The sequence below is a fragment of the Streptomyces sp. Alt3 genome, assembly GCF_030719215.1.
Classification (GTDB): Bacteria; Actinomycetota; Actinomycetes; order Streptomycetales; family Streptomycetaceae; genus Streptomyces; species Streptomyces glycanivorans.
The window spans coordinates 1544669-1660011 of the sequence record NZ_CP120983.1 but is presented as its reverse complement, the minus strand read 5'-3'; the positions used below and the strand labels follow the sequence as shown (position 1 = coordinate 1660011).

Genomic DNA, 115343 nt, shown 5'->3' with positions numbered 1-115343 from the left:
CCTTCATGCGCTCGCGTACGTACTCCTCGATGTAGTGGAGCCCGTCGCGGACGTGTTCCATCTCCAGCTCGGCCGCGCTGCGCTCGGGCTCTTTCAGCTCGGGGAGCAGGTGGTTGTCCACGAACGACACGAGGAAGTTCAGCACAGTGGCGGTGGTCGAGGCAACCACGGCCGCGCGTGCCTGGTCGCCGATCAGCCCCCAGTGTTGCAGAGCGTTGCGGCTGCTGGCGAGGTCCTTCAGCGCCTGCTCTTCATGGCTGGCGAAGGTGATCCCGACGATGTTCTTCAGCCGCTTCCGCGTCTGTTCCGGGGTGCAGCTGGACAGCGAGCCGTCCTCCAAGGCCGTACAGGTGGCCGCTCCGGGGTCGGTGAAGACCAGGCTCCAGTGCTCCATGTGCAGCCGGGACTTGAGGAGGACCTCGGCCCCGGCGGCCAAGTGCAGCACCGCGTACTTCAGATCCCGGGCGCTGGCCGCCCCTTCCTCGCGCTGCAGAAGCTCGACGACGCTGACAAGGTAGTCGAGACCGTTGGCGACGGGCGGGAAGTGCGCGTCGCCGGCGAACTCGACCTCGCGGACCCGGCGGATGAACGACCGCCGCACCACCCGCGGCATGTCGTCGGCCGACCGCTCGCTGTCGTCCGAGTCGTCGGCCTGTATAGGCGGATGCGTCATCGGGCGTCAGCCTTCGAGGGCCTGGCGGATGCTCGCCAGCTGGGGGTTCTGCCAGGCGGGGAGGTAGTCGGCGTGGTCCCGCCACTGCTCGCCGGCACCTGTCAGCAGGTGCCATACCCGCGTTACGCCCTCGGTGTCGCCCTGGGCGAGGAGGTACGAGACGGACTCGACGGTGCCCGGGAGGCCGTACTTGCTGGCGTTGGAGAGGCGGAAGTACCGGGCCTGCGCCTCTCCCTCCAGGGTCTCGTCGGCGAGGGCGGCCGTGTGCTCCTCGTCGACGCGTCGGCTGAGGAAGTCGTACAGCTCTCTGGCGTCCGCAGCGGTGGGGACAGTCGTGGTCACTTAGTGCACTCCTAGTCTGAGGGCAGGGCTGCTCAGGCAAGCAGACTCGTGTAAGGGAATGGTCTGGCGCCCTCGTCGGTGTCCGCGCGGTGCAGACACTTCGACAGCGTGATCGGCTGGACGGCGAAGTTGGCGGCGATTTGTTCGGTGGGCTGTTCGCATCGCTGGAACAGAGCCAGCCATGGGAGTGGCCGACTGGGTGGATAGGACGTTCGCCCCAGGCAGTCAAGATCAGTCGGCTACCGCCGGGGAGTATTCTGCGGTCCCGCCGTTGGTCGTGGCGATGTGGAGGGCGGACGCTCGCTTCCGTAAGCGCTGCCGCTCCCTGGATGGGAGCCAGCCTCCCCGAAGGTCGATTACTAACCCAAGGTGAAGCCGTCCTTCGACTTGTCTTCGTGCCAAGAGGGGATGCGCTCGTAGTAAGGCTCTAGGGTGGCGATTCGTCCGTCTGCGGTGAGGTGGCGTGCTCGGGAGCGTAGAAGCCGGCCGGGGTGGCCGTTGTGGAAGCTGCTGCGCAGGAGGTCTTTGCCGAGGAGCTCGAGCCAAACGATGGTCATCTCGTGATCTTCCAGCCACTTCTCCAGCCAGACCCGGTCAATGGTGAGTTCGTTCTGCCCTTCGCCGAAGACATTCCGTACGGCAGCGATTGGGCGGCCTTCCGCGTCGTGCCAGGCGGATTTGCCGTCCCAGCTCAGGTCGCCGGGCGCCGGGCCGAACAGGATCGGTGCGGGAGCGATCAATGAGATGCGGTTGACGGTTGAGTACTCATACTCGCCCAGGATGTCGACCGTGGTTGCGATCGTGGGGACGCCGAAAGGTTCATCGTGCTCATGCTTGTAAAGGTGTGTTTCGGCTCCGTAGTGCTGTCCAAAGGGAAACTCGCCGACGAACCCATCCCCGTACCTTGCTCCGCCCACTCGGCTGACGTCATGGCCCAGGTCCTTGGCCGTCAATTCCGACACAAGGGCGTCCAGGTCGTACTTCTTGACGAAGAGGGACACCAAATGGGCCCAGAGGGTTGGGGTGCTCTCGTCCCGCTCGCCCTCTTGCCGCCAGTCGTAGTTGCCCGCCAGGATTACCCGTGGGCCGGTGCCACCGGTGAACTCAACCGGCAGGTCTGGCAGCCCTGTGTCGTCGGCAATCCAGGCTTCGGGGGAGGGCGCCTGGTCGTAGGCATCCCAGGCGTATGCCGGTACGTAGGGCCGGGGTGGGACAACGGCGTCAGGCTCAGCGTCACAGACGGTGGGGTCCATCTGGCGTAGGCGGGTCGATTGCGGGCCGGGCGTGGCGGGCTTCGGTGGGGACCAGCGATCTCGGGCCGGGGAAACATGGTCGTTGATCTGGCCGAGCAGTCGGGCGAAAGCGATCCACTGGTACTTCTTGCCGATGCGCTCAATCCAGCTCGGCTTGCTGCGGCCGCTGCCGTAGGTGTTTAGGACGTGGCGGTCAAAGGGCGCGTGGTGGTTGGGATCGTAGCCGAGTTCAATGGCGTCCAACAGGATGCGGCGCGCCGCATCGTCGGGGTCGATGCCAAGCCGGTCTCTCAGCGCCGACTCGATGACGTAGGTCGAGAAGTCATCAGCGGTACAGCTGAAGTGGAGCTTGGGGTAGTCGCCCCGGTCTTCCTGATACCTTTCCACATCAACGGGCGACGGCCAGGTGATGGGCCATGCGCTTGGATAGGGCGGTTCCACTCGGGCGAGGTCTACATCGGCGGGGAGAGCACCTCGTTCGGCTGCTGCTTCGACAATGTGCCGGGCTTCATCGCGCAGAGCCGCGTTCAGGGGTGTTTCGTCGGCGAATACCACGTTCCACACGGCCCGTGCGGCTTCCTGCCAGTGTGTAGCCGTGCCGGAGCGCAGCAAGGCGGTGTAGGCGGCATAGCAGGCCCGCTCACTGACCCAGTCATCGACGACGTCCAGGAATTGCCTGAGCAACTCAGGCACCAGTTCCGGGTGAGCGATTAGCAGTCGTGCTGCCCCGAGGGTAGCGTCGTCACGAACGCGTCGGTCTGGGCAGCTGGTGCACCACAGTATGGCCGTCGTCCAAAGCCGGCATGTTTCGGAGCTGGTACGGCTGATGTCACGGTCCCGGGCCCATGCGATCAAACGATGCGCGGCTCCGCCCCTCTCCTTCGTTCCGTGCAGCCAAGGAACAAGGAAGGCGTCGAGTGCTGCCATCGAGCGGGCGGAAAACAGCGCGTCAAGATAATCGGCGTTGAGAAGATGACCAGAGCGGGGCGCGAGGCGGAACAGCATGTCCATGGCTTCGCCGAAGGTTTCGGATCGGCGGAGGGCAGCGTCAACACAGTCGATCGTGGCCTCGGTGATGCTCGACCCCGAGCGCCAGGGAAGGCCCGCGACGACCGCCGCGATGGCTTGCTCCTCGCCGACTTGGTCACGGAATTCTGTCAGTTCCATCCCTAGCTGCCCCAGGACCACGGAGAGAGCCTCCAGCAGCCCCGGATCGGGCTCTGTATCTATTCCTAGAAGCTGGCGTAGCGAGCCTCCGGAGAGCGCTTGGCGCACCTGCTTCTGGTTGCTGAGCTCGGACATCGCGGCAACGACGACGAGGTGATGTCCGAGCCGTTCGAAGGCCATAGCGACGACATTGCGTCGCGGTCTGGTGGCACTCGAGTCAATGTCCTCGGCCAGTAGTCCTTCGCCAACGAGGCATTCGAGGAGGGATCTGTCGGCGGTGCGCCCGGGCCAGATGTCCTGCAGCAGGGTGTGCGCACCCGTGCGGTCAATCCATGGCTGCGTTCCGCTGCCAAGTCGTTCGGCGATGGCGTGCATCGCTTGGTGGACGATTTGGTCCGCGACGGGGGCGTTCAACTGATTACTGATGCGGCGATTGATCTGGTCCAGCAGCAGGTCAACGAGTTCGTCCAGACCAATGGCGGCTTCTTCCAGTGAGAGGCGCCCTTGCTCTTTGAAGGCTTCGCACAGGAGGCGCAAGAAGAGAGGGCTGCTGAACTCTGCCTGAATGGGCGGCGCGGCTGGCGGTTCCAGGCGATAGAAGTCGGCGTACTCCCGGAGCGCTTCGTACTCCACGCCGTCGAAGCCGCGGTGCACGATCTCCGGGAGGACGAGCTCCTGGGGCAGTACCTGGGCCCGGTAATGAGAGCGGAAGGTGAGTACGACGCGCAGGTGCTCGAAGCGATTGATCTTGGTGATCAGTGTGTCGAGCTCGTCACGCCAGACTGTCCGTGGTCGAGACTCGTTGAGCGCGTCGATCACCAAGAGCACTGGGCACCCGGCGCTGTGGCCGGCTTGGTCTAGGAGGGCCAGTACGTCGTTGCCGTTGAGGTCGGCTGGCAGGCCGAGGAGTACCCGCAACTGCTCAAGGACGGGTCCGTCTCGGAAGTGGCGGCCATGCACAAACACGCTCGGACGCCCAGAGTGCAGGCGTTGAACGACGTAGTCCAGAGTGACGAACGTCTTGCCCATACCAGCTGGACTTGTCACTACGGCGGTGCGCTCCGTCCGAAGGTGTCCTGTGGGACCCATCACTCGATCGGACAGTTCAGCCAGGAATCTGTTCAGTTCGCGCAGCGCATCCATGGCAGCGGCGGGAAACGTCCCCATGTACTCGGCATTCCATTGTCGCCAGGAAGGAGTGTCCCAACCAGATTGATGCGCAGCATCCAGCCTTGCCCCCTCGGCTGTCTCCGCCCTTGAACTCGCCGCCTGGACTGCAGTGAGCGCTGCTTGCAGCACGGTAGTAGTCGCCTCAGATGGGTGTTCTCGCCACTGAATCAGCGCGTCAACCAGCTTTGCTCCAAGCGCCCGTACGGCTGGGAGTTCGGGCTCCGTGACTTCCTTCCGCCCGTCGAAAGCATTGCCTCGAAGCCTGTCGTTAAGCTTCTGCAAGCGAGTGATGTCGACGCTCACCCGGTGAGCCCATGCCCCGTCGCTGCACAGGGCTTCCAGGGCATGCTGGGTTGCCGGGATGCGCACGCTAAGCTCCGGCACGTACCGGGGACGCGCCGCTTGGACGGCTTCATCTAGACGGTCCTGCCACCATTGGGCAGCGAGGATTTCGGCGTCAAACCAGAAGCGGGTCCGCACACCGGTGGTGTCGATTTTCTTGAAGCGGGCGATCAGATTCGTAGCCCACTCGACCTCGAAGGTGACCGTCAAGTCCCGGTCGATGGCCATCTGTTTCCAGCTGTCGAGCCAGCCGCCGGTGTCGTACACCTTCTCGTGTAGCGACTTCCTTTCACGTCCGCGAGGCTTGGTGCTGCTGCGGAGCGGCTGGGTCCCCCGTTTGACCGTGGGCCCTGTGGGATCGACTGGGATAGCGATTACGTACTTTGTGAGCTGCGGGTGGACATCGAGCGCGGCCGACACCGACTTGTCGAGCTGCTGCTTGGCGACGGCGTCTCCGGTCACCCAGTACTTTGCCTGCCAGCCATGCTCCGCGCCGTCTGGAAGGGTCCAGAAGCATTCGACGCCGCCATCTCCGCCGGCGCCGTGCAGGCTGACGAAGCGGGCTCCTTCGGCTGGGCAGTCCTCTGCCGCGAGCTCGCAGACGAATTGCTCGAATCCGGAGCGTTGACCCTCAGCCCCCAGCGGCCGGATCTGAGAAAAATCGATCTCAGGCCACTTCACCGATGCCTCCTACGTTGCAGACGATCTCGCGCGCACCATTATCTCCCATGGGCACACTGCGGGTTGGTTGCCGAGCGCAACCAACCCGTCAGCACCACGACCTCGGTCGTCGGCTCCCACTCGATGCCGAGTAGCCACGGCAGGTCGGACCACGGCAGCATGCCGTAGCCGTACCCATAGGTACGTCAGGTCAGCGGGCTGGATTCACCACGCTCCAGGTCCGGCAGAACTGCGGTGACCGGCTCGACTCCGAGTCTGACCCTATCGAGGGTAGGGGAGTTGAGTCAGCGGTTACGGGAGAAGGCGATGCGGGGGTCAACCGGCCGGACCGCCGCTGTGGTGACGGCGGAGGCGGGGACCGGCGCACTGCCCGGGATACCGGCACGGGCCGGGCTGGCGGCGAGCGCGGCGGCGCTCAACGGAGACGCGCGAGCGGGACCATGGCCGCGCTCACGGCCGGCGGCCGGCGTGGCAGCAGGGCGGGGCCGGGCCGTCACTTCTTGAGCGAGGCGGGGCTGTACTGCGACCTGGAGCCCCGAACGGTGCAGGGCCACCGTGGCGTCGGCGACTTTCCCCAGCGCTTCGACGCGATCGGTGGTCGCGGGGAGCGTGTAGATGTCCAGGCTCGAGTTGTGCCGCCAGCCGTCCTCCACCAGCGCGAGCCTGCTGAGGCCGGAGACACGGTCGTCGAGGGCTGCGACGATGCCGAGCTGCGGGTGAGCGGCGAAGGCGACGTCTGGTTCGCCAATCGGACCGCGGTCGCGTACCTGTGCCGTGTCGGGCGCCAGTGCAGGGTCAAGTGCGGCGTCCACATCGACCTGGTAGCCGGCCTCGCGCAACAGCTCGATGGCCCGGCTCGTACGGCCGTGTCCGTCACGGTTTTGGTCGGCCAGCGCGTACAACGTCGGCTGGTCGGGGACGGGATGGAAGTCGAATCCCTTGAGCATCCAGGTGCTGGCCGCGAGGTTTTTCGGGTTCGCGGCGACGATGCCGTGGACGGGGTGGTGGCCGAAGGCCAGGTCGGGCAGCACGTCGTAGTGGCTGGGCATGGCAGATCCATCCGAGGCGGGTGCGGTTACAGGTGCGGGCGACGGGCGGATCAGGTCTGGGGGCGCGGTGCACGGAGGACTCCTGGATCGCGGTCGGTCAGAGCCTGGGGGCGGATGAGGGACGAGCCGGCGGCAGCGCGGCCCGCGCGGAAGACTCCGTCGGCGGACCGGTCGGGAGTACGTGCCGGCCGATCGACGGCGAAGAGGCGAGAGCGACACTCGCCCGGGATGGAGCGGAGTCGGACGGGAGCACGTTGGCGGCGCGCTCCTTGCCGGATCGTTCCTGTTCCTGGCGTGGCGGTACGCCAAGCTGGTCCAGGCGGGCGTCGACAGCGGAGAGGAGATCCGGCACGCTGCCGCCGTGGCGCGCATGCGGACCGTCTGGCTCGGAGTCGTAGATCACCTCGTAGACGGCAGGCTCGGCGGACCGGTGGCGGGTGACCATCCAGTCTTCCGGGGACTCGGGGTGCGCGGAGGGTGGCTCCTGCGGGGGCGAGATGATCAGCGAACTGCCGTCAGGAAGCTCGGCGTGGATGATGTAGTCGCTGAGGCCGTACTCGACGGTGCACTCCAGGCCGCGCTGCCCGAGCGCGGAACAGAGGTCGGCCTGAAGGCGGCGCGGATCGGACTCGGCGGTCGGGGGCGGGGTTTCGTGGTGCATGGAGTTCTCCGTTGCGAACGCCCCGTCGGACGGCGGGAGCCGCCGGGAGTGTGGAGCTTGAAGGAGTGCGGTGGTCCATGAGGATCCGGTGATCGGGTGGTTTGGTGCTGCCGTGACTGCGTGCTAGGGATCACCGCGAGCGATGGGGAGTCGGAGGATGCGATGCCTGGGGGAGCTGGGGTGAAGCGGGTGACACGGCAGGGGTGTTGTGAGTGGACCGGGTCAGGGCGACGCGCGCCCGTTCGGTCTGCGCCGGCCGTTCGGTGTCCGCCCGGTGAACTAGGTATTCGCCGACGCGCACCAACGCCGGTCCCTTGGAACCCAGTTCGTGTGCGTAGTGCCAGCCTTCGGTGTTGCGGTGCTCCTCGGCGCGCTCCTGGTAGAGGTGGAGCACGCTCGGCTGCGAACCGTCCATGAGCGCCATGACGCCGTCCCACTCGTGCCGCAGCTCCTCCGCCCGGAGCAGGGTGGTGTCGATCCCGCGCAGCCGACGGAGGTCGTCACTGATCGGTCCCTCGACGTAGTCGGCGCCGTTGGCGGCGGCGCGGACCCCGGCCAGCACCTCGGGTCCGTGGTCGAGGAACACCTCGGCGTGCTTCCACGCTTCGGCGTCTCGCTTGACCTTCCCGTCCCCGTAGACCTTGTCGTCCAGGGGCCAGCCGTCTGCGTCGCAGAGGGAGTCCGAGCCCGCGTCCCAGGCGGCGGACGCCTCGTTGATGCCGGCGGCGGCCGAGGCCAGTGCCGGGAGGTGACGTCGCCACGCCAAGGGGTCGGTGGCCTGCGCGGGCGGGTTATCACCGGAGTAAGGAGAAGTAGAAGAAGCAGACATGATCGATCCCTTTTGCTGAGCTGGTCGCTGAGTTAGGCCGCCATGCGGGCATCGGTGTCGAACAGCTCCCGCTCGGCCGGGTGGAGGATGTGCTGGGTGATGAAGGAGCGGCCGGCGACCTTCCACAGACCTCGGCCCTTGGTCAGGGCGGAGACCGCCTGGGTCTCGACGCCGGTCAGGCCGAGCAGAGATGCAGCGGCGGCGAGCTGGTCGGGCTCCTGGCGGTAGATGATGCGGGTGGAGCAGTCGGCCAGCAGGCCCTCGGCCAGGACTCGGCCGCGCGAGCCGGCGTCGCCCGCCGAGAGCAAATCTCTGAGGCGGTGGATCACCATCAGGTTCGCGATGCCCAGCCCTCGGGAGAGCTTCCACTGGCTCTGCATCCGCTCCAGCAGCCCGACGTGCCGCATCAGCCGCCACGCCTCGTCGTAGATCACCCAGCGCCGACCACCATCGGGATCACTGAGGGCTGACTCCATCCACGCGCTCGCGCACGTCATCGCGAGCACCAATGCCGTGTCGTCACCGGAGCCGCCGAGACGGGAGAGATCGATGGACAGCATCGGTGTGGTCGGGTCGAACGACACGGTGCTCGGCGCGTCGAACATGCCGCTCAAGTCGCCGTGCACGAGACGTCGCAAGGCATGGGCGAGGTCCTGGGCGGCTGAACCGAGGTGCCCCGCCTGGTGGCCGAGGGCCTGGTCGAGGCGCTCGGGGGAGCCGAGTACGTGGGCGATCTCGCCGAGCAGCGGCACCGTGCCCCGGGCGGCGGCGTCAGCGACGACCAGATCCAGGGCCAGGTCGAGGGCGGTGTGCTCCATCGGCAGCAGGTCGCGCTTCAGCACGGTGCGGGCGAGGCTGGCCAGCAGCAGCAGACGGCGCTTGCGAACCTCCGTGAACCAGTCCTCCTCGCGCACGGAGGCGGGGCGGGCCGGGGCGTCCAGCGGGTTCAATCGGCCGGGGAGCCCCGGGCCCAGGGCGATGCTGTATCCGCCGAGGGCTTGCGAGACAGCGGTCCACTCGCCCTTGGGATCGCAGGGGATGTAGATGCGGTAGCCGTGGGCGATCGACCGGGTGGCGATGGACTTCGCCAGCGCCGACTTGCCCATGCCGATGATCCCGGCCAGGACCGCGTTGGGGTTGGTGAAGCCCTCCACCCTGCCGCTGTTGTAGAGCGAGAAGGGGTCGAAGCAGAAAGCTGCTTCCGCGTGCACATCGCGGCCGATGAACACTCCCTCGGCGCCCAGGCCGCCCTCGGCCACGAACGGGTATGCGCCGCTGGCTGTGGCGGTGGTCATCCGGTGGGCGGGCAGGGCGAGCTTGCCGCCGCGGGCGGAGGCCGGACCGGGGCGACCGGCGAGCGGGTAGGTGGGCCGCAGATCCGGGTCGAGGGTCTGCTCGGCGCGGTGCTTGGGCGGGTTTCCGGCGAGGCGTGCCTGGCGGCTGGCTTCGGTGAAACCGGCTCGGGCGGCCCGCTGCTCGGCGCGTGTCGTCTTACGGGGCACGAACAGAGGGCAGGCGCTGGCGCGAATACGAGGCATGAGCGTTTCTCCAGGTGAGGGGTGGGTCAGCGGCGGACGAGGCCGGTGAACGGAGCGTGCAGGTCGGCCGGGGTGGTGCGCCGCCGCACGAGATGAGCGGTGCGCTGGTGGCGCTGGCAGATGGTCAGTTCCGGTGCTCCCTCGGGAAGGCCGGCCTGGCACGCCTCCGGTGCGGGGAGCTCGCCGGACTCCGGCCGGGGCGCCGCGTGGTAGGCGGCGTGGAGGTGCTCGGCGGCCTGCCAGATGCGGGTGCGGGCGGTACGGAGCTGGTCGCCCTCGACCGCAACGAGCTGCCCGGTGCGACCGGCGTGGGCGTCGAGCAGCCCGTACAGCGAGACGAGGTGGGCGTGCAGGGCGTCCAGCTCGGCCCGGGTGGTGACCAGCGGGCCGCCCGGGATGTTGAGTGCCCGGTGGAAGTCGAGCGCGGCGGTGGCGAAGGGCACGAAGTCCTGCGCGGTGGGGCTGGCGGTGCGGGACATGAGGGTGGTCTTTCGAAGGGAAGGGTCAGGCAGCAAGCGCGAGCGGCAGGGCGGCGGCGGTGAACGCCTCGGCCTGCTGCCAGGTCAGCGGCCGGAGATCGAGCTGGGCGCCGACAGCGGCGGTCTCCACGACGGCGCAGGCGGTGCGCAGCTCGTCCTCGGTGTTGGCCGAGACGGTCAGCAGACCGGTCAGGGCGACGTCGGCGTGCCCGGCGATGAGCTGGCGTTCGCGGGACTTGATGTCCTGGTACTCGATCGAGTCCGCCTCGGAGTCGACCTGGCCGCGCCGGGCCCGTTCGGCGGCGTCGGCGATCACGCTGGACTTCTTGCGCTGCACGTCGCGCAGGGCGGCGTCGAGGTTCTTCGGCTCGTAGGAGAGCGACAGCGTGCGCCGGACGCCGCCGGTGAAGAGGAGCTGGTGCAGGAAGCCGGCGCTGGTCTCGGTGCGCGGCCAGTTCTCCACCCAGTAGGTGGCGTGCACGGCGGAGTCGGTGGCGATGTGGTCCGCTTTCTCGACGACCACGACGGGGCCGGCGGCGGCGGGCTCGGCCTCGGGGCGACCGGCCGTGGACCAGCGGTCGAGTGTCGCCAGCGTCTTTGGGTCGTAGGAGGTGCGCACCACGGCGGCGATCTCGCGGGCGGTGAGCCAGCCCGTCGGGGTGAGACCGGCGGTCCGCGCCGCCTGGTCGAACGTGGAGGTGAGCTGGGCGAGGACGCTGAAGGCACCGGTGAGACCGCCGCCAGCCTGGTTGATCAGCCGGCGGGCCGCCTTGGGGTCCAGGGACACCGCGACGTACGCCTCGTGCGGGGCGGCTGCGGGGCCGGCGCTCTGGATCAGCTCGTTGTAGATCGCGCCGGCCATCGAGGTGTCGGGTCGGCCGTGCTCTTCCCAGTAGCGGCGCAGCGCGTCGCCGGAGTCGGGGATGGTGCGCTCGATCACCTGGATGCGGGCGATCTGCCCGGTACGGGCGAGGGCTGCCAGAGCGCGTCCCCAGCCGCCGACGTTGGCCTGCTGGGTGCCCGGGTCCAGCAGGGCGTAGGCGCGGGAGGAGACCTTGACCGCCGCGGTCAGCGTCCCGGTGTGCGGGTTGTGGACCGCGCCGTACTTGCCATCGGGAGCAGTGGTCACGCGCAGGCTGGCAGCGGTGCCGGGGAGGTGGAGCAGTCCCTCGCGAGTCGGCCGGCGGGAGGGCCGGGTGAGCCAGACGAGCTGGCCTCGCATTCGGCGCAGCGCGTATCGGACGACTATCGGGGCCCAGTCCGCCAGAGCACGGCCTCGGTGGCGGACGAAGACGAGCAGGGCGATCACGGCCCACAGCGGGATGAGCTGGAGGGCGCCGACCACACCGCGGGCGAGGATCACGGCGAGCAGGAGGAGGCCGGTGAGTCCGGCGACGGTCAACTGCGGGACGGTCAGGCCGAGCAGGACGCCGCGCCTGCTGCGGTGCGGGAACTTCACGGTGGGCGTGGAGGACTGGTGCTTGCCGGACATGGTGGTTCCAGACGGTGAGAGCGGGCGGAGGACGGGATGCGCGGCGCTCTTCTGGACGTCATGGCGAAACCTTCCTGCTGGTGGGGAGGCGGGGGCGGGCCGCGGAGCGCGGCCCGCCCCCGGGGATGTGGTGGGTCAGGGGCCCGACGGCGGCTGGGTGGGATACACCCAGTTCGTCGGTGTCGGAGAGCCGGTGGCCGACGGTCCGGACGCGGACGCCGGAGTACCCGATGGCGAAGGGGCGGGACCGATTGGCGGCATGGAGGTCATGTCGCCGCCCGGAGCCGATGCGGCTGCGAGGTGACCGGAGCCGCCCGCAACGCCTTGGGCAGTTGATTCGGACCCTTCCGGTTCGTCCTCGCCAGGACGTGTGATCAGCGGCGGGATCCCGGGGCGCCGGATCAGAGCCCGGCCCTTGTCGCCGCTCGCGTTCGGGTCTTCGCCGTACCGGAAGCGGGTTTGCTGCTTGGGCGGGCCGGCATCGATGCCCTCCTTGCTGAGGTTGCCGCCGGAGGGGTTGATGCCGGAGGCGACGCCATCGGTGCCCGCGCCCGGGACCTGGTTCGGACCCTGCGGAGCGGGGGCGCCGGTGCTGGCCCGCAGTGCGAGGCTGCCTGCGGTCTTCGCGGCTCCTGCGGCGACCGCCATGCCGGCGACGCCGGTGCGGTGCATGTCGTCATGGCCGCCGCCGTCGCTGGCCCAGTGGACGAACTTGTACGTCGCGTAGGGGCAGAGCAGGACCAGGACCATCACGACGATGCCGGCCATCGCATCGGACAGGGCCGCCATTCCGTCGCTGGCGTCGGTCTTGCCCATGGCGGAGACGCCGATGAGGAAGACGACGGTCATCAACAGCTTGGAGACGATCAGGGTGCCGGTGGCCTCGATCCAGCCGCGCCGCCACCGCTTGGCGACTTCCCAGCCGCCGCCCGCCCCGGCGAACACCGCGAGCGCGACCATGATCAGGACACCGACCTTGCGGGCCACCATCACGCCCCAGTAGAGGAAGGCACCGATCGCGCACCCGAAGGCGACCAGCGCGGGCACACCCCAGCCGAGGCCGTACATGGCCCCCATCTGATCGACCTTGATCACACGGCGGATCGCGTCGTCGATCGAGGTGTTGGCGGCTTTGAAGAGGCCGTCGGACAGCGCGTCAACCACGGTGATGGCGACGGTGGTGAAGGCGATGGCGGAGAAGCTGAACAGGACTCCGGTCATGGTGCCGAACGCCGCCTTGGCCAGGGCACGTTCGTCGCGGCGCCAGGCCGCGGTCATGAGCTGGATGCAGAAGATGCCGACGGTCAGAGCGAGGCCGATGGGCAGCAGCAACTCGTAGTTGTCCCGGAACCACCCGGCGTTGAGGTCGATGGCCGTCGTCTTGTTGACGGCCTTGGCGGCCAGGTCGGCCGCGCTGGACGCCAGCTCGCCCGCCGACTTCGCGATCCACGCGCCGAGACCGTCGGTGACGGTGCCGGCGGGGTTGGTGGCGAAGTCGACGGCGCCGCACACCTTTTCCATCAGCGGGAAGTCGCAGACTCCCATGGGTCGTAACTCCGTTCTGGGGCGAGGGTCAGGGCGCGACGGACGGCATGACGCCGACCAGGGCGCAGGGGTGGTCGGGCCGGCACTGGACCGCGAGGGTGGTGGAACGGCTCTCCGCGCCGCCGGCGGGTGAGCCCTTCCAGCGAATCGATTGCTTGCCGGAGACCGTGACGGCGTAGACGTACGCCTGGGTGATCGCCCCGGGGTCGTCCTGGAGGGCCTGGGTAAAGGCATGCGGGAAGTGCCCCTCGTTGATCTTGGCGGTGGCGACCTGCTTGTTGGCGGCCATCTCCCTCCACAGCACGGCCGAGGGGACCGCCTGGTCGACGGAGGCCGGATCGGCGTACTTCGACTCCGTGGTCAGCCAGCCGCGCAGCGCCTTGCGCAGCTCGGGCTGCGAGTACGCGCGGGTGTCGTACGACCACAGCGCTGCTGCGGCGGCCTTCCCGTACGTGATCGGGTCGTGGGTTTTCGGCGGAACGGGCAGAGCGCGGGGCCGGGTGTGCGGCCCGGACGGTGCCGCGGGCGACGAGGACGCCGTGGGCGAACTCGGCGGTGGCGCCGCAGTATCGGAGGGGCTTCGGCCCTCGCGGGTGAGGTAAGCAGCCAGGCCGGCGAGGGCGACGAGCACCGCCAGGACGGCAGTGCCGAGCAGCGCCCGGCGGCGCACGCGAGCTGCGCCGCCGGGGTGGGTGGAGTGCTGAGCCATCAGTGGACCTGCGTCCCGAGCGTCGAGAAGAACGCCACCACGCCGTTGGCCGCACCGAGCAGAAGGGCCGCGCCGGCGCTGACCAGCACGCCCTTCTTCCCGTTCGCCTCGGCCTGGTGACCACCCGAGTGGTGACCCCAGGCCCACACGCCCGCACTGACGGCGAGGGCGCCGACCACGGCGATGAGCCCGAAGAGGTTGATCGAGCCCATTACCTGCTTGAGGACGTTGAGGCCCGGGAGCCCTCCCTCGTTCGGCTTGATTCCGGGGTCGTAGGCGAGCTGTATGACCTGGTCAGCGAGATACATGGGAACTCCAGTTCGGAATGAACGCACGACGAAGCCCGGCGGGGCGAACCAGCGGTGCGAGGGGGAGGTGAGGAGGGAGAGGAGCGCCGGTCAGACGACTCGGCGGGCCGCGAGAATCCGCGATTTCCAGGACGCGACGGTGGTGATCCGTACAACGTCACCGGTGTGCGGGGCGTGGACGATCAGACCCTGCCCGATCGCCATCCCGACGTGTTCCGGTACGGCGGCCGTCCCCTCGGTGAAGAGGAGGTCGCCCGGCTTGACGGCATCGACCGAGACGGCCTTGCCGTCCTTGACCTGCGTGTACGTGGTCCGCGTCAGGGTGACCCCGGCGGCCTTGTACGCGCCCTGCATCAGGGAGGAGCAGTCGCAGCGGCCCATCGGGTTCTTGCCGTGGGAGTCGGTGCACGTGCCGCCCCACTGATACGGGGTGCCGAGCTGGCCGAGCGCCCACCGGATCGCCGTCTGCACCTTCGGCGGCGCGGAGGCGGGAATCTTGTACTCGTCCGGCAGCGTGCCCGCCGGGATGGTGCCGAAGTCCGTCCCGTCGCCGTCCGCCGAACAACCCCCCGCAGAATCGGGAGAGAGGCTGCCGGTGTCGGCGGAGCCGGACGGCGACGGGCTCGGCGATGCACCGCCGGCCTTCTGCAGCAGGGGCTCGATGGCCTTCTGCAGGGCGGTGGCCAGCGGCTCCCATTTGGCGTACGCCTCCGGGAAGCCCGACTTCTGCACCGCCTGGGCGGCCTGGGTGACAGAGAGGGACTGCCAGCCGGAGACCTTCTTGAGCCCCTCGTAGAACTTTGTCGAGGCGTGCACCGAGTCGAGGATCTGGCTGGCCGTGCCCCAGCCCATCGACGGCCGCTGCTGGAAGAGACCCAGCGAATCGCGGTCGCCGTACGTCAGGTTCCGCAGGCCGCTCTCCTGCAGCGCGGTCGCCAGGGCGACGACCTGCCCTCGGGCGGGGATGCTCATCGCGACGCCCGTGGCCTGGATCGTCTTGGCGTTGGGCACCTGATCGGCAGGCGCGTCCAGGCCCGGCACGGAGACCGAGCCCTTGTCGCCGCCGTCCAGGATGACCTTCACCTGCTTGGCGACGGCGGAGGCGTCCACACCCTGTGCACCGTCGGTCGAGCACGAAGCCGAGGCGGTCCCGGCACCGATGCCAAGGATCGGCAGTGCCAGCAGGAGTGGTCCGGTGGCGCACAGACCGACGAGGGCTCCCGTCGTCTTCTTCACGGCCGCCGCCGTTCATCACGACGGCGGTGCGGACCAGGCGACGGAGGTGGGTCGGGGCGCGGGTGTGTCAGGGCATGCTGCATCGCAGCGGCTCCTCGGTGTTCGTTGGAGGCGTGGTGCCGACTTCTCGTGCAAAGCCGTCGGCACCGCGCCGATGTGCATCCGCCTCTCGGCGGGCCCGGGTCAGAGGAGTTGGTAGCTCCGGGACGCCGGTTTCAGGTCACGCGCAGCATCCAGCCGCGCTCGTAATCTCAGGCAGTGCACAGGAGCCTCCTCACGGCGCTCGCGGGCAGATGGGCAACATGCCTCCGACGCTGCTCGATTGGACGAGACGGCACGGATAAGCACAGCTCAACGGGGGTGGAGCAGTGCTCCTTCCCGGTGGCACGGCGAGACAGTAGACCGGGATTCCGGCCGCACCAAACGACTGCCATCCAGGGGCCTGAAGCAGGGAGCCACCTCGTTAGGCGCGGCCGGAATTCGCCGTTAATCTCCGCTGCAACCTCGCACCGGATGCACGCCGTTGAGCGCTGCCCGGAGCGGGTCCAGACTCCGCCGCGCCCGAAAAGAGGCCCCATGAGCTACACGCTGCACCGAGGCGACGCCCTGACTGTCCTGAAGTCCCTCCCGGACGAGAGCGTCCAGGCGGTGATCACCGATCCGCCGTACAACTCCGGAGGCCGCACCAGCTCCGATCGAACCGGCCGTACCGCCCGCGCCAAGTACGTCACGAGCAACTCGGCGCACGACCTCGCCAACTTCCCGGGTGAGAACCGCGACCAGCGCTCCTATCGCTCCTGGCTCACCGAACTTCTCACCGAGGCGTACCGGGCCTCGACCGAGCACGCGGTCGCCATGGTCTTCACCGACTGGCGACAGGAGCCGACCACCTCCGACGCCCTGCAGATGGCGGGATGGACCTGGAGCGGCACGATTCCGTGGATCAAGCCGTCCAGCCGGCCCCGCAAGGGCGGGCCGAAGCAGGACTCGGAGTTCATCATCTGGGGCGTCAAGGGCTCCCTCGACAACACCCGCGACCTCTACCTGCCGGGGCACTACATCGCCTCCCAGCCCCGCAAGGGCCGGGTTCACATCACCCAGAAGCCGGTCGAGGTCATGCAGCAGCTCGTCCAGGTCTGCCCCGAGGGTGACACCGTCCTTGACCCGTTCACCGGCAGCGGCTCCACCGGGGTCGCGGCCCTGCGCGAGGGACGCCGCTTCGTGGGCGTCGAGCTGTCCGCGCACTACGCCGACGTTGCCGAGGAGCGGCTGCGGGCCGAACTGACGAAGGACGACTTCGAGCTGGCCGGACCGGAGGCATGAGCGTGAGAGCGGAGAGGCCGGGGCCGGCGGCCCACAGACGCCAAAGGGGCGGCTGGAGCATCGACTAACCGATGCTCCAGCCGCCCCTCCTGTTACGTCAGGCCGCCTCGAATGCCCGCCGGATCAGCGGCGCCGCCTTCTCCAAGTCGGCTGCCGAGACGACGCGAACCTCCAGGTCGCCGGTCCCGAGGTGCCCGATGCCGCGCATGTTCCGGGTGAAGTCCTCCTCCAGCTCGACCGAGTCCGGGTCGAGTCTGAGGTACACCAGGATCGCCTCGTGCTTCGGACGGAAGATCACCGATGCCTCGTTCACCAACCGCCGGTAGGCGATGTAGTGCCGTAGCGGCGCCACCTCCACCTCGCCCCACGCCGTGAGCGCCTCGTCCAGATCCGCGTACAAGCCACGCAGAAACTTCGGCACCGCCCCGCCATCCGCAGCGAAGAATCCGCCGGAACCGTCAGAACGCGGTCGACCGCCGTAACCCGCTCCGGCCTCGGCGAGACGAGGCAGCACTTGGGAAGCCGGTCACGGAATCCACGAGCAACAGCCCCAGAAGGCCACCGTCGAAGATCCGGTAGCGCACCAGGTCGATCCGCTCGGGCAGCCTCTGCACGGCCATCAGGATCGGTTCATGCGAACGTCACCGCAGTTCTGAGTGCTGGTGCAGTGCCATTCGCCAGTGCATGAAGAGCGCTGAGGGCCGGGGAACTGGACGATCCAGGATGAAGAGGACCTGCGGGTAGAGCGAATGAGGCCGGACGCCTCCGTGTGCGGCTATCAGCGTGGACAGGAGCGGCTTGTCGTCTCTCGTCTCGCGGTCGGCCTCGACGAGTACGGCAACCTTGTCGTCGGGGTGGAGAGCAGCGAGGGGAGCCCCTATCTTCCGAGACAGTCCGCCCCATGTTGTCGTGCGCCCCGCGCGGGCGTTCTGCCGGAGCGCTACGCGGACGGCGACGGCGTGGCCGCGTATCTGCTTCAGGGTAAGGCGATCGCTGAGCTCAGTCAGGTGCTGCTGCCACCGCGTGATGTCGCCGTACTCGGCAGATGCAAGATCCGCGCCAACCTCTTCGGCGAGCTCCTTAGAGCTCGTAACACGATCATGATCGGGCCTTCTTGAGACGTCTCCAGCAGATGAGGCTGCAGGCGAGGGAGACGAAGGCGTCGTGGAGTTCGGTGCGGCGTTCCCAGCGGATGGCGAGGCGTTTGAAGTGGTGGAGCAGGGCGAAGGTCTGCTCGACGACGTAGCGGAGTTTGCCCAGGCCCTTGATGTTGGGTGAGCCCTTGCGGGAGATGACGGGCAGGATCCTTCGGTGACGGAGCTCGTCGCGGTTGGGGTTGGAGTCGTATCCCTTGTCGCCGAGCAGGGCGTCGGGCCGTCTGCGGGGCCGGCCGGGGCGGCCTGCGACGGGTGGGATGCCGTCGACCAGGGCGAGGGTCTGGGTGACGTCGTTGACGTTGGCCGCGGTCGTGATGACCTTGAGCGGGGTGCCGCGTCCGTCGCAGATCAGGTGGTGCTTGCTGCCTGTCTTCCGCCGGTCGACCGGCGACGGACCGGTGTCGGCGCCCCCTTTTTCGCGCGAATGTGGGAACCATCCACGCACGCCCGCGACCAGTCGAGCTCGCCGGCCGCGTTCAGCTCGGCCAGCAGGACCCGGTGCAGCCGGTCGAAAACCCCTGCCTTCTGCCACCGGTCCAGTCGCCGCCAGCACGTCTGCCCCGAACCGAACCCCAGCTCCAGCGGTAGGAGTTGCCAGGCTATGTCGTTGTAGAGCACGAACAGGATGCCCTGCAGGCAGAGCCGATCCGGCACCGGCCTCGGCCCCGGAGACCGATCCGGCCACGGCGGCAGCAACGGCTCGATCAATGCCCACAACTCATCGTCCACGATCCACGGTCGAGTACCCACACCGTCACGAACGGCGGAATCGTCACACCGGTTACGCCCCACCAGCACACTTCAGCAAGATCGTGTTACGAGCTCTTAGCGTCCCGGAGAATCCGACGCAATTCATCGGCATGGAGGTCGTCGCCGTCCCGGTTGAGAGCGTCGACTAGGGCAGACAGCCTCTCCCAGGTGTCGTACAACGCGTCAGCACGTTGATCTACCAGCCAGTCGGTGAGCGCGTTCAGGACTTCGTGCGTATCAGTCGATGGCGCTTTTTGCTCCGCAAGCCACAAGCTGCGCTCGAGGGTATCGAGGTCCGTGCTCCGCTTTGCCTCATGGGCAATGTCAAGCAGTGCGTCGAAGGCGGGGTCACCCTTGATCGGGGTGGTCTTGGTATGCGCGGGGGGTCGGTGCTCCCGCGCGAGGACGGGCGAAGGGGCAGGCAAGGAGGCCAGCATCGCCCGACGTTCCGATCCGTAGGCCGCGAGTACGCGGCGGCGCTCACGGAGCCAAATGTCGAGCAGATCGCTGCTGGAGAAGTCTCTCGTCCAGCCGATACCGTGCAGCACCTCTCGGAAGAATGGTGCAGGGCCTCCGTCGCGTCCCTTGATCAAGGCGCACAGAACGGGCTTGCCCGGTGTCCGGGGCTGCTCCACTGCCAGGAGCAACCTGACCCATTGCTCCGCTGAGAGGACACGGTCTTGGAGTGCCGCTTCCCTGCACAGAGTTGTCGTTGTCACGACCTTGCCGTTGCTTGCCGCATTCTCCATCGTGGCTCGGAAGGATGCGACGAGATTGGCTTCTGGAGGCAGCGCTTGTCGCTCGGCCGACGGGCTGGGCGGTGCGGCGGGGGAGGATGTGCTGGCTCTCGGACGGGCGTGAACAGGTGCTTGCGCCTGCTCCAAGGACTGGGCTTGGACCACCCACGTGCCGTCTCCGTCGATGGAGAGCGACACGTTCGTCGGCTGATAGGTGTGCTGTCCTTCGGGTGAAGCGGCACGTGCGGGGAGTGACAGACGGGCTGTGACGCGCAGGGTGGTGTCGAACCAGCGATGGGTGGCGGTGGTGTGTGTCGGGGTGGCTTCGGTGATGAGGAAAGAAGTGGAGGAAATTCCGAGGCGGGGCTCTGAGTTAACGGCATGTCGGGGCACTATGCCGTCCGGCATGCGGATAAGACCCGGAGTGAGAATTCCGTCAGGAGTGAGCGTGCACTCTGAGAGCGACGTCCACTCCACCGGCATCTCGGGGAACTGTGCCCCGACCTCCACCACTCGGGACGCCCCGGCTGACCGGCACTGCACGCGAAGGGCGTATCCCTGTCGTTCCATCTGCCAGTTGGCGACGAGACTGTCCGGTCCGAAAAACCAGTCGAGGTTGACGTGCCTGAGCCGCAGCTTTGCGTCCTCATCCTCCCATTCATGCTTTGACCGCCTGGCGAGTTGAACGCGTACGAGCCGGCGTCCGCCATCGTGCGACACATCGACGACATCACGGACTTGGTGTCCATGGGGCTTGTAGGCGGGACGGGAGGCCTTTCGGCCCTGTTGCTTCAGCCAGTCCGCGATGGCCTGCCCGATGTAGAGGTGATCGGCACTGCTCTCACCGACCTCCGTACGGTGGCAGTGCACAGGGGGTCGGTGAGCGAAGTGACACTTCTTGTCCATGTACCGCTTCGGGGACAACTTGGCGCCACAGCCGCCGAGCAGAACGCCGCAGTAGAAGTCATCACGTGTCCGGCCGCGCATGAACCGGTCGAAGTTGTCATGTGCGTAGGGCAGGAACACTGGCTGATCCGACTCGGCCCCGTAGGTGACCGCGGTCTGCACCTTACGGGTGTCGTCTGCTTCGGAGTACGGCATGGGCTCTCCTACGACGGGTCAGGGACTGCGCCAGCGGTTGTGGCCGTCGGAGCCGGGACCGCAAACCATGGGAGATCCCTTCTTGGTGACGCCGGTCGCACCGGCAGGGCGAACCGGTGTGGACGCTGCCGACGTCTCCTTCACTATTGGGAAATATAAGGGCTCGAGGTCCCGTGCCAGCTGATGCGGAGGGTGTCTCGGGCGCGGGTGGCGGCGACGAAGAGGAGGGAGCGGGCCTTGCGTTCCTCGCGGGCGTAGCGCTGGGGGTCGGATTCGCGGTAGCGGTCGATGACTGTGGTGCGGGGGATGACGCCGTCGCGGGCGCCGACGATGGCGAGCTTCTGGTATTCGAGGCCCTTGAAGCGGTGCATGGTGCCGACGTGGACTTCGCCGTCGCCCTTGACGCCGTCCTTGGTGAGTTCGGCTACGGTGATGCCGGCCTCGGTGGCGAGGTAGTACATGACCTGGTTGACGGAGTCGCGGTCGGCGACGCAGACAGCGATGTTGCCGCGGGGGTCGCGGCGCGGGTTGTTGCCGCCGTCGCCGGAGGTGAGTTCCTCGCGCCAGGCGTGGAGGGTGGTGGCGAGTTGGGTGAGTTCGTCGTCCCAGGTGTCGCAGGGGGCGAGTTCGGGGATAGGGCCGCGAAGGACTGAGCGGTAGCCGGCGAGGGTGTCGGTGCCGTCGTCGAGGTCGTCGTAGGCGGGGGCGTTGCCCTTGGCATCGACGACCTGCATCGCGCGGGCGAGGATCTCCTTGGTGGTCCGGTAGCTGAGGGTGAGGCGGGAGGAGCGGCCGCGGATGTTGACGCCGACGGTGCCGAGGGTGACCTGCTGGTCGTAGATGCGCTGGTAGGTGTCGCCGGCGATGAACATGTCGTCGGGGCCGGGGGCGACCATGGCGCGGAGCATCTTCCAGTGAGCGGGGCGCAGATCCTGGGCCTCGTCGACGACGACGTGCTGGTAGCGGTGGGCGATGTAGCGCATGCCGGAGCTGTCGTCGCGGTGGATGAGGTCCTTGCCGCCGACCTCGTCCTTACGGTCCTGCCTGGCCTTGATCTTGGCGGCGCGTTCCATCTCGAAGCGGGCCGCGCGTTCGGCTGCCTGGCCCCAGGTTTCGCGGTTCTCCTTGTCGAGGCGGGCGGTGAACTGCTCGAGGATCTTCCAGATCTGGGCGCGTTCGGGGCGGTTGACGGACCGGCCGCGGCCTGCGCGGCGGGCCTCGAAGTACGCCTTGCGGTTGCCGAGCGACTGGCCGAGGATCACCTGTTCCCATTCCTCGTAGAGGAACTCGGGCTCCCAGCGCTTCTCGTCGAGTTCGAACAGGAGGTGCTGGAGGATGCCGATCGCGACGCTGTCGTAGATGCGCTGCTTGCCGGTGCCGCTGAGTGAGTTCTCGTTCAGGACGCGGGCCGCGAGCTTGTCGATGTTGGTGATTTCGACGCGGGCGACGAGGTCGGGTTCGAGGAGGGAGGAGAGGCGGGCGCGGAGGTCGACGGTGAGGTTGGTGGTGAAGGTGGTGAGCAGGATGGGCTTGTTGTGGCCGGGAGGGAGCTGCTGGGCCAGGTGCTTGACCCGGTGGAGGGCGACGATCGTCTTGCCGGTTCCGGGGCCGCCGGAGACCCGGGCGGGACCGTTGTAGCGGCGGTCGACGAGCTTGGCCTGGGCAGGGTGGAGGAAGACCTTCCAGGCCCGGAAGTCGCCTTCCTCCAGTACGACGCGGAGGTCGTCGTCGATGGTGGTGACGGTGGTGCGGGCCAGTGCCGCGCCGAGGTCGTCACGTTCGGTGTCGGCGAGTTCGACCTCGACGGGGGCCGTGATCTCGCGCCGGACCTCGTCGATGGACATCCCGGCGGCCAGGCCGTAGAGGATGTCCTTGGTCAGGAGCGGGGCGCCGGAGACCAGCTGGTCGAGCTCGCCGCTCTCGGTGACGGCGAGTGCGAGGTCGATGAGCTGTGCCGCGACGCCGAGTGACCGCAGGTTCTCGCCGGTGATCCCGGAGAGGAGCGGTGCGGCGGGCTCTACGGCGATCGACTCGTGAACCTCCGGGGTCGGTGCCGGCTGCTGGAGCTCGGCCTCGGGCGTCGGGTCGACCGGGGTGAGGGTGACGCCGGCGCGCTGCAGCACGCTCTGCCCGACGACGGACAGGTCGACGAACTCGATCTCACCGGTGACGCGGTTGATCGCGACGGAGAGTTCTTCGTAGACGTGCTTGCGGTGGCGTACCGCGACGACGAGCCACCGTTCCTGGCCGTGCTCGTCCACGCCGGCCTTGGCGAGGAGGGCGCGGTAGGACTGGTCGATCTTGGCACGGAAGACCCGTCCGTCGCCCTTGAGGGGCTTGAGGTCGAGGCCGGGGTGGTCGGGGTTCTGCCGGAATCGGTGGCAGAAGTCGTAGAACTTTCCCTTGACCGAGCGGTCGAGCTTGTACAGCTCGTGTTCGGCCTTTTCGTACAGGCTGAGCCGGGCGGTCATCAGGAGTGGGAGCCTTCCGTGTCGGGGAGGAGTGTCAGGAGGGTGTCGAGGTGGTCGAGCCAGTCGGTGGCGGTACGTACGGTCCAGCCGTCGGCGGCGTAGGCCTCGTCGCGTTTGCGGCGCTCTTCTTCGGCTTGTGATCCGTGTGTGTCCGGCGCCACGACGACGGCGATCTTGATTTGGGAGTCGTCCCAGGCGAAGTCCGTCTGCCAGCCGCGTTCGCCCAGTTCGTAACCGAAGACAGGCGCCTTCTTGCCCTTGGCGGCGATCTTCTTGGCCAGCCGGGTGAGGTCGGATTCCGGTTCGTCCTCTTCCAGGAGCTCGAGGATGTCCTCGTCCCAGGTCCGGTCCCGCAGGACGCCGGCGACCATCTTCTCCAGGGAGGTCTCTTCCGTCGATTCGGCGTCGGCCGCATCGGCGAGTACCGCGGTGCGGCTGTCCGCCACAGAACTCACCTCGTCGGCAGCCGGGTTCCGCTGGACGATCAGCGATTCGAGTTCGCCGACGCCGCCGCTGATGGTGAGGACTTCCACCGGGTAGTCGGCGGCCTGGCTGCTCGCGAGCTGGATGCCATCGCCGCCGGCGAAGGCCAGGAACTGCAGCAGGTTCGACCAGTACAGCCAGGACCGCCACATCAGCTTGTGTTCGGTGGTGCCCAGGTTCTCGGTGCGGTCGTCGAGTACGGCGATGGCGCTCCAGCCCGGCTCCTGGCCGGAGGCGTCCACGGTGTAGATCAGCGGCAGCCCGTTTTCGTCCACGGCGTGCAGGACGAGGATCTCTCCGTCGCCTTCCCCGGCTTCCGGCCCCGGCTCCTGACCGCGGCCGAGGGCGGTGAGTGCGGCCCGTACGGCTTCGCGTGCCTGGCCCCCGTCGGCCTGCTGTACGAGCGGCTCCGGCATGCTCATCAGCCCGCCGACCAACGCCTTGGCCCGCCGCCCCCATGCGGTACGGGAGGGCTGGCGCAGGTAGGCGAGGAGCGTGTCGATGGGGTTGGCGAACACAGCGGCCGAGTAGTGGGCGCGGTCGCCGCCCAGCTCCTCATACCACTCCTTGGCGGTGTCCTGGCCGATGCGCCGATAAGGCGGCCACACCGGCTGCGCCTTGGCGGCGTCGCCTTTTTCGAAGAGCTCCAGGTCGTCCCAGGTGATCTGGAAGACGATGTGCCCGTCGGCCCGCAGCTGGTTGCGCTTGGTGCAGTCGGGCGCGATCCGATTGTGCTTGCGGCTCGCGTGGTACCTGTGGCCGTCGAGGTAGACGGTGACGAGTCGGCGGGGGCCGTCGGTGGATTCAAAGGTGAAGTCGGTGCGGGTGTGCTCCATGCTGCGCTGGGCGGTGAGCCGCCAGCCGGTCGAGCGTACGGAATCGGTATCGGCGGCCTCTCCCGCACTGGCCGTGGGACCGGTGAAGCGGAGGTATCCGCTGTTCGTTCCACTCTCGTCGAGTGCGGCGTCGTCCTGGTTCTCGCTCCACTTGCGCAGGGCGGCCAGGAAGCGGGCCTCTAGGTCGGACTCGACCTGCTTGTCCAGGCCGATCAGTTCGGTGGACGCCACCTTGGTGACCGCCCACCCGTCGACGGGGTTACCGTCGGCGTCGCGCAGCGGCTCGCCGTTCTCGTCGACCGGGCCGAGGAGGTCGCCGAGGATTTCCAGGGCCTCGTGGCGTGAGACGACGTCCTGGTGGCGTTCTTCGGTGTAGCGGTGCAGACAGCGGTGGCAGGCCCGCAGGCCCTCGTCCTGACAGGGGCATTCGAGGAGCGCGGCACGAGCCTTGAGGAGCATTTCCTTGAAGTCGCCGGGGTCGGTCAGCCGGTCCAGATATCCAGTGCCGCCGGGGAGCCGGTCGAAGAGCACCAGGAAGTGGCGCTTCTCGCCGGTGGCCTGGTCGGGCATCCGGGCCAGCGTGGTGTCCAGGTGCGCGGGGTCGCCGCCGAACTGGCGGTCGACGCCGAGCCGCAGTGCGGCCTTGAAGGAGTAGATCTTCTCCTCGACGAGCACGGTAGCCGCCGGCAGGAGCACCCGCAGCGCCTCGGTGTTCAACTGGTGGGCGAGGAGCACCGGCTGCTGGGGCACGGTAGCGGCCTTCTTCCCACGCCGCAGCGGGCACCACGGCTGGTGGTGCTTGACCTTCGGGTTGTGGGCGGCCGAGGAGTCCAAGGCGTCGATGGCGTGGTCGAAGACCGGCTTGCCATCGGCGCTCGCCGCCCCGCACGCGGTGCACACGTGGAACGGGGCCATGCGGACATCCTGCCCGGCGAGCTCGTCCTCGGTCTGGCTGTCGAAACGCATCGGGCCGACGTTGATGCGGCGGATTACCGCTTTGCGGCAGTAGTCGACGCCGAAGGTGTGGTGGGCGTGCCGCCAGGACGCGCCGTGCTTGATTTCCTCCCGGGGGATGTCCACCGCGTCGATGACGGTGTAGTAGCGCTGTTCCCGGTCGTCCTTATCGTCGCCGATACGGGCGTCCTCGCGCTTGTCGCGGGAGGTGACGGTCGTGGGCTCGATGACCTGGTGCAGGCAGGAACCGTCGTCCGCGATCCCGGCGCTGCCGCAGCGCGGGCATGGCGAGCGGTCGTCCTTGGCGTCCTCGGTACGGACGTAGCCGCACTCCTGGCAGAACCGCCAGGCCTTCCAGTCCGGCTGAGAGGGGCTGCCGATGTCGATGCCGGTGATCTCGTGCTTGTAGCCGTTCACGTAGAACGTGTTGCCGGGAGCGAGTTCGGACAGGGCGTAGCGCCGGGGCCGGTCGTAGGAGCGGATCTTGGAGTCGAAGCGGTCCCGGCCGGTGTTCGGATCCATACCGTCGACCCAGTACAGCGTCGCGTTGAGGGTGGTGACGGAGTCGATGAGCGCGTAGTTAGGCAGCAGTCCGAGATCACACAGGGCCTGCTGGGCGGTGATGAGCCCGAGCTTGCTCAAGCGCTTGCCGAGCGCCCGGTGTTCGGCGTCGAGTTCGGCCTTACGGTCGCGCTGTTCGTCCTCGGTGTCGTGGAGTTCGTCGCGGGCCTCCGCGATGTACCGCAGTCGCCGCCGCAGCACCTCCTCGGCGTGGAGCCACTGTCGCTCGGCCCGCTCCACCGCGCTGCGCAGCCCACGCCCGGCGAAGGCCCGCAGGTCGTCGGCGGACTGCTCGTTGACGCCGACGGGAAATAGGTCCAGGAACCCCTCGACCAGGTTCGAGGCGTCCGCGAGCGCCGCTTCGACGAGATCGGCGAGGTATCCGGACGGGCCGAAGAGGGCCGGAGCGTCCCGTACGACTGCGGGTAGCGGACGGCCGTCAGTGCGCGACAGCCGGCCCCGCGCGGCGAGGTCGAGGAGGTGTGCGAGGTACTGGCGGCGCAGGATCTCGATGGCCGACAGGTGACTGCCAGGCGGCACGATCTGCCCGGCGATCATGTCGCGCGGCTGCTCCAGGTAGTACAGGTCTCGGCGGCTGCGGTCGGGGATGGTCAGCAGGAACGCATTTCCGGTACGGCGCCCTGCCCGGCCCACCTGCTGGGCGTAGTTGGCAGCGCGCCTGGGCAGCGCGGCGAGCACGACGGCCGACAGGTCGCCGATGTCGATGCCCATTTCGAGCGTCGGCGTACAGGACAGCACGTTGGGATCCTTGAACCCGCTGCCGTCCTTGAACGCCGCCTCGACCCGCTCCCGCTCCGGCCGGGTCAGCATGCCCGTGTGCTCGGCCGTGATGACCTGGTACGTGCCCGCCTTCCGGTACAGCCTGCGGTAGTAGTCCTCGCGGTAGTTACGGTCCCGCTGGTGCTTGCCGAGCCCTTCGGGCCGGTCGCCCGCGACGAGGATGCCGGTGCGGCAGCGGTAGGACGGGCAGCGCTGCCCGTCCCACTGCGCGAGCAGGCCGGGGTGGACGGTCTGCTCCCAGAAGCAGTCCGGGCAGCGGACAAACGCCTCGTTCACCTCGGCGTCCTTCAACAGCTGTACGTCGATCGCGCCAGGCTTCAGACCGAAGACGCGCAGGCTGCTGTCGGTCGGAGTGCGCACCGAGAGCAGGCCCGCCTCGACCAGCGCGGGCAGGAGCCGCGCCCAGAACTCCGCGGCCTGCTCCCGCGGCAGCCCGAGCGTGCGCTGTGCCCACCGCTCATACCAGGAGAGACGGCCGGTCGCGAAGTCGAACTCGCTCTTCGTCTTGGGTGCGCTGAGCAGGAACACCGGGGCCGCGATGCCCTTGGGGAAGGCACGCATACCGGGAGGCCGCTTGCCCCAGATGAAGTACCGGCTGGTACCGGCCTCCGAGAGGTACCCCTCCAGCCACTTGTGACCGATCGCGCCACGGGTCCGCAGCCGCTCCAGGAAGATCCGCAGGAACCCGAGGTAGCGGGCGTCGTCCTGCTCGATGACCGGCAGCCCGCCGCCGTGCCCGTACGGCTCGGTGTGCGCGGCTTTGACCAGGGCGATCGCGGCGGCGGGGTCCTCGATGCGCACGTGGGCGGCGGCGGTGCGGGTGAGCTCCAGGGTGCGGCCGTTGCGGGAGCGGAAGCCGAACTCCATCAGCGCCTCGAACGCGAAGCGCTCGCCGATCAGCTCCCAGGTCTTCTTGTCCCCGCCTCGCCCCTGACCGGACAGGAGCCGCTTGACGCCCTTGAAGTCGTGCAGGTCGGTGGGGACGACGGCGGCAAGGGTCTCGCGGTCGGTGGTCGCCGCGACCACGTCGGCGATCAGGTCGTGCAGCGCGGTCGGCGTCTCCTCCGACAGATGCTTCTTGAACAGTGCGCGCAGGGAGAAGGTGTACGAGCGGCTGGCCACGAACCCGGCCCGGTGTGCGGCATCCTGCACCGAGTCGTTGAACATCAGGGTCTTGTCCTCACCCTGCGCCCGGTCCATCTCGCCGCCGGTGAACAGCTGGGTGACCGAGGCCGCGGCGAGGGCAGCGGCACCGGTACCGAGGAAGCGGATCGCGTTGTGCGAGCCGCAGGCCGGACACCAGTCGTCCTCTGCGGCGGTGGTCGCGGTGTCCCCGAGGTAGACGAGGACGAAGGCTGAGTCGGAGCCCGCCAACCGGGGCGCGCCGGTCTCCTGGTCGTAGTCCTCGACCGGGTCGGGCAGCCGCAGGCGGCGCTTCGGCCCGTCCAGTACACGCAACTGCCCGGCGTTGGTGGCCGCGAGGGCGGTGCTGCCCCGGCCCGCACCGCGCCCGGCCTCGTCCATCAGGGCGGCACCGGAGCCCTCCTGGGACTCCTTCTCGGTGGCCGCTATCAGGTTCCGGACACGCATCTTGTCCTGGCTGACCGAGGCACGCCGGATCTTGTGCGTGTCGACCTGTACGTCCGCGTCGTCGGTCTCCGGGGAGAACACCGCCCAGCCCGAACGGCCACAGTCACGGCAGTAGACAGCGGGCAGAAACAGGTTCGCGGCCGCGCCCGCGGTCGCCGTCGTCACCGGGGCGGTACGGGCCGGCTGCTCGCCCGAGTGGTGGGCGGAACCGGCCGAGTCCCACTGGAACTCGGCCTTGGGCCACGGCAGCACACCGCGCACGACCCGCGACACCGACCGCGCCCACTGATGCACCTCGACCTGCACGAAGGGCCGCGGCCGCTCGGGCGTGGAGGCCGGATCACGAGCCACCGAGAGCAGCGCCAAGAGCCGGGCGAGGGCGGACGCCGCCACCTCCGGCTGCCGGGTGATCGCCTGCCCCCAGGAGAACGCGCCCCGCCGCCACATCAGGTCCAGCACCTCGGGCACGGTCCGCACCTGCCCGTCCAGAGCGTGCATCACCGCCGAGGTCAGCATGTGCTTCTTCAGCAGGCCACCGAGCACGAGCGGGTCGGTCTCACGGGTGCCGGTGACGGCCTCGACGAGCGCGAGGAACTCCTCCTCGCCGAGTGAGGGGTCAGGGAGGGTGGCCAACTCGTCCGGGACCGGGATCGGCAGCATCGGATCGAAGCCGCTCGGCGGCACGAACTCGTCCACCGTCTGCCGGTGCTCCCCGACGATCGAGGACGCGTCGAACTCCGTACCGAACACCTGCGTCGCGACGTCGAGCAGCTGGCGGACCCCGTCTTGGTCCGTGCTGTCGGAGGCGAGCGTTGCCGAGGTCGCCACCGGGCAGATCCGCCCCAACGGACGGCCCTTCTCCGCCACCCCGACCGCCGAGGCGAGGCGGCGCAGAAGCATCGCGACGTCCGTGCCCTGCGCACCGTCGTAGGTGTGGAACTCGTCCACGACCACGTACCGGATGTCCGCGTCCGCCCACAGCGGGCCGTCCTGGGCCCGCTGGAGCAGAAGGTCCAGCATCTTGTAGTTCGTGATCAGGATGTCGGGCGGCGAGATCTGCATGTCCGACCGGCGCGTGTACACCCGGTCGTAGTGCGTCGCCGCCTTGTCGCCGATGTAGAGACCGGCCCTCACCTTCTTCAACGCCTCGTGTTCACACAGAAGTTCGTTGATGCGTTGGGCCTGGTCGGTGGCGAGCGCATTCATTGGGTAGAGGAGTACGGCCTTGACCCCAGCCCGGCCGACCGCCCGCTCGCGGGCGCAGTGGTCCAGTACGGGATAGAGGAACGACTCCGTCTTGCCGGAGCCGGTACCGGTCGTCACCAGCGTGGGCTTCGGCGTACGGCCGCCCGCCGAGGACAGCCGCTCGAAGGCTTTCGCCTGGTGCGCGTACGGTGTCCAGCCGTCGGTCCGACGCCAGTCCAGGTACCTGGTCCAGGACGCGTCGGCCGCGACGAACGGCGTGCGCAGGCGGTGGAACGGCCCCCGGAACATCCCGGAGTTCTCGTCCCCCAGGAACCGGTGCAGCGCCTGCCGCGCGCCCTCGTCGGTCAGCGCGTAGGTGGTGGACAGGTACTGCAGCAGGCTCTCCTTGAGTCCCTGCGCCTCGAGCGTCGGCCTCACGGCTTCGGTACCTCCTGCGTGACCGGGTCCCACTGACCGGCCTCGACGGCGGCGTCGAGACGCTTCTGGAAGTAGGCGTGGGCCTCGCGCATCTCGGTCTCGCGGTCGGCCTTGTAGAAGGGGGCGGTGTAGCCGTCGGGGACGGGGTGCTTCTCGGCCTCGGAAAGGGCGTCGTTCTTCTCGGCGGCCTGGTACTTCTCGAAGGCCTTCCAGTGGTCACTGGTCTGACCCTGACCGAAGGTGTACCGGTTCCCGGCGATCTTGCACTCGGCGGAGTCGAACCAGGTGACCGAGTCGAAGTCCTGCATGATCGGGAAGCGGGCCCGGTACATGGTGACGAGCGTGGCGGCGTCGATGCCGAGCCAGACAGCCACGAGCGCGTCGATCTCCACGAGGGCGGCCCGGCGGGCGTACTCGGTGCGGAGGGGGGTGTCGCGCTGCCAGGTAGGGGTGATGGCATGGAGATCGGTCGTCATGTTCGGCCAGGGGCGGGCCCAGGGCTCGTAGGCGGACCAGGTGGGGTCGTGGAGCTCCTGCCAGAGGTCGGCGTAGGCGGTGGTGAGGCAGTTGAGGCGGAGGGTGCGGAGGAGGAGGGCGGGGGCGAGGGGGTGGTCCCGCTGAGGGGCTGGAAGCGTCTGCGAACGAGTTTCGTGGAGATGTGAGGCATTGATCGTGCGTAGGAAGTAGTCGAGCGGAATCGATGACCACATGCCGCACGCCAATGCTGTGTCGATATTTCGAGCAGCGGCAGCGCTGCGAAGCCCACCAACATGTGCAGGGCCAGGAGACAACAGCGCGGTGTAGAGAGCTCGCTCTGTATCTGGGGCGATCTGGTTTCGCCACGCCAGCCGGTAAAAGGAGGTGTACGGCTTCGTCGCCTTGGCGACGAACGCCTTGTCTACGGAGTCATATTCGATCTCCCGCGGCAGACACTTCAGCTTCTCGGCAAGTCGTGCCCGCATCTCCTTGATCTCCTCGTCAGATCCACGCAGCCGCTCCAGCTCCGTGTGATCCAGCCAACGCTCCTGAGCCCCGCGATAAGTCGACCGGTCTGCCACCCGCCGGTACTCCGACTCAGGCACCGCGTCCAACGCCAGCTCGACATGGTTGAGCCCGAGCACCTCGCCACCGCCCTGGCTGGGCTGCTTGAAGAAGGGGTTAGCGACCCCGAGCTGGGGTCCCTTGAGGATGACATCCTCCCAAGAGTCCGCCTGGTAGTCCTCCCGGTCCTTCTGCCCCTTGTTGTAGTCGATGAGCGGCGTATCCTCGTTCGGCCCGTAGACCGACTTCTTCGCCACGCTCTCGTCGAAGCCGCGAGTGATCCGAGCGTCAAGCGCCCCGAGCCGCAGCGGATACGCGGCGAGCGCGTCGATCGCGGGGTCCTCCGCCGTACTTACCGGCGTCAGCAAGCGCGCCCGCTCGACCGGGACGTCCTGTTCGCCGGACAGCCGCTGCCACCTGCTCAAGGTGTGCGGGGTGACCCGTACGACGCGTTTCCGGTGTGCCCGCTCGTCCCAGCCGCCGTCGAACTTGACGCCTGGTGCGTCACCGCTTCCGTCGTGTGCGCCCGAGAGCCGGAACGCGTCTACGGAGAAGAGCCACGACAGGTGCTGGAAGTCGATCTCCCCGTACTCGCCGTAGATGTGCACGCCGAAGTGGCTGGACCGCCCGACCGGCGGCGGGAAGAAGCGGTTGCCCGAGTTGACGAAGTCCCCGTGCATTCGAAGTCGGCGGTACGCAGCTTCCCGCAGCGCGGCCTCCTTGTCCCCGTTGAAATGCGTGTCGGGGTGGACCATCCCAGCGCAGCCGGACCCCGCCGTATGCGCCCACACCTGGCACATGAACGCCCGGTACAGGTCCGGCTGGCTCCCTGCGATCAGCGGATATACCTGCGGCGCCGCCAAATAGTCCGCCACCGTGACCGTCGACGTCACCGCACCCAGCGCGTACGCCGCTACCTTCGGCCTCGCCAGTTCCGCCGTCCGCCGCCGATGTTTCTCCGCCGCCGGTGGCTTCTCCGTCAGCATGAACCATGGCTCGAACTCCGCGATGACGGAGTTCTCCTTCCACTCCGGCCGCACCCACGGCGGGTTCCCCACCTGAAGGTCAAACCCTCCGCCCTCGGCGAAGGCCAGCGCGAAGTCCAACTCCCAGTGCAGGAACCCTTGGTCCTCCGCGATGTCGCGTACCGCTCCCATCCAGGGGAAGCGTGCCTCCGGCTCCCACTGGTCCATGTCCATCTCTGTCTCGTCCTGGATGAGCTGCTCGTACTCGCTGAGCTCCTCCAGGGTGTTGAGGGACCCGATGAGCGATCCGGCGTCCGGGACCGGTCCACGGCCGAGCATGGCCTCCAGGAAGTCCAGCCAGTCGTCGAGGTCCTTCAGCGCGATGAGCGGCCGGCGGGCGGGTCGGGAGAGATCGGGGGAGGGCTGCTTCCTGGTCTTCACCGTCGTCTTCGACGGGCCGACCTCCTTGACCACCACGTGGACCACGCCGTCGGAGGACGCCTCGATGTCGGACATCGAGATTTGGTCGCCCTCCATAGCGAAGAGCATGGTGTTCTCCACGAAGCGGGGTGCGCTCGTAGGCATGGGCGGGGAGGGAGGCGGGGTCACCCCGATCTCAGTCTCCGATGCGGCCTCGACGGGCGGTGCCGCATCACCCAGCGGCACCACCGTCGCGGACATCGCCTCGATCAAGTCGCCGATACTCCCCGCGCCCTCACCCCCCACCACCGGCGCACCCGCATACGCGTCGTCTGTCCCGTCGAGCAGCCCTGCCTTGCCCACTGGCCAGAACCACAGCGCGCACCACGCGTCCATGACGCGCTTGAGCCGCCAGTACGGGGTTCCCGCCGCACGGAACAGGTCCGCGTACACCTTCTCCTTCGACATCCGGACGGCGGCGGCATCCGAACTATCCCCGTCGCCTTCGGACCGCCGCAGGAAGGCAAACTCCTCGTCCTTCGTATCCGCGCCCCACACGTCGATGCTGCGGGCGATCTCCCGCTCCGACAGCTCCATCCGCTTGACGACCAGCGACCACAGGAACTCCGCCCGCCGCGCCGCATCCCGCAGCCGCGTGTATTGCGAGGCCGCCTCGTCGCCGGACTTCCGGTCGAGGATCGGCTCGCCGGTCTTCTTGTTCAGCCGCCGTGCCGGCGTCTTCAGGATTCCCTTCTTCCACTCCCCGAGATCCTTCACCCCACCCTCGGCCAGCTGCACGAGCAGCTTCTTCGCGTCGCCGCTCGCACCCGTGACTGCCGCCCACCCCGGTGTCGGCAGCAGGAACTGGTGTACCGCCCCGTCCGGCAGCGGCTGCTCGGCCCCGTCCTGCAGGAACGGCAGCGGTTCCGGCGCGAGCGGCTTGGCGTTGAGCCAGGGGGCCTTGCCCTTCAGCGGGGACACGTCCCCCGCCGCGTACACGGCCCGCCGCCCGCCGATCAGCGAGTTGCCGCGCCGCAGATGCAGCCCGAACCATGGGGCCCGCATCCCGGGATGCATGGTGTTCAGCCACATCGAGACCTCGGCCAGCTCGACGCCGGTCGCGTTGAGGTCGACTCCGTAAGCGTTGTGCAGGGCGATGTACGCCTTGGCCTTCTGCTTCTCCGTCAGCGCGTCGCCCGTCGGCACGGAGACACCCAGCTCGTCCTGCCGACGCCGCAGGTACTCCTCGGCGACCTGGTTGATCGCCTCGTTGAGGAACGCCCCCGAGCCCAGCGCGGGCTCACAGATCCGGTACTTGAGGAGCTCCGAGGCGCGCGTCTTCACGACGTTTCCGTCGGCGTCCCGCTCTTGGTCGAGACGCTGCTTGAGCGCCAGCTCGACCGTGACCTTCGTCAGCGACTCGGGCGTGTAGTACGAGGCGGACGTCTCCCGGTCACGGCCCGCCAGGCGGTACACGAACCGGCCCGGCGGGTACTTCTTCGGGCCGCGCAGCCCCTTCACCGCGTCCCGGTCGCCGTACGTCACCCAGGTGTTCTCGGGATACTCCTTGAGCCGCTGCGAGGGCACCAGCCAGGAGCCCTTCGCCGGGTCGCCGCCCTTGGCGACCTCGCACAACTCCTCCTCGGCGATGATGCCGGTGTACGACATCAGCCCCTCATAGACGGCCCCGAGCTGGTTGATGCCCAGGTTGCGGTAGGAGATAAAGCCCGCTCGGCCCCCGGCCCGTTCGGCCTTCTTCAGGGTCAGCAGACGCAGCACCTCGTGCAGGGCGCTGTTGCGCGGCCGCAGGTCCAGCCAGCGCGGCTCGTTGTCCTCGTCGCTGCGCGGGTCGCGGGTCTCGTTGCCGATGAGGCGGACGGACCCACGCTCGAAGAGCTCGCTGCGCAGGGGCTCGAAGCGCAGTCCACGGTCCTCGCTCCGGTACTTCGCCTTCCGACGACGGGTGTCCTCGTCGTCGCCGGGCAGGTCGTCGTTCGGCTCGGTGCCATAGGGCCGGTAGCCGTTGTTGACCTTCTTGAAGAGGACGTCCAGCGAGGCGTGTAGATGGAATCCGTTACGAGCCGTCTCCTCGGTCAACAGCTCGTCGCGCTCAACCAGTTCACGCAGGCGCGCCATCGAGTAGCCAGCCTCGTAGGAGCCGTCGTCGGCGGGCAGGATGCCCAGTTCAGGGCGGGCCTCGGCATACAACAAGAACAAAATTCGATAGAGGTAGCGCAGCGACTCCCGGGTGAGCTGCCGGGCGAACGACAGGTCCGGGCGCTCGATGTCGCGCGGGTAGAGCCCGGAGTCCTCCAGGCGATCCAGGACCGCGTTGGCGATGATCTCGACGGACTTCTGGAGTCCTTCGCGAAGCTCCCCGGAGACGCCGACCGCGTTGTCGCGGGACGCCTTGACCAGCGCGTCGATGGCCGGCGGTTTGCCGTCCTCGGCCGGTGCTAGTACGTCGTGGCTGAACAGGCCTGCGATCGTGGCGAGTTCGCCGTGCTGGCGGCGGTCGTTGCGCTCCAGAGCGGCGTCGAGGTTTGCGGAGAGGTAGCGGCCCTCGCCCCAGGCATGCCGGTCGGCGAGGACGATGACGCCGCCGCACAGGAGCAGTACGAACCGCGGGGCCGCTCCACCCTCCTCACCTAGCTCGCTCTGAAACAACCAGGTGGCGAGCGCCTGCCCGGTCTCGTAAGTCTCACCGCTGCCCGCCCGCAGCGGGTGGAGCAGGCGGCCGTACCCGTCCGCGTCAAGTGCCGTGTCGTTGCTCGCCGACCAGCCACAGTCCAGGGCTACGATGCCGTCGCTGTGCCAGGCCACGGTCACCTCGTGCTCGCGCCCGGCGCGGTGCACAGTCAGGGTCCGTGCGGTGGGTTCCGCTGAGACGGAGGGGAAGCCGAGCGCGGCGAGTACCTGCCGGTGCCAGTCCTGAACGCGCTCGCACCACTCCTCGTCCCCGTAGGTGTTGAGGCGGGCCTCGAAGGCCGTGGCGTGCGGATACTCGTCGTCTTGCTCGTCGGCCTTGGCCTGCTCGGCGAAGAAGCCGCGGTACTTCTCCTCCAGGTACGTCGAGCGCAGTGCCCGCACCGACTCGCGCGGCGTGGGGCGCGGGTCGTGCTCGTCGCTCTCTCGGTTGGTCCAGGTGGCGAAGACCCCCTTCTTGAGGCCGTCGCCGAGCTGCTCGGCGAAGTAGAACGCGGACAGGTACTCGCCGCGGTTGGAGAAGGAGTCGAAGTCGGTACTCATCAGGCGATCGTCTCTCCGGCAACAGGCGCAGCAGATACATCGGTGACGCCAGCAGGCGTCGCGGACAGCGGTTCAAGGACACCGAGCAGGCGCAGCATCGGCGCTCCGGAGGTCCGCAGCGACCGGATCATGGACTTGCGACGGCTCGCCGTGAGGTTCACGTCCTGCTTGGCCTTCTGCGAGCGTGTGGAGGCGGCGAAGAGTGCGTCCTGCTGCCACTGGGCGACCCGCTTCTCGTACGGGGCGAGCACCGCGTCGATCGCCTCCTTGTACTCCGCCGCCCGGTCGGTGAGGAACACGGTCGCCGCGTCGACGGCCGTCGGCACCAGCGTCTGGAGCCCCTCCCGGTCGGCGGGGGTGGCGCGTCCGGGCATCTTCGGGCCGACCTTGCACGCGGTGAGGAAGGCGTCGTCGATCCGTAGAACGCGCGGGGCGGTGGGCAGGCCGACGACGGCCATCCACTCCACGACGGTAGGGCGGCCCACCGCGTTGGAGTAGATGCCCTGGACCAGATACACCGGACCGGCCAGGTCGGCCGGCAGCCGCTCGTCGAGCTTCCCTGCCGCTTCGAGATCGGGGGCGAAGGCGAGAACGAACGCCTCGTCGTGGCGCAGGGCGGCCAGGGCCTTGTCGGTCACCCAGTCCAGGACGGGATGGACGTCCGACACGTAACTGACGTTGGGCCACTGGCTCTCGGTGGTCTCCCGGGCGACCTCAAGACGCTTGGCGGCGAGCCCCTTGTCGAAGGTGAGCCGCAGCCGGCCCTCCTTCTTAGCGGTCGGCAGGATGCCCTGGTCGGTCAGGTACGACTTGGGCAGCGACTTCAGCCGGTACACCAGATCCGGCGGCGGCTCGAAGGCGATCGTGCCGTCGCCCTCACGGCGCAGCTTGAGCACGTTCTCCGGCTTGTCGGGGAAGTACGTCTGGCGCAACGCCTCGTCGAAGTAGGCCGCCGTGGAACCTGCGGCGCCGAACAGGCTCGGCACCGTGGCGACGGGCACGTCGTCGGTCGGCTTCTTGGCACCGACATTGCCCATCAGCCGGCCGAGCATCGCCTTCGCGCCGCCGCTGGACTTCTTGATGGACTCCTCGACCGTCCGTCCGGAGATCAAGTCCCGCGTCAGACGGTCCTCTTCCTCCTTTGCCCGGTAGATACCGGTGACGGCCTCCGCCGAGCCCTCGATCCGATGCGCCTCCTCCTCACGGGCCAGAAGCTTGGAGCCCACCAGGCGGTCGTCCAGATGCAGCGGTTCGCCCTTCTCATCCGTGCGCCACTCCACATCGCCGGTGAGGACCATGGCCCGGAACTGAGGGGCCTTGCTCTGTCCGTAACGGTCGATACGGCCGTTACGCTGCTCGATGCGGATCAGCGACCACGGAAGGTCGTAATGAATCAACTGGTGGCACTGCTGGTGCAGGTTGACGCCTTCGGAGGCGACATCGCCGGTGAACAGGATGCGGACCGGGTCGGTCTTCAGCCCGAACTTGGAGACGATGTCCTTCTGCTCGTCCTCGTTGCTGGCCTCGCCGTGCATGACCTGGACCGCGCCGCCGTAGGCCAGCCAAGGCTTCGACTCCGCCACGGACTCCTCAAGCTTGGTACCGGCCCGGAAACCGAGCCTGGCCGGGACAACCTCAGCGAGCCACTTCAAGGTGGGGATGCGCTCTGAGAAGACCACGACCCGCATGTCCGACCCCGGACCCACCCCGATCTCCTTCAGCTCGCGCACCAGGGCGTCGAGCTTCGCGGAGTCGTCGTCGCCGATGTCGGCGGCAAGGCGCTCCAGCTCCACGATGGCCTCGCGCTCGATCCGGCGCTCGGCCTCGCGGGCCGCCGGATCCTGCCCCCTCCTGGCCTTGAGGGGAGCCTCCAGGACCTTCCGCCGTGCCACGACCGAGTCCTGGAAAGCCCGGTGCGAGGACAGGAACGACTTCAGCAGGTTGTAGGCCACCATCGTGTCCGCGCACACCGAAGAAGCGGCCGGATCGCGCGGTGTCCACCGTGCGGCGAGCTCCTCCAGGACCGCCCGCTCCTTCGGCCCGGCCTCACAGATCACCGGCCGGGACGGGCCGCGGTCGGCCCACTTGCCTTTGAGGGAGTCACGGACCTCGCGGTCGGTCTTGGTCCGCCGGATGTACAGGTGGCCGAGGTCCTTCACGTCGTACTCCGACGTGTTCGCGATCGCCGTCTTGTCCAGCATCCGGATCAGCTCGGCGAAGGACTCCGTCGCACCGTTGTGCGGAGTCGCGGAGGCGAGGATCAGCGCGTCGGTGTGCTCGGCCAAGGCGCGGGCGAGGTCGTTGTTCTTGGTGCCGCGGTTGACCAGGTTGTGCGACTCGTCGATGACCACCGCGTCCCAGTGGGAGTTCTCCAGGTGGTGGGCGTAGACGTCACTCTTCAAGGTGTCCACGGAGATGATCGCGCGCTTGAAATACGCGAACGGGTTGCGGCCGGCCGGGATGTCGCGCTGGATGCGCTGGATACCGGTGGAGTCCAGGCGGACCAACGGGATGGAGAAGCGGGTCCACAGCTCGCGCTGGAACTGCTCCAGGACATGCGCCGGAGTGACCACCAGAATGCGCTCGCCGCGCCCGCGGCGGATGAGCTCGGCGAGCAGGATGCCAATCTCCAGGGTCTTGCCCAGCCCCACCACGTCGGCGATCAGAACCCGCGGCTGCGGATTCTCCTTGGACAAGGCCAGCTCGGCGGGGCGCAGTTGGTGGGTCTGCTGGTCCATGAGGAAGTTGTCGGCCAGCGCGAGACCGTGCTCGGTCTGCGGGAGCGCGGTCTTGCGGATGACCGCCTCCAGGTAGAGGCGGGCCTTGCGGTGGTTCGGGGAGTCGTCCGGGACCAGGAGGGTTTTCTTCGGGTCGAGGGCCTCGATGTAGTCGAGCTTGTCGTAGAAGACGGCGTCGGTCCCGCGGACGAAGGAGGAGACTCCGGTCGCCTCGACCATCCAGTCCTCGTCACCCACCGGCGTGACGGTTTTGACCAGCCATTGCTCGTCCCGGACCCGGACCTGCGCGCCTGGCGCGTACTTGGCCTGACGGGTCAGGGAGGCGGCCCCCGTGGGGCCGGGAACGCCGGAGTCCATTGCTTCATCCGCAGCGTCCTCCGTGTCGAACGCGCCCTGACCGTCACCGGTCTCCGTCACGCTGGTCACGTACCGCTCCATTCCTTCATACTGCTGTTTCGCATGCGCTCCGGAGAATCCCGGAGGTGAGTCGCCGTTGTTTTACCGCGGTGCACTGACATTGCCTCCGGCGGACGATGCGCCTGATAGGCGAGCTACAGCGCGGACTGCATCGCGTACCGCTTTCGCAAGTCCTCGGAAACCGTCAGAGAGGCCGGCTTCCGACCTCGCCTAGACTTCTGGGCCGGTAGCCCCGGATCGGTGGGTTTCTCGGCTTCCCGCACGATGTCTTTCGTGAGACCGGCAGGCGCCTCAGCGCCGGAGTCCTCTGAGGCCGGGAGAGGACGGTCGAGCGGGCTGTCGTGGTCGTCCTCGTCCGCAGTGCTGGTTTCGCCGACAGGGGCCGCGAATTGTTCGATGCGTTCCCACACCGAGGAGGACGGGCTTTTGGTCTGCGCCGCGCGAGCACTGTCCTCGGAGGAAGCCGTCGCATTCACCAGTGCATGGCGGGCTTGTGCCGCAGACAACCCCGCATCCTCAACGAGTGCCACACACTGCCGGGTCACCTCGGCCAGCATGGGACGGTCGGCCGGCGCGTACGCGAGCATCGCCGTGATCAGCGGGAGAAGGGCATCTGGCAGCCCGGCCAGATTCGGGAACTGCTCCTCGTCCGCCACCTGAGTGGCGATCCCGAGCCAGTCCGCGCCCTCGTACGGGTAGTGGCCGGTCGCCGCATAGAGCAGCACTGTGCCGAGCCCGTACACATCGGCAGGTTCTTTCGGCTTGGTGCGAGCGAGCGCTTGCTCGGGAGGTATGCACCGAATGGTGCCGATGATCATCCCGGCCTGCGTCAGGTTGTCCTTGTCAGCGTCAACGAAGGCCCCGAGACCGAAATCGATCAGTATCGGACCGTACTCGCTGAGCATGACGTTCTGCGGTTTGAGGTCGCGGTGGAGCAAACCCACCTTATGAACTGCTTCGAGCCCTTCGGCGAGCAGCGCGCCGAGGCTGGCGACGAGGGGAGCAGGGAGCGTGCCCCGGCCCTGTACTTGCTCGTGAACCGTATGTCCTGGGACGTACTCGACAGCCATCCAGGGCTGCTCGGCGTACGGATCGGCATCGAGGAAGCGTGCCACTCGGTTCGTACCCACGACCGTTCGCGCGATGAGCGCTTCCTTCTCGAATCGGGCGCGCGTGGCCTGGTCGAGGCGATCCCGTCGAATCACCTTCACCGCGACCGGGTCCCCGCCGGGCGAATAGGCCAGATAGACCTCTCCCATGCCCCCCGAGCCCAGCTCGCGCTCGACCACGTAGCGGCCGATCTGCGCGGGCACCTCTGCCATGTTCTCTGCGTCACCCTCTCGCGACCGCGTCACCGTGTTGCACCATCACCGAAGGTCACCCTATCTCTGCGGCTACGGGAACAGGGCGGGTTTCTGGCCCTTGACGTGCGCAGACCTCAAGGGCGGACGAGTTGGCCCGACGGGAGTCAGCCAACGTACTCACGAAGCAGGTCGGTGAACGCCGTCCGCTCGCGCAGGCCGCTGCGGCCGTTGAAGGCCAGGCGCTGCTCGGCGTCCCAGCGAAGGCGGTACGCGTCTGACAGAACTAGCCCCGCAGTGCAGCGTGCTGCCAGTAACGTCGTCCATATCGTCAGCGGCGGCCCGCGTGCGGCCGAAGTGTAGAGGGGGCGCTGAGCCATGGGGAAATCAGCACGGGTGTTGGGCGAGGAGTTTGGCCGAACTGCTCGAGAAATGAATGCGCTCCTCAAGGAGTACGGCTATCTGGACGGAAATCCTGGCGCTTATGGGCTCACCGAGAAGGGGCAGCAGTACGCGAAGGAGCAATACCATTCACGCGGTACGGGCGGCTACGCCCAGTACAACCGGAACTGGGAAACTCGTACCTGGAGCGAGGAGACGGTAGCGGCACTTAGGGCCGATATAGAAGCGAATCCCGGTGGCTTCGACGACGGAGGGTCTCCCGCTGAAGAAGAGGCAATTTTCGAGCCCGATCCCATCGTGGACGACAGCGGTAGTGGTGGCGACGATGACCCTCAGCTCAGTTGGAAAGAGTTGGCCATCGGCGGGGTCGTAGTAGGCGCTATTCTCGTCGCTCCTCATGTCAAGCCCTTCTGGGACAACAAGGTGAAACCTGTTGCGAAGAAGCTGCGGGACAGATTGGTGAAACAGGAGACCATCGAGCCCACCGAGTCCTGACGCTCATTCGTGCTGGGCTGCCGAGGGAGGCGACGACCCATGTCACAGGCTGTGGCCGTGCTAGGGCAGGGTGGTGGCCCGAGTGCCAGTTGGTCAACGCGAATATCGGCATCCAGGCCGGGAGGTTGCGTGTGATCTGCGCGATCTCGAGCCGGATACGGTTGCGCGCGGTGTGCTCCAGGGCAGTTTCCGTAGGTCGGCGGAGCGGGCGGGCCACTGGTTGCAGGGCTGACGCTAGTCCCTGAATCGGCCGAGAGGACCTCAACGGTAGGCACTCGGCCCGTGTGAACAGCCCCTATTGGAGGACAGTGTGGAAGCGAAATCGATGACCCTGCGCGATCTGTTCGGGCCGGACCGGCGACTCGTCGTGCCGGTCTTCCAGAGGCCGTACGTCTGGACGGAGGACCGGAACTGGCGCCCCCTGTGGGAGGACGTCACCGCTCTGGTCCACCAAAGAATGGCGGATGAGGAGGTTCATCCGCACTTTCTTGGTGCGGTCGTGCTGGATCAGCTACTGACACTCACGGGGTCGATGCCCGCCAGACAGGTCATCGACGGACAGCAGAGGCTGACAACACTTCAGGTTCTCCTTGCCGCGGTCCGCGATGTCGCACGCGAGCTTGATGTACAGGACAGGTACGTACGTGCGCTCGTCAAACTGACCGCCAACGACGACGACATGACCGACGACCCGCATGCCGCCTACAAGGTGTGGCCTACCAACATTGACCGTGACTCGTTCCGCATGGTCATGGACGGTCGGCTCCGGCGGCCCGTCGACGTCGCATTCCCCGTCGCTCCAGACGCCTCGGCGATCGTCCAGGCGTACTGGTTCTTTCGCAACCGCACGGTCGAGTGGGCACAAGAGCTGAACTACGAAGGCAGGCTGGACAAGGGCTTTGATGCCTTGGTGCGCGTGCTTCGTGACAAGTTTGAGTTGGTCGTTATCGATCTCAAGCCCGAGGATAACGCCCAGGTCATCTTCGAGGCTCTGAACGACCGAGGCACCCCGTTGCAGGCATCCGACCTGGTCAAGAACCTGGTCTTCCAGCAGGCGGAGGAGCAAGGGCTCCCGGTGGAGGAGCTGTACAGGGATCTGTGGGCGCAGCTAGAGACGCCTGACTGGCGCAAGGAGGTGCGGCAGGGAAGGCTGAAGCGGCCTCGCCTGGACGTCTTCCTCATGCAGTACCTCACGGGTGAACTCGCCGAGGAGGTGATGGCTCCAGAGCTCTTGCTGACCTTTCGCAGGTACGTCAAGGCCGCTGATATGGGCCTGGTCAATCTGATGAGGCGCCTGGTGGAGCGGGCAGGTGCCTACCGAAGGCTGACGGCCGAGGAACAGCCGCTGACACCGGAAGGCCGCTTTTTGCGCACTGTTGGTGTTCTGGACGCCAACACCGTGATGCCCGTACTCCTGTGGATGGTGAGCCGTTTCGACGAGGACGACCGGGCCGGCGCGGTGGGCACCCTGGACTCCTACCTGGTGCGACGCACCGTCTGCCGCCTGACGACGAAGAACTACAACCGGCTCTTCCTGGAACTGCTCAAGGAACTGAAGGCGAAGGACGACCCGTCGGTCGTGGCGGACTTTCTGCTCCGACAGGAGGCCGACTCCGGGTTCTGGCCCCGCGATCGCGATATCCGAGATGTCTTTCGGTCCCAGCCGTTGTACAAGCAACTCACACGGACCCGGATGCGGCTGCTGCTGGCCGAGTTGGAGGACTCGCTGTATTCGGGTAAGACCGAGCGACATGTCCACAACGGGGAGTTGACGATCGAGCACCTACTGCCCCAGGCCTGGGAGGAACACTGGCCGCTTCCCGACGGCGGAGGCCTCGGGAGCGTCGAGGCTCATGAGCGCAGGCAGTCTCTCCTCCACACCGTGGGAAACCTGACTCTGCTCACCGGCAGACTGAACACATCGGTTTCCAATGGTCCCTGGGAGCGCAAGAGGAACGACATCCTCGTGCACAGTGCACTTTCGTTGAACCGTTCCCTGCCTGCTCAGTGGGACGAGGAGAGCATCCTGGCCCGGGCTGACCATCTGTCCGAGGCGTTCTCCAGGCGCTGGCAACGCCCGGATGGAGGCGCGCCCACCTCCTCGGTCGCAGGCTTCCCGGCACCCCGGCTGGGGGCGCGGGAGGCTACCCCCGTCGGTAGGCCGGCGACGGTTCAGATGCCCCGGTCCCGGCGCGATGTCGCACGTCACATGCGAGAGGCCTTCTCCGGGCTGCCGGTCGGAAGCATTCTGACGGTGTCGCAGATAACGGCGGTCCCCACGAGCCAGTACGAGGGCGGGGAGATCAGTCCCGGCGCTGTGGCCGCCAGACTACGCGCCGACAACGTTCCTGGTATCCGGGCCGTACCTGGTTCCAGCCCACTTTCCGCCCGCAAGATCAGCTGAACGGTCCCGCACTCGTGCGGGGGTGCACTTCCTCGGGACAGAACCCGTCACGAACTGGTGATGCCTGCTGTCGCGGCGAGCTGGTGGAACCAAAGGAGAGAGTTCGGATGGGATGGCGAGAGGGCGCCGGGGAACTGGACGCGCGGATGCTCGAGCGTCCGCTTCCTTCGGATGCAGTGCAAAAGCTGGGAGCCTGGCTGGCCGAAGACGGGGCGCCGTACGCGGACGGGACAGGCGCGCACGCAGTTCGCTACATCCCGGGGTCCTGGGCCGGCATCCGGCCGTGGCCCTCGGGGTTGGCTGAGCAGGTCGGACGTAAGCCAACTTTGCTGAGCCGGGCCCAGGTGTTGGCGGTGGCCCGGACTGGGGTAGCAACGGCTAGCTGGACCGAGACACTCGTCGCCAGCTACGTCTGGGGACAAGGTGACAACGGGTACGGGGCCTACCGGCTGGGTGAGATCCTGCGCCCAGGCCGGGTCGAGGCGGTGCTGGCACAGGCTATTGCGCTGCTGGCCACCGATGGCGCCGTGGCGGGCTACCGCAGGCTGAGCGGCGCGATCGCAGGCCTTGGACCTGCGTTCTTTACCAAGTTCCTCTACTTCGCCGGCGGCGCCGTAGTGGATGCGCCGGGGCCGCGCCCGCTCATCCTCGACCAGCGCATAGCTCGTGTCCTGCGCGCTTACACGACACGACTGGGGGAGGGGATCGGGCTTGAGGAACCCGTGAAGCTCGCTGCCTGGCTGTGGAGCGACGGCGGGTGGACCCCGCACCGCTACGACGTGTACCTGAGATGGGCACACGGCGCCACCGACCAGCTGGCCGGGTCCACGCACTGGCCGCTCGCTCCCGACCTACTGGAACTGGCACTGTTCAGTGGCGCATGGAACCCATATAAAAGCTCCCTCGGGCCGTCCGTGTCGGATACGCCATCACCGAGCCGGTCCGCCGCGCTGTCCGGGCCATGCCCGGGCGCCTCTGGCATCCCGCCCTGGACCAGGACGGGACCATGCGGGACGGCGCCGAGCTGACCGGCATGGTCGACCTAAACGGCTACCCGCGCGGCACCCGCATCGTGTGCCGCGAGCGGCCCCACCCCAGAGCCCAACTGTCCCTGTTCGTCCAGGACGAGGGCCTACGGCATCAGGTGTTCCTCACCGACACCCCCCACTCCGGCGGCGGCTCCGCCCAGTTCCTCGAGGTCCGTCACCGTGGGCATGCCACCGTCGAGGACCACAGCCGGTGAGGCAATACCACCGGATTCGGCCGCTTCCCCTCTCGAGACTTCGGCATCAATGCCGTCTGGCTCGAACTCAGTCTCACAGCGATCGATCTGCTGGCCTGGACCCGCGTCTTGCTCCGGGACGGCGAACTCGCGGCTGCCGAGCCGAAGAAGATCCGCTACCGGCTGCTGCACGTCGCCACCCGCCTCACCCGCGGGGGCCGCCGCCTGCGCTTGTGGATATCGGCGGCCCGTCTACCACGCGCCGCCGCAAGTGATTCATTTGCCGTTCGCCTCTACTTCCAAGGTGGCTGATCGATGCCGTCGGCCCACCGGCGTAGAACGTTGGAGTCAACGATTTGGATGCCGATGACGCTTGCGTAGGCAGCTGCCGGCCCGGTGACGAACCCGGTCGTGACCATCAGCGCGATGTCGGCCTGGTGGACGCTGAAGACCGTGCCGGCGAACTTCTGCATCTCCGGACTGCTGACCTTGCCGCGGTACTGCTTGCACTGGATGACGACCTTACGGCCCTCAGGGGTGTATGCGATGACGTCCGCGCCGAGGTCACCCGCGCCGCCGGGCGTCTCGACCCGGTAACAGCCGCCTTCACGGCACAGGTCGGCGATGGCCTGCTCGAACTCGGAGGGCGTCAGGTCGAACCAGTCCTTTACCGCGCGGAACTTCGGCTTGGCAGGAGAGGCGGCTGCCTTTTTCTCCAGGAGCCTGGTCTGCTCTGCCAGGAACGCGGCGAGCTGCCGAAGGTCCCGATAGCTCGCGTCATGCTGCTCGGCGTTCACCGTCCGATACTTCGCAACGAGGTCGTGGCAGGATGCCTCGACCTCGCCTAGGAGCCGCACATACGCGCCGAAGCTGTACGCGGCATCCCCGGGGGCGGCAGTAGTTTTCTGCTGCGGCAGGGAAGCGTGGATGCGGGACCTCTCGCCTGTGGCTACGACCTCGCCGACAGTTACCTGGTGGCGGATGCTCGCGCCGCTCAGGTAGGAGACGACCTGGTAGATCGTCTCGAACCCTGCTATGCGGCGCTGCGCGAGCCGCACTGTCGCCACGCCGTCCTCGACGGCGCTAATCCCGATGCCGAGCTCAACCGGCATCTTCCACGACTGCCACTTCGGGTCGTAGGTGCCGCGGTGCTCCTCACGGGTCAGCTCGACGTGTCATGGAGGATGTCATTTTCGGCGGCCTCGATCGCGGCCTCCCACTCTTCCCGGCGGGACTTCGGTAACTTGGCGAGGTCTTGTTCTGCCTCGGGGCGCAGCTGGATGAAGCCACTGACGTACCCAGGGTGCCGGAAAAGCATGCTGACCTGCCTTTCGGTGGTGACCATTCTGCGCAATGGGACAACCTTATGAGCTCGTAAAACGATCATGGTGAGACGCGGTCTACCCTTGTTGGGGTGTCGTCCCTCGCTGTTACTGCTTCTTCACACTCATCGGCGTCTGCCGCCATCGTCTACGCGGCACTCCTGAATGCAGAATCCTGGCCGTTGTGGTCCGCCTACGCCGACGTCGAGTGGGATGTGCCTGCCGGAGTCGACCGACCGGCACGAGTAGATGACCTGCGCACCATCCGTTCCCGCATTGGACGTATGTGCTGCCGCGAGCGGGTCGTCGAGATGGTTCCCGGCCGGCGGTTCAGCTATGAACAGGCCGCAGGGCTGTTCACATCTCATCGAGGGTCTGTGGACCTGACCCGAGCCCCCCATGGCGGCACCGACATCACTTGGTCAGCGACCTACCGGCACACCCTCTCTCTCTTGGACATGCTCAGGAGTCGGCGTCTACAGGTTTGGGTCCACGATCTCGCGTCATACGCCAACTCAACCGTGAGCCGTAAATCCTAGAGTTGCAGCACAAGTTCGCGATTCAATCTTCTTGAGGCGCCTCCAGCAGATGAGTTTGCAGCCCAATGAGACGAAGGTGTCGTGGAGTTCGAGGCGTCGTTCCCATCGGACAGCGAGACGTTTGCACTGGTGGAGCAGGGCGAAAGTCTGCTCGACGACGTAGCGGAGCTGCCCCAGGCCCTGATGTTCGGGGCGCCCTTGAGGGAGGGAGACAGATTCGTCCCGCGTGCCTCCCGGGGCAGGCTGGACCGCACGGTCCGCGTGGGACCGGCGCGCAGCGCGGCGGACGGCGGTCAGGACGCGATTGATGGACCCGGGGGCGAGCGGGCGGCCGGTCCGCGGCGACGGGGTTACGGTCAAGTGCGCCAGCGTACTCAGCCTCCGGGGTAGCAGGCAGCGTCCGCCGACCGACGCTCGCGCACCAGGCAATGAAGGCGGCCATGTCGGAGGAGTACATCAGGCGGGTGGCGTCGGTCAGCTGGCGGTTGGTGTCGGCCGTCCCCACGGCTATGTGCTGAAGGCGAGCCTGGGGCGCGGAGACTTGTCACGCTGCTCATCGTAGGGCGGCCCTACACCCCGCCGGCCCGGACGTCGCGGCGGGTGCTCCCACGAGGTGGGCGCAGGCTCAGCCCGTGACACGGCGCCCGTCTACGACAGAGGACCCGCGCCCACGTGGTGCGGGTCCTCTGCTGCGTGGCGAAGTGGTCAGCCGGAGGACTCGGATGCGCGGTCTACCCAGGCTGCGTCGTGAGGCCGGAGACGTCGAGCGGATGGCGGTTCGCCTCGTCGCCCAGACGCGGTCGGCGCGACGCGACCGACATCGGATGTTGCGAGGCCGCTTCGGCGGTAACCCTCCGTAAAGGCTGACGGTTACTCGGTCTTTTCTGACGTGCCGTCAATCATTCAAGATCATCTTGCACATGCGTTGCACAAGGTGCTGAAAAATGACAGAGATCAGCGAAAGACCGTGAAGGTAGGTATCCGCAGGTCAGATGGCCTATTGAGGTGTCGTGCCCCTTGCCCCCAAGGGGCACGACACCGCGTCCAGTCAGATGTCCCGGAAGATCTCGATCTGGGCCCCCACCGAGTTCAGCCGCTCCGCCAGCTCCTCGTAGCCCCGGTTGATGACGTACACGTTGCGCAGGACCGAGGTCCCCTCGGCCGCCATCATCGCCAGCAGGACCACCACCGCGGGCCGCAGGGCCGGCGGGCACATCATCTCGGCGGCGCGCCAGCGGGTCGGGCCCTCGACCAGGACGCGGTGCGGGTCCAGCAGTTGGAGCCTGCCGCCGAGGCGGTTGAGGTCGGTGAGGTAGATCGCGCGGTTGTCGTAGACCCAGTCGTGGATCAGGGTCTGGCCGTGGGCGGAGGCCGCGATGGCCGCGAAGAACGGCACGTTGTCGATGTTCAGGCCGGGGAACGGCATCGGGTGGATCTTGTCGATGGGGGCCTCCAGCTTGGAGGGCCTGACCGTCAGGTCGACCAGCCGGGTGCGGCCGTTGTCGGCGGCGTACTCCGCCGTGCGGTCGCAGTCGACGCCCATCTCCTCCAGGACCGCGAGCTCGATCTCCAGGAACTCGATCGGGACCCGGCGGATCGTCAGCTCGGACTCCGTCACCACGGCGGCGGCGAGCAGGCTCATCGCCTCGACCGGGTCCTCGGAGGGGGAGTAGTCGACGTCCGCGTCGATCTCCGGCACACCGTGCACGGTGAGGGTCGTCGTCCCGACGCCCTCGACCCGCACGCCGAGCGCTTCCAGGAAGAAGCACAGGTCCTGGACCATGTAGTTGGAGGAGGCGTTGCGGATGACCGTCGTGCCGTCGTGCCGGGCGGCGGCCAGCAGGGCGTTCTCGGTCACCGTGTCGCCGCGCTCGGTCAGGACGATGGGGCGGTCCGGCCGGACCTCGTGGTCGACCTGTGCGTGGTAGAGCCCGTCGGTCGCGGCGATCTCCAGGCCGAAGCGGCGCAGCGCGATCATGTGCGGCTCGATCGTGCGCGTGCCGAGGTCACAGCCTCCGGCGTACGGCAGGGTGAAGCGGTCCGTGCGGTGCAGCAGCGGGCCGAGGAACATGATGATCGAGCGGGTCCGGCGCGCGGCGTCCGCGTCGATGGCCTCCAGATCGAGCTCGGCCGGCGGCAGGATCTCGAGGTCCACGCCGTCGTTGATCCAACGGGTGCGTACGCCGATGGAGTTGAGGACCTCCAGCAGCCGGAAGACCTCCTCGATGCGCGCCACCCGGCGCAGGACGGTGCGGCCCTTGTTGAGCAGGGATCCGCAGAGCAGGGCGACGCACGCGTTCTTGCTCGTCTTGACGTCGATGGAGCCGGAGAGCCGGCGGCCGCCGACCACACGCAGATGCATGGGTCCGGCGTAGCCGAGCGACACGATCTCGCTGTCGAGGGCTTCGCCGATGCGGGCGATCATCTCAAGGCTGATGTTCTGGTTGCCGCGCTCGATGCGGTTGACAGCGCTCTGGCTCGTGGCGAGCGCCTCGGCGAGCTGACTCTGTGTCCAGCCACGATGCTGACGGGCGTCACGGATGAGCTTGCCGATACGTGCGAGGTAGTCATCTTCCATGACTGCACGCTATCTCAGATATGAGATGAAGATCGCGTCGGGGTGCGCGGTTCGGGTGACGACCGGGCGCCGGGCCGTGCGTAGGTGCCTGTGTGAAGCATCAGGCCTCCGCGCACGACCCGGCGTGCGGTGTTGCGCCGACCGGGTGAATCAGCCGCGGCGGCTGCGCCTGGTCGTCCTGCGCCAGCCGAAGGGGCCGGGCAGGTCCATCGAGGTGGTGCGGCGGCCGGTGCTGCTGTGCGTGCGCTTCGGGCCGTGTCGTCCGCCCGTCGTCACGGACCACGAGCGGCGGTTGATGTTCAGCCGGACGCCCGGAAGGATCTGGAAGCTCTTGCGGAATGTGAGCGGCATCTGCGCCTCCTCTGTCAGGAGTACGCGTATCCCGAAGCGGCCGGGTCATGCGCGCGGCACGGGTGCGGGCCCGTTCGTGCCCACGCCCCGTGGATCCCGCTGCCGGTGGACCGCCGGTGCGGTGGCAGCCCTGACGGCGTGTCGGCCGGCCGGGTCCGGCCCCCGCCGGGCGTTGGCCAGGGGTGCCGCCACCAGCCACCCCGTCGCCTCGTAGAGGGCGCGGCCCTCGGCCGACGACGCCAGCAGGCCCACCGTGGCGCCCTGTTCGGCGGCCGTGGCCGTGAGAGTGGCCATGATCACCCGGCCGAGCCCGCGGCGCCGGTGCGCGGTGTGGGTCTCGACCTTGTCGACGACCGCCGTGGTGCCGTCGACGGCGGTCTGGCCGCGCGCGGCGGTGGTGCCGTCCGGTGCGTGCACCCTGGCGTGGACGACCCCGGCGTCGGTCCAGCTGCGGAGCCGGTAGCCGTCGGGCGCCGCGCTCGGGACGCCTGCGGGATCGGAGCCCAGCGAGGTCGACATCAGGAAGCCGGGCGCGCCGGGGATCGACCACCCCGGTGCGATCCAGGACGCGAGCGAATCGGCCGGAACGAACGCCTTCAGCCAGACTCCCGGGCGGGCGGGGCTCCTGGTCAGCTCCCGCACGGTCGTCTCGTCGGCGGTCGGCAGGACATGGTTCGTGGAGTTCCCGGGGGGTCCGGTGACCACGGTGAAGCCCCACGGTGTGGGGCTCGGTTCGCCGGCCCCGCGCGAGAGGGCCCAGCCGTGGACCCATGCCCGCACGGCCTCGGAGGTGTCGGTGAAGTGCACTGCGCTCTCTCCGGGCAGGGGTGGGTGGTCGTAGGTGTACGGCTTTCGCGGCGCGCGCCCTGGAGTGCTGCGCACGGTGAGCTCTCGTCACGCCGAGGTGCACGCGTCCCGCCGTACCGCCGAGAACGCGGCCCGGCGGATTCGGACGGGATCCGTCCGGCCCCTGGTCGTGGCCGTGGGTCATCGCGGAGTGGCGCCGGACACGGACTCCCGGGCATGACCGCGCGGCGGCGATGTACTAGAGTTATCTCGACATCGAGATATCTGCCGAGGCGCACCGCAGCCGCCGCTCAGTAAGGGTTACCTAACTAACCCTTACCTTAGCGGATGGTGGGGGCCGCAGGCGGCGCCGGCCGCACATGAGGCGCGGCGCGGTTGAACGCGCACATTGAAGAAGGAGACTGTCGTGTCGGCGAACAGCTTCGACGCCCGCAGCACGCTGCGCGTGGGCGACGAGTCGTACGAGATCTTCAAGCTGGACAAGGTCGAGGGCTCCGCGCGCCTCCCTTACAGCCTGAAGGTGCTGCTGGAGAACCTGCTCCGCACGGAGGACGGCGCGAACATCACCGCCGACCACATCCGGGCGCTCGGCGGATGGGACTCGCAGGCCCAGCCCAGCCAGGAGATCCAGTTCACGCCGGCCCGCGTGATCATGCAGGACTTCACGGGCGTCCCCTGTGTCGTGGACCTCGCCACCATGCGTGAGGCCGTCAAGGAGCTCGGCGGTGACCCGGCGAAGATCAACCCGCTGGCCCCGGCCGAGCTGGTCATCGACCACTCCGTCATCGCCGACAAGTTCGGCACCAACGACGCGTTCTCCCAGAACGTCGAGCTGGAGTACGGCCGCAACAAGGAGCGCTACCAGTTCCTGCGCTGGGGCCAGACCGCCTTCGACGAGTTCAAGGTCGTCCCCCCGGGCACCGGCATCGTCCACCAGGTCAACATCGAGCACCTGGCCCGCACGGTCATGGTCCGTGGCGGCCAGGCGTACCCCGACACCCTCGTCGGCACCGACTCGCACACCACCATGGTCAACGGCCTGGGTGTGCTGGGCTGGGGCGTCGGCGGCATCGAGGCCGAGGCCGCGATGCTCGGCCAGCCGGTCTCCATGCTCATCCCGCGCGTCGTCGGCTTCAAGCTGACCGGCGAGCTCCCGGCCGGCACCACCGCCACCGACCTCGTGCTGACCATCACCGAGATGCTCCGCAAGCACGGCGTCGTCGGCAAGTTCGTCGAGTTCTACGGTGAGGGCGTCGCCGCCACCTCCCTCGCGAACCGCGCCACCATCGGCAACATGTCCCCGGAGTTCGGCTCCACCGCCGCGATCTTCCCGATCGACGACGAGACGCTGAACTACCTGCGCCTGACCGGCCGCGACGCGCAGCAGGTCGCGCTCGTCGAGGCGTACGCCAAGGAGCAGGGCCTCTGGCTCGACCCGGCCGCCGAGCCCGACTTCTCCGAGAAGCTCGAGCTCGACCTCTCCACGGTCGTCCCCTCCATCGCCGGCCCGAAGCGCCCGCAGGACCGCATCGTCCTCGCGAACGCCAAGGCGCAGTTCGCCCAGGACGTACGCAACTACGTCTCGGACGACGAGGAGGCGGGCAAGGAGTCCTTCCCGGCCTCCGACGCCCCGGCCGCCTCCAACGGTGTCCCGACGAACCCGGTCACGGTCACCGCGCCCGACGGCACGACGTACGAGATCGACCACGGCGCCGTCACCGTCGCCGCGATCACCTCCTGCACCAACACCTCGAACCCCTACGTCATGGTCGCCGCGGCGCTCGTGGCGAAGAAGGCGGTCGAGAAGGGCCTGACCCGCAAGCCGTGGGTCAAGACCACCCTCGCCCCGGGCTCGAAGGTCGTCACCGACTACTTCGACAAGGCGGGCCTGACCCCGTACCTCGACAAGGTCGGCTTCAACCTCGTCGGCTACGGCTGCACCACCTGCATCGGCAACTCCGGCCCGCTGCCGGAAGAGGTCTCCAAGGCGGTCAACGACCACGACCTGGCCGTCACCTCGGTGCTCTCCGGCAACCGCAACTTCGAGGGCCGGATCAACCCCGACGTCAAGATGAACTACCTGGCGTCCCCGCCGCTGGTCGTCGCGTACGCCATCGCCGGCTCGATGAAGGTCGACATCACCAAGGACGCCCTCGGCGTCGACCAGGACGGCAAGCCCGTCTTCCTCGAGGACATCTGGCCCTCCGAGGCCGAGGTCAACGACGTCGTCGCCAACTCCATCGGCGAGGACATGTTCAACAAGTCCTACCAGGACGTCTTCGCGGGCGACGCCCAGTGGCAGGCGCTGCCGATCCCGACCGGCAACACCTTCGAGTGGGACTCCGAGTCCACCTACGTGCGCAAGCCCCCGTACTTCGAGGGCATGACGATGGAGACGACCCCGGTCGAGGACATCACCGGCGCCCGTGTGCTCGCCAAGCTGGGCGACTCGGTCACCACCGACCACATCTCCCCGGCCGGTGCGATCAAGGCCGACACCCCGGCCGGCAAGTACCTCACGGAGCACGGCATCGAGCGCCGTGACTTCAACTCCTACGGCTCGCGCCGTGGTAACCACGAGGTCATGATCCGCGGCACGTTCGCCAACATCCGCCTGCGCAACCAGATCGCGCCGGGCACCGAGGGCGGCTTCACCCGCGACTTCACACAGGCCGACGCCCCCGTGTCGTTCATCTACGACGCCTCGCAGAACTACCAGGCCGCGGGCACCCCGCTCGTGATCCTGGCGGGCAAGGAGTACGGCTCCGGCTCGTCCCGCGACTGGGCCGCCAAGGGCACCGCGCTCCTGGGCGTCAAGGCCGTCATCGCCGAGTCCTACGAGCGCATCCACCGCTCGAACCTCATCGGCATGGGCGTCCTCCCGCTCCAGTTCCCCGAGGGCCACACCGCCGAGTCCCTCGGCCTGACCGGCGAGGAGACCTTCTCCTTCACCGGCGTGACCGAGCTGAACGACGGCACCACGCCGCGCACGGTCAAGGTCACCACCGACACCGGTGTGGAGTTCGACGGCGTCGTCCGCATCGACACCCCCGGTGAGGCGGACTACTACCGCAACGGCGGCATCCTGCAGTACGTCCTGCGCAGCCTGATCCGCAAGTAAGGGATCGGGAAGTGAGCGAAGGGCCGCACCCCCGGGGTGCGGCCCTTCGCCCGTTAGGCTCGAAGGTCTGATGAAGAACAACCTCACCTCGCCGGCGGCCAAGGCCGGACACGAGTCCGTGCGGCGCCACAACCTGAGCCTGGTCCTGCGGACCGTCCGTGACGAGGGCGAGGTCACCCGGGCACGCGTGGCGAGCCTCGTGGGGCTCACCAGGGCCGCCGTCTCCTCGCTCGTCGAGGAACTCCTCGCGCTGGACTGCCTCAGCGAGTCCGGCAAGACCTCCAGCGGGTCGGCCGGACGGCCCGGCACCGTCCTGAAGCTCTCCCGCACCGGCCCGGCCGGGCTCGGGGTGGAGATCAACATCGACTACGTCTCCGTGTGCGCCGTCGACCTCACCGGCACCGACCGGGTCCGGGTCACCGAGCACACCGACCACCGGGACGTCCCGCCCGCCGAGGTCCTGGCCCACGCCGCCCGGCTCACCAACCGCGTCATCGCCTCCACCAGGGAACAGGAACTGCGGGTGGTCGGCGTGGAACTGGCACTGCCGGGCCTCGTCTCCGGCGGCGTCGTCCGGCAGGCACCCAACCTCGGCTGGAGCAGGGTCGCGGCCGAGGGCATCTTCGGGCAGGCGCTCAGCACGCTGCGCCCGGCCGGGCGGGCGCTCGCCGTGGGCTCGGGCAACGAGGCGAATCTGGCGGCACTCGCCGAGCTCTGGTTCGGGGGCCTCGGCGGCGTGCGCACCTTCCTCTATCTCACCGGTGAGATCGGCGTGGGCGGCGCGCTCGTGGTCAACGGCGAGATACTCCGGGGCGCCCACGGGTTCGCCGGCGAGATCGGCCACGTCGTCGTCGACCCCGGAGGCCCGCTCTGCCGGTGCGGAGCCCACGGCTGCCTGGAGCAGTACGCGGGCCGGGCGGCTCTGCTGCGCGCGGCGGGCATCGACCCGGACACGGGTGTACGCGGGATCGCCGAACTGGAACAGCGGGCCACGGCCGGGGAGAAGAGGGCTGTCGGGGCGCTGCGCGAGGCGGGGGACCGGCTGGGCGTGGTACTGGCCGGCGCGGTCAACCTCTTCGACCCCGAGGCGGTCGTGCTGGGAGGGATCTACCGCAGCCTGATGCCGTGGCTGGAGGGCCCGGCGGACGCCCAGCTCACCGCCCGGGTGGTCTCCGGCCGCTGGCACGAGAACGGCAGCCGGCTGCGGGCCTCGTCCCTCTCCGGCGACGCGGCGCGGGGCGCGGCGGCCCGGGTGGTCCATGACGTCCTGGACAACCCGGCGGCGTTCGCGGTGCGTTGAGCGTGGCAGCCGCACAGCTCAAGGCCCCCGGCGGAACGCGAAGCGGGGGCGTACGCGTCCTGGTGCACGCGTACGCCCCCGCCGCCGAGGGACCGATCAGGCCTTGTGCGCCGCGATCAGCTGCTGGTACCAGCTGTAGCTGTCCTTCGGGGTGCGCTCCAGGGTGTCGTAGTCGACCCGGATGATCCCGAACCGCTTCGCGTAGCCCAGCGCCCACTCGAAGTTGTCCAGCAGCGACCACACGTAGTACCCGCGTACGTCGACACCGGCGTCCATCGCCGCCCGCAGCGCCGTCAGATGGGTACGCAGGTACTCCACCCGGTCGGCGTCGTGGATGGAGCCGTCCGCCTCGACCTCGTCGAACTCCGCCGAGCCGTTCTCCGTGATGTGCACGGGCGGCAGGGCGTCACCGTACGTCTGCTTGAGCACGGTCAGCAGGTCGGTGAAGGACTCCGGCACGACCGGCCAGCCCATGGCCGTCTTGCGGACATCCGGGTAGTTCCCCTCCGAATACCGGTTGTCCGTGGCCACACGCAGCGCCGGGTCCGCCTCGCGGTGCGGGGCGGCGCCGACGACGATCGGCCGGTAGTAGTTGATGCCCAGGAAGTCCATCGGCTGCGAGATCAGCTCCAGGTCGCCCTCGCGGCGGAAGTCCTGGCCGGTGATCAGCTCGCCCCAGGTCTCCTCCTCGGTGGCCGGGTAGCGGCCCGCGAGGAGCGGCTCGGTCCACACCAGGTTGTGCTGGGTGTCCGCCCGGACGACGGCCGCGAGGTCCGCGTCCGACTCGGTGGCCGGGACGTTGCGGTCCAGGTTGAGCGTGATGCCCGCCTCGCGGACGCCCGCCGCGCGCAGCGCGTTCATCGCGTGCCCGTGGCCGACCAGCAGGTGGTGGGCGGCGGCCAGCGCCCCACGGCCCTCCTTGGCGCCCGGCGCGTGCCGGCCCACCGAGTAGCCGAGGAACGCGCTGCACCAGGGCTCGTTCAGGGTGATCCAGCGCGGCACCCGGTCACCGAGGTGCTCGGCGACGATCGCCGTGTACTCGCCGAAGCGCTCCGCCGTCTCCCGTACCCGCCAGCCGCCCTTGTCCTCCAGGGCCTGCGGCAGGTCCCAGTGGTACAGGGTGGCGGCCGGCTCGATGCCCGCCTCGAGCAGCTCGTCGACGAGCCGGGAGTAGAAGTCCAGCCCCTTCGGGTTGACCGCGCCGCTGCCCGTGGCCTGGATACGGGACCAGGCGATCGAGAAGCGGTACGACTCCACGCCCAGGTCGCGCAGCAGCGCCACGTCCTGCGGATAGCGGTGGTAGTGGTCGCAGGCCACGTCACCCGTGTCGCCGCCGTCCGTCCGGCCGGGCGTGTGGCTGTAGGTGTCCCAGATGGACGGGCCGCGGCCGTCTTCCTCCACGGCGCCCTCGATCTGGTACGAGGCCGTGGCCGCGCCGAAGACGAATCCGGGCGGGAAGACCGGGAAGTCACTCATGGGGGAACCCTTACTTGACCGAGCCACCGGTGATACCGGCGGCGATGTACTTCTGTGACAGGACGAGGAGGACGGCGGCCGGCACCGCCGAGAGCACCGAGGCGGCCATGACCGAACCCCAGTCGCCGACGTGCGCGCCGATGTACTGGTAGATCCCCAGCGTGATCGGCTTGACGTCGTCCGTGGTGTTCAGCGTGAGCGCGAACATGAAGTCGCTCCACGCGTACAGGAACGAGAACAGCCCGGCGGTGATCAGCGAGTTCCGGCTCATCGGCAGGACGACCTGGACGAACGTACGGAAGCGGCCCGCACCGTCCACCTCGGCGGCCTCGATGACCTCACGCGGGATCGACACCATGAACGAACGCATCAGCACGATCGCGAAGGGGATGCCCAGCGAGGCGTCCGCGAGCATCAGGCCGAAGTAGGAGTTGACCAGGCCGAGGTCCACGTACGCGCTGTACAGGGCGTTCGCGATGACGATGCCCGGCACCATCTGGGTGATGAGCGTGCCGAAGACGATCGTCTTGCTGCCCCGCAGCTTGAACTGCGCCAGCCCGTACGCCGCCGGGGCGGAGATCGCCAGGCAGATGGCCACGGCGCCCAGCGCCACGGCCAGCGAGGTCAGCAGGTTGGTGCCCTGCTCTGTGATGGCCGACGTGAAGCCGGAGAAGTCCACACCCGTCGGGACCGGGCCCACGTCGACCAGGCTCGCGTCGGGCTGCAGCGCGGTGTTGATCATCCAGTACAGCGGGAACAGCATCACCGCGAGTACGACGACGCCGAAGACGGTCGCACCCCAGCGGCGCCTGGGCCGGTGGACGGCGGGAGCCGGGGCGGCGGGGATCTGGGTGGTGGTCGCCATGCCGGTCACTTCCCCTCGTTGCGGTTGACCCGCAGGTAGAACACCGCGAAGACGGCGGAGATCAGGATCAGGATGTTGCCGACCACGGCACCGGCCCCGAAGTCCATCTGGACGAAGGAGTTCTGGTAGGTGAGCGTGCCGAGCGTCTGGGTGGAGTCGGCGGGCCCGCCGTCCGTGAGCGCGAGGACCAGGTCGAGGATCTTGACCGTCGACATGAAGCCGAGCACCAGCACCACGGTGATCACGGGCTTGAGCATGGGCAGGGTGACCGAGCGGAACGTGCGCCAGGCGGAGGCGCCGTCGAGCGCGGCCGCCTCGTTCAGCTCCTTGGGGACCTCCTGGAGGCCGCCGTAGAGGATCACCATGTTGAACGGGATGCCGATCCAGATGTTCACCAGGATCACCGAGATCAGCGCCATGCTGGTGCTCGTCAGCCAGGGCGTGTCACCGGGGAGGCCGATGGTGCCCAGGAAGCTGTTGAGGACACCGGTGTCCTGGTCGAAGATGCGCCGCCACACGATGCCGGAGACCACCATCGGGACCAGCCACGGCAGCAGGATCAGCGAGCGCAGGATCCCGTTCAGCGGGAAGCGGCGGGTGAAGAAGACGGCGAGGGCCAGACCGATGCAGAACTGGCCGACCAGCGATCCGACGGTGAAGAGGATCGTCTGCCACAGGGCCTTGCCGAACAGCCCGTCGTTGAAGACGTTGCTCCAGTTGTCCGTGCCGTTGAACGGCGCCTCGCCGGTGAAGAAGGTGGACGGCGAGTAGTCCTGGAAGCTCATCACGATGTTGCGGACGAGCGGGTAGCCGAAGAACAGCGCCATGAAGATCACGGCCGGGGCGATGAATCCCCACTGGGCGAGCGACTTGCGCCGCTTGGCGCTCCGCGGGTTCACGGGCTTCTTGACCGTGTCGGCCGCGGGGGCCTTCGGGTCGGCCGGCAGCGCGGCGGCCGAGGCTGTGGTGGATGACATGGTTCGTTACCTCAGTTCCCGCTCGTGACCTGCTGCTGGGCACGCTTCAGAGCGGCCTCGCTGGACGCGCCGGTGAGCGCGGACTGGAAGGCGCTCTGCAGGGCGAGCGACACGGACGACCACTGGGCGCCGACCTTCGCGGTGCGGGAACGGGCCGTGGCGACCTGGTCGGCGAGCGCCGCCAGCTCGGGGGTCTTCTTCCGCCAGATGTCGGCCGCCTTGGTGTTGGCCGGGACCATCCAGCTGTTGATGGCGTAGGAGATCTCCTCCTGCTCACCCGACATACAGCCGATGATCTTCGCAGCCGTCTTCTCGCGCTCGGTGTCGCCGGTGTTGGGCACGGTGAGCACACCGCCGCCCAGCGGACCGACCGAGTCGTCACCCGCCTCGGGCACCGGGATCTCGGCGATGCCCCAGTTGAGGCCCTTCTTGGCGTTCAGGGTCTCGACCTGCCACGGGCCGTTGATCATCATGGCCGCGTTGCCCGCCATGAACTGGTCGTTCACGTCGGCCTGGGTCCAGTTGACCGTGGACTTGGAGAGCGAGCCGTCCTTCAGGAGGGCCTTCCAGTAGTCCAGTGCCTCGGCGACCTCGGGGGTGTCGAGCTTCGACTCGTCACCGCCGTTGGACCACATGAACGGGGTGAACTGGAAGACGCCGTCCTCCGCGCCGCCCGCGCTCAGTGCCAGGCCGTACCGCTTGCCCTGGGTCAGCTTCTTCGCGGTCGACTGCATCTCGGCCCAGGTCGTGGGCACCTCCAGCCCGGCCTTGTCGAGGGTGTCCTTGTTGTAGAACAGCGCCAGGGTGTTCACCGTGCGCGCGGCCCCGTAGTACTTCCCGTCGAACGAGCCGAAGTCGACGATCCCCTCGGGGATGTCCGTCGTGGTCAGCCCGAGGTCCTTCAGCGGGATCAGTCCGCCGGCCTCGGCGAAGGTCGGCATCTCGGACGCGTCCAGCTGGAGGACGTCCGGCAGCGACTTGGAGGACGCCATGCGCAGCGCCTTCGTCATCAGCTGCGAGGCCGGCACGCTCTGCTGCTCGATGGTGATCCCGAGCTGCTTGCTGCAGCGCTTGAGGGTGTCACCGTCCCAGCGGTGGTACGACTCGTCGGTCGAGGAGTTCATGACGGTGTAGACGTCCTCGTCCCGCTGCTGGCCGCAGCCCGACAGAACGGTGCCGGCGACGATCGCGGAGACGACGGTGAGGGGGACGACGATCCGCCTGGTGCGGCGGCTGCGGCGTCGGATCCGCCCGTCCGGGGAAGGTTCTGTCACGGTGGTGCCCTTGCGCTAAGAGGGTGGCCGGGGCCCATGGGAACGCTCCCACGGGGTTGTAGTCAAGCCCTTGCACGGATCCGGCGGTGTCACGGCAGGGAGGGGCGGGGTGCCCGGTGGTGGTGTGCGGGCACCCCGTGTGTGGTGGGTCAGCGGACGCCGAGGAGGTGTTCCATGGCGAGCTGGTCGAGGGCTTCGAAGGCCATGGAGCGTTCGGCTGCGGCGGTGGCGTCGAAGTTCTCGTAGGCGGAGGTGTCGGCGAGGAGGGCCTTGAGGCCGTCCTCGGCGGTGGGGCGGGCGAGCTCGTGCAGGCGGGAGGCGGTCAGGGCCTCCTGGACGGCCGGGTCGGCGCGGAAGGCCGCGGCGCGCTCCTTGAGGATGAGGTAGTTGCGCATGCAGTTCTTCGCGGACTCCCAGACCCCGTCGATGCCGTCGGTGCGCACGGGCTTGAAGTCGAAGTGCAGCGATCCGTCGTAGCCCGCGGTCTCCAGCAGGTCGACGAGCCAGAACGCCTGGCGCAGGTCCCCGGCGCCGAAACGGAAGTCCTGGTCGTACTTGATACCGGACTGGCCGTTGAGGTCGATGTGGAAGAGCTTGCCCGCCCACAGGGCCTGCGCGATGCCGTGGGGGAAGTTCAGCCCGGCCATCTGCTCGTGGCCGGTCTCCGGGTTCACACCGACCATCTCCGGGCGCTCCAGGCGCTCGATGAAGGCCAGGGCGTGACCGATCGTGGGCAGCAGGATGTCACCACGGGGCTCGTTCGGCTTGGGCTCGATCGCGAACCGCAGGTCGTAGCCCTGCTCGGTGACGTAGTCGCCCAGCAGGTCGAAGGCCTCCTTCATCCGGTCCAGCGCCAGACGCACGTCCTTGGCACCCCCGGACTCCGCACCCTCACGCCCGCCCCAGGCCACATACGTGCTCGCACCGAGCTCGGCGGCCAGATCGATGTTCCGGATCACCTTGCGCAGCGCGAAACGCCGCACGTCACGGTCGTTCGAGGTGAACCCGCCGTCCTTGAACACCGGGTGCGTGAACAGGTTCGTCGTCGCCATCGGGACCTTCATCCCGGTCCGCTCCAACGCGTCCTTGAACCGCCCGACCAGCCGGGCCCGCTCCTTCTCGTCCGACCCGAACGGGATCAGGTCGTCGTCATGGAACGTCACACCGTGCGCACCCAGCTCCGCGAGCCGCTCCACCGACTCCACCGGATCCAGCGCCGGACGCGTCGCGTCACCGAACGGGTCATTGCCACGCCAGCCCACCGTCCACAGACCGAACGTGAACCTGTCCGCGGAAGTGGGAGTGAAGCGGTCCGTCATTGCACAGCCTCTTGTCGACGTCGGGCCCGGACGGCATTCCCTGCCGGGCAGATCAATTTGTTTGCTTGCAGTACTAATACGCCATCCGGTCGATGGTTTCTAGACCGTTTCCGTCACGTGTCGATCACGTGGCGCAAACATGGCAGATCCGGGGCTCCGCCCGGCGTTTCGGTTTCTCGGGCAATCCGGGAGCTGCTGCCCTGTTCCGGCCTTCTCGGGCGCATTTGTTTTGTGTACGATCAAAATCGAGAGGACCCGCAGCCGCGCTCGCCGCAGGCGCCCTGACGTCCCGCCCAGCACCCCCCTGATCGGCTAAGGACCACCCCCATGAAGTTCACCGACGGCTTCTGGCAGATGCGCAGTGGTGTGCACGCCTCGTACGCCACGGAAGTCCGCGATGTCCGCCTCGACGACGACCGCCTCGCCGCCTACGCCGCCGTCAAGCGCGTCGAGCGCCGCGGCGACACGCTGAACGCCCCACTGATCACCGTGGAGGCCCACGCGCCGGCCGAAGGCGTCATCGCGGTGCGGCTCACCCACCACGCCGGCAAGCGCCGCAAGGGGCCCGACTTCGAACTGCCGGGCGCCGCCCCGCGGTCCGCCGCCACGACCCGCACCCGGGGCACGACCGCCGAGCTGACCAGCGGCCCGCTCACCCTGCGGCTCCCCACCGAGGGCACCTTCGGTCTGGAGTTCCTGGACGGGGACGGCCGGGTCCTGACCTCGGCCGGCCGCAAGGGCAGCGCGTTCGCCACCGTCGACGACGGCAGCCATCACATGTTCGCCCAACTCGCCCTCGGCGTCGGGGAGACCGTCCACGGCCTCGGCGAGCGTTTCACGCCGTACGTGAAGAACGGCCAGACCGTCGACATGTGGCAGGCCGACGGCGGCACCAGCAGCGAGCAGGCCTACAAGAACATCCCGTTCTACCTCTCCTCCCGCGGCTACGGCGTCTTCGTCAACCACCCCGGAAAGGTCTCCTTCGAGGTCGGCTCCGAGGCCGTCGGCCAGGTGCAGTTCAGCGTCGAGGACCAGACGCTGGAGTACTTCGTCGTCGCCGGTCCCACACCGAAGGACGTCCTGTCCCGGTACGCCGCCCTGACCGGCCTCCCCGCGCTTCCCCCGGCCTGGTCGTTCGGCCTCTGGCTCACGACCTCCTTCACCACCTCGTACGACGAGGCCACCGTCACCTCCTTCGTCGACGGCATGGCCGAGCGCGGCATCCCGCTCAGCGTCTTCCACTTCGACTGCTTCTGGATGCGCGAGTACCAGTGGTGCGACTTCGAGTGGGACCCGGCCGTGTTCCCCGACCCCGAGGGCATGATCGCCCGGCTCAAGGACAAGGGCCTGAAGATCTGCGTCTGGATCAACCCGTACATCGGGCAGAAGAGCGCCCTGTACGAAGAAGGCGCGGAGAAGGGCTACTTCGTCCTGACGCCGGACGGCGACATCTGGCAGTGGGACAAGTGGCAGGCCGGCATGGCACTGGTCGACTTCACCAACCCCGACGCCACCGCCTGGTTCCAGGCCAAGCTGAAGGTCCTCCTCGACCAGGGCGTCGACGGCTTCAAGACCGACTTCGGCGAGCGCATCCCGACGGACGTCGTCTGGCACGACGGCTCCGACGCGGAGCGCATGCACAACTACTACACGCACCTCTACAACAAGGCCGTCTTCGAGCTCCTGGAGAAGGAGCGCGGCCAGGGCGAGGCCGTGCTCTTCGCCCGCTCGGCCGCCGCCGGCGGCCAGCAGTACCCGGTCCACTGGGGCGGCGACTGCTGGTCCTCCTTCGAGGCCATGGCGGAGTCCCTGCGTGGCGGCCTCTCGCTGTCCCTGTCCGGCTTCGGTTTCTGGAGCCACGACATCGGCGGCTTCGAGGGGACCCCCGACCCCGCGGTCTTCAAGCGCTGGCTGGCCTTCGGCCTGCTGTCCTCCCACAGCCGGCTGCACGGCTCGTCGTCGTACCGCGTGCCGTGGGAGTTCGGCGACGAAGCCGTCGACGTGGCCCGGCAGTTCACCCGCCTCAAGCACCGCCTCATGCCGTACCTGTACGGCGTGGCCGTCGAGGCGCACCGCACCGGTGTCCCCACGATGCGCCCGCTGCTGCTGGAGTTCCCGGAGGACCCGACGGCCCGCACGGCAGACCGGCAGTACCTCCTGGGCCCGGACGTCCTCGTCGCGCCCGTCTTCACCGACGACGGCGAGGTCGAGTACTACGTGCCCGAGGGCACCTGGACCCACCTGCTGACCGGTGACACGGTCACCGGACCGGCGTGGCGCCGGGAGACCCACGGCTTCGACAGCCTGCCGCTGCTGGTCCGCCAGGGCGCGGTCCTGGCACTCGGCGCGGACGAGTCCCGCCCGGACGGCGAATGGCTCGACGACCTCGAACTCCGCGTGTTCGCCCCCGCCGGAACCGGTGACTTCACCCGCACGGTGACCGTTCCCGACCGCACCGGCGCGGTGGCGGCGACGTACGAGGTGGTCCTCGAAGGCGGCGAGGTCCGTGTGACGACGGACACGGACCGGCCGTACACGGTCACCGTCGTGGGGGAGAGGGCCTGACGGCCACCGGCCCCTGATCCCCGTCCCGGCGGGCACCGGAACGATCCGGTGCCCGCCGGCAAGGCCGACGGGCAGGGCCCCCGGGCACGTCCGTACGCGCCTCGGCCGGGGCGGCACATGCCGTACGGAGGCACCCCGCCGGGGCGAGCCGCTCCGTGCGGGGCCGGGCGGAATGCGATCGTGGGCCGGCAGGTTGCCACCATTGGCACATACGTACGGCGCACAGAGCGGAAGCACCCATGGGCGAGTTGATCCTGATCCGGCACGGCGAGACCGAGTGGTCCCGGTCCGGGCAGCACACGAGCTGGACCGACCTGCCCCTGACCGACCTGGGCGAGCGGCAGGCACGCGCCCTCGTCCCGCTCCTCGCAGAACGGGAGATCGGGCTCACCCTGGTCAGTCCTCTGCTCAGGGCCCGCCGCACCGCGGAACTGGCCGGCCTGAAGGCCCCTCGCGACACACCGGACCTCCGGGAGTGGGACTACGGGGCGTACGAGGGCATCACCACGGTCGAGATCCGGCGCACCCGCCCCGACTGGAACCTCTGGACGGACGGCGTCGCCCCCGGCCCCGACGAGCACCCCGGGGAGAGCCCGAAGGAGGTGGGCGACCGGGCGGACCGGATTCTGGCGGAGGTCCGGGCGGCGGCGTCCCGCCTGGGCGACGCGGACATCGCACTGGTGGCCCACTCGCACTTCCTGCGGGTCCTCACCGCGCGCTACCTGCGGCTGACACCCGCGAGCGGTGAACTGTTCCAGCTCGCCACGGGCGCGGTCTCCCGCCTCGGCACGGAACACGGCAAGCCGGTCGTCACCGCGCTGAACGTGTCCCTTCCCGAACGGCTGTTCAACGCCATCGGCTGACGCGGAGCGGCGCAGGTCTGAGCCGGTCCCCGCTCAGGCCTGCCGCAGCGTTTACAGCGAACCGCTCCTGAGGGCGTCGACGAACCGCGCCCACCCCGCGGCGCCGAAGGCGAGAGCGGGACCGCCGGGATTCTTGCTGTCGCGGACGGGGACGAGGCCGGGGAAGCCGTCGGCGACCTCGACGCAGTTCCCGCCGTCCCCGTTGCTGTAGGACGACGTGCGCCACATTGCCGAGCACAGGTCACGGGAGGTGAGCATCTGTTGCGTAGCCCTTCGCAGCCGACTTGATCAGGGACAGGGACGCTTCCGGAGAGAGCGCGGAAGCCCTGGCCAGATCGTATGCGGAAGAGATTTGACCCACCAGCCCGGAATCCTCGACGAGTTGGCCGCTGTAGGCGGCCTCCGTGTAGGCGGCGGGAGGTGCGTCGGCGAAGTGCATCAAGGTCACGGCCGTGTTCAGCAGAGGGTTCGCACCGGCGGAGAAGGGCAGGACCTGCACGACGACACGTGGGCGTGTGACGCCTTGTCCGTGAAGGTGATGGAGTTGCTCCGCGATGACTGCGGCCCCGCCCACCGGAGAGCGGAGAGCCGCCTCATGGACGATGACCCAGAGGACGGGAGCAGTGGGCGAGTCGAGCAGCGTTCCCCGGTCCATCCGGGTGCGCACATGGGTCTCGACGACATCGTCCGAAGCGTAGGGGTGGGCAGCACGCGTGAGAGCTCGGGCGTACGACTCGGTCTGCAGCAGACCGGGGATGATCAGGGACGAGAACTCGGCGATGGAGACCGCCCGCTGCTGGAGCTCCGCCGCGTCGGCGAAGTACCCCGCCACCTTCGAGGTCCGCGCCAGCCGGCACAGCCGCTGAAGGTGCTCGCCGCTCCCCAGCAGCGCGTCGAGCGCGCGGGAGATCTCGGCCTGCGGCCGCCGCTCGGCCGCTTCGAACAGGCCGATGTAGGTGCCGGAGCAGAAGGCCCGCTCGCCCAGTTCGTTCTGTGACAGTCCTGCGGCTTCACGCAGGCGACGCAACTCCGCGCCGTAGAAGGCGCGGGGGTTCGCATACGGGTCCAGGTCCTTCGGCAGCGGCATGCCCGGTACGGTACCGAGTACCCCGCCCCCGTATGCCCGTCGTCGGTCGCGGTCACCCGGACGAGTGGCAGAAGCCTTTCTGCGCAAGGCGTTTACATGATTTGGGGTCGGCGCTAGCCTCCGATAATGGGAGCGCTCCCAAGCTCGCACAGCATCCCGGCCCCACCCGGCGCCGCAGCGAAGGGACGTACATCGTGATCCAACTGTCCAGACACCGATTACTGGCCGGCACCCGCCGGAGAGCGGTTCTCCTCACCCTGCTCGCCCTGCTGACGACCGTCCCCGCCCTCGGGCTCGTCCTCACCACGGGGGAGAAGGCCGAGGCGCACGGCACGCCCATGAAGCCCGCCAGCCGCACCTTCCTCTGCTGGCAGGACGGACTGACCGACACGGGTGAGATCAAGCCCGTGAACCCCGCCTGCAAGTCCGCCGCGCAGCAGAGCGGGACCACCCCGTTCTACAACTGGTTCTCCGTGCTGCGATCCGACGGCGCCGGCCGTACCCGTGGCTTCGTGCCCGACGGCGAGCTGTGCAGCGGAGGTAACACCAACTTCACCGGGTTCAACAAGCCGAGCGCCGACTGGCCGGTGACGCACCTGACCGAGGGTGCGACCATCGACTTCTCGTACAATGCCTGGGCCGCGCACCCGGGTTGGTTCTACGTCTACATCACCAAGGACGGCTACGACCCCACTCAGGCGTTGACCTGGGACGACATGGAGGATTCGCCCTTCCTGTCCATCGATCACCCGCCGCTGAACGGCAGCCCGGGCACCGTCGAGGCCGACTACAAGTGGACGGGCGCGCTTCCCGATGGCAAGGACGGCCGTCACGTCATCTACGTGGTCTGGCAGCGCTCCGACAGCCAGGAGACCTTCTACTCCTGCTCGGACGTGGTCTTCGACGGGGGCAACGGTGAGGTGACCGGGGTCAAGGACGGCACCAGCACCACCCCGACCGAGCCCCCGCCCGGCGCATGCACCGCGACCCGGACCACCACCGGCAGCTGGAACGGCGGCTACCAGTCGGAGGTGAAGGTCACCAACTCCGGCACGGTGCCGATGCTCGGCTGGATGGTGGAGTGGACGCAGCCCACCGGGCAGAGCGTCGCCAGCCTGTGGAGCGGTGACATGACGACGCAGGGGCAGGAGGTGATGGTCCACAACGCGGGCTGGAACGGCTCGTTGGACCCCGGTCAATCCACGACCTTCGGTTACGTCACCCAGGGTGGCACCCCGGATCCGGCGCTGAGACTCGGCTGCCGGGTCGGCTAGGCCCTTCCCTCCGGATCATCCGATCGTTGGTCGACGCGTGTCGTCGACCAACGCCCGGTGGGCACGCGCCGAGCCGTTGCTGCAGGACCGGACCTCGGCCGGTTCGGCGCGGTCGACCCCACCGGTGCCCGTGCCCACCGGCACGCCGCCGGGGCCCGTCGAAAGGCCCCGGCGGCGAGTCGGCCGATCAGGCCACGAGAGTGTGGTCGCAGGCCTCGCCGGCGGGCCCAGGCCCTGCGCACGCCTACGTGTCCGCGTCGGTCCGCGGCTCTTCCAGAAGTGCCCTCAGGGCCAGGCGGAGCAGGGGGGCCAGTTCCCGGGGTCCTGCGTCACCGAGGGGCTGGACGGCGACCGTGGAGCGGAGCACGGCCATCCCCACGCCCAGTGCGACGACGAGCTGGGAGCGCAGTTCCCGCTCCGTCGTGCCGACATCGGGAAGCGGGTCGACGGAGGCGAGGACGTGGCGGGCGAAGTCCTGAAGTGCGGCGCGCCGCAAGTCGCCCAGGTCGCCTTCGTCCGGGGTGCGCAGCAGCATCAGCACCGGATGTTCGCCGAACTCGGGCCATGCGTCTGCGGAGAACTGGCTCGCGAGCGCGTCGGCCAGCCCCGCGACACCGCTCGGAACGTGCCCGTCCGGGTCCAGGAATCGTGGATTTGCGGCGAGCGCAGCCTTGAACAGCCCTTCCTTGGAGCCGAAGTACCGCTTGACGAGAGCGATGTTGACTCCCGCGTCACCGGCCACATCGCGCAGAGTGGTCCGTTCGTAGCCGCGCCGGATGAAGCGACCGTGTGCGGCACGCAGCAGCGCTGCGCGCGTGGCGGCGGAGTTCCTGCGCTGTCCCGCGCCTTCGGCACTCACCGTTTCCTCGTCCATGACCCCAACCTACTGCGTGGCCACGGCTGCGCAGGAGGTGCGTACCGACCTATGTAATCACTTGTTGACATGTGGTGGACGGCGTTCTACCGTCCCATGTAATCACTTGTTGACATCATGGTCGGCAGGTGCTGTCGCGACAGAAGGTACGCAATGCCGCAGAGCGCCCTCTTGGTCATGGATGTGCAGAACATCATCGTCGAGCGGTATGCCGACCAGGCGTACGTGAGCCGGCTCCGCGGGGCTGTCGAGGCCGCGAGAGCGGCCGATCACCCGGTGGTTCACGTGACCGTCGGCTTCCGGCCGGGCCGCGCCGAGATCCACCCGCGCAACAAGATGTTCGGTGCTCTCGCCGGGAGAGCGTCCTCGCCGCAGGAGGAGTGGGCCAACGCGATCCACCCCGACGTGACGCCGCTGCCGCTGGAGCCCGTCGTCGTCAAGCGCCGCGTGAGTGCTTTCGCGGGCAGCGACCTGGACATGGTGCTGCGCTCGCAGGGCATCGGTCATCTGGTGCTCGCGGGAATCGCCACCAGTGGGGTCGTGCTGTCCACGGTGCGGCAGGCGGCCGACCTCGACTACGGCCTGACCGTCCTCTCCGACGCGTGCGCGGATGCCGATCCCGAGGTGCATCGCGTGCTGACGGAAAGGGTCTTCCCGCAGCAGGCCGCGGTCACCACGGCGCACGAGTGGGTGGCCGGGTTGCAGCGATGACGCGCGCGGGGGACGCGTAGGCCCTGTCCACCGGGGCCGTCCGGTGCGGAGGTGGGGTGCCCTCGCGCGGGTCCGGCCCCGGTGAACGCGGGTCGTGTCACCTGCCGGTCCCGGCGTGGTGACGGAGGCAGGCGGGCGGTCTCGGCGGCGAGTCGTCACGTGCGCCAGCGGTGAAGGCTTCTCGCAGGTCCGGTCGGCAACCCGCTTGCGCGGACGGTCGTGGGCGCCTTCCCCCGCCCCTCCGTGCTCCGGCGGGTCCGTCCACGCGAACGGCCGGCACCTCGCCCCCGAGGTGCCGGCCGGTTCCGTGCGGCGCCCAGGCCGGAGGCACCTGCTTCGTGCGGCGAGCCCTGCTCAGGCCGCCTGTTTCTTGAGTGACGTGAGGTGGGCGAAGACGACGACGTTGGCCGAGTAGCCGTTCTTCTTGTCGAAGCGCCCGCCGCACGTCATGAGTCTGAGCTCCGGACGGCCGGTGGCGCCGTACACCTTCTCGTCGGGGAACTTGTCCTTCGTGTAGGTCTTCACCTCGTCGACGGTGAAGACCGCGATCCGCCGGTCGGCCCGGGTGACCTTCACGGTGTCACCCCGGCGCAGGACGTTGAGATTGAGGAAGATCGCCGGTCCCGTCGCGGTGTCCCGGTGGCCGACGAGCAGGGAGGTACCCGCCTCCCCGGGGGAAGGGCCCTTGCTGTACCAGCCCACCAGCTTGGGCTTGTTCAGCGGCGGTGCGCCGAGCCGGCCCTTCTTGTCCAGGCTGAGGCCCGTGACCGGTGCCTCGATGTAGATCGCCGGGACGGCCACCTTCACCGGGCGGGAGTGCACCAGCGGTGCGTGCGAGGCGGGCACCTTCTTCGGCGGCGTGTGAGGTGCCCGCTCGAAGGGCGGTGCCCCGCCGCCCGCGGCATCGCTGCCGCGGGCGGCGGTGACCGACGAGGCGTCCTCGGGCGAGTCCGAACTCGCCCACACGATGCCGGTCACCAGCGAGAAGGTCACGCACAGGGTCATCGTGAGCCGGCATGCACGGCTCGGACCCCGCCGTCGACGTCGGCCGCGCGTGTCATGCCTCGTTGCGGGCACGACGGCGTGCGGATCGACGGACCATGATCAGCCCCGCGATGCCCGCGGCACCGGCGACCAGGGCGGCCGAGGCACCGACGTTCGACTCGCTCTCCGAGCTGACGCCCTCCATGTCGGGGACACCGCCGCCACCCGCGGGGACCGCACCGGACGGCTTGTCGTAGATCTCGCCGGCGGCCTTGTCGCTCTTGTTCGCCGCGGCACCGGACTCGGACGAACCCCGGCCCTCGCCCTCCCCGCGGCTGCCGCCCTGGCCGCCCTCCCGCTCGGGCCGGGAGCAGTCGACCTCGAAGCTCTTCTGCTTCAGGGGGCCGGCGGTCCAGGACAGCGTGTACGTGCCCTCCGGGAGCAGGTACTCCTGGCTGCGGGCCTTGCCGTCCACGAGCGGAAGGGTGTTGGTCAGCGTGTTGCCCGGCGGGCGCTCGGTGATCGTCCACACCAGCTGGGGGAGCTCGCCGAAGTTGTTGGCCACGAGGACGAACTGGCAGACCTCCACGCCGTTGCGGTCGCCTCGGGAGTGCCAGCTGACCGAGCGGATGTCGATGTCGCCGCTCTCGCCGAGGGCGAACGCTGCGGGGGCACCGGCGGACAGGGCGGCGCCGGTCATGGCGACTGCGGCAGCCACCTTGGTGCCCGCGCGGACGCTGCGGGACCGGACGGAAGAGGAGATGCGCATGCTGGGCTCCTTCAAGCCGAGATGATTGTCGTACTGATCACCTGATCGCCTAAGGGATGACATGGATCACCGGAAAACTGTGTCGGGACACCGTAAAAGTGCAGAAAAATACCCTGACTAGCCCATACCGATACGCGATGTCCCAGGTGAAGCCGCCCGGAAGCGGGACGATGCGCGGGGCAGGCGCGTGGCGCGCCGTCACGGCACGCGAAACCGTTCGGATCGGGCCGTCAGCCGGCTCGTCGGCGCCGGCGCCGCACGGCCACCAGCCCCACCGCCGCAACCACGCCCACGGCGACGGCCGCCCACACCGCGGGCCGCAGGACGGACCGGTAGGCCGGCGCGGGTGAGGCCTCCAGCGGGACGGCCGCCGTGTCGTTGCCGGGAGTGCGGTCGTAGGGGCTGAACGTCCGGATGGAGCCCCGGGCCCCCGCGACCTGCCGGTCGATGCGGACGTGGAACACGATGGTGGTCGTCCCGTCGTCCTCCCGGGCCCAGGCGAAGGCGTCGTCGTCGAGGTCGCAGACGAAGGCCCCGCCGGGCTTCTCCGGCCGCTCGCACCCCCACCTCGGGTTCAGGTCCTCGAAGTCGTACGGCACGGACGTGACCGTGGTGCCCTCCGGCGGGACCACCTCGAAGCGCCCCTTCGCCTCGTCGTTCGTCAGCTCGCCCGGGCCCAGGTCCCGTACACCGAGCCGCACCTCCACCGTGTCACCGACTCGCCCCCGGACCGTTCCGGTGACCGGCCGGTAGTCGGCCTGCACCGTGGTGTCCACCTCGACGTGACCACTGACGCCGTCGAAGTCTCCGTCCTTCGTGCCGGTCAGCGTGATCGGGGCGCCCGTGCCGCGTACGGTGTGGCCGGCAGGCTTCTCCGGGTCCGATGACCAGCTGTAGGACAGGGTGCCGTGCAGCGCCTTCTCGGCGGCGACGTAGGAGAGCGGCGCGCTGGTGCGGTACGTGGCCCGCGGCGCGGCCCCGGCGGGGAACAGGCACCACGCCGACGTGGGCGGGGCTCCCGCGTAGGAGCAGTTGCTGTGCCGGGTCCTGAGGGTGAGGCCGCCGCCGGTCTCGACGCGCAGGGAGACGCCCCGGTCCGCCCGGAAGCGCGTATGGTTCGCGAACTCCGGTGTCAGCGGGGCGGGTTCACCCGGCGTGACCCCGTCGACCTTCAGCTTCTTCCCCGGTGTGCCGAGTGTCGGCCCGCCGACGACCATGCGGGTGGTGCCGGTGACCGGTGCGGCGTTGTCCGCACTCGCCGTGTAGGTGACCGTGCCGCTGTCGCCCGGCCTCACGCCGTCCAGCCCGAGGATGTCGAAAGGCGCGTTGCTCTCGCCGTCGTTCTGCAGGGTGCCGTACACACAGGTGTACACCCAGCCGCTGCCGGTGCAGTTACCGTGACCGCCCTTGGTCACGCGGGCGATGCCCTCGATGCCGGAGGCGTCGACCACGACCTCGATGTTGCGGGCGGGCTCGCTGTTGCCGGGGACTATGTGGACGGGCACCTCGAAGCGCCGGTCGGTCGCCTTCGCGCCCTCGTCCGCGTTGTAGACGACCACGGTGCGCGGCACGTCCTCCAGGCTCAGCGCGACGGCGTCCGACGCTGTCGCCGAGGCCGGTGCGAAGGCCGTCGCGAGAAGCGCGGCGAGAGCCGCGCGTCCGGTGATCCGAGCCCGTATCCGTGGAGCCATGCGGAGCACTATGCCACCGGGGGCCGGCCATCCGCTCGTGCGGACGGCCGGCCCCCGGCTCCGTAACTCCCCTCAGGCGTTCAGGAGATCAGCTCGATCTCCGCCAGCGTCGCAGCGGCTGTGCTGACCAGCCGGTACTTCGCGTACGCCTTCGGCGCCTGCACCGAGAACACCCGGGTCTGCTTGTCCCAGGCGAACGTCTGGCCGGACCGCTTGTCGAGGTCCTTCCACGAGGTGCCGTCCGACGAGCCCTGCAGCACCCAGCCCGTCGGGGCCTTCGCCGCCGTCGCCGAGGTCAGCGTGTACTGGACGGCCTTCGTGCCCGCGGCGGCCGGCAGCTCCACCGACTCGACCTGCGCCGAGGTCGCGGAGGTGTTGTCGAACAGCGCGCCGTCGCCCTTGAGCACGTCGCCCTTCGGCGCGGGCACCTTGTCGTCCTTGGCGATGGACACCGGGGCCGCGTCCTTGCCCGTGCCCCACGACGAGGGCTCGGCGCCCATGTCGAACTCCAGCACGCCGCCCTTGGCCAGCAGGTCGTGCGGCAGCGAGGTGGAGTTCCACTTCTTGCCGTTGACCTTCAGGCCCTGGACGTAGATGTTCCTGGAGCTGTTCTTCGGGGCCTTGACGACCAGGTCGCGGCCGTTCTCCAGGTGCACGGTCGTCTTCGTGAAGAGCGGCGAGCCGATCGCGTACTCACCACTGCCCATGACCAGCGGGTAGAAGCCGAGCGAGGAGAAGAGGTACCAGGCCGACTGCTCGCCGTTGTCCTCGTCGCCGTGGTAGCCCTGGCCGATCTCGCTGCCGGTGTACAGCCGGCCGAGGACCTCGCGGACCTTCTCCTGGGTCTTCCAGGGCTGCGAGGCCGCGTCGTACATGTACGTGGCGTGGTGGGCGACCTGGTTGCTGTGGCCGTACTGGCCCATCCGCACGTCGCGCGCCTCGGTCATCTCGTGGATCACGCCGCCGTAGGAACCGACGAACTCGGGCCCGGCGGTCTCCGGGGTGGAGAAGTACGTGTCCAGCTTCTTCGCCAGGCCGTCACGCCCGCCGTAGAGGTTGGCCAGGCCGCGGCTGTCCTGCGGGGCGGTGAAGGCGTAACCCCAGCCGTTGGTCTCCGTGTAGTCGTAGCCCCAGACGCGGGGGTCGTACTGGTCGGAGGGCAGACGCCAGTCGCCGTTCGCCTTCTTGCCCTGGAAGAAGCCCGCCTTCTCGTCGAAGAGCTTGACGTAGTTCTGCGCACGGTTGAGGAAGTACTCCGACTCCTCCTTGTAGCGCTGCTTCTTCGTCTTCTCGTAGAGGGCCTGGCCCATCTGCGCGATGCCGTAGTCGTTGAGGTAGCCCTCCAGCGACCAGGACAGGCCCTCGTGCGTCGAGGTGTTGGCGTACCCGGTGAACACCGAGGTGTCCATGCCCTTGCGGCCGACACCCGAGGACGGCGGGGTCACCGTGGCGTTCTTGACCGCCGCGTCGTACGCCGCCTCCGCGTCGAAGTCGACACCCTTGACGTACGCGTCCGCGAAGGCCACGTCGGAGCTGGTGCCGGTCATCAGGTCGGAGTATCCCGGGGAGGACCAGCGGGAGATCCAGCCGCCGTCCTTGTACTGCTGGACGAAACCGTCGACCATCTTCCCGGCCTGCTTCGGGGAGAAGAAGGAGTACGCCGGCCAGGTCGTGCGGTAGGTGTCCCAGAAACCGTTGTTGACGTAGACCTCACCCTTGACGATCTTCGCGCCGGTGTGGGTCGGGGTGTCCGTGCCCGTCCGCGGCGAGAACGGACTCGCGTAGGTGCTCTTGCCGTCGACCTGCTCGAAGCCCGAGTTCGGGTAGAGGTAGAGACGGTAGAGGCTGGAGTAGAGCGTGGTCAGCTGGTCGGCGTTCGCACCCTCGACCTCGATCTTGCCGAGGATCTTGTCCCAGGCCTTCTGCGCGTTCTTCCTGACCTTGTCGAACGAGGTCTTCGCCGGCAGCTCCATGGCGAGGTTCTTCTTCGCCTGGTCGACGCTGATCAGCGAAGTGGCCAGACGCAGACCGACCTTGCGGTCCTTGCCGGCGTCGAAGCGGAAGAACCCGGTGACGTCGTCCCCGCCGCCGCCCTTCAGCTTGCCGCTGTCCGTGACCGGCGCGTCGAAGGTTCCGTATACGAAGAGGCGGGTCGCCCCGGTGGAGCCGCCGCTCTTCACGTCGGAGTAGCCGGTGAAGCTGCCGGTCTTCGCGTCGAGGGTGAGCCCGCCGTCGTTGGAGACGTTGTCGAAGACCAGGCTCGCGTCGTCACCGGGGAAGGTGAACTGCATCCGCGCCGCGTGGTCGGTGGGCGTCATCTCGGCCTTGAGACCGTTCTCGAACGTCACCCCGTAGTAGTGCGGGGTAGCGGTCTCGTTCTCGTGCCGGAAGGGCAGCGCGCGGGCCGTGCGGGAGGCGTCGGGCGTGCCCGAGGCCGCCGACGGCATCACCTGGAACGTCTGGCGGTCGCCCATCCAGGGGCTCGGCTCATGGCTGGCGGCGAACGCCTGGAGCGTGGGCAGGTTGTCGTCGTTGTTGCCGCGCGCGTAGTCGTAGATCCAGCTCGTGGAGCCGGCGTTGGTGACCGGTGTCCAGAAGTTGAAGCCGTGCGGGACCGCGGTCGCGGGGAAGTTGTTGCCGCGCGAGAAGCCGCCGCTGGAGTTCGTGCCGCGCACCGTGGACGCGTAGTCCGAGAGGTGCGCCTTGCGCTTCTCCGGGGCCTTCGGCGCGATCGAGATGTCGTCGATCCAGCCCTGGAACTTCGACGGGCCCTTGGGGGCGTCGTAGGCCACCAGGATCCGGTCGACGGTCTTGCCCGCGGCCACCGTGCCGATGCGCGAGGCCACCTTGTTCCACTGGTTCACGTACAGCCGCTTGGCGTCCGCCTGGCCCTGCGGGGTGAGCAGCCCGCCGTGGCTGTCGGTCGCCTTCAGCTCGCTCAGGTAGGTGCCGTCGGTGAACGCCAGGTCCACCGCCACGTGCGTCGCGGGGTAGCTGAGGTCCGTCTCGCCCATCTGCGGGTAGACCAGGTAGGACAGCTGCGTGTCCTTCGTGACCGCCGTGTCGACGTCGAAGACCTTGTTGTACGAGTAGGCGCGGCCGTCCGGCTTGTGCGTACCCGCGTAGCGCAGGGCCTTCCTCCCGGTGAACCCGGCACCCTGCTTGGCGGTGGGGGAGCCGGAGGGCCCGCGGTCGGCCTGGGTGCGCATGTCGTCGGGGGCGGGGGTGGAGGTGTCCCCGTTCGAGAACTGGACGTCGGCGAGCTGGAGTGCGTCGGACGCGCCGTTGTTCTTCGTGATCTCCAGCCGGAAGTGCTGGTAGGCGGTGTCCGTGCTGAAGTCGTACGACGTGGTCTGGAAGCGCTTGGAGAACGTCTGGCCGGTCCGGGTGTCCAGATCCGTCCAGGTCCTGCCGTCGGTGGAACCCTTCAGGGTCCAGTCCTTGGGGTCGCGCTCGTCGTGGTCGTTGGCCGAGGTGAGGGCGTAGGTCACGACCTTGGTGGGCGCGGCGAGGTCGAACTCGACCCAGCCCGTGGGGGCGAAGGCCAGCCACTTGGTGCCGGACTCCCCGTCGGTCAGGTTCTCCTTGACCTCACCACCGGAGCTGTTCTCGCCGCTGGCGCGCAGATCCGTGACCTGATCGGTGACATTGCCCGGTATTCCGGCGGAGAAGCCACCGTCGACACCCGACGCCCTCTTCTTGCCGTCAGTGCCTTCTTCGACGGTGTTGCGCCAGTCCGGCTGCTTTTCGTCCGCTTCGAACGAGGAGCTGAACGACGTCTCGCCGGAGGGCTTCTTCGCGGCGCCGGACGGCTGGGCGAGGGCGGCGGTGGGGGCTGCCAGGGTCATGACGAGCGCGGCGGCGAGGACCGCGGCGGACTGACTGTGTCTCTGGCGCGAGCCGTGCTGAGGACCACGTAGGGGCTGCATACGGAGCCGTTCCTCCTGGGGGCATGCATTGGACAACGTTGTCATTACAGGATGCGGGTTCCAGTAGGGAGCCAAGTGACCACGTGTGTCAAGGGTGTTGCGTGGGGTCGACGCCGGTGATTCGACCGTATTGCGGAAAACGCCGTTTCCGTGCTCGGACGCGCGGTGCCGAGGTGTCCGTGAGGTCTCAACTCGGGAAAGACTGCCGCTCAACCATGCATTCGATCTTGCTCAGTTGGCGGCAAGTGGACTATACCTGTCGGCGTCTGCACAGCCGCTTCACAACGGCGCGGGCGCGGGGGAGGGTGGAACAGCTGTGGGCGCGAGAGGTGGCCCACTGTGCGTTCCCCCGGGACTCCTCCACTGCATCTGGTAATCCGGCAATCTGCACGACCCAAGCGCAACTGACCGCGGTGGCGGGGCCCTTCGCCTAGGCGAATTCCTTACGGGTGACCGGTACACCGCCTGAGTCCTGGAGAAGGCGAGGACTTGAGCATGGGATCCACCTCAGGCCGTACGAATGAGGGCCTCGGCCGTCGCGATTTGATCAAGCGTTCTGCCGCACTCGGCCTGATCGCCGTTCCGACGATGAGCTTCCTTTCGGCGTGCGCGAGCAGCGACAGCGGAAGCGACGAGAAGGTCGAAAAGGGCACCAAGAGCGCGAAGAACCCGCTCGGTGTCAATGAGACCGCCGCCCTCGAAGTCGTCATCTTCAACGGTGGCTTCGGCGAGCAGTACGCCATCGACGCGGAGAAGAAGTACAACGCGGCCTTCCCCAAGGCTCCGAAGGTCAAGCACTCCGCGACCGAGAAGATCCAGTCGATCCTGCAGCCCCGCTTCAACGGAGGCACCCCGCCGGACCTGATCGACAACTCCGGTGCCGAGCAGATGGACATGGGTGTCCTGGTCGGCAAGAAGCAGCTCGCCGACCTGACGCCGCTGATGGACGCCCCGTCCTACGACGACCCCTCCAAGAAAGTCCGCGACACGCTGCGTCCGGGTGTCCTGGAAATGGGACAGTTCGACGGCGACCCGGTCTGGATCATGTACTACGCGTACACGGTCTACGGCGTCTGGTACTCCCAGACCAACCTGGAGAAGCTCGACGCGGCGTACCCGGAGACCTGGGACGAGATGCTCGCGCTGTGCGAGAAGGCGAAGAAGAAGGGGATCGCCGGCTGGACGTACCCCGGCAAGTACCCGTACTACCTGCCGTTCTCGCTCTACCCCTTCATCGGCAAGATCGGTGGCCGCGAGGTCCTCGACAAGATCGACAACCTGGAGCCGAACGCCTGGAAGGACCCGGCCGTCAAGGCCGCGTTCGAGGCGTACTACGAGCTCTTCCAGAAGGGCTACATCCTCAAGGGCACGCCCGGCCTGACCCACATCCAGTCGCAGACGGAGTGGACCAAGGGCAAGGCGCTCTTCATCCCGAACGGTTCGTGGGTGGAGAACGAGGCCGCGCCGACCACGCCGGAGGACTTCAAGATGATGGTCGGGGCACCGTCCAGCCTGGACGCCTCCGACAAGCTTCCCTACGGCACGATCTGGGCCTCCGGTGGTGAGCCGTTCGTCGTCCCCGCGAAGGCGAAGAACCCCGAGGGCGGCATGGAGCAGCTGCGCATCATGCTCAGCGAGGAGTCCTCGAAGAACTTCACCAAGTCCGTGAAGTCCCTCAGCGCCTTCAACGGCGGTACCGACGGCCTCACCCTGTCGACCGCCATGCAGTCCGGCGTCGACGTCCTGAAGCAGGCCGGCGACAACGTCGTGAACCCGCGCCTGCAGGACTGGTACGTCAAGCTCCAGAAGGAGCAGATCGGTATCGCCGGCATCGGCGAGATGATGGCCGGCCGCGCGACCCCGGCGGAGACCATCAAGAAGATCCAGGCCTTCGCCGACGCCGCGGCCAAGGATCAGTCCATCAAGCACTACAAGCACCAGTGAGCAACCGTCACCAGCGGCGGCACCCGCTCGGAAATCGGGGTCGGTAAACGATGCAGCACGGCAAGTACCGGTTCATCGCGGGATTCCTCGTGGTCCCGCTGGCGTTGTACGCCATCTTCGTCATCTGGCCCTTCGCCCAGTCCATCTACTACTCGTTCACGGACTGGACCGGACTGAGTCCCGACTTCCAGATGGTCGGCTTCGACAACTACAGCCGGATGCTCGACGACGACATCTTCTGGAAGTCCCTGCAGCACAGTGTGCTGCTCGCCCTGCTGCTGCCGCTGGTGACGCTGGGCCTCGCACTCTTCTTCGCCTTCATGCTCAATGTCGGCGGGCGTCGGCGGAAGAACGCCGCGATATCGGGAGTGCGAGGCTCCTCCTTCTACAAGGTGGCCTATTTCTTCCCCCAGGTGCTGTCGATCGTGATCGTGGCCCTGTTGTTCCAGTTCGCGTTCAACCCGTCGTCCGGAATGCTCAACGAGACGCTCAAGGCGGTCGGTCTCAAGAGCCTCCAGCCCGACTGGCTCGGCGATCCCGATCTGGCGTTGTACTGCGTGATGGTCGTGCTCATCTGGTCGACGGTGGGATTCTTCGTCGTCCTCTTCTCCGCCGGAATGGCGTCCATCCCGAAGGACTTCTACGAGGCCGCGCTGCTCGACGGAGCCGACCGCATCACGACGTTCTTCAAGATCACGCTCCCGCTGCTCTGGGACACCGTGCAGTCGGGCTGGGTCTACATGGGCATCCTGGCGCTCGGCGTGGAGGCCTTCACCGCCGTGCAGGTCATGACGGTGGGCCCCGGTGGTCCCGACTACTCCACCACCGTCCTGCCGCTGTACGTCTACCAGACGGCCTTCCGGGACGCCCAGGCCGGCTACGCCACCACGATCGGCGTCGGGCTGCTGATCGTCACCATGCTCTTCGCGGGCATCGTGATGAAGCTGGGCCGGCGCGAGCGGCTGGAGTTCTGATGCCGGCTTCCCCGAGGTTCCGCGACCGGACGGCCGGATGCGCGCAGATCAGTTCGGTCCCGGTGGCCGGCTCGACAGTTGTACGAGGTGAGCACACGTGAAGGTCACTGAGACTCCGCCCGCCGTCCCGGCCCCGCGCTCGCCGGTGACCAAGACGGACGCCCCGGCCGTCGGGGCGGCGAGGAGCAGCGAGGGCAAGGTCCTCAACGTCTTCTCGCACGGCGTGCTGATCATCTGGGCCGTGCTCGTCGTCATGCCGCTGCTCTGGGCGGTGATGGCGTCGTTCAAGAGCGACGACTCCATCCTGTCGACCCCCTGGGCGCTGCCGGACAGGCTGCACTTCGAGAACTGGTCACGGGCCTGGAACCAGGCCCACATGAGTGACTACTTCCTGAACACCATCCTGGTGGTGGGCGGTTCACTCATCGGCACACTGCTGCTGGGCTCGATGGCGGCGTACGTCCTGGCACGGTTCGACTTTCCCGGGAACCGCTTCATCTACTTCCTCTTCATCGGAGGGATGAGCTTCCCGATCATCCTGGCGCTGGTCCCGCTGTTCTTCGTCATGAACAACATGGGCCTGCTGAACTCGGTGCACGGACTGATCCTGGTCTACATCGCCTACTCGCTCCCGTTCACCGTCTTCTTCCTCACCTCGTTCTTCCGGACGCTGCCGACCTCGATCGCGGAAGCGGCCATGCTCGACGGCGCCTCGCACACCCGGACGTTCTTCCAGGTGATGCTGCCGATGGCCAAGCCGGGCCTGATCAGCGTCGGCATCTTCAACTTCCTCGGGCAGTGGAACCAGTACATGCTGCCGACGGTGCTGAACACGGACCCGGACGGCAAGGTGCTCTCCCAGGGTCTCGTGGAACTGGCCACCAGCCAGGGTTACAAGGGGGACTGGTCGGGCCTCTTCGCAGGCCTGGTCATGGCGATGCTGCCGGTTCTCGCCGCGTACGTCGTCTTCCAGCGCCAGGTTGTCGCGGGGCTGACGGCGGGGGCGCTGAAGTAGGAAGGCCCCGCCCGCTCCCCCTCGTCACCGTGTGCCGCACGCAGGCACACGGTGACGAGGCACGCCGGGACGCCACGACGACCGGGCCGGGAGGCCGCTCCGGAGGATCACGGAAGGCCGGAGTGCGGTTCCAGCCGCGGATCCTCGCCGCGGCCTTCGGCGGCGCGCGGCGGGAGCGGCCGGCACCTGCGAGCCGAGGGCGGCGGCAGCCACGAACGCCGCACCCCTGAGCGCGGTGCGGCAGGCATGTTCGCGGTTACTTCTCCGTCGCCACGGCCCAGTTCTTCGGGCGGGCGGTGCACGTCAGTGCGGCGGCGGCCACGCCGGAGAGCATTGCCGCGGGGTTCACATATCCGGGTACGGCGGCGTCGTACGTCTCGCCGCCGGTGGTGACGCACCTGAACTCCACAGGGAGGAAGGCGTATTCGTATCCCTCGACGGACCGGGCCCGCTCGGCTCCCAGCCGCTGCTCACAGGCCTGGGTCCGGCGGCTCTCGTCCAGGACCGCGAAATGCAGCAGTCCCCACGTGTAGAAGCCGAACGCGCAGGCCCACGCGGCTGCCGCGGCGGCCCGGACGCGGATGTGCGCGTCTCGTCTCCCGAGCAGCAGCCGCAGTCCGCGGACGGTCATCCAGAGCGTGAGACCGATGCCCAGCGGCGTCAGCAGGAACACGAGGCCGAGGTGGAGGTCGTCGGAGGAGTCTGTCACCAGCATGCGACGAGCCCTGTCAGTTGTGCCGGGAGATGGGGTCGTACTTCTGAGTGATCCGGTGGAGCGCCATCCGTATCCCGCCCCCGCTCGTACGTCACCGCACGCCGATGCTCTTCCGAGGCTCCGGCGTGCCCGGTCAACCTAGTTGTCAAGAAGGCCCCATGGAGAAGTGAGAGCGCTGGATCGCCTCGACCATGTCTCGAAAGAATCGATTGACGTGAGGGGGCGCAGCTGGGCTGTCCTCCGTGGCGCCGCCGTCGTGGTCCGCGTGTGTGGGGCCCCCACTTGCAGGGGCGCGGGGAATGGCTGATTCCCGACCCTTGAGGGCTCGGCGGTCGGCCGTGGTGGGGCTCCGCCCCCAGGCGCGGGGGTCTTCGTTCGAGAGTTTCAGGCGGAGGTCAGGGCTTCGGCCGAGTTCCGGCCGGGAAGCGGAGTGTCGCGCTCAATAGAGGCTCCGACTGCTCAAGGTCTTGACGGGGGGCACCCCAAAACGCTCAGCTTAGGGTTCACATGTTAGAGAAAACGGCAGGAGTGAGTGAGTCGATGGAGACTCCGGGGTCGCAGACGTCTCTGCATCGGGCCAACCTTGAGCGGGTCGTACGTGCCGTAAGGATGGCGGGGTCGCTGACCCAGGCCGAGATCGCCAGAAGCACGGGCCTCTCCGCAGCCACCGTCTCCAACATCGTGCGTGAACTCAAGGACGGCGGCACGGTCGAGGTGACCCCCACCTCGGCCGGCGGGCGCAGAGCCAGGAGCGTCTCCCTGAGCGGGGACGCGGGCATTGTCATAGGGGTCGATTTCGGTCACACGCACCTTCGGGTGGCCATCGGGAACCTGGCCCACCAGGTGCTGGCCGAGGAATCCGAGCCGCTCGACGTGGACGCCTCGTCGGCCGAGGGCTTCGGGCGGGCGGAACAGCTGGTCAACCGTTTGATCGAGACCACCGGGATCAGCCCCGGGAAGGTCATCGGTGTCGGCCTCGGCGTACCGGGCCCCATCGACGTCGAGTCGGGCACGCTGGGCTCCACCTCGATCCTGCCGGGCTGGACGGGCATCAACCCCAGCCAGGAGCTCGCCGGGCGCCTCGGGGTGCCGGTGTACGTGGACAACGATGCCAACCTCGGGGCGCTCGGCGAGCTCGTCTGGGGCAGCGGGAGGGGCGTCAAGGATCTCGCGTACATCAAGGTCGCCAGCGGTGTCGGCGCCGGTCTGGTGATCGACGGGCACATCTACCGGGGCCCCGGTGGCACGGCCGGCGAGATCGGTCACATCACCCTCGACGAATCGGGCCCGGTCTGCCGCTGCGGGAACCGCGGCTGCCTGGAGACCTTCACCGCCGCCCGGTACGTCCTGCCGCTGCTGAAGCCCAGCCACGGGTCCGACCTCACCATGGAGCGGATGGTCCAGCTGGCCCGGGAGGGCGATCCGGGCTGCCGCAGGGTCATCGGGGACGTCGGCCGGCACATCGGCAGCGGTGTGGCGAACCTGTGCAACCTGCTGAACCCGAGCCGGGTCGTGCTCGGCGGATCCCTCGCGGAGGCGGGGGAGTTGGTGCTGGCGCCCATCCGTGACTCGGTCTCGCGCTACGCCATCCCCAGTGCCGCGCGGCAGCTCTCCGTGCTTCCGGGCGCCCTCGGCGGGCGGGCCGAGGTGCTGGGGGCGCTGGCCCTCGTGCTCAGCGAGATGGGGGATTCGACCCTTTTGGAGGGCACCCTTCCCGCGGCGACTCCTGCCTTCACTTAGATAACGAATGGCACCGTTGTCATCTCGTTAAGAATTTACTCCTTGACGCCGCCCCTGCGGCCGAGTTGACTTCCAGCCACCTCGGCCGCAACGTCGCGGCCTCGTCAGGGAGGTTCGAAATGAACACGCGTATGCGTCGTGCCGCCGTTGCCGTTGCCGCCACCACCATGGCCGTCTCGCTCGCAGCCTGCGGAAGCGCCAAGGAGTCGGGCGACAAGACCGCCGACACCGACTCGGCGAAGAAGGGCGACAACCTCAAGATCGGCCTGCTTCTCCCCGAGAACGTCACGGCCCGTTACGAGAAGTTCGACAAGCCGATCATCGAGAAGAAGGTCGGCGAGCTCACCGGCGGCAAGGCGGAGGTCACCTACGCCAACGCCAAGCAGGACGCCACGCTGCAGGCGCAGCAGGTCGACACCATGATCACGAACAAGGTCGACGCCCTCATCATCGACGCCGTCGACGCCAAGGCCATCGAGAACAGCGTGAAGAAGGCCAAGGACGAGGGCATCCCCGTCGTCGCCTTCGACCGCCTCGCCGAGGGTCCGATCGACGCCTACACCTCCTTCGACAACGAAGAGGTCGGCCGCGTGCAGGGCAAGGCCCTGCTGGAGGCCCTGGGCGACGCCGCCAAGCCCACCGTCGTGATGATGAACGGCTCGATCACCGACCCGAACGCCGCGCTCTTCAAGAAGGGCGCCAAGTCGGTCCTCGACGGCAAGGTGACCTACGGCAAGGAGTACGACACCAAGGAGTGGAAGCCGGAGAACGCCAACTCCAACATGGAGGGCGCGATCACCGCTCTGGGCAAGGACAAGATCGCCGGCGTGTACTCCGCCAACGACGGCATGGCCGGCGGCATCATCCAGGCCCTCAAGTCCGCCGGGCTCTCCAAGCTCCCGCCGGTCACCGGCCAGGACGCCGAACTCGCGGGTGTGCAGCGCATCGTCACCGGTGAGCAGTTCATGAGCGTCTACAAGCCCTACCCGCAGGAGGGCATCGTCGCCGCGGAGATGGCCGTCGCGCTCGCCAAGGGCGAGAAGCTCGACTCCATCGCCACGTCCAAGGTCGACAACGCCGGCACGAAGGGCATCGCCACCGTCCTCGTCCCGGTCGTCTCGCTGACCAAGGACAACATCAAGGACACCGTCCTCAAGGACGGCATCTGGACGCTCGACGAGATCTGCACGGCCAAGTACAAGGCCGCCTGCGACGCCGCGGGCCTGAAGTAGGCCCCACCCGCCCGGCCGGCCCTCCACGGCCTGCCGGGCGGCCCCGAAGCCTGTCCGGTGCCCCGCCCACCAACTGTCCCGCTACCGGGCGGGGCGCCGGACGGAACGCTTCGGCTCTTCCACAATTCTTCTGCTCGACCACCGCGCCTTCCCCCAGGCGCGGCATCCCCGCCGGGTCAGGCGGCGAAGGAGATGGTTCACGTGTCCGCTACGCCCGTGTTGGCGTTGCGAGGGGTCTCCAAGCGATTCGGTGCCGTCCAGGCGCTCACCGACGTAGAGCTTGAGGTCCACGCCGGTGAGGTGGTCGCCCTGGTGGGTGACAACGGAGCCGGTAAATCAACGCTGGTCAAGACGATCGCCGGAGTGCATCCCATCGATGACGGTGTCATCGAGTGGGACGGCCGGGCCGTCCAGATCAACAAGCCGCACGACGCCCAGAGCCTGGGGATCGCGACCGTCTACCAGGACCTCGCGCTCTGCGACAACATCGACGTCGTCGGCAACCTCTACCTCGGACGGGAGCTCCGCAAGTTCGGAATCCTCGACGAGGTCGAGATGGAGCGGCGCTCGCGCGAGCTCCTCAGCACGCTGTCGATCCGTATCCCCAGCGTCCGCATCCCGATCGCGTCGCTCTCCGGCGGTCAGCGCCAGACGGTCGCCATCGCCCGCTCGATGCTGGGCGAGCCCAAGCTCGTCATCCTCGACGAGCCCACCGCCGCCCTCGGTGTCGAGCAGACCGCGCAGGTCCTCGACCTCGTCGAGCGGCTGCGCGAGCGAGGCCACGCGGTCATCCTCATCAGCCACAACATGGCCGATGTGAAGGCCGTCGCCGACAAGGTCGCCGTACTCCGGCTGGGCCGGAACAACGGGGTCTTCGACGTGAAGACCACCTCGCAGGAAGAGATCATCTCCGCCATCACGGGCGCCACGGAGAACGCCGTGACCCGTCGTGCGGCGCGCAACGCGGAGGCCCAGAAGTGACAACCGACAAGACGTCCACCGCAGTGGTCAACCCGGAGGCGGCCAAGGGCGCCGACACCGCGGTCGACCCCAGGCTCCTCGTGCGCGAGCAGGGCCTCGGCGGCTACCTCACCGAGTTCAAGCGCAAGATGCGCGGCGGTGACCTCGGCTCGATCCCCGTGATCATCGGCCTGATCATCATCTGCGTCGTCTTCCAGAGCCTGAACTCCGAGTTCCTCTCGGCGAAGAACGTCAGCGACATCGCCGTCACGATGGTGGCGACCGGCATGATGGCCGTCGGCATCATCTTCGTGCTGCTGCTCGGCGAGATCGACCTCTCGGTCGGCTCGGTCAGCGGTGTCTCGGGCGCGGTCGTCGCCGTGCTCAGCGTCACCCACGGCATGAACGAGTGGCTCGCCATACTCGTCGCCATCCTCAGCGGCGCGGTCATCGGAGCCATCCACGGCTTCTTCTTCGCACGGATAGGCGCCCCCGCCTTCGCCGTGACCCTCGCCGGGCTGCTGTTCTGGCTGGGCTTCATGCTCCAGCTGCTCGGTGACACCGGCACGATCAACCTGGACAGCGACGGTGTCGTCGGCAACCTGACCACGTACTACTTCTCGGACGTCGCCGCCGCCTACGGCCTCGCCGCCGTCTCGGTGATCGGCTACTTCCTCTCGGCCTTCCTGGACACCCGCCGCCGTGAGGCCGCGGGCATCCCCGCGCGGCCGCTCGTCGACATCGTGGTCCGCACCGTCGTGCTCGCGGTGTTCGCCTTCGGCGCCGCGTTCATGTTCAACCAGTACCGCGGTCTGCCGCTGGCCCTGGTCCTCTTCCTGATCGTCCTGGTCGGTACGGACTTCGTCCTGCGCCGCACCTCCTACGGCCGGAAGATCTTCGCGCTCGGCGGCAGCGTCGAGGCGTCCCGGCGCGCCGGTATCAACGTCACCGCGATCCGCGTCTCGGTCTTCTCCATCGCGGGCACCTTCGCGGCGATCGGCGGCCTCTTCTGGGCGTCCAAGATCGCGGCGGCCAACCAGGGCTCCGGGGCCGGTGACCTCCTGATGAACGTCATCGCCGCGGCCGTCATCGGCGGCACCAGCCTCTTCGGCGGCCGGGGACGCACCTGGAACGCGCTGCTCGGTGTCATGGTGATCGTCTCGATCCAGTACGGCCTCGCGCTGGAAGGCATCGCCACGCCGATCAACTACATGATCACCGGTGCTGTTCTTCTCATCACGGTCGTCATCGACTCCATCACCCGCAAGACGCAGAAGACGGCCGGCCGCGCCTGACCGTCGTACCTGCACACATGTGCCCGGCATCCCCGCGATGCCGGGCACCTGCGCGTCCGGCGCGCCCCGGCGCGGTGCGGCTGAATGCGCCGCCCGATGACCGGGTCCGCCGGCGGAACATTAGACTCATCGGATCGACTCGCTCGACCAGCTCACACGCAAGGAGGCACGGGTGGATCTGCTGACCCGCATCAGGGGACCGCGCGACCTGGACCGGCTCGACTCCGAGCAGCTGGACCAGCTCGCCGGGGAGATCCGTACCTTCCTCGTCGAGGCGGTGTCCAAGACCGGTGGCCACCTCGGCCCGAACCTGGGTGTGGTCGAGCTGACCATCGCCCTGCACCGCGTCTTCGAGTCCCCGCAGGACAAGGTCCTCTTCGACACCGGCCACCAGAGCTACGTGCACAAGCTGCTCACCGGCCGGCAGGACTTCTCGAAGCTCAAGAGCAAGGGCGGACTCTCCGGATATCCCTCCCGCGCGGAGTCCGAGCACGACGTCATCGAGAACTCCCACGCCTCGACGGTGCTCGGCTGGGCCGACGGCCTCGCCAAGGCCAACGAGGTCCTGGGCAAGGAGGACCACGTCGTCGCCGTGATCGGTGACGGCGCGCTCACCGGCGGTATGGCCTGGGAGGCGCTGAACAACATCGCCGCCGCCAAGGACCGCCCCCTCGTCATCGTCGTCAACGACAACGAGCGCTCCTACGCCCCGACCATCGGGGGCCTCGCGAACCACCTCGCCACTCTCCGGACCACCGACGGGTACGAGCGGTTCCTCGCCCGCGGCAAGGACCTCCTGGAGCGCACACCGGTCGTCGGCAGGCCGCTGTACGAGACCCTGCACGGCGCCAAGAAGGGCCTCAAGGACTTCATCGCCCCGCAGGGCATGTTCGAGGACCTCGGGCTGAAGTACGTCGGCCCGATCGACGGCCACGACATCGAGGCACTGGAGTCCGCGCTCCAGCGGGCCAAGCGCTTCGGCGGCCCGGTGATCGTGCACTGCCTCACCGAGAAGGGCCGCGGTTACACCCCTGCCCTCGAGGACGAGGCGGACCGTTTCCACGCGGTCGGCAAGATCCACCCGGACACCGGCCTGCCGATCTCCACCTCGGGGCTCGACTGGACGTCGGTCTTCGGCGAGGAGATGGTCAAGCTCGGCCACGAGCGCGAGGACATCGTCGCGATCACGGCCGCCATGCTCCAGCCGGTCGGCCTCGGCAAGTTCGAGGAGGCCTTCCCGGACCGGATCTACGACGTGGGGATCGCCGAGCAGCACGGCGCGGTCTCCGCGGCGGGCCTTGCCACCGGCGGACTGCACCCCGTCTTCGCGGTGTACGCGACCTTCCTGAACCGTGCCTTCGACCAGGTCCTGATGGACGTGGCCCTGCACAGGTGCGGTGTGACCTTCGTCCTGGACCGGGCCGGTGTCACGGGCACGGACGGCGCCTCGCACAACGGCATGTGGGACATGTCGATCCTGCAGTGCGTGCCGACCCTCCGCATCGCCGCCCCGCGCGACGCCGACCAGGTCCGCGCCCAGCTGCGCGAGGCCGTGGCCGTCGACGACGCCCCCACCGTCGTCCGCTTCTCCAAGGGCGCCGTCGGTCCCGCGGTCAAGGCGGTCGGCACGGTGGGCGGTATGGACGTGCTCCGCTCGCCGGGCACGGACAAGCCGGACGTCCTCCTGGTCTCCGTCGGTGCCCTCGCCCCGATGTGCCTGGAGATCGCCGCCCTGCTGGACGCCCAGGGCATCTCCACGACCGTGGTCGACCCGCGCTGGGTCAAGCCCGTCGACGAGGCGCTCGCCCCGCTCGCGGCCGAGCACCGGGTCGTCGTCACCGTCGAGGACAACAGCAGGGCCGGCGGTGTCGGCTCCGCCGTCGCCCAGGCGCTGCGTGACGCCGGTGTCGACGTACCGCTGCGCGACTTCGGCATCCCGCCGGTGTTCCTCGACCACGCCTCGCGTGGCGAGGTCATGGCGGAGATCGGGCTGACCGCACCGGACATCGCCCGCCAGGTCACCGGCCTGGTCGCGAAGCTCGACGGCCGCTACGAGAGCCGCGTCGTGGAGCCCGCCCGCGACTGATCCACAGCGCACGGCATGGGCCGGTCGCCCACCCCACCAGGGTGGTCCGACCGGCCCATTCGCGTGAAATCGGGGCATACCACGCGTTCACGGGCATTCCAGGGGCTGCCGGGTCCGAATCATGGCGTACACGACGAGTGCGTGGAGGTACGCCGGTGAGCACGCAGCAGGACACGCCACCCAGCGGAGACGGGCTGTTCCGGACCAAGACGGTCGAACAGTCCATCCGCGACACGGAAGAACCGGAGCACGCGCTCAAGAAGTCCCTCTCCGCGCTGGACCTGACGGTCTTCGGAGTGGGCGTCATCATCGGCACCGGCATCTTCGTCCTCACGGGCAAGGTCGCCAAGGAGACGGCGGGCCCGGCCACCGCCCTCGCCTTCGTCGCCGCGGGCATCGTCTGCGCGCTCGCCGCGCTCTGCTACGCCGAATTCGCCTCCACCGTCCCGGTGGCCGGATCGGCGTACACCTTCTCGTACGCCTCGCTGGGCGAACTGGTCGCCTGGATCATCGGCTGGGACCTGGTGCTGGAGTTCGCCCTGGGCACCGCGGTCGTGGCGGTCGGCTGGTCCGGCTACGTGCGCTCACTGATGGACAACATCGGCTGGACGATGCCCGAGGCGCTCTCCGGCCCCGACGTGGCGAGCGGCTTCGGCTTCGACATCCTCGCGTTCGCCCTGGTGCTGGTCCTCACCGTCATCCTGGTCCTCGGGATGAAGCTCTCCGCGCGGGTGACCACCGTCGTCGTCGCCGTGAAACTGGCCGTCGTCTTCATCGTGATCATCGCGGGGCTCTTCTTCATCAAGGCGTCCAACTACTCGCCCTTCATCCCCGAGGCCGAGAAGCAGGAGGGCGGATCGGGCCTGGACGCCCCGCTGGTCCAGCTGATCTTCGGCTACGAACCGACGAACTTCGGCGTCATGGGCATCTTCACCGCCGCGTCCATCGTCTTCTTCGCGTTCATCGGCTTCGACGTGGTGGCCACAGCGGCCGAGGAGACCAAGCTCCCGCAGCGTGACATGCCGCGCGGCATCCTGGCCTCGCTGGTCATCTGCACCCTGCTCTACGTCGCCGTCTCCATCGTGGTCACCGGCATGCAGAACTACAAGGAGCTCTCGGTCAGCGCCCCGCTCGCCGACGCGTTCAAGGCCGTCGGGCACCCCTTCTACGCGGGAGTCATCAGCTTCGGCGCCGCGGTCGGCCTCACCACGGTCTGCATGATCCTGCTGCTCGGCCAGACCCGGGTCTTCTTCGCGATGAGCCGCGACGGACTGCTGCCGCGGTTCTTCTCCAAGACGCACCCGCGGTTCGGGACCCCCTACCGCCCGACCATCCTGCTCGGTGTGATCATCGCGATCGTCGCCGGCTTCACGAGCATCAACGAACTCGCGACCCTGGTGAACATCGGCACGCTCTTCGCGTTCGTGGTCGTCGCCCTCGGCGTGATCGTGCTGCGCCGCACCCGCCCCGAACTGCACCGCGCCTTCCGTACGCCGTGGGTGCCGCTGCTGCCGATCGTCTCGGTGGCGGCCTCGGTCTGGCTGATGCTGAACCTGCCTGCGGAGACCTGGCTGCGGTTCGGGATCTGGATGGTGATCGGAGTGATCATCTACTTCGTGTACGGGCGCCGCAACAGCCGCATGGCGAAGGGCTCCTGACCCTGTCAGGCGCCGTGGGACGGCGGCAGCGGCCGTACCGTGCGGGGGCCCGTGCAGCTGGCCCCGCACGCCTCGGCCCGCTGCCGCAGTTCCCGGTCGGCCGTCACGACGACGCAGGACCGTACGCCGCGGGCGGCGGCGGCCAGCTCGGCGATCAGATCGTCCCCGCTACCCGGCGCCGCTTCCACCCGCACCTCCGGCACGGACGCGACCCCGCGCGCGGCACCCTCCACGACGAGTACGAGCTCGACGGGACCGGGGTGCCCCGGCAGCCCGGCGGCGGCGTACGGGACCAGTGAGTCACGCAGCCGCTCGGCCGCTCCGCGCCGGTCCCTCCACCAGCCGTCGGGCACGGAGCCCACGACGTTGGCAGCATCGACGACCACCAGGGTCCTGTCACCTGTCATCCCTGAAGGATGCCAGGTCAGCCCCCGGTGGCCGGAGACTTCTTCGCCGAGTCCGGGATCGTGCCGTCCGTGCGGATCGCCTTCCAGAGGCTGCCGGCCTGCGGCTCCGCCGCCACCACGCGGTTCGGGTCCTGCTTGTCGTAGGCGACCGGCAGCATGATCGTCTCCATGGAGGAGGGGTCGACACCGTTCATCGAGCGGGCGAACTCGCTGAGCGAGGTCAGCGAGGCGAGTCCCTCGTCGGTCGTCAGCGACTTGGTCGCGGAATTGGCGATCTTGTACGTCGTCGTCGGACTGCCCAGCAGGTCCTGCGACTTGATCTCGGTAAGCAGTGCGAGCAGGAACTGCTGCTGGAGCCCGATGCGGCCGAGGTCACTGCCGTCCCCGACGCCGTGCCGGGTGCGGACGTAGGCGAGGGACTGGGTGCCGTCGAGCTTGTGCGTACCGGCGGTCAGGTCGAGTCCGGAGGCCTTGTCCTTGATCGGTTCGTCGACCTTGACGGTGACGCCGCCGATCGCGTCGACGAGGTCCTTGAACCCGGCGAAGTTGATCTCCAGGTAGTGGTCGATCCTGACCCCGGACATCTTCTCCACCGTCTTCACCACACAGGCCGGACCGACCTGGGAGTACACGGAGTTGAACATGACGCGCTCGGCGGACGCCATCGTCGAACCGTCCGACCTGGTGCACTCGGGCCGGGTCACCAGGGTGTCGCGGGGGATGGAGACGGCGACGGCCTCGGTGCGGCCCTCGGGTATGTGCACGACCAGCGCGGTGTCGGAGCGCGCACCGCTGACGGCACCGCCCCCGCCCAGCTCCTGGTTCTCCGCCCCGGCGCGCGAGTCGGAGCCGAGGACGAGCAGGTTCTGGCCGGTGGTGGGGAGCTTCTCGGGACGGTCCTCACCGAGCGCCTTGTTGATGTCGACGCCCTGGATGTTGCCGTCGAGGTCCTGGTACATCCAGTACGCGGCACCACCGCCCGCGAGCAGGAGCGCGAGGAGCACGAGGAGGGTGATCTTCAGACCGCGGCGGCGCCTGCGTTCCTTCTTGCGGCCCCGCTTCGGTGCTTCCGCCCTGCGTGAGGCGCGTGAGCCGGGGGTGACGGCGTCGTGGGTCATCCTGCACGAGTCCCTTGGTCTGTGGCCCGTGAGGGCTGGGTGCGGAGTTGGGGACTCGGGTGGGGCCGGTCCACTCATGTGAGGGGGCTGACCGAAGAGTATAGACAAGCTTTCGAATCTTGTGTAAATCTTCGCCCTGTCTTCCGTCTTTGTGCACGCACGCCATGTTTGTGGGCCTTCTCGCCGAACCACGTCAACGACGCCGATATGTGATGGGTCCTGGTGTTCGGTGATCGGGCGGAGATTCTATGATGAGTGCGTCCGGCCTGCCGGGTGCCGGGACGCAGAAGCGGACCCGGACGGGGGCCGAGGAGCTTCGCGGAAGGACGACCTCACGCCATGCCGGTCAGATCGAGGCGCAGTGTTCAGGGGAAGTCCCCTGCCCAGGGTGCCGATGAGCAGGGGACCTCGCGTCACCGGGCACTGGGGGCCGCACGTGGTCAGTGGCTCGTGCTGGGCAAGGACGGCCGGCTCACCGCTTACGCCCTCGGGGCCGAAGGGGTGCTCCGCTGGACGGAGAACCGCCCCGGGGACACGACATGGACAGGTCCCGAACTCCTCCCCGTGCCGGGCCTGACCGACTTGTCGGTCGTCCAGGGACAGGACGGCTTCGTGCACCTCGTCGGCCGCCGGACCGTGCACAGGGACGGCGGTGACGCCGTCGATCTGGTGAGCGCCACCCAGTTCCAGACAGGCCGCCCCACAACCCAGTGGCACTCGCTGGGCAATCCGCACGCCGAGCGGGAGAAGGCGGCCGGGCTCGGTACCCCGACGCCTGCGGTCAGTTCCTCCGGCGCGGTCCACGTCTTCGTGCGCAACGCGGGCGGCAGCCTGCTGGTGCGTCGTGAGAAGGCGGGTGGCACGTGGCATGCCTGGCAGGATCTCAAGGCCAGGCCCGTACTCGACGGAATCGCCGCCGTGGCCACGGAAGCCGGATGCGTCTCGATCCTGGCACCCTCCGGCGGGGCGGCGCTGCACCTGCGTCAGCATGAGCCCGAGGGGAGCTACCAGCGGGATCAGGACATCCCCTTCGGCCACGCCCCGGGCACCGCTGCCGGTCTGGAGACGGCGCCGGGGAGAGTGACCTACTACTGGGCCGACGACGCCACCGGCGGCATCGTGGCCTACCGCCCGGGCACGTGGGCGATCCCGCTGGGCGGCGCTTCCTCGCCCGATCCGGTCGCAGCGCTGCGAGCCCCGCTCGACGGCTACGACTGCACCGTGCTGGCCCACCGTGCCCTCGACGGTCAGGTCATGCTCACCGCGTGCGGTACGGAGAACGAAGGAGGGGGAGTGTGGTGGTCACCCACCGGCGAACACTGCGTCGGCGGCCCCGCGCTCGCCTGCGACGCCTACGGCCGGGTGGTACTCGCCCTGATCGACGAGCAAGGTGCGCTGCGCATCGCACGTCAGAACCGCGAGCCCGGGCTCGCGCTGGAGCCCTCGGTCCGTGTCTGACGTGCGATGCGCAGCGGCTCGGTGACCGTCCTGAGCCGGAGGCCGACGGCAGGTGTCCGTGAAGACGCTCACGACATCGGCTTCAGCCCGATCGAGAGATAGTTGCTGTCCGTGTAGTACGGGTTGTACGTCACCGACCGGCCCTCCACGGTGGTGACGCTCGGCTTCGCGTAGACGTGGACGGGCTTGCGCTGCACGATGTCGTCGCCGAAGCGGCCGAGCCTGAGCCGGTGCGACTGTCCCGAGACGGTGAGGTTCTCCGGGATGCTCAGGGAGAGGTCCCAGATCGTGTCGACGTCGATCATCCGGTCGGCGTACTGCTGGAGGTCGATGGTGAAGCTCGCGCCTCCGTTCGAGAACGCGCAGGGGATGGTGAAGAAGGAGCCCGCGTTCTTGCGGCTCTGGGCGATGATCTGGGCCCCCTGGCCCGAAACGTCCACCTGGGGCCCGCCCTGGGCGGCTGTGACACCCAACGCGTAGAGCTGAACGGTCAGATGGGAGCCGTTCGTCTCGACGGAGAGCACCTCCGCGTGGGCGGGGAACTCCCGGGACACGATCTGCAGGTAGCCGCCGTCCGCCGAGCGCGCGAACGACCTGAAGCTCACCGGGCTCGCTTCCGCGGGGGAGGAGATGAGCGAGTTCGCCGAACTCTGGAGTTCCGTGACCCGCACGCGACGCATGACTCCGTCGTCCTCGCGGCGCAGAAGTACGTTCCAGGTGCCGCTGGTCAGGCGGAGCCTGGCCGGAACGGAGGCGTACAGGTGTCCGTTCGCCGTGTGTTCCACGGGAGCGGCCATCAGTGCCTGCCTGCCGTCCGCAGCATTGACGCACAGCACCGTGAAGCGCTCACCAGGTGCCCGCGCGGGGTCGAGGACGAACTCCAGATCTCCCGTCGACGTGGCACGGCAGAAGGCCTCGGGACGGTAGTCGCGGGCGGTCAGCAACTGCGCGAGGTAGGTCTCGTAGCTCTGGGCCTGTGACTCGTTGCTGTAGAGCCGGGACTTCTCCACGGCGTTGGCGCCCAGCCGCGCACGCAGTTCGGCGTCGCCGAGCAGCCAGTCGAGGTTCTTGGCGAAGGCGTCGACGTCACCCACCGGCGACAGGGCGCCGTCCACGCCGTCCGAGATGATCTCGGACGGGCCGTGCGGACCGGCGGTGCTGAGGACGGGCACGCCACACGTCATGGCCTCCACGATGGTCAGCCCGAATGTCTCGTCCGTCGACGTCGATGTGTGCAGGGCGGCCTTGGCCAGCTCCTCGCGGAGGTGCTTGGTGTGGCCCATGAGGAGTACGCGCTCGTTCGCGCCCAGGCTGTCGATCAGCTTGCGCAGTTTCGCCTTCTCCTCCCCGCTCCCGTAGACACGTAGTGTCCAGTCGGGGTACTTCCTGCCGAGCTGGGCGAACGCGCTGACGAGAAGGTCGAACCGCTTCCAGTCGACGAGCCTGCCCGAGGCGGTGACGATGCGGGACTCGCGGACCTCCGCACGCATGAACGTGCTCGTGACGGCGTTGGGGATGGCGTGGAAGAGCGTCCCTACAGCGCCGTACGCGTCCCGGTGGGTCTGGGCGTCCTTCGCGGTGACCGTCACGAAGCCGTCCAGCTGGGGGATGGCGGCGTCCAGCATCTTCCGCGAGGAGGCGGTCTGGTGGTGGTAGTGGGTGTGTGCCTGGCCAAGTGTTGTGTACTGCCCCGTACCCAGTGAGGTCAGCAGCGCGATGGTGTTCGGCGCGGTGGCGATGACGACGTCCGCGTCGGTCCCCTGCAGATAGGCGGCCGCACGTTCGTCCATGAGCCGGCTGTAGCGGTTCCTGTCATCCGCCTTGAAGCCGGTGCAGTGATCGGACGCCACGGAGTGCTGCGGGTTCTCAAGGTCCGCGGAGCCGTTCCGTGTGTCCACGAGGGTGTGGAGTCGGATGTTCGGTGCGAACCGGAGCGGCGGCGCGTCGTGGTACTGGAACACACTGACCAGCTCGACCTCGTGCTGCCGGGCGGCGAGGGAGTTGGCAAGGGTCTGCGTCGCGACCGACGTGCCCGCCTGCCCGTAGGCGCTGTACATCAGAAAGGCGATCTTCAAGGTGTCTCCTGGATCAGTGGCACTGCTGAGTGCGGCTCACAGCGTCTGGTTCTCGGAGCGCGTCAGAACCTTCGAGAGGGCGGACTCGAAGGCGGACCCCGGGAGCGACATCGGGTCCTGGCGGCGTACGTCGATCACGTGACCGGTCATGCCGGAGAGGAGTACGTCCAGGGAGCTGTGCGCGACTTCCTCGGAAGTGAGCAGCGACCCCTCCGGCTCCTGGCCGAAGGCCTTCGTCCGCATCGGCGTGGCGGTCCGCTCGGGATTCACGCAGTTGACCCTGATCCCGTCCTCGGCCCACTCGTCCGAGAGCGCCTGGGTCAGATTCACCATGGCCGCCTTCGTGGAGGAGTACAGGCTGTACTCCGCGCGCCCACGTGTGTAGCTGCTGGACGTGAAGAGCAGCAGCTGCCCCCTGCTCTCCGCGAGGTACTTGTAGGCCGTGCGCGCGATGTTCACCGGCGCGAGGAAGTTGACCTCCATGGCCTCCTTGACGGTCGCGCTGTCCGTGGCGTCGAGCCGCCCGATCCGCAGCACGCCCGCCGTGTTGACCACGTAGTCGACACGCCCGGTCTCCGCGTAGGCGCGGGCGAACGCCTCGTCGACCTGGTCGGGGTTCTCCACATGGGTGCCCGTGGTGGAACGTCCGAGCGCGTGGACCCGGGCTCCGTACTCCTCGGCGATCCTGGCGATGTCCGCACCGATCCCGTACGAGCCGCCGAAGACGAGCATGGTACGGCCCGACAGACGGTCCCGGTAGAACTTCTCGGCGCTGTGCGCCGGGGCGGTGGTCGAAGCGAGCTGGAACAGCTTGTCGGCGATGAAGACGTCCACCGGCTGAGTGATCTTCATGTTGTACTCGTCGCCCGTGACCACGTGGACGGGGACATCGGGCAGGTACTTCACGACGACCGAGCAGTCGTCGGTGGCCCGGAAGAGCGGATCGGCCGCCGCCAGTTCGTACGCGCGCCGGATGGTGGACAGCCGGAACCCCTGGGGCGTCTGCCCGCGTCCGAGCCGGGCGCGGTCCGGCACCTCGGTGATGAACTCGCCGTCGTCACCGTGCGTCCGCGTCACGATCACCGTGTCGGCCGAAGGGATGGCCACGTCGACGGCGCGGTAGCGGTTCAGCGCCTCGACGCACTCCGTGATCACCCGCTGGGACAGCAGCGGACGTACGGCGTCGTGGAAGAGCAGGTTGCAGTCCTCGTCCCCGCCGGGAAGGGCGGCAGCCGCCTCGATGGCCAGCGTGGTGGTCTCGCTCCGGGTCGCACCTCCCGCGATGACGTGGGACACCTTGCGGAATCCGGCTCGGGCCACGATCCGGCGGGCCTCGGCCACGTGGTCCGGCGTCATCAGGACCAGGACGTCGTCCACGTCCGGAGCGGCCTCGAAGATCTGCAGAGTGTGCTCGAGGATCGGCTTCCCGGCGATCTTCAGAAGCTGCTTCGGTATGGACAGTCCGATGCGCTGCCCTGTACCGCCGGCGAGGACGACGGCGACGGTACGGCGGCGGGTTGTGCGGGAGGTCAAGACGTCCTGCTTCCTTCAGGAAGGGCGAAAGGGCGGTGCGGGAGGCGCGCAGACGGTCACGCCGGCTGGCGTGGCTGGTCGGGGACCTCCGCGAACGTCGGGTACTCGATCGGGAAGTCCTCGAGCCCGCGGCGATAGAGGTCGTTCGCCGCCTCGGCGAACCGCACGGTCGACGGCGGGTGGTCCGGGCCGAGCAGGTATTCCTTGAGCTGTTCCCGGTACGGGGCCATGACGTCCTGGTCACGGGAGAACATCGCCGTGAGCGCTTCCTCCAGGCCGTTGCACTCGCGGTCGAGCAGATACGAGGCGTAGGCGGTCCGCTGCTCGTTCCTGAACTCCGCGTCCGGCAGCCCTTCCAGGTTGAAGATCGCGTACGGCTTCCTCGTCGCCACGAAGTCGGAGACCACGCTCGACATGTCGCCGATGAGCAGGTCCGAGTGGTTGAAGCAGTCGTACAGGGAAGGCACCCTCTCCGTCACCACGTGGTGGGCGTCGACGGGCAGCGAGTCCCAGTAGAGCGCGCCGGCCTGATCGCGGAACTTGCGGATCCGGGCAGTCCGCTCGTCCTCGGACAGATCCGGGTACTTGGACCGGACCCCGCGCTCCTGGAGGTCGGTGAGCCGCTTGTCGATGCGCGCCAGCCTGCGGGCAGCGACCTTCGAGTCCGTGACCTTCCTGCCGAACCGGCGGGCGTTGTCCTCTCGCAGGAGAGCGATGATGCGCCGGTGCGCGGCCGCCGCTGCGGGAGAGCGGGTACCGGTCAGCGGGTGGGGCTTGTAGATGATCCGAAGCTTGCGCTCGTGCGAGAGCAGCATGCGTATCAGGTGCTCACCGGCGGGGATGACCGAGGTGTAGCAGGCGTCGTCGGTCCAGCCCTCCCAGGTGGGGGCGTAGATGACGGTGGGCGTCTCGTGATTGACCGAGCCGGTCCACCGGCGCAGGGGCATCAGCTGAGGACGGCCGACCTCGACGATCTGGTGGGCGGAGACGGCGTGCTTGATGCGCTCGTACCGGTCACGGCCGGCGCGGCCGGCGACCCAGATCTCGTCGAAGACCTTGCTGACCCGGTTGCTGCTGGCGAGCTTGTCGCTGTCGCCGTGGCCGATGAAGACGTGCTTGACCTCGTGGCGCTGCAGCATGTGCACGTTCTTGCCGGCGTTGCCCGGGTAGAGGGTGACGCGCAGCTCCGGCATCTCGACCCGTGCCAGGTTCTCGGCCTTGGGAACGCAGATGACCGGTACGGAGGTGGCGTCGAGGTAGCGCAGGGTCGCACGTTCGCGCAGGACGATGATCGGGCGCAGGTCCAGCGCCTCCAGCGACTCCAGCCACATGTTCACCTGGTACATGAAGTCCCGGGACACCGCGGCGAAGGTGAAGTACAGCGCGACCTGCGGCCGGTACTGCCCGAGCTGCCAGTTGAGCTCGTCCAGGGCTTCGTCGGGGCTGGGCAGGATCAGCGCGTTCTTGGCGCCCGGCAGCAGGACCAGCACCGCGACGAAGGCGAGCCAGACCGTCGCGATCCCACCGAAGGTCACGTACCGCCAGTCGTCCGTGGCGATCGTGCCGATGGCCCCGGCGACCAGCGGTACGTCCAGGTGCAGCATCTTGCGGACGTGCTTGTTCGTCAGGAACGGGTGCGGCAGACGCCTGATGCCGAGGGCCTCCAGGTCCAGCCCGCGGGTGGTGAACGGCAGTGCCGCGCGTTCGGACCGGACCCGCTTGAGCAGAGCCCCGTAGACGAGCTGCATGACGAAGAGGAGCAGGAGTCCGACCGCTGTCATCTGTACGACGAACGAATCGAGGTCGATCATGACGCCGCAGAGGGCCAGCAGCAGGAACTGCCGGATCAGGAAGCGGATGGTGAGGCCGAAGCGCGAGTCCCTGAGGCGGTCCAGCGTCGAGGACTGGGCGGTGTGAAGGAGGAGGTCCGCTCCGTAGCTGACTGCCGCGGCGTAGGCGAAGACGGGGAGGGAAACCATCACGACCGCCGCCATCATGGCGACGAAGCTGCCCACCAGGGCAACCGTGATCAGAATACCGAGCGCGGCTTGGCGCTGTGGCTTGCCCATCGGGGGACAGCCCCTCCTTCAGTGATCTTGTGCGAACGCACGGCGACGGTGCCGGCGGGAGCGGGGGAGTGCCGCACGTCATCACAGTGGGGGGGCCGAGCCGCGGGATTCAGCTGAGGGGCGGACGGTGCGTCAGGAGCTCGTGAAGCAGCAGATGGAACTTTAGATTGCTGTGAAAGATTTAGTGAACTTTCAGAGGGGAAAAGTCGAACATTGGACGACCGGATGCCGAAGAGTTATGAATTGCTCGCTTCGTGTGATCGTATGCGCACCAGCTTTCACGCTGGGTGACGGTCGCACCGACTCGGCCTTTCGTGGTCAGGCCGGACACGCGTAGACAGCGACCTTCCGCCGGGCGTCGGACTTCACCGAGAACGCCACACAGAGTTCGGTCCGGGTCCCCGGCCGGACTGCGAGCCCTTCCGGCTCACGGAAAGGCAGGCTGAGCGCTACCGAGACCTTGCGCCGCCCGACGGTTTTCCCGCTGCGCATGTCGATGGCGGACACGTAGGTGTTCCCGCCGTCCTCCGGCGGATTGACCCCCTCCGAGTCCGTGTAGGGAGTCCCCGTGAGCTGGTAGACGTGATCTCCGTGCACGGCGCAGCCCTGAAGTGTCTCGCCGCTGCGCAGGGCGTTGTTCCTGCGGTCGAACAGTGGTCGGTACGAGCCCGCGAGGAACTCGTCCAGGGCGTAGACCGCGTACCGCTGGGACCGTCCTGCCCGGTGGCTCAGCAGGATGCGATTGCCGGCCACGTCCACGGCCGGATGGATCCGGTGGCTGCGGGGCAGGGGCCGGTGGTGGCGTACCGAGGGTGACGTGCTGTCCAGCACCGTGCCGTGGCGGAAGGGGACGCGGGCCACGGCACGTCCGTACCCGGTACCGGTGTCGGCGTCGCATTCCACCCAGAGCATCGGGCCGTCCCCGGACGGCTCGATTCCCATCGAGATGCCGTGTCCGAATCCGCGCAGGTACATGTGCCGCGCAGCCGATCCGCCGCGGGTGTACGCCGTGACGCACATGTCTCCGGCCAGTCGCCGCGCCTTCCCGGACAAGGTGCGCTCCTCGTCCGGCAGCCGGATGCCACCCTGCATGACCTGGAGCGCGTACAGGCGGCCGTGCTCGTCGAACGCGATCGACTGCGGTCCGGTGATGTCGTGCAGTGGAGTGGGCCGCAGCAGTTCCGCGGCGGCGTCGATGTCGAACGGTCCCACAGCACCCGGGGGAGACGGTGCCCGCTGTTCACGCCTGCCGAGGAACACGCCTGTCGCGGTGGCGGTGACGACGGTGCCGCCACCCGCGAGCAGGAGTGTTCTCCGGCTCAACGGCCTGTTGCTGATCGCCATGACCGTCCGTGACCGCCGATTCTCCCGGAACGGGGAGGGCCGTCCATGTCTGGGGGTGAGATGCGACATCCTGACACGAGCCTGTCGACTGCGGTGTTCCAGGGGCAGTGCGAAGGGCACGACCCGTGACCGGGTCGTGCCCTTCACCGCTTCACGCGGGGTACTGCTCTGCGTGCTACGCGGGAACGCTGGCCACGCCCGGCTCCAGGAACCGCTTCCCGTTGACGCGCTCGGAGACGCCCTCGCGGTCCAGGTACGGCGTGATGCCGCCCAGGTGGAAGGGCCAGCCCGCGCCGGTGATCAGGCACAGGTCGATGTCCTGGGGCTCGGCGACGACGCCCTCGGCCAGCATCAGGCCGATCTCCTGCGCCACCGCGTCCAGGACGCGGTCACGGACCTGCTCCTCGGTCAGGACGGTGTCGCCCTGCTCGAGGAGCGCGGCGACCTCGGGGTCCAGGACCGGCGCGCCGGAGTCGTAGACGTAGAAGCCGCGCTTGCCGGCCTTGACGACCGCCGCGAGGTTCCCGGAGACCGTGAAGCGGTCCGGGAACGCGCGGTTCAGGGTCTCGGAGACGTGCAGGCCGATGGCCGGGCCGACGAGCTCCAGCAGCACCAGCGGGGACATCGGCAGGCCGAGGGGCTCGATGGCCTTCTCCGCCGTCTCGACCGGGGTGCCCTCGTCGATGATGTTCTGGATCTCGCCCATGAAGCGGGTGAGGATGCGGTTGACGACGAACGCCGGGGCGTCCTTCACCAGCACCGCGGTCTTCTTCAGCTTGCGGGCGACGCCGAAGGCCGTGGCCAGCGAGGCGTCGTCGGTCTGCTCGCCGCGGACGATCTCCAGGAGCGGGAGGATCGCGACCGGGTTGAAGAAGTGGAAGCCGACGACCCGCTCGGGGTTCTTCAGCTTCGACGCCATCTCGGTGACCGAGAGGGACGAGGTGTTCGTGGCGAGGATCGCGTGTGCCGGGGCGACCGCCTCGACCTCCGCGAACACCTTCTGCTTGACGCCGATCTCCTCGAAGACGGCCTCGATGATGAAGTCGGCGTCGGAGAAGCCCTCCGCCTTGTCCAGCACACCGGAGACCAGGGCCTTGAGGCGATTGGCCTTGTCCTGGTTGACGCGGCCCTTGCCGAGCAGCTTCTCGATCTCGGCGTGGACGTAGCCCACACCCTTGTCGACACGCTCCTGGTCGATGTCCGTGAGGACGACCGGCACCTCGAGGCGGCGCAGGAAGAGCAGCGCGAGCTGGCTGGCCATCAGGCCCGCGCCCACCACGCCGACCTTGGTCACCGGGCGGGCCAGGGCCTTGTCCGGAGCACCGGCCGGGCGCTTGGCGCGCTTCTGGACCAGGTTGAAGGAGTAGATCCCGGAGCGCAGCTCGCCGCCCATGATCAGGTCCGCGAGGGCCTGGTCCTCGGCGTCGAAGCCGGCGCCCAGGTCACCGGACTTCGCCGCGGCGATGATCTCCAGCGCGCGGTACGCGGCCGGGGCCGCGCCGTGCACCTTGGAGTCGGCGATCGCCTTGCCGCGCGCGACCGCCTGGTCCCAGGCGTCACCGCGGTCGACCTCGGGACGCTCCACCGCGATCTCGCCCTTGAGGACGGACGCGGTCCAGATCAGCGACTGCTCCAGGAAGTCCGCGCCCTCGAAGATCGCGTCGGCGATCCCGAGCTCGAAGACCTGCTTGCCCTTGAGCTGGCGGTTCTGGTTCAGCGAGTTCTCGATGATCACCGACACGGCGCGGTCGGCGCCGATCAGGTTCGGGAGCAGCGCGCAGCCGCCCCAGCCGGGGACCAGGCCGAGGAAGACCTCGGGCAGCGAGAACGCGGGCAGCGCGCTGGAGACGGTGCGGTACGAGCAGTGCAGCCCGATCTCGACGCCACCGCCCATCGCCGCGCCGTTGTAGTAGGCGAACGTCGGGACCGCGAGGCCGGAGAGGCGGCGGAAGACGTCGTGGCCGCCCTTGCCGATGGCCAGCGCGTCCTGGTGCTCCTTGAGGAGCTCGACGCCCTTGAGGTCCGCGCCGACCGCGAAGATGAACGGCTTGCCGGTCACACCGACACCGACGATCGTGCCCTCGGCCGCCTCCTTCTCGACCTGGTCGACGGCGGCGTCCAGATTCGCCAGCGACTGCGGGCCGATGGTGGTCGGCTTGGTGTGGTCGAAGCCGTTGTCCAGCGTGATGAGCGCGAAGCGCCCCGCACCGCCGGGAAGGTCGAGGTGGCGTACGTGCGCCTGGGTGACGACCTCGCCGGGGAACAGCTCGGCCGCACCCTTCAGAAGCTCGGTGGTGGAGCTCACTTGCTGCCTCCGGCTGCGTTCTCGAAGTTCGGGTTCTCCCAGACGACCGTCGCGCCCATGCCGAAGCCGACGCACATGGTCGTCAGGCCGTAGCGGACCTCCGGCTGCTCCTCGAACTGGCGGGCCAGCTGAGTCATCAGGCGGACGCCGGAGGAGGCGAGCGGGTGGCCGTAGGCGATGGCGCCGCCGTACTGGTTGACGCGCTGGTCGTCGTCGGCGATGCCGTAGTGCTCCAGGAAGGCCAGCACCTGCACGGCGAAGGCCTCGTTGATCTCGAAGAGACCGATGTCGTCGATGGAGAGACCGGCCTTGGCCAGGGCCTTCTCCGTCGCCGGGATCGGGCCGTAGCCCATGACCTCGGGCTCGACGCCCGCGAAGGCGTACGACACGAGGCGCATCTTGACCGGGAGGCCCAGCTCGCGGGCGGTCTCCTCGGACGCGAGCAGCGAGGCGGTGGCGCCGTCGTTGAGCCCTGCGGCGTTACCGGCCGTCACGCGGCCGTGGGCGCGGAACGGGGTCTTCAGGCCCGCCAGGGACTCAAGCGTGGTGCCCGGGCGCATCGGCTCGTCGGCGGTGACCAGGCCCCAGCCCGTCTCGCCCGCCTCCGCGTTGGTGCGGCGCACGGAGACCGGCACCAGGTCCTGCTGGATCTTGCCGTTGGCGTACGCCTTGGCGGCCTTCTCCTGCGAACGGACCGCGTACTCGTCGGCGCGCTGCTTGGTGATCGAGGGGTACCTGTCGTGCAGGTTCTCCGCGGTCATGCCCATGAAGAGGGCGGACTCGTCGACCAGCTTCTCCGACACGAGGCGCGGGTTGGGGTCCACGCTCTCGCCCATCGGGTGGCGGCCCATGTGCTCGACACCGCCGGCGATGACGACGTCGTACGCGCCGAAGGCGATGGAACCGGCCGTCGAGGTGACGGCGGTCAGGGCGCCCGCGCACATGCGGTCGATGGAGTAACCGGGGACCGACTGCGGCAGACCGGCCAGGATCCCGGCGGTACGCCCGAGGGTGAGGCCCTGGTCACCGATCTGGGTGGTCGCGGCGATGGCGACCTCGTCGATCTTCGCGGGGTCGAGGTCCGGGTTGCGGCGCAGCAGCTCCCGGATGGCCTTCACGACGAGATCGTCGGCGCGGGTCTCGTGGTAGATGCCCTTCGGGCCCGCTTTGCCGAACGGGGTGCGGACGCCGTCGACGAAGACGACGTCCCGGATGGTACGAGGCACGGTGGCTCTCCTCCAGGGTGCGGGATGGCACTGCTGCGGGCGCACGCATCGGCGCGCCACGCCCCTCATGCTACTTGCGGGTAACCAGACTGCCCACCCCCCGTCGCCGGAGCGGCGAACGTCACACGCGCGGGGGCGCCGCCGATGGCCCGGCATGGCCGGGTAACTGGCGTGAATTCGATCCTCGTCGATGAGGTGGCCGACGGCGCGGTCCCGACACGCGTACGCCCCTCCGCCGGACCCGGCGAGGGGGCGTACATGCGTCCGAAGGCGTCAGGCGCCGGTGTCCAGGGCGCGCAGCAGCAGGGGGCCGACCTGTTCGATCTGCCAGTGGCGCGCGCCGTGTCCGGCCAGGGCGGTCTCGACCGAGTCCGGGGTCAGGGCCTTGGGCGGCTCCCAGCAGACCCGGCGCACGGTGTCCGGGGTGATCAGGTTCTCCTGCGGCATGTGCAGCCGCTCGGCGAGCTCCGAAACCGCGGTACGGGCTGCCGACAGCCGGGCCGCGGCGGCCGGGTCCTTGTCGGCCCAGGAACGGGGCGGGGGCGGGCCGGCTGCTGACCGGGCTGCGGCAGCTCGGACTCGGGCAGCTGCCTGGCCCGGTCCACGGCCGCCTGCCACTGCTCCAGCTGGCGGCGCCCCATGCGGTGCCCGAAGCCCGGCAGCGCGGTGAGGGCCTGCACGTTCGCCGGGAGCGCCAGGGCGGCCTCGATGATCGCGGCGTCGCCGAGCACCTTGCCGGGCGAGATGTCACGGCGCTGCGCCACCTGGTCGCGGGCGGTCCACAGCTCCCGTACAACCGCGATCTGGCGGCGGCGGCGCACCTTGTGCATGCCGGAGGTCCGGCGCCATGGGTCCTTGCGCGGGGGAGCGGGCGGTGCCGAGGCGATCGCGGCGAACTCCTCCAGGGCCCAGCCCAGCTTGCCCTGCCGGTCCAGCTCCTCCTCCAGGGCGTCGCGCAGGTCCACCAGCAGCTCGACGTCGAGCGCGGCGTAGCGCAGCCAGGGATCGGGCAGAGGGCGGGTGGACCAGTCGACCGCCGAGTGCCCCTTCTCCAGGGCGTAGCCGAGGACGTTCTCGACTATGGCGCCCAGTCCGACGCGCGGGAATCCCGCCAGCCGTCCGGCGAGCTCCGTGTCGAAGAGGGAGGTCGGGGTCATGCCTATGTCGCGTAGGCAGGGAAGGTCCTGGGTGGCCGCGTGCAGGATCCACTCACTGCCGTTGAGGGCCTCGCCGAGCGCGGACAGGTCGGGGCAGCCGACCGGGTCGATCAGCGCGCTCCCCGCGCCCTCACGGCGCAGCTGCACCAGATAGGCGCGCTGCCCGTAGCGGTAGCCGGAGGCGCGCTCCGCGTCGACGGCGACGGGGCCGGTGCCGGCGGCGAAATCCGCGACCACCCGGGCCAGCGCGTCGTCGGTCGCCACCACCGGGGGGATTCCCTCGCGCGGCTCGAGCAAGGGGATCGGCGCCGGGGCGACGTCGTCCGGGGGAGCGCCCCCGGTGGTTCGCAGTGATGTGTCTGCTGCGGTCTCTTGGGCGTCGGTCACATGCCAAGGGTATCTGTGTACACGCGTCGCCCGTCGACGGAACGTTCCGTCGACGGGCGACCATGCACGTAAACCGGCCGGATGTGCATCTCTGCAGGTACTGGTGGGATGCGGGTCAGTGGATGATGCCCGTACGCAGGGCGACGGCGACCATTCCGGCGCGGTCCCCGGTGCCGAGCTTGCGGGCGATGCGGGCGAGGTGGCTCTTGACCGTGAGGGCGGAGAGGCCCATCGAGACGCCGATGGCCTTGTTGGACTGGCCTTCGGCGACCAGGCGGAGCACCTCCACCTCACGGCCGGACAGCTCGCGGTAGCCGCCCGGGTGGCTCGGTGAACCGGGGGGCCTGCGGTGCATTCGGGCGGCGTTGGCCCCGATCGGGGCCATGCCGGGACGGGTCGGGTGGCCGATGTTGGTACGGGTACCGGTGACGACGTAGCCCTTCACGCCGCCCGCGAGGGCGTTGCGCACCGCGCCGATGTCATCGGCGGCGGAGAGGGCGAGGCCGTTCGGCCAGCCGGCGGCTCGGGTCTCGGACAGCAGGGTCAGCCCGGAACCGTCGGGCAGGTGGACGTCGGCAACGCAGATGTCGCGCGGGTTGCCGACGCGGGGGCGGGCCTCCGCGATGGACGACGCCTCGATGACGTCACGAACTCCGAGGGCCCACAGATGGCGGGTGACGGTGGAACGGACGCGTGGGTCGGCCACGACGACCATGGCCGTCGGCTTGTTCGGGCGGTAGGCGACCAGGCTTGCGGGCTGCTCGAGGAGAACGGACACCAGGCCTCCTGGGGAGTGGCGGGACGGGCCGGCTCGGGGATGAAGCCGGGGCGAACCATGCTTGAAGGGTCATTGACCTCTTCGGCAGCAGATGGGTCCTCCTTTAGGGGAAGATCACGATTTAGTGAGTAACAATTCGGGCAAATAGGACGGGCGATCGATTGTACGAAAAGAGAGCCGGTCGCTGTGCGACCGGCTCTCTCCGAAGGTGACGCAGTGTTATGAGACCTGGGGGCCACGCCGCTGCGGCAGCGTCACCACCGCCGCGTCGGCCGTGCCCGACGGCGGCAGCCCCGCCAGCTGGCAGAGCAGATCGCCCCAGGCGACCAGATGCGCGCCCATGTCCGGCACCCCTCCGCGCCCCTCGCGCGGCGTCCACGAGGCCCGGATCTCGATCTGCGTCGCCGGACGCCGCTCGGACAACGCGCCGAAGTAGTACGAGCCGGCGCGCGTCACCGTCCCGCCCGCCTCCCCGTACGAGAGCCCCCGGGCGTCCAGTGCCCCCGTGAGCCAGGACCAGCACACCTCCGGCAGCAACGGGTCGGCTGCCATCTCCGGTTCCAGTTCGGCCCGCACGAGCGTCACCAGGCGGAACGTGCCCTGCCAGGCATCGTGTCCGGCCGGGTCGTGCAGGAGGACCAGGCGGCCGTCGGCGAGGTCGTCCTCCCCGTCCACCACGGCGGCCTCCACGGCGTACGCGTGCGGGGCGAGCCGCTTCGGCGGCCGTGTGGGCTCGACCTCCAGTTCGGGGCGCAGCCGGGCGGAACGCAGCGCGTCGACCGCCGACCGGAACGCTGGTGGGACGCCGTCGCCGTCCGCACCCTCCTCGCTGTCGGTGCCATCGGAATGATCGAAAAATTGTCCCTGAGCCGGAGCCATGCGGGGAAGAGTAGGCGGAACCGGAGCGCCGTGCAGGGAGGGACACCCATGCGGCGTCCGGCTCGTTGCCGCTCCGTGCGAAGATTCTGTGCGTGAGTGCCAACGACCTTCCCCAAGAGCTCAGCTCCGTCCGATCAGGGGAGGGCCCGTCCTCGGGCCTGCGGACGAACCCCGCCACCCATGGGTCGGCCTTCCTCAAGGCCTGCCGCCGTGAGCCGGTGCCGCACACCCCGGTCTGGTTCATGCGTCAGGCGGGGCGCTCGCTGCCCGAGTACCTGAAGGTCCGCGAAGGCATCGCGATGCTCGACTCCTGCATGATGCCGGAGCTGGTCACCGAGATCACGCTGCAGCCCGTGCGCCGGCACAAGGTCGACGCGGCGATCTACTTCAGCGACATCGTCGTCCCCCTCAAGGCCATCGGCATCGACCTCGACATCAAGCCCGGCATCGGCCCGGTGATCGCCGAGCCGATCCGCACCCGCGCCGACCTGGCCCGGCTGCGCGACCTCACGCCCGAGGACGTCCCGTACGTCACCGCCGCCATCGGGATGCTCACCGCTGAGCTCGGCGCCACGCCGCTGATCGGCTTCGCCGGTGCGCCGTTCACCCTGGCGAGCTATCTCGTGGAGGGCGGCCCGTCCCGCAACCACGAGCGCACCAAGGCCATGATGTACGGCGACCCGGAGCTATGGGCCGACCTGCTCGACCGGCTCGCGGAGATCACCGGCGCCTTCCTGAAGGTCCAGATCGAGGCCGGCGCCTCCGCCGTCCAGCTCTTCGACTCCTGGGTCGGCGCCCTCGCCCCGGCCGACTACCGACGCTCCGTGATGCCGGCCTCCGCGAAGGTCTTCGACGCCGTCGCGTCCTACGGCGTCCCGCGCATCCACTTCGGCGTCGGCACCGGCGAGCTGCTCGGTCCCATGGGCGAGGCCGGCGCGGACGTCGTCGGCGTCGACTGGCGTGTCCCGATGGACGAGGGCGCCCGCCGGGTCGGTCCCGGCAAGGCCCTCCAGGGCAACCTCGACCCGGCGGTGCTGTTCGCGCCGACCGAGGCGGTGGAGGCGAAGGCCCGCGAGGTGCTCGACGCCGCCGCCGGTCTCGAGGGCCACATCTTCAACCTCGGACACGGCGTCATGCCGTCCACCGACCCGGACGCCCTGACGCGCCTGGTGGAGTACGTCCACCAGCAGACGGCCCACTAGTCGGTGCCGGCCGCCCGCACCGCCGACACGGCCTTGCGGGCGGCCACCAGGACCGGGTCCCAGACCGGGGAGAACGGCGGGGCGTAGCCGAGGTCGAGCGCCGTCATCGCCTCCACGGTCATTCCGGCGGTGAGTGCCACCGCCGCGACGTCCACGCGCTTCGCCGCGCCCTCCCGGCCGACGATCTGCACACCCAGGAGCCGGCCCGTGCGGTACTCCGCGAGCATCTTCACCGTCATCGGCTTGGCTCCCGGGTAGTAGCCCGCACGGCCCGTCGACTCGATCGTCGCCGTGACGTAGCGCAGGCCGACCGCCTTCGCGTCCTTCTCGCGCAGCCCTGTCCTGGCGATCTCCAGGTCGCAGACCTTGCTCACAGCCGTGCCGACGACTCCGGGGAACGTGCCGTAGCCGCCCCCGACGTTGGCCCCGATGATCTGGCCGTGCTTGTTCGCGTGGGTGCCGAGCGCGATGTGCCGGGTGCGGCCGGCGACGAGGTCGAGGACCTCGACGCAGTCACCCCCCGCCCAGATGTCGTCGTGCCCCGTGACCCGCATCGACAGATCCGTCAGGAGACCGCCGTGCGGCCCCAGCGGCAGACCTGCCTCCCGGGCCAGGGCGGTCTCCGGCTCGACGCCGATGCCCAGCACCACGACGTCGGCCGGGTAGGTTCCCCCGTCCGTGGCGACCGCCGTGACCCGGCCGTCCGGGCCGGTGTCGATCCGGGTGACCGCGGCTCCGTTGACCGTGGTGATGCCCAGGCCGTCCATCGCCTCGTGGACCAGCCGGCCCATGTCCGGATCGAGTGTCGCCATCGGCTGCGCGCCACGGTTGAGCACCGTCACCTCGAAGCCGCGCTTGAGCATCGCCTCCGCCATCTCGACGCCGATGTAGCCCGCGCCGACGACGACCGCCCGGCGTCCCGGAGCCCGGTCGAGGGAATCCAGGAGTGCCTGGCCGTCGCCCAGGGTCTGTACGCCGTGGACGCCCGGAGCGTCGATACCGGGAAGGTCCGGGCGCACCGGCCGGGCGCCGGTGGCGATCACCAGCTTGTCGTAGCCCGTCCACCAGGTCTCGCCGCTGTCGCGGTCCAGCGCCCGTACACGGTGCCCGGCGACGTCGATCTCCGTGACCTCGGTACGGGTGCGCAGATCGATGGACCGGGACCGGTGCTCCTCGGGGGTACGGGCGACGAGGGCCTCGGGCCCCTCGACGTCACCGCTCACCCAGTAGGGGATGCCGCAGGCGGAGTACGACGTGAAGTCGCCGCGCTCGAAGGCGACGATGCTCAGCTCCTCCGGCCCCCTCAGCCTGCGGGCCTGCGACGCGGCCGACATGCCCGCCGCGTCGCCTCCCACGACCACCAGTCGCTCCGCCGCCATGCCGGGTCCCTTCGCCGCCGTGTGCAGGATCAGGGGCCCACGCTACGGCGCCTACGGGGCGGGTGGGGGCTCAGTGGTTCCCGTGGCCTGCGGGGACGCCGTGCGGCGCCGCGGCAGGCGGCGGCGCAACAGACGCCACAGGAGCACCAGGAGGGCCGCGGTGGCCAGGAACGGAGCCGTGGCGCCGATCGCCACCATGATCCACCGCAGCATCGTCACGAACGCGTCCCAGCCGCCGCCCAGCGCGTCCAGGAAGCCTGTGTCCCCGTCGGGGTCCTCGGCGCCCGCCTCCGGTTCGCTCAGCTCGAGCGTGACGGTCGCCAGTGTGGTGCGGTCCTTCAGCGACGCCTGCTGGGCCAGGAGCGACTCCAGGTCGGCCTGCCGACTGCTGAGTTCACCCTCCAGCGTCACCACGTCGGTGAGCTTCTCGGCCTTGTCCATCAGGTCGCGGACCCGTGCGACGCTCGCCCGCTGCGTGGCGATCCGGCTCTCGACGTCCACGACCTGCCCGGTGACGTCCTTCGCGTTCGAGGTGCGGGACACCAGCTTCCCGGCGCCCGCGAGGTCGCGCAGCACCTCGTCGTAGCGGGCCTGGGGCACGCGCAGGACGAGGTGGGACACGTCGTGGGTGTCGTCGACCCGTTCCGTGGTCTCCTCGGAGACCAGTCCGCCCGCGCCCTCCGCGACGCCGCGGGCCGCGGCGACCGCCTTCGGCACACTCCTGACCTCGACGTACAGCGTGGCCGTCCGGATGACGTGGACCGCGACCGCGGAGCCCGGATCCGGTGCGGACTTCCCGCCGTCCGAGGGCTTGTCGGCCGCTTCCGCGCCGGCCCCGGCCGCCCGGGGCGCCGCCGCCTTGGAATCGGACATGGCACCGCTGTCGGAGGAGGCCCCGCACGCGCCGGTGGCCATGAGCACCCCGAGCAGTCCCGCGGCTGTCAGAGCGCGTGGAAGGCGGCGGAACGGCCGGGCGGGTGGGTGACTGTCGATGTGGCGTTCGTCGGGCATGAGCGTCCCCCCAGGGCATGTTGTCGATGGTGCCGGTTCGACGTGCCGTACCCGTGCGCGGGTTGCCCACCGGCGGTTTCGAAGTGGTCACGTTCGGGACTCGGGACGGGTTTGAGAGAGTGGACCCATGCAGCGTCCTCTTCAGCGAGACACCACACGCACGGGCCATGCCGTCGTCATCGGCGGTGGCATCGCCGGACTCGCCGCCGCCCACCGGCTGTTGGCCTCCGGTATCCGGGTCACCGTCCTGGAGGCGACCGCGCGGCTCGGCGGCAAGCTGATGACCGGCGAGATCGCCGGCACCCGCGTCGACCTGGGCGCGGAGTCGATGCTCGCGCGCCGGCCCGAAGCGGTCGCGCTCGCCACCGCCGCCGGGCTCGGGGACCGGCTCCGGCCGCCCGCCACGGCCACCGCGTCGGTGTGGACCCGCGACGCGCTCCGCCCCATGCCCAAGGGCCATGTGATGGGTGTGCCGGGCGACCCGGCGGCGCTCGGCGGGGTGCTCTCGCCCGAGGGCCTGGCCAGGATCGCCGAGGAGCGCGACCTGACCCCGACCGCCGTCGGCGACGACGTGGCGGTCGGCAGTTACGTCGCGGACCGGCTCGGCCGCGAGGTCGTCGACCGGCTCGTGGAACCGCTGCTCGGCGGGGTCTACGCCGGGGACGCCTACCGGATCTCGATGCGCGCGGCCGTCCCCCAGCTCTTCGAAGCCGTCAAGGAGGGGGGCCCGCTCCTCGACGGTGTGCTCCGCATCCAGGAGAGGGCCGCCGCACGGCAGCAGACCGGGCCGGTCTTCCAGGGCATCGAGGGGGGCGTCGGCACCCTGCCGGGCGCGGTGGCCGACGCCGTGCGGGCCGCGGGCGGCGAGATCCTTGCCGAGACCCCGGTCCTCGGTCTGACCCGGACGGGCCAGGGATGGGACGTGCGCACCGACAGCCGGGTGATCGCGGCCGACGCGGTCGTCCTGGCCACCCCCGCCTGGTCCGCGTCCACCCTGCTCGCCGCCGAGTGCCCGGCCGCATCCGTCGAGCTCGCCGCCGTCGAGTACGCCTCGATGGCCCTGGTGACCATGGCCTTCCGGCGTTCCGACATCGCGCACACCGAGGCGCTCCACGGCCGTTCGGGCTTCCTCGTGCCGCCCGTCGACGGGCGCACCATCAAGGCCGCCACCTTCTCCAGCAACAAGTGGCAGTGGGTCGCCGACGCGGCCCCCGACCTCTTCGTGCTGCGCACCTCCGTGGGCCGCTACGGCGAGGAGGAGCACCTGCACCGCGAGGACTCCGAGCTGGTCGCCGCGTCCCTGGGCGACCTCGCCACTGCGACCGGGCTGACGGCCCGGCCCGTGGACACCGAGGTCACCCGGTGGATCGGAGGGCTTCCGCAGTACCCCGTGGGGCACCTCGGCCGGGTCTCCCGGATCCGGGACGAGGTGGCGAAGCTGCCCGGTCTGCGGGTGTGCGGAGCGGTGTACGACGGCGTCGGGATCCCGGCCTGCGTGGCGAGCGCGCACCGCGCGGCGGACGAGATCGTCCAGGACCTGACGGCCCCGGCGACGGGGGAGATCGACAACACCCCGACCCGGGTTCGGGGCACGGGGAGCGAGGCGGGACAATAGCCGTATGAGTGCGCCAGAAAAGCTTCCGAACGCAGGCAAGAAGGCCAAGGACCTCAACGAGGTCATCCGCTACACCCTGTGGTCCGTCTTCAGGCTGAAGGACGTCCTTCCGGTCGACCGCGCGGGTTACGCCGACGAGGTCCAGGAGCTGTTCGACCAGCTCGCCGCCAAGGACGTCACGGTCCGAGGCACCTACGACGTGTCCGGCCTCCGGGCCGACGCCGACCTGATGATCTGGTGGCACGCGGAGACCTCGGACGAGCTCCAGGAGGCGTACAACCTCTTCCGGCGCACGAAGCTGGGCCGCGCACTCGAGCCGGTCTGGTCGAACATGGCGCTGCACCGCCCCGCCGAGTTCAACAAGTCGCACGTCCCGGCCTTCCTGGCCGACGAGACCCCGCGCGACTACATCAGCGTGTACCCCTTCGTGCGCAGCTACGACTGGTACCTGCTGCCCGACGAGGACCGCCGCCGTATGCTCGCGGACCACGGCAAGATGGCCCGCGGCTATCCTGACGTGCGGGCCAACACCGTGGCCTCCTTCTCGCTGGGTGACTACGAGTGGGTCCTCGCCTTCGAGGCCGACGAGCTGTACCGCATCGTCGACCTCATGCGCCACCTGCGGGCCTCCGAGGCACGGTTGCACGTCCGTGAAGAGGTCCCGTTCTACACCGGACGCAGGAAGTCCGTCGCAGACTTGGTGGCCGGACTCGCATAGCCAGCGTTTCCGGTCATCCCGACCCGGAAGATCAGTTGGCGGGCAACAGCGCGTGTGACGCCGCCCGTCGTTCCAGCGACACCGGGTCCGGTGCCGGGTACACATCGGCCGACGGCCGGCGAACCGTCGCGGCCCGCAGGGGAGTCAGCCATTCCTCCCTGCGGACCGCCGCTCCTCGCCGAGTCCGGCCGATGTGTCCCGGGCCGAACAACTCGATAGGTACGGCGTCAGGGCCGCCCCCGCCGGGGGCGGCCCTGACGCCGTACGGGTGCGTTCCGGCGGGTCAGCCTGCCGGACGCGCCCCGCTCAGCAGGGCCGCCCTCAGGGCCGGGTCCTCCAGGGCTCCCACGCCCCGTACCGCCACGGCCGCCAGCAGGTCGCGGTCCGCGCCGCGCACCGGTGCGGGCAGCGAGTCCAGCCAGCGCTGCCCCGACGGGGAGGCCCACGGGCTGTACGGGTGGTTCTCCACCCGTGCGATGGCCAGGCAGCCCAGCGTCAGCACCAGCGGCAGACCGAACCAGGCGGCCACCGGCCCCGCATAGCCCGTCTCCTGACCCGGCATCAGCATGGAGACGGCCGCCAGGACCACGACGAGTACGGCGGCGCCCCGCACGGCCCGCACCGCCGACTCCAGACCCGTCCGGGTGCCGTGGGGCACGGCGAGCCCGGAGGCGACGAGGCGGTCGGCGAGGCCGCGCACGGCGTCCGCCGCCGCGGCGGCGGCCCGTATCGGGGCTATCCGGGACTGGCCGTCCGGGCCGATCGCGCGGATCACGGTGCGTTCGACCTCGTCCCGGCCCTCCGGGTCGACGACCGTGGCCCATCCCGTGTGCGCGAGCAGCAGCCGGCGCCGCAGATGCATGGAGACCAGTGCCAGATCGGCCACCCGCTGGGGGCCGCCGGCCAGGAACGCCGTCTCGTAGAGGCTGAGTTCGGGGGAGACGGGCGCCCGTTCGGCACCCTGCGGCCGGTGTGCGGCACCCGCGGTGACGAGACACAGACGGATGCACGACACGGCGGCCGCGCCCCACGCGACGAGAAGAAGCACGACCCAGAGCATGGCCGAGTTCTATGCGAAACCTGCGGTGAAGCGCCACATCGTGTTCACGATATGGACGAATCCCGGTCACGGAAGGTCATCGATGGCTGAATCCGTATGCATGCTGATTCCGCACGAGGGCGGACATGGCACGCCTCAGGAGCTGCCGCCGCAGCTGGAACCGCCCCCGCAGCTCGATCCGCTGCTGCAGCTGGATCCGCCTCCGCCGCCGCAGCTCGATCCGCTGCTGCAGCTGGATCCGCCTCCGCCGCCGCAGCTCGATCCCGAACTGCAGGTGGACCCCGTCCCGGAGTTACCGCCGCTGGAACCGCCGCAGCCGCCCCCGCCGGGGCCTGTCCCCGCACACCACGACACGGGTACGAACGCGGTCACGGCGCCTGCCGAGCCGGAGGACGACGAGGTGCGCCTCGCGGGCCGTTGCCGGGCGGCTGCCACCAACTGCCCCTGGAGCACGGGATCGGGGAGTGCGCCCAGTCCCCGCATGGCCACCAGATGGGCCGGATCGGTCACATGGGCGTTGGCCGCCCGGTGGAGGCCGGCGGCCCCGCGCCCCGCCCCGGTGAGCCGCGCCCTGGCCGAGGCCGCGTTGACCAGACCGATGACGGCCCCGGCCACGAGCGCGGGCAGCACCTTCAGGAAGAAGGGGAACGGGATGTCGCCGTAACCGTCGTGCACGGCGTACTGCGCGACGGTCAGGGCGATGGCGGCCGGAAAACCGATGACGCATCCGATGCCCTGGGTGAGCCCCCACGCGCGGCGGGCCCGGCTCCTGCCCGGTGCGACCAACAGGCCACGGGCCGCGAGGCCGTCACCGATCTCCTGCACCGCCGGGTGACGCATCACGCTCTCCCGCAGGGTGTGCAGGGCGCCGCTCGGGGCCGCTGCCAGCTCCTGGAGCACGGCGCGCTCCACCGCGTCACGGGCCTCCCCGCGCAGGACCGTGACGATGCCGGGTCCACCGATGGCCAGCAGCCCGTCCGTATGCATACGGGTGAGAGCGGTGTCCACCACCCTTGCAGGGCCGCCGCCGAGGAACGCGGCCTCGGACAGGTCGTGCACGTACGCTGCGGTACCGCCGGCCCGTACCCCGGCCTGACGCGTCGCGACGATCAGGAGCGTCGAGGAGACCGCCACCACGAGAGTCACCACAAGTGCGAGCGTGTTCATCGCGGTCACCTTCCGAGGAGCGCGGTGCGGGCTGCGTGGACCAGACGGGCCCCCCGGCGCGGCGGACGAGGGGCGGCGCGCTCCTGCCACCAGCGCGTCAGCCTGCGCCGGGCGGCCTCGTCGGCGGGCCGGTCCGTGACGAGGAGGTGTTCGGCGAAACCGAGCGCGTCGCGGCGGTAACCGGCGGACATCGGCCGGTTCCTGGCGTACGCGAGGAACGCCTCGCGGTAGCCGGCGCCGAGGATCGCGGGCAGCTCCGGTGCGACCTTGGCGACGACATCGGCCCGCTTCGCGGCCAGGGCCCGGCTCTGGACCCCCAGCCGCCGTCGGTCGAAGCCGTCCGGCGACGGGGTGCCGGCCACCAGGGCCGAGAGCAGCGCGGTCTGCGACAGGCCGGTCCGCTCGCGGGCCCCCGCGGCGCGGGGCGAGGGCTCGGGGGCCCGGGCGGGCCGCCGCCGCTCCGCCCGGGGCCCCGCGGCGGCGGAGGCCAGAGTGCCGCGGATCGCCTTCAGTTCGCGGGCCAGTTCCTCGGCCGGCGGGAAGTCGTCGTCGCGCTCCAGGAGGACGCCGGGCGGATCGACGCGGGAACGCAGCCGGCTCAGCACGTCGAGTACGGGCCGTGTCACGGGGTGGGCGTGCGTGTCGTGCCATACGCCGTCCTTCTCGACGCCGCCCGCCACATGGACGTACGCGACGGCTTCCACCGGGAGCTCGTCGAGGGCGGTCGATGGGTCCTCGCCGCGGTTGACGTGATTGGTGTGCAGATTGGCGACGTCGATCAGCAGGCGTACGCCGGTGCGCTCGACCAGTTCGGCGAGGAACTGCCCCTCGGTCATCTCCTCGCCGGGCCAGGAGATCAGCGCCGCGATGTTCTCCAGCGCCAGCGGCACGGGCAGCGAGTCCTGGGCGATCCGCACGTTCTCGCAGAGCACGTCCAGCGCGTCCCAGGTCCGTGGGACCGGGAGCAGATGCCCGGCCTCCAGGACCGGCGAGGCGCTGAGTGGCCCTCCGGCACGTACGAACGCGATGTGCTCCGTCACCAGGGGGGTGCCGAGCAGTTCGGCCCGCGCCGCGAGGCCCGCGAGACGGCCGGGGTCGGGGCGGCCGGCTCCGCCCAGGCCCAGCGAGACACCGTGCGGGACGACCGTGACCCCGCGCTCCCGGAGCCGCACCAGGGACTCGGGGAGGTGGTCCGCGCAGAGGTTCTCCGCGACGGCCTCCACCCAGTCGATCCCCGGCAGTGCCTCGACCGCGTCCGCGATCTCCGGCCGCCATCCGATACCGATTCCCAGCCTCATGGTGTCCCCTCCCCGTTCCCTGCAGGGGTGATGGCCCCGCCGAGCGCGGGTCAACCCGCGAGGGGGGACGTTCAGAGCTCGATTTGAGGTTCCCGGACGGGGCCGGAATGCTCCGTTATTCGATCGTGACATGTTCGGCGGGCCGGTCGGCACCCCGCCGACCTGCGGAAACGAGGAGCAACGCAGATATGCCGACGAGCCGGACACTCCGGATTAATTCCATGGTCTGTTGACGAAGATCAACAGGCGTTCGCATGCTGATCCGCGCCACCTGTGACGGCTCCGACCCGACCGAACCGGCAGGCCCGCCGGCGGCCGTCCCGGAGGGCGGAGGAGCCCTTCTGCCG

Annotated in this window: 79 protein-coding genes and 2 pseudogenes (1 of these 81 cut by a window edge); 26 read left to right on the top strand and 55 right to left on the bottom strand. The window is 68.8% G+C overall.

What is annotated here, in order from left to right; translation table 11 throughout:
- From P8A20_RS07075 to P8A20_RS07015, 13 genes are all read right to left on the bottom strand, one after another.
- Positions 1 to 673: the 5' portion of a hypothetical protein gene (locus tag P8A20_RS07075; protein WP_306103099.1), read on the bottom strand. Its footprint begins 437 nt before the window's first position; the window shows 673 of its 1110 coding nt (coding positions 1-673); its start codon is at positions 671 to 673; its stop codon lies beyond the left edge, outside the window.
- Positions 674 to 679: 6 nt separating this feature from the next.
- Positions 680 to 1015, bottom strand: a complete 336-nt coding sequence (locus tag P8A20_RS07070) for a hypothetical protein (protein WP_306103098.1) — start codon at positions 1013 to 1015, stop codon at positions 680 to 682.
- A gap of 359 nt (positions 1016 to 1374) precedes the next feature.
- On the bottom strand, positions 1375 to 5628 hold the full coding sequence (locus P8A20_RS07065) for an NACHT domain-containing protein (RefSeq protein WP_306103097.1): 4254 nt from the start codon (positions 5626 to 5628) through the stop codon (positions 1375 to 1377).
- Between the two features lie 284 nt (positions 5629 to 5912).
- The gene (locus tag P8A20_RS07060; RefSeq protein ID WP_306103096.1) at positions 5913 to 6677 is read right to left on the bottom strand and encodes a hypothetical protein; all 765 of its coding nucleotides are present in this window, start codon (positions 6675 to 6677) and stop codon (positions 5913 to 5915) included.
- A gap of 97 nt (positions 6678 to 6774) precedes the next feature.
- A complete protein-coding gene (locus tag P8A20_RS07055) occupies positions 6775 to 7338 on the bottom strand; it encodes a hypothetical protein (RefSeq protein WP_306103095.1) in 564 nt (187 codons plus the stop codon).
- 130 nt (positions 7339 to 7468) lie between these two features.
- Positions 7469 to 8104 carry a hypothetical protein gene (locus tag P8A20_RS07050; protein ID WP_306103094.1) on the bottom strand — a complete coding sequence of 212 codons (636 nt, stop codon included), beginning with the start codon at positions 8102 to 8104 and terminating at the stop codon, positions 7469 to 7471.
- 95 nt (positions 8105 to 8199) lie between these two features.
- The gene (locus P8A20_RS07045; protein WP_306103093.1) at positions 8200 to 9705 is read right to left on the bottom strand and encodes a putative type IV secretion/conjugal transfer ATPase; all 1506 of its coding nucleotides are present in this window, start codon (positions 9703 to 9705) and stop codon (positions 8200 to 8202) included.
- A 26-nt stretch (positions 9706 to 9731) separates the two neighbouring features.
- A complete protein-coding gene (locus P8A20_RS07040) occupies positions 9732 to 10184 on the bottom strand; it encodes a DUF6238 family protein (RefSeq protein ID WP_306103092.1) in 453 nt (150 codons plus the stop codon).
- A 25-nt stretch (positions 10185 to 10209) separates the two neighbouring features.
- Complete coding sequence (locus tag P8A20_RS07035; RefSeq protein WP_306103091.1) at positions 10210 to 11676, bottom strand: SCO6880 family protein; 1467 nt, start codon at positions 11674 to 11676, stop codon at positions 10210 to 10212.
- Between the two features lie 135 nt (positions 11677 to 11811).
- Positions 11812 to 13221, bottom strand: coding sequence for an SCO6881 family protein (locus P8A20_RS07030; protein WP_306103090.1), 1410 nt, complete (start codon positions 13219 to 13221; stop codon positions 11812 to 11814).
- Positions 13222 to 13249: 28 nt separating this feature from the next.
- Positions 13250 to 13930, bottom strand: coding sequence for a hypothetical protein (locus tag P8A20_RS07025; protein ID WP_306103089.1), 681 nt, complete (start codon positions 13928 to 13930; stop codon positions 13250 to 13252).
- Entirely contained in the window at positions 13930 to 14238 is a 309-nt protein-coding gene (locus tag P8A20_RS07020) for a DUF6112 family protein (protein ID WP_023421641.1), read from the bottom strand. Before P8A20_RS07020 ends, P8A20_RS07025 begins: the two co-directional genes overlap by 1 nt.
- A gap of 90 nt (positions 14239 to 14328) precedes the next feature.
- Positions 14329 to 15474 carry a C40 family peptidase gene (locus P8A20_RS07015; RefSeq protein ID WP_306103088.1) on the bottom strand — a complete coding sequence of 382 codons (1146 nt, stop codon included), beginning with the start codon at positions 15472 to 15474 and terminating at the stop codon, positions 14329 to 14331.
- 576 nt (positions 15475 to 16050) lie between these two features.
- Between P8A20_RS07015 and P8A20_RS07010 the strand changes: the two genes are divergently transcribed.
- Entirely contained in the window at positions 16051 to 16797 is a 747-nt protein-coding gene (locus tag P8A20_RS07010) for a DNA-methyltransferase (RefSeq protein WP_306103087.1), read from the top strand.
- Positions 16798 to 16894: 97 nt separating this feature from the next.
- Here P8A20_RS07010 and P8A20_RS07005 read toward each other — a convergent pair whose 3' ends face one another.
- Positions 16895 to 17218 (bottom strand): DUF5655 domain-containing protein, encoded by a 324-nt coding sequence (locus tag P8A20_RS07005; RefSeq protein ID WP_306103086.1) that lies wholly within the window; start codon positions 17216 to 17218, stop codon positions 16895 to 16897.
- A 328-nt stretch (positions 17219 to 17546) separates the two neighbouring features.
- On the opposite strand from P8A20_RS07005, the gene P8A20_RS07000 reads away from it, so the two are divergent.
- A complete protein-coding gene (locus P8A20_RS07000; protein ID WP_306103085.1) occupies positions 17547 to 17915 on the top strand; it encodes a hypothetical protein in 369 nt (122 codons plus the stop codon).
- On the opposite strand, the gene P8A20_RS06995 is transcribed toward P8A20_RS07000, so the two are convergent.
- The 7 genes from P8A20_RS06995 to P8A20_RS06965 form a co-directional block, all read right to left on the bottom strand.
- A protein-coding gene (locus P8A20_RS06995) for an IS5 family transposase (RefSeq protein WP_371613338.1) occupies positions 17896 to 18686 on the bottom strand; the annotation gives its coding sequence in 2 pieces (ribosomal slippage) (positions 17896 to 18384 and positions 18387 to 18686; 789 coding nt in all). The genes P8A20_RS07000 and P8A20_RS06995 overlap by 20 nt on opposite strands.
- An 83-nt stretch (positions 18687 to 18769) precedes the next feature.
- A complete protein-coding gene (locus tag P8A20_RS06990) occupies positions 18770 to 20542 on the bottom strand; it encodes a competence protein CoiA family protein (RefSeq protein ID WP_306103083.1) in 1773 nt (590 codons plus the stop codon).
- 143 nt (positions 20543 to 20685) lie between these two features.
- Positions 20686 to 23013 carry a UvrD-helicase domain-containing protein gene (locus P8A20_RS06985; RefSeq protein ID WP_306103082.1) on the bottom strand — a complete coding sequence of 776 codons (2328 nt, stop codon included), beginning with the start codon at positions 23011 to 23013 and terminating at the stop codon, positions 20686 to 20688.
- Positions 23013 to 29861 carry a DEAD/DEAH box helicase gene (locus tag P8A20_RS06980; RefSeq protein ID WP_306103081.1) on the bottom strand — a complete coding sequence of 2283 codons (6849 nt, stop codon included), beginning with the start codon at positions 29859 to 29861 and terminating at the stop codon, positions 23013 to 23015. The genes P8A20_RS06985 and P8A20_RS06980 overlap by 1 nt, the downstream gene beginning before the upstream one ends.
- On the bottom strand, positions 29858 to 35536 hold the full coding sequence (locus tag P8A20_RS06975; protein WP_306103080.1) for a hypothetical protein: 5679 nt from the start codon (positions 35534 to 35536) through the stop codon (positions 29858 to 29860). The genes P8A20_RS06980 and P8A20_RS06975 overlap by 4 nt, the downstream gene beginning before the upstream one ends.
- Positions 35536 to 38700: an SNF2-related protein gene (locus tag P8A20_RS06970; RefSeq protein ID WP_306103079.1), complete on the bottom strand. Its 3165-nt coding sequence runs from the start codon at positions 38698 to 38700 to the stop codon at positions 35536 to 35538. Before P8A20_RS06970 ends, P8A20_RS06975 begins: the two co-directional genes overlap by 1 nt.
- 125 nt (positions 38701 to 38825) lie before the next feature.
- Positions 38826 to 40013, bottom strand: a complete 1188-nt coding sequence (locus P8A20_RS06965) for a serine/threonine-protein kinase (protein WP_306103078.1) — start codon at positions 40011 to 40013, stop codon at positions 38826 to 38828.
- A 357-nt stretch (positions 40014 to 40370) separates the two neighbouring features.
- Here P8A20_RS06965 and P8A20_RS06960 point away from each other — a divergent pair, with 357 nt between their 5' ends.
- The 4 genes and pseudogenes from P8A20_RS06960 to P8A20_RS06945 all read left to right on the top strand — a co-directional run.
- Positions 40371 to 40889, top strand: a complete 519-nt coding sequence (locus P8A20_RS06960) for a hypothetical protein (RefSeq protein ID WP_306103077.1) — start codon at positions 40371 to 40373, stop codon at positions 40887 to 40889.
- Positions 40890 to 41199: 310 nt separating this feature from the next.
- Positions 41200 to 43293 (top strand): DUF262 domain-containing protein, encoded by a 2094-nt coding sequence (locus P8A20_RS06955; RefSeq protein WP_306103076.1) that lies wholly within the window; start codon positions 41200 to 41202, stop codon positions 43291 to 43293.
- A 107-nt stretch (positions 43294 to 43400) separates the two neighbouring features.
- The gene (locus P8A20_RS06950) at positions 43401 to 44321 is read left to right on the top strand and encodes an 8-oxoguanine DNA glycosylase OGG fold protein (protein ID WP_306103075.1); all 921 of its coding nucleotides are present in this window, start codon (positions 43401 to 43403) and stop codon (positions 44319 to 44321) included.
- Positions 44210 to 44764 (top strand): annotated as a pseudogene (locus tag P8A20_RS06945) (transposase); the annotation flags it as partial. The gene P8A20_RS06950 and the pseudogene P8A20_RS06945, both read left to right, overlap by 112 nt.
- A gap of 44 nt (positions 44765 to 44808) precedes the next feature.
- Here P8A20_RS06945 and P8A20_RS06940 read toward each other — a convergent pair.
- Complete coding sequence (locus tag P8A20_RS06940) at positions 44809 to 45627, bottom strand: restriction endonuclease (RefSeq protein ID WP_306103074.1); 819 nt, start codon at positions 45625 to 45627, stop codon at positions 44809 to 44811.
- A gap of 50 nt (positions 45628 to 45677) precedes the next feature.
- Positions 45678 to 45860 carry a hypothetical protein gene (locus P8A20_RS06935; RefSeq protein ID WP_306103073.1) on the bottom strand — a complete coding sequence of 61 codons (183 nt, stop codon included), beginning with the start codon at positions 45858 to 45860 and terminating at the stop codon, positions 45678 to 45680.
- 69 nt (positions 45861 to 45929) lie between these two features.
- On the opposite strand from P8A20_RS06935, the gene P8A20_RS06930 reads away from it, so the two are divergent.
- Complete coding sequence (locus tag P8A20_RS06930; RefSeq protein WP_306103072.1) at positions 45930 to 46376, top strand: SRPBCC family protein; 447 nt, start codon at positions 45930 to 45932, stop codon at positions 46374 to 46376.
- A 1048-nt stretch (positions 46377 to 47424) separates the two neighbouring features.
- Here the strand turns inward: P8A20_RS06930 and P8A20_RS06925 are convergent.
- The 3 genes from P8A20_RS06925 to P8A20_RS06915 all read right to left on the bottom strand — a co-directional run bounded on the left by P8A20_RS06925 (position 47425) and on the right by P8A20_RS06915 (position 50187).
- Entirely contained in the window at positions 47425 to 48954 is a 1530-nt protein-coding gene (locus P8A20_RS06925; protein WP_147959926.1) for a helix-turn-helix domain-containing protein, read from the bottom strand.
- 150 nt (positions 48955 to 49104) lie between these two features.
- Entirely contained in the window at positions 49105 to 49305 is a 201-nt protein-coding gene (locus P8A20_RS06920) for a DUF4236 domain-containing protein (protein WP_147959927.1), read from the bottom strand.
- 45 nt (positions 49306 to 49350) lie between these two features.
- The gene (locus tag P8A20_RS06915) at positions 49351 to 50187 is read right to left on the bottom strand and encodes a GNAT family N-acetyltransferase (protein ID WP_327379529.1); all 837 of its coding nucleotides are present in this window, start codon (positions 50185 to 50187) and stop codon (positions 49351 to 49353) included.
- Between the two features lie 331 nt (positions 50188 to 50518).
- On the opposite strand from P8A20_RS06915, the gene acnA reads away from it, so the two are divergent.
- Together acnA and P8A20_RS06905 are read left to right on the top strand one after the other, a co-directional pair.
- On the top strand, positions 50519 to 53233 hold the full coding sequence (gene acnA, locus P8A20_RS06910; RefSeq protein WP_147959928.1) for an aconitate hydratase AcnA: 2715 nt from the start codon (positions 50519 to 50521) through the stop codon (positions 53231 to 53233).
- A 70-nt stretch (positions 53234 to 53303) separates the two neighbouring features.
- The gene (locus tag P8A20_RS06905) at positions 53304 to 54533 is read left to right on the top strand and encodes an ROK family protein (RefSeq protein ID WP_306103071.1); all 1230 of its coding nucleotides are present in this window, start codon (positions 53304 to 53306) and stop codon (positions 54531 to 54533) included.
- 96 nt (positions 54534 to 54629) lie between these two features.
- Here P8A20_RS06905 and P8A20_RS06900 read toward each other — a convergent pair whose 3' ends face one another.
- The 5 genes from P8A20_RS06900 to xylA all read right to left on the bottom strand — a co-directional run bounded on the left by P8A20_RS06900 (position 54630) and on the right by xylA (position 60444).
- A complete protein-coding gene (locus tag P8A20_RS06900; protein WP_147958017.1) occupies positions 54630 to 56009 on the bottom strand; it encodes a GH1 family beta-glucosidase in 1380 nt (459 codons plus the stop codon).
- Between the two features lie 10 nt (positions 56010 to 56019).
- Positions 56020 to 56874 (bottom strand): carbohydrate ABC transporter permease, encoded by an 855-nt coding sequence (locus tag P8A20_RS06895; protein WP_147958018.1) that lies wholly within the window; start codon positions 56872 to 56874, stop codon positions 56020 to 56022.
- A 5-nt stretch (positions 56875 to 56879) separates the two neighbouring features.
- On the bottom strand, positions 56880 to 57851 hold the full coding sequence (locus tag P8A20_RS06890; RefSeq protein WP_147958019.1) for a carbohydrate ABC transporter permease: 972 nt from the start codon (positions 57849 to 57851) through the stop codon (positions 56880 to 56882).
- A gap of 11 nt (positions 57852 to 57862) precedes the next feature.
- A complete protein-coding gene (locus tag P8A20_RS06885) occupies positions 57863 to 59125 on the bottom strand; it encodes an ABC transporter substrate-binding protein (protein WP_147958020.1) in 1263 nt (420 codons plus the stop codon).
- 149 nt (positions 59126 to 59274) lie between these two features.
- Entirely contained in the window at positions 59275 to 60444 is a 1170-nt protein-coding gene (gene xylA, locus P8A20_RS06880; protein ID WP_306103070.1) for a xylose isomerase, read from the bottom strand.
- Between the two features lie 327 nt (positions 60445 to 60771).
- On the opposite strand from xylA, the gene yicI reads away from it, so the two are divergent.
- Together yicI and P8A20_RS06870 are read left to right on the top strand one after the other, a co-directional pair.
- Positions 60772 to 63009, top strand: coding sequence for an alpha-xylosidase (yicI, locus tag P8A20_RS06875; RefSeq protein ID WP_306103069.1), 2238 nt, complete (start codon positions 60772 to 60774; stop codon positions 63007 to 63009).
- Between the two features lie 239 nt (positions 63010 to 63248).
- Positions 63249 to 63872, top strand: a complete 624-nt coding sequence (locus P8A20_RS06870) for a histidine phosphatase family protein (protein ID WP_147959931.1) — start codon at positions 63249 to 63251, stop codon at positions 63870 to 63872.
- Between the two features lie 51 nt (positions 63873 to 63923).
- Here the strand turns inward: P8A20_RS06870 and P8A20_RS06865 are convergent, their stop codons facing one another.
- Positions 63924 to 64130: a DUF397 domain-containing protein gene (locus P8A20_RS06865; protein WP_147959932.1), complete on the bottom strand. Its 207-nt coding sequence runs from the start codon at positions 64128 to 64130 to the stop codon at positions 63924 to 63926.
- The gene (locus P8A20_RS06860) at positions 64114 to 64959 is read right to left on the bottom strand and encodes a helix-turn-helix domain-containing protein (RefSeq protein ID WP_147959933.1); all 846 of its coding nucleotides are present in this window, start codon (positions 64957 to 64959) and stop codon (positions 64114 to 64116) included. The genes P8A20_RS06865 and P8A20_RS06860 overlap by 17 nt, the downstream gene beginning before the upstream one ends.
- 194 nt (positions 64960 to 65153) lie before the next feature.
- Here P8A20_RS06860 and P8A20_RS06855 point away from each other — a divergent pair, with 194 nt between their 5' ends.
- Entirely contained in the window at positions 65154 to 66233 is a 1080-nt protein-coding gene (locus P8A20_RS06855; RefSeq protein WP_147959934.1) for a lytic polysaccharide monooxygenase auxiliary activity family 9 protein, read from the top strand.
- A gap of 244 nt (positions 66234 to 66477) precedes the next feature.
- On the opposite strand, the gene P8A20_RS06850 is transcribed toward P8A20_RS06855, so the two are convergent.
- Positions 66478 to 67107: a TetR/AcrR family transcriptional regulator gene (locus P8A20_RS06850; RefSeq protein ID WP_306103068.1), complete on the bottom strand. Its 630-nt coding sequence runs from the start codon at positions 67105 to 67107 to the stop codon at positions 66478 to 66480.
- Positions 67108 to 67260: 153 nt separating this feature from the next.
- Here P8A20_RS06850 and P8A20_RS06845 point away from each other — a divergent pair, with 153 nt between their 5' ends.
- Complete coding sequence (locus P8A20_RS06845; protein WP_147959936.1) at positions 67261 to 67818, top strand: cysteine hydrolase family protein; 558 nt, start codon at positions 67261 to 67263, stop codon at positions 67816 to 67818.
- Positions 67819 to 68172: 354 nt separating this feature from the next.
- Here P8A20_RS06845 and P8A20_RS06840 read toward each other — a convergent pair whose 3' ends face one another.
- From P8A20_RS06840 to P8A20_RS06825, 4 genes are all read right to left on the bottom strand, one after another.
- Positions 68173 to 68823 (bottom strand): class F sortase, encoded by a 651-nt coding sequence (locus P8A20_RS06840; protein WP_147959937.1) that lies wholly within the window; start codon positions 68821 to 68823, stop codon positions 68173 to 68175.
- A 52-nt stretch (positions 68824 to 68875) separates the two neighbouring features.
- Complete coding sequence (locus tag P8A20_RS06835) at positions 68876 to 69571, bottom strand: hypothetical protein (RefSeq protein ID WP_147959938.1); 696 nt, start codon at positions 69569 to 69571, stop codon at positions 68876 to 68878.
- A gap of 230 nt (positions 69572 to 69801) precedes the next feature.
- Positions 69802 to 71262 (bottom strand): hypothetical protein, encoded by a 1461-nt coding sequence (locus tag P8A20_RS06830; RefSeq protein ID WP_147959939.1) that lies wholly within the window; start codon positions 71260 to 71262, stop codon positions 69802 to 69804.
- An 80-nt stretch (positions 71263 to 71342) separates the two neighbouring features.
- Entirely contained in the window at positions 71343 to 75191 is a 3849-nt protein-coding gene (locus P8A20_RS06825; protein WP_306103067.1) for a GH92 family glycosyl hydrolase, read from the bottom strand.
- Positions 75192 to 75686: 495 nt separating this feature from the next.
- Here P8A20_RS06825 and ngcE point away from each other — a divergent pair, with 495 nt between their 5' ends.
- From ngcE to P8A20_RS06810, 3 genes are all read left to right on the top strand, one after another.
- Complete coding sequence (ngcE, locus tag P8A20_RS06820) at positions 75687 to 77135, top strand: N-acetylglucosamine/diacetylchitobiose ABC transporter substrate-binding protein (protein WP_147959941.1); 1449 nt, start codon at positions 75687 to 75689, stop codon at positions 77133 to 77135.
- A 50-nt stretch (positions 77136 to 77185) separates the two neighbouring features.
- Positions 77186 to 78109, top strand: coding sequence for a carbohydrate ABC transporter permease (locus tag P8A20_RS06815; protein ID WP_147959942.1), 924 nt, complete (start codon positions 77186 to 77188; stop codon positions 78107 to 78109).
- A 97-nt stretch (positions 78110 to 78206) separates the two neighbouring features.
- Positions 78207 to 79124 carry a carbohydrate ABC transporter permease gene (locus tag P8A20_RS06810; RefSeq protein WP_306103066.1) on the top strand — a complete coding sequence of 306 codons (918 nt, stop codon included), beginning with the start codon at positions 78207 to 78209 and terminating at the stop codon, positions 79122 to 79124.
- 256 nt (positions 79125 to 79380) lie between these two features.
- Here the strand turns inward: P8A20_RS06810 and P8A20_RS06805 are convergent, their stop codons facing one another.
- The gene (locus tag P8A20_RS06805; protein WP_147959944.1) at positions 79381 to 79839 is read right to left on the bottom strand and encodes a hypothetical protein; all 459 of its coding nucleotides are present in this window, start codon (positions 79837 to 79839) and stop codon (positions 79381 to 79383) included.
- 540 nt (positions 79840 to 80379) lie between these two features.
- Here P8A20_RS06805 and P8A20_RS06800 point away from each other — a divergent pair.
- From P8A20_RS06800 to P8A20_RS06775, 6 genes are all read left to right on the top strand, one after another.
- Entirely contained in the window at positions 80380 to 81579 is a 1200-nt protein-coding gene (locus tag P8A20_RS06800) for an ROK family transcriptional regulator (RefSeq protein WP_306103065.1), read from the top strand.
- Positions 81580 to 81698: 119 nt separating this feature from the next.
- A complete protein-coding gene (locus tag P8A20_RS06795) occupies positions 81699 to 82811 on the top strand; it encodes a sugar ABC transporter substrate-binding protein (protein WP_147959946.1) in 1113 nt (370 codons plus the stop codon).
- Between the two features lie 192 nt (positions 82812 to 83003).
- Positions 83004 to 83792 (top strand): ATP-binding cassette domain-containing protein, encoded by a 789-nt coding sequence (locus P8A20_RS06790; protein ID WP_147959947.1) that lies wholly within the window; start codon positions 83004 to 83006, stop codon positions 83790 to 83792.
- Positions 83789 to 85066, top strand: coding sequence for a sugar ABC transporter permease (locus tag P8A20_RS06785; RefSeq protein WP_147959948.1), 1278 nt, complete (start codon positions 83789 to 83791; stop codon positions 85064 to 85066). Before P8A20_RS06790 ends, P8A20_RS06785 begins: the two co-directional genes overlap by 4 nt.
- A gap of 172 nt (positions 85067 to 85238) precedes the next feature.
- The gene (dxs, locus tag P8A20_RS06780; protein WP_147959949.1) at positions 85239 to 87152 is read left to right on the top strand and encodes a 1-deoxy-D-xylulose-5-phosphate synthase; all 1914 of its coding nucleotides are present in this window, start codon (positions 85239 to 85241) and stop codon (positions 87150 to 87152) included.
- 155 nt (positions 87153 to 87307) lie between these two features.
- Entirely contained in the window at positions 87308 to 88810 is a 1503-nt protein-coding gene (locus P8A20_RS06775) for an amino acid permease (RefSeq protein ID WP_306103064.1), read from the top strand.
- Between the two features lie 5 nt (positions 88811 to 88815).
- Here P8A20_RS06775 and P8A20_RS06770 read toward each other — a convergent pair whose 3' ends face one another.
- Together P8A20_RS06770 and P8A20_RS06765 are read right to left on the bottom strand one after the other, a co-directional pair.
- Entirely contained in the window at positions 88816 to 89217 is a 402-nt protein-coding gene (locus tag P8A20_RS06770) for a PIN domain-containing protein (protein ID WP_306103063.1), read from the bottom strand.
- 17 nt (positions 89218 to 89234) lie between these two features.
- Positions 89235 to 90335 carry an LCP family protein gene (locus tag P8A20_RS06765; protein ID WP_147959951.1) on the bottom strand — a complete coding sequence of 367 codons (1101 nt, stop codon included), beginning with the start codon at positions 90333 to 90335 and terminating at the stop codon, positions 89235 to 89237.
- A 339-nt stretch (positions 90336 to 90674) separates the two neighbouring features.
- Here P8A20_RS06765 and P8A20_RS06760 point away from each other — a divergent pair, with 339 nt between their 5' ends.
- Positions 90675 to 91793: a PLL family lectin gene (locus P8A20_RS06760; protein ID WP_306103062.1), complete on the top strand. Its 1119-nt coding sequence runs from the start codon at positions 90675 to 90677 to the stop codon at positions 91791 to 91793.
- Between the two features lie 68 nt (positions 91794 to 91861).
- Here the strand turns inward: P8A20_RS06760 and P8A20_RS06755 are convergent, their stop codons facing one another.
- The 9 genes and pseudogenes from P8A20_RS06755 to P8A20_RS06715 form a co-directional block, all read right to left on the bottom strand.
- Positions 91862 to 93868, bottom strand: a complete 2007-nt coding sequence (locus tag P8A20_RS06755; protein ID WP_147959952.1) for a glycosyltransferase — start codon at positions 93866 to 93868, stop codon at positions 91862 to 91864.
- Positions 93869 to 93904: 36 nt separating this feature from the next.
- The gene (locus P8A20_RS06750; protein WP_306103061.1) at positions 93905 to 95401 is read right to left on the bottom strand and encodes a bifunctional cytidylyltransferase/SDR family oxidoreductase; all 1497 of its coding nucleotides are present in this window, start codon (positions 95399 to 95401) and stop codon (positions 93905 to 93907) included.
- Between the two features lie 56 nt (positions 95402 to 95457).
- On the bottom strand, positions 95458 to 97470 hold the full coding sequence (locus P8A20_RS06745; protein ID WP_147959954.1) for a hypothetical protein: 2013 nt from the start codon (positions 97468 to 97470) through the stop codon (positions 95458 to 95460).
- A gap of 318 nt (positions 97471 to 97788) precedes the next feature.
- Positions 97789 to 98814 carry a phage baseplate protein gene (locus P8A20_RS06740; RefSeq protein ID WP_147959955.1) on the bottom strand — a complete coding sequence of 342 codons (1026 nt, stop codon included), beginning with the start codon at positions 98812 to 98814 and terminating at the stop codon, positions 97789 to 97791.
- A 175-nt stretch (positions 98815 to 98989) separates the two neighbouring features.
- Complete coding sequence (locus tag P8A20_RS06735) at positions 98990 to 101119, bottom strand: 3-hydroxyacyl-CoA dehydrogenase NAD-binding domain-containing protein (RefSeq protein ID WP_306103060.1); 2130 nt, start codon at positions 101117 to 101119, stop codon at positions 98990 to 98992.
- Positions 101116 to 102345: a thiolase family protein gene (locus P8A20_RS06730; protein ID WP_147959957.1), complete on the bottom strand. Its 1230-nt coding sequence runs from the start codon at positions 102343 to 102345 to the stop codon at positions 101116 to 101118. The genes P8A20_RS06735 and P8A20_RS06730 overlap by 4 nt, the downstream gene beginning before the upstream one ends.
- 273 nt (positions 102346 to 102618) lie before the next feature.
- Positions 102619 to 103889, bottom strand: a pseudogene (locus P8A20_RS06725) (HRDC domain-containing protein).
- A gap of 115 nt (positions 103890 to 104004) precedes the next feature.
- On the bottom strand, positions 104005 to 104667 hold the full coding sequence (locus tag P8A20_RS06720) for a helix-turn-helix transcriptional regulator (RefSeq protein WP_069169388.1): 663 nt from the start codon (positions 104665 to 104667) through the stop codon (positions 104005 to 104007).
- Positions 104668 to 104886: 219 nt separating this feature from the next.
- On the bottom strand, positions 104887 to 105546 hold the full coding sequence (locus P8A20_RS06715; RefSeq protein WP_147959959.1) for a DUF3000 domain-containing protein: 660 nt from the start codon (positions 105544 to 105546) through the stop codon (positions 104887 to 104889).
- A gap of 92 nt (positions 105547 to 105638) precedes the next feature.
- On the opposite strand from P8A20_RS06715, the gene hemE reads away from it, so the two are divergent.
- A complete protein-coding gene (gene hemE, locus P8A20_RS06710; RefSeq protein WP_371606033.1) occupies positions 105639 to 106748 on the top strand; it encodes a uroporphyrinogen decarboxylase in 1110 nt (369 codons plus the stop codon).
- Here the strand turns inward: hemE and P8A20_RS06705 are convergent.
- The gene (locus P8A20_RS06705; RefSeq protein WP_147959960.1) at positions 106745 to 108127 is read right to left on the bottom strand and encodes an FAD-dependent oxidoreductase; all 1383 of its coding nucleotides are present in this window, start codon (positions 108125 to 108127) and stop codon (positions 106745 to 106747) included. The genes hemE and P8A20_RS06705 overlap by 4 nt on opposite strands.
- A 51-nt stretch (positions 108128 to 108178) precedes the next feature.
- Positions 108179 to 109138: a DUF4349 domain-containing protein gene (locus P8A20_RS06700; protein WP_147959961.1), complete on the bottom strand. Its 960-nt coding sequence runs from the start codon at positions 109136 to 109138 to the stop codon at positions 108179 to 108181.
- A gap of 127 nt (positions 109139 to 109265) precedes the next feature.
- On the opposite strand from P8A20_RS06700, the gene hemG reads away from it, so the two are divergent.
- Both hemG and hemQ read left to right on the top strand, forming a co-directional pair.
- Positions 109266 to 110753, top strand: coding sequence for a protoporphyrinogen oxidase (hemG, locus tag P8A20_RS06695; RefSeq protein WP_306103059.1), 1488 nt, complete (start codon positions 109266 to 109268; stop codon positions 110751 to 110753).
- 4 nt (positions 110754 to 110757) lie between these two features.
- Positions 110758 to 111471 carry a hydrogen peroxide-dependent heme synthase gene (gene hemQ / locus P8A20_RS06690; protein ID WP_147959963.1) on the top strand — a complete coding sequence of 238 codons (714 nt, stop codon included), beginning with the start codon at positions 110758 to 110760 and terminating at the stop codon, positions 111469 to 111471.
- Between the two features lie 283 nt (positions 111472 to 111754).
- On the opposite strand, the gene P8A20_RS06685 is transcribed toward hemQ, so the two are convergent.
- From P8A20_RS06685 to P8A20_RS06675, 3 genes are all read right to left on the bottom strand, one after another.
- Positions 111755 to 112531, bottom strand: a complete 777-nt coding sequence (locus P8A20_RS06685; RefSeq protein ID WP_147959964.1) for a TIGR04222 domain-containing membrane protein — start codon at positions 112529 to 112531, stop codon at positions 111755 to 111757.
- 135 nt (positions 112532 to 112666) lie between these two features.
- Positions 112667 to 113698: a TIGR04222 domain-containing membrane protein gene (locus P8A20_RS06680; RefSeq protein ID WP_306103058.1), complete on the bottom strand. Its 1032-nt coding sequence runs from the start codon at positions 113696 to 113698 to the stop codon at positions 112667 to 112669.
- A 5-nt stretch (positions 113699 to 113703) separates the two neighbouring features.
- On the bottom strand, positions 113704 to 114996 hold the full coding sequence (locus tag P8A20_RS06675) for an MbnB/TglH/ChrH family RiPP precursor modification enzyme (protein ID WP_306103057.1): 1293 nt from the start codon (positions 114994 to 114996) through the stop codon (positions 113704 to 113706).
- Positions 114997 to 115343: the final 347 nt, after the last annotated feature.

What these genes read in the sequence shown, in the direction of transcription:
- P8A20_RS07060 (WP_306103096.1), bottom strand. Translation starts at nt 6,677, where the DNA reads ATGCCCAGCCACTACGACGTGCTGCCCGACCTGGCCTTCGGCCACCAC.
- P8A20_RS07055 (WP_306103095.1), bottom strand. Translation starts at nt 7,338, where the DNA reads ATGCACCACGAAACCCCGCCCCCGACCGCCGAGTCCGATCCGCGCCGC.
- P8A20_RS07045 (WP_306103093.1), bottom strand. Translation starts at nt 9,705, where the DNA reads ATGCCTCGTATTCGCGCCAGCGCCTGCCCTCTGTTCGTGCCCCGTAAG.
- P8A20_RS07040 (WP_306103092.1), bottom strand. Translation starts at nt 10,184, where the DNA reads ATGTCCCGCACCGCCAGCCCCACCGCGCAGGACTTCGTGCCCTTCGCC.
- P8A20_RS07035 (WP_306103091.1), bottom strand. Translation starts at nt 11,676, where the DNA reads ATGTCCGGCAAGCACCAGTCCTCCACGCCCACCGTGAAGTTCCCGCAC.
- P8A20_RS07030 (WP_306103090.1), bottom strand. Translation starts at nt 13,221, where the DNA reads ATGGGAGTCTGCGACTTCCCGCTGATGGAAAAGGTGTGCGGCGCCGTC.
- P8A20_RS07025 (WP_306103089.1), bottom strand. Translation starts at nt 13,930, where the DNA reads ATGGCTCAGCACTCCACCCACCCCGGCGGCGCAGCTCGCGTGCGCCGC.
- P8A20_RS07020 (WP_023421641.1), bottom strand. Translation starts at nt 14,238, where the DNA reads ATGTATCTCGCTGACCAGGTCATACAGCTCGCCTACGACCCCGGAATC.
- P8A20_RS07010 (WP_306103087.1), top strand. Translation starts at nt 16,051, where the DNA reads ATGAGCTACACGCTGCACCGAGGCGACGCCCTGACTGTCCTGAAGTCC.
- P8A20_RS07000 (WP_306103085.1), top strand. Translation starts at nt 17,547, where the DNA reads ATGAGGCCGGACGCCTCCGTGTGCGGCTATCAGCGTGGACAGGAGCGG.
- P8A20_RS06990 (WP_306103083.1), bottom strand. Translation starts at nt 20,542, where the DNA reads ATGCCGTACTCCGAAGCAGACGACACCCGTAAGGTGCAGACCGCGGTC.
- P8A20_RS06985 (WP_306103082.1), bottom strand. Translation starts at nt 23,013, where the DNA reads ATGACCGCCCGGCTCAGCCTGTACGAAAAGGCCGAACACGAGCTGTAC.
- P8A20_RS06975 (WP_306103080.1), bottom strand. Translation starts at nt 35,536, where the DNA reads ATGAGTACCGACTTCGACTCCTTCTCCAACCGCGGCGAGTACCTGTCC.
- P8A20_RS06965 (WP_306103078.1), bottom strand. Translation starts at nt 40,013, where the DNA reads ATGGCAGAGGTGCCCGCGCAGATCGGCCGCTACGTGGTCGAGCGCGAG.
- P8A20_RS06960 (WP_306103077.1), top strand. Translation starts at nt 40,371, where the DNA reads ATGGGGAAATCAGCACGGGTGTTGGGCGAGGAGTTTGGCCGAACTGCT.
- P8A20_RS06950 (WP_306103075.1), top strand. Translation starts at nt 43,401, where the DNA reads ATGGGATGGCGAGAGGGCGCCGGGGAACTGGACGCGCGGATGCTCGAG.
- P8A20_RS06940 (WP_306103074.1), bottom strand. Translation starts at nt 45,627, where the DNA reads ATGCCGGTTGAGCTCGGCATCGGGATTAGCGCCGTCGAGGACGGCGTG.
- P8A20_RS06935 (WP_306103073.1), bottom strand. Translation starts at nt 45,860, where the DNA reads ATGGTCACCACCGAAAGGCAGGTCAGCATGCTTTTCCGGCACCCTGGG.
- P8A20_RS06925 (WP_147959926.1), bottom strand. Translation starts at nt 48,954, where the DNA reads ATGGAAGATGACTACCTCGCACGTATCGGCAAGCTCATCCGTGACGCC.
- P8A20_RS06920 (WP_147959927.1), bottom strand. Translation starts at nt 49,305, where the DNA reads ATGCCGCTCACATTCCGCAAGAGCTTCCAGATCCTTCCGGGCGTCCGG.
- P8A20_RS06905 (WP_306103071.1), top strand. Translation starts at nt 53,304, where the DNA reads ATGAAGAACAACCTCACCTCGCCGGCGGCCAAGGCCGGACACGAGTCC.
- P8A20_RS06900 (WP_147958017.1), bottom strand. Translation starts at nt 56,009, where the DNA reads ATGAGTGACTTCCCGGTCTTCCCGCCCGGATTCGTCTTCGGCGCGGCC.
- P8A20_RS06895 (WP_147958018.1), bottom strand. Translation starts at nt 56,874, where the DNA reads ATGGCGACCACCACCCAGATCCCCGCCGCCCCGGCTCCCGCCGTCCAC.
- P8A20_RS06890 (WP_147958019.1), bottom strand. Translation starts at nt 57,851, where the DNA reads ATGTCATCCACCACAGCCTCGGCCGCCGCGCTGCCGGCCGACCCGAAG.
- xylA (WP_306103070.1), bottom strand. Translation starts at nt 60,444, where the DNA reads ATGACGGACCGCTTCACTCCCACTTCCGCGGACAGGTTCACGTTCGGT.
- yicI (WP_306103069.1), top strand. Translation starts at nt 60,772, where the DNA reads ATGAAGTTCACCGACGGCTTCTGGCAGATGCGCAGTGGTGTGCACGCC.
- P8A20_RS06870 (WP_147959931.1), top strand. Translation starts at nt 63,249, where the DNA reads ATGGGCGAGTTGATCCTGATCCGGCACGGCGAGACCGAGTGGTCCCGG.
- P8A20_RS06865 (WP_147959932.1), bottom strand. Translation starts at nt 64,130, where the DNA reads ATGCTCACCTCCCGTGACCTGTGCTCGGCAATGTGGCGCACGTCGTCC.
- P8A20_RS06860 (WP_147959933.1), bottom strand. Translation starts at nt 64,959, where the DNA reads ATGCCGCTGCCGAAGGACCTGGACCCGTATGCGAACCCCCGCGCCTTC.
- P8A20_RS06850 (WP_306103068.1), bottom strand. Translation starts at nt 67,107, where the DNA reads ATGGACGAGGAAACGGTGAGTGCCGAAGGCGCGGGACAGCGCAGGAAC.
- P8A20_RS06845 (WP_147959936.1), top strand. Translation starts at nt 67,261, where the DNA reads ATGCCGCAGAGCGCCCTCTTGGTCATGGATGTGCAGAACATCATCGTC.
- P8A20_RS06840 (WP_147959937.1), bottom strand. Translation starts at nt 68,823, where the DNA reads ATGACCCTGTGCGTGACCTTCTCGCTGGTGACCGGCATCGTGTGGGCG.
- P8A20_RS06835 (WP_147959938.1), bottom strand. Translation starts at nt 69,571, where the DNA reads ATGCGCATCTCCTCTTCCGTCCGGTCCCGCAGCGTCCGCGCGGGCACC.
- P8A20_RS06830 (WP_147959939.1), bottom strand. Translation starts at nt 71,262, where the DNA reads ATGGCTCCACGGATACGGGCTCGGATCACCGGACGCGCGGCTCTCGCC.
- P8A20_RS06825 (WP_306103067.1), bottom strand. Translation starts at nt 75,191, where the DNA reads ATGCAGCCCCTACGTGGTCCTCAGCACGGCTCGCGCCAGAGACACAGT.
- ngcE (WP_147959941.1), top strand. Translation starts at nt 75,687, where the DNA reads ATGGGATCCACCTCAGGCCGTACGAATGAGGGCCTCGGCCGTCGCGAT.
- P8A20_RS06815 (WP_147959942.1), top strand. Translation starts at nt 77,186, where the DNA reads ATGCAGCACGGCAAGTACCGGTTCATCGCGGGATTCCTCGTGGTCCCG.
- P8A20_RS06805 (WP_147959944.1), bottom strand. Translation starts at nt 79,839, where the DNA reads ATGCTGGTGACAGACTCCTCCGACGACCTCCACCTCGGCCTCGTGTTC.
- P8A20_RS06800 (WP_306103065.1), top strand. Translation starts at nt 80,380, where the DNA reads ATGGAGACTCCGGGGTCGCAGACGTCTCTGCATCGGGCCAACCTTGAG.
- P8A20_RS06795 (WP_147959946.1), top strand. Translation starts at nt 81,699, where the DNA reads ATGAACACGCGTATGCGTCGTGCCGCCGTTGCCGTTGCCGCCACCACC.
- P8A20_RS06790 (WP_147959947.1), top strand. Translation starts at nt 83,004, where the DNA reads ATGGTTCACGTGTCCGCTACGCCCGTGTTGGCGTTGCGAGGGGTCTCC.
- P8A20_RS06770 (WP_306103063.1), bottom strand. Translation starts at nt 89,217, where the DNA reads ATGACAGGTGACAGGACCCTGGTGGTCGTCGATGCTGCCAACGTCGTG.
- P8A20_RS06765 (WP_147959951.1), bottom strand. Translation starts at nt 90,335, where the DNA reads ATGACCCACGACGCCGTCACCCCCGGCTCACGCGCCTCACGCAGGGCG.
- P8A20_RS06760 (WP_306103062.1), top strand. Translation starts at nt 90,675, where the DNA reads ATGCCGGTCAGATCGAGGCGCAGTGTTCAGGGGAAGTCCCCTGCCCAG.
- P8A20_RS06745 (WP_147959954.1), bottom strand. Translation starts at nt 97,470, where the DNA reads ATGGGCAAGCCACAGCGCCAAGCCGCGCTCGGTATTCTGATCACGGTT.
- P8A20_RS06740 (WP_147959955.1), bottom strand. Translation starts at nt 98,814, where the DNA reads ATGGCGATCAGCAACAGGCCGTTGAGCCGGAGAACACTCCTGCTCGCG.
- P8A20_RS06715 (WP_147959959.1), bottom strand. Translation starts at nt 105,546, where the DNA reads ATGGCTCCGGCTCAGGGACAATTTTTCGATCATTCCGATGGCACCGAC.
- P8A20_RS06705 (WP_147959960.1), bottom strand. Translation starts at nt 108,127, where the DNA reads ATGGCGGCGGAGCGACTGGTGGTCGTGGGAGGCGACGCGGCGGGCATG.
- P8A20_RS06700 (WP_147959961.1), bottom strand. Translation starts at nt 109,138, where the DNA reads ATGCCCGACGAACGCCACATCGACAGTCACCCACCCGCCCGGCCGTTC.
- hemG (WP_306103059.1), top strand. Translation starts at nt 109,266, where the DNA reads ATGCAGCGTCCTCTTCAGCGAGACACCACACGCACGGGCCATGCCGTC.
- hemQ (WP_147959963.1), top strand. Translation starts at nt 110,758, where the DNA reads ATGAGTGCGCCAGAAAAGCTTCCGAACGCAGGCAAGAAGGCCAAGGAC.
- P8A20_RS06685 (WP_147959964.1), bottom strand. Translation starts at nt 112,531, where the DNA reads ATGCTCTGGGTCGTGCTTCTTCTCGTCGCGTGGGGCGCGGCCGCCGTG.
- P8A20_RS06680 (WP_306103058.1), bottom strand. Translation starts at nt 113,698, where the DNA reads ATGAACACGCTCGCACTTGTGGTGACTCTCGTGGTGGCGGTCTCCTCG.
- P8A20_RS06675 (WP_306103057.1), bottom strand. Translation starts at nt 114,996, where the DNA reads ATGAGGCTGGGAATCGGTATCGGATGGCGGCCGGAGATCGCGGACGCG.